This is a genomic window from Martinezella sp. CNPSo 3732, assembly GCF_057784515.1.
Genome location: NZ_JBXSOO010000022.1, coordinates 1 through 113,532 on the forward strand (window position 1 = coordinate 1; position 113,532 = coordinate 113,532).

At 60.9% G+C, this 113,532-nt stretch carries 109 protein-coding genes and 1 tRNA gene (1 of these 110 only partly in view); 60 read left to right on the plus strand and 50 right to left on the minus strand.

Translation table 11 applies throughout. From position 1 onward, the window contains the following. From AC13RM_RS26565 to AC13RM_RS26610, 10 genes are all read left to right on the plus strand, one after another. Positions 1 to 316: formyltransferase family protein (locus AC13RM_RS26565; RefSeq protein WP_488555857.1), on the plus strand; the 316-nt coding region annotated here is incomplete at its 5' end. 99 nt (positions 317 to 415) lie between these two features. Next, positions 416 to 961, plus strand: coding sequence for a hypothetical protein (locus AC13RM_RS26570; protein WP_374823752.1), 546 nt, complete (start codon positions 416 to 418; stop codon positions 959 to 961). A 134-nt stretch (positions 962 to 1,095) separates the two neighbouring features. Continuing rightward, positions 1,096 to 4,023 (plus strand): aminotransferase, encoded by a 2,928-nt coding sequence (locus AC13RM_RS26575; protein WP_374823754.1) that lies wholly within the window; start codon positions 1,096 to 1,098, stop codon positions 4,021 to 4,023. Positions 4,024 to 4,531: 508 nt separating this feature from the next. Beyond that, positions 4,532 to 4,726: a hypothetical protein gene (locus AC13RM_RS26580; RefSeq protein WP_015338438.1), complete on the plus strand. Its 195-nt coding sequence runs from the start codon at positions 4,532 to 4,534 to the stop codon at positions 4,724 to 4,726. Positions 4,727 to 4,987: 261 nt separating this feature from the next. After that, the gene (locus AC13RM_RS26585) at positions 4,988 to 5,986 is read left to right on the plus strand and encodes a P1 family peptidase (RefSeq protein ID WP_374823757.1); all 999 of its coding nucleotides are present in this window, start codon (positions 4,988 to 4,990) and stop codon (positions 5,984 to 5,986) included. Positions 5,987 to 6,001: 15 nt separating this feature from the next. After that, positions 6,002 to 6,919 (plus strand): LysR family transcriptional regulator, encoded by a 918-nt coding sequence (locus AC13RM_RS26590; RefSeq protein ID WP_374823760.1) that lies wholly within the window; start codon positions 6,002 to 6,004, stop codon positions 6,917 to 6,919. A 156-nt stretch (positions 6,920 to 7,075) separates the two neighbouring features. After that, positions 7,076 to 8,605, plus strand: a complete 1,530-nt coding sequence (locus AC13RM_RS26595) for an ABC transporter substrate-binding protein (RefSeq protein WP_374823763.1) — start codon at positions 7,076 to 7,078, stop codon at positions 8,603 to 8,605. A gap of 102 nt (positions 8,606 to 8,707) precedes the next feature. Next, the gene (locus AC13RM_RS26600) at positions 8,708 to 9,661 is read left to right on the plus strand and encodes an ABC transporter permease (protein WP_374823894.1); all 954 of its coding nucleotides are present in this window, start codon (positions 8,708 to 8,710) and stop codon (positions 9,659 to 9,661) included. Then, complete coding sequence (locus tag AC13RM_RS26605) at positions 9,658 to 10,524, plus strand: ABC transporter permease (RefSeq protein ID WP_374823765.1); 867 nt, start codon at positions 9,658 to 9,660, stop codon at positions 10,522 to 10,524. Before AC13RM_RS26600 ends, AC13RM_RS26605 begins: the two co-directional genes overlap by 4 nt. Before the next feature lie 23 nt (positions 10,525 to 10,547). Next, positions 10,548 to 11,939, plus strand: a complete 1,392-nt coding sequence (locus AC13RM_RS26610) for an amidase (protein ID WP_488555858.1) — start codon at positions 10,548 to 10,550, stop codon at positions 11,937 to 11,939. Positions 11,940 to 11,960: 21 nt separating this feature from the next. On the opposite strand, the gene AC13RM_RS26615 is transcribed toward AC13RM_RS26610, so the two are convergent. After that, positions 11,961 to 12,440 carry an Lrp/AsnC family transcriptional regulator gene (locus tag AC13RM_RS26615; RefSeq protein ID WP_374823772.1) on the minus strand — a complete coding sequence of 160 codons (480 nt, stop codon included), beginning with the start codon at positions 12,438 to 12,440 and terminating at the stop codon, positions 11,961 to 11,963. Positions 12,441 to 12,564: 124 nt separating this feature from the next. Here AC13RM_RS26615 and AC13RM_RS26620 point away from each other — a divergent pair, with 124 nt between their 5' ends. Continuing rightward, complete coding sequence (locus AC13RM_RS26620) at positions 12,565 to 13,491, plus strand: DMT family transporter (RefSeq protein WP_374823775.1); 927 nt, start codon at positions 12,565 to 12,567, stop codon at positions 13,489 to 13,491. 57 nt (positions 13,492 to 13,548) lie between these two features. On the opposite strand, the gene AC13RM_RS26625 is transcribed toward AC13RM_RS26620, so the two are convergent. The 3 genes from AC13RM_RS26625 to AC13RM_RS26635 form a co-directional block, all read right to left on the minus strand. Continuing rightward, complete coding sequence (locus AC13RM_RS26625) at positions 13,549 to 14,403, minus strand: C40 family peptidase (protein ID WP_374823778.1); 855 nt, start codon at positions 14,401 to 14,403, stop codon at positions 13,549 to 13,551. 16 nt (positions 14,404 to 14,419) lie between these two features. Next, on the minus strand, positions 14,420 to 14,764 hold the full coding sequence (locus tag AC13RM_RS26630) for a MarR family transcriptional regulator (RefSeq protein WP_041677769.1): 345 nt from the start codon (positions 14,762 to 14,764) through the stop codon (positions 14,420 to 14,422). A gap of 303 nt (positions 14,765 to 15,067) precedes the next feature. After that, positions 15,068 to 16,459: a leucyl aminopeptidase family protein gene (locus tag AC13RM_RS26635; protein ID WP_374823781.1), complete on the minus strand. Its 1,392-nt coding sequence runs from the start codon at positions 16,457 to 16,459 to the stop codon at positions 15,068 to 15,070. A gap of 159 nt (positions 16,460 to 16,618) precedes the next feature. Between AC13RM_RS26635 and AC13RM_RS26640 the strand changes: the two genes are divergently transcribed. Continuing rightward, complete coding sequence (locus AC13RM_RS26640; protein ID WP_374823784.1) at positions 16,619 to 17,449, plus strand: tetratricopeptide repeat protein; 831 nt, start codon at positions 16,619 to 16,621, stop codon at positions 17,447 to 17,449. A 93-nt stretch (positions 17,450 to 17,542) separates the two neighbouring features. Here AC13RM_RS26640 and AC13RM_RS26645 read toward each other — a convergent pair whose 3' ends face one another. The 10 genes from AC13RM_RS26645 to AC13RM_RS26690 form a co-directional block, all read right to left on the minus strand. Further along, positions 17,543 to 18,187 (minus strand): LysE family translocator, encoded by a 645-nt coding sequence (locus tag AC13RM_RS26645; RefSeq protein WP_374823787.1) that lies wholly within the window; start codon positions 18,185 to 18,187, stop codon positions 17,543 to 17,545. Between the two features lie 123 nt (positions 18,188 to 18,310). After that, the gene (locus AC13RM_RS26650; RefSeq protein ID WP_374823790.1) at positions 18,311 to 19,288 is read right to left on the minus strand and encodes a type II secretion system F family protein; all 978 of its coding nucleotides are present in this window, start codon (positions 19,286 to 19,288) and stop codon (positions 18,311 to 18,313) included. Between the two features lie 21 nt (positions 19,289 to 19,309). Next, complete coding sequence (locus AC13RM_RS26655; protein ID WP_374823793.1) at positions 19,310 to 20,317, minus strand: type II secretion system F family protein; 1,008 nt, start codon at positions 20,315 to 20,317, stop codon at positions 19,310 to 19,312. 8 nt (positions 20,318 to 20,325) lie between these two features. After that, positions 20,326 to 21,810 (minus strand): TadA family conjugal transfer-associated ATPase, encoded by a 1,485-nt coding sequence (locus AC13RM_RS26660; protein ID WP_374823796.1) that lies wholly within the window; start codon positions 21,808 to 21,810, stop codon positions 20,326 to 20,328. 78 nt (positions 21,811 to 21,888) lie between these two features. After that, a complete protein-coding gene (locus tag AC13RM_RS26665) occupies positions 21,889 to 23,160 on the minus strand; it encodes a CpaE/TadZ family protein (protein ID WP_374823799.1) in 1,272 nt (423 codons plus the stop codon). 31 nt (positions 23,161 to 23,191) lie between these two features. After that, a complete protein-coding gene (locus tag AC13RM_RS26670; protein WP_374823802.1) occupies positions 23,192 to 23,923 on the minus strand; it encodes a CpaD family pilus assembly protein in 732 nt (243 codons plus the stop codon). Between the two features lie 53 nt (positions 23,924 to 23,976). Beyond that, on the minus strand, positions 23,977 to 25,509 hold the full coding sequence (locus AC13RM_RS26675) for a type II and III secretion system protein family protein (RefSeq protein WP_374823805.1): 1,533 nt from the start codon (positions 25,507 to 25,509) through the stop codon (positions 23,977 to 23,979). Positions 25,510 to 25,523: 14 nt separating this feature from the next. After that, positions 25,524 to 26,339 carry a Flp pilus assembly protein CpaB gene (cpaB, locus tag AC13RM_RS26680; protein WP_374823808.1) on the minus strand — a complete coding sequence of 272 codons (816 nt, stop codon included), beginning with the start codon at positions 26,337 to 26,339 and terminating at the stop codon, positions 25,524 to 25,526. Positions 26,340 to 26,496: 157 nt separating this feature from the next. Beyond that, complete coding sequence (locus AC13RM_RS26685; RefSeq protein ID WP_374823811.1) at positions 26,497 to 27,009, minus strand: A24 family peptidase; 513 nt, start codon at positions 27,007 to 27,009, stop codon at positions 26,497 to 26,499. Between the two features lie 84 nt (positions 27,010 to 27,093). Beyond that, positions 27,094 to 27,285 carry a Flp family type IVb pilin gene (locus AC13RM_RS26690; RefSeq protein ID WP_374823814.1) on the minus strand — a complete coding sequence of 64 codons (192 nt, stop codon included), beginning with the start codon at positions 27,283 to 27,285 and terminating at the stop codon, positions 27,094 to 27,096. 403 nt (positions 27,286 to 27,688) lie between these two features. Here AC13RM_RS26690 and AC13RM_RS26695 point away from each other — a divergent pair, with 403 nt between their 5' ends. From AC13RM_RS26695 to AC13RM_RS26725, 7 genes are all read left to right on the plus strand, one after another. Then, a complete protein-coding gene (locus AC13RM_RS26695; protein ID WP_374823817.1) occupies positions 27,689 to 28,117 on the plus strand; it encodes a pilus assembly protein N-terminal domain-containing protein in 429 nt (142 codons plus the stop codon). A gap of 144 nt (positions 28,118 to 28,261) precedes the next feature. Next, positions 28,262 to 28,882, plus strand: coding sequence for a TadE/TadG family type IV pilus assembly protein (locus tag AC13RM_RS26700; protein WP_113230211.1), 621 nt, complete (start codon positions 28,262 to 28,264; stop codon positions 28,880 to 28,882). A gap of 14 nt (positions 28,883 to 28,896) precedes the next feature. After that, on the plus strand, positions 28,897 to 29,469 hold the full coding sequence (locus tag AC13RM_RS26705) for a TadE/TadG family type IV pilus assembly protein (RefSeq protein ID WP_113230245.1): 573 nt from the start codon (positions 28,897 to 28,899) through the stop codon (positions 29,467 to 29,469). 132 nt (positions 29,470 to 29,601) lie between these two features. Further along, the gene (locus AC13RM_RS26710) at positions 29,602 to 30,822 is read left to right on the plus strand and encodes a phosphopentomutase (RefSeq protein WP_285175880.1); all 1,221 of its coding nucleotides are present in this window, start codon (positions 29,602 to 29,604) and stop codon (positions 30,820 to 30,822) included. Further along, a complete protein-coding gene (locus AC13RM_RS26715; protein ID WP_374823821.1) occupies positions 30,819 to 31,787 on the plus strand; it encodes an adenosine deaminase in 969 nt (322 codons plus the stop codon). The genes AC13RM_RS26710 and AC13RM_RS26715 overlap by 4 nt, the downstream gene beginning before the upstream one ends. A 121-nt stretch (positions 31,788 to 31,908) precedes the next feature. Beyond that, a complete protein-coding gene (upp, locus tag AC13RM_RS26720; RefSeq protein ID WP_015338410.1) occupies positions 31,909 to 32,538 on the plus strand; it encodes a uracil phosphoribosyltransferase in 630 nt (209 codons plus the stop codon). A 126-nt stretch (positions 32,539 to 32,664) separates the two neighbouring features. After that, positions 32,665 to 33,189, plus strand: coding sequence for a TIGR02281 family clan AA aspartic protease (locus tag AC13RM_RS26725; RefSeq protein WP_374823824.1), 525 nt, complete (start codon positions 32,665 to 32,667; stop codon positions 33,187 to 33,189). 53 nt (positions 33,190 to 33,242) lie between these two features. Here AC13RM_RS26725 and deoA read toward each other — a convergent pair whose 3' ends face one another. The 9 genes from deoA to AC13RM_RS26770 all read right to left on the minus strand — a co-directional run bounded on the left by deoA (position 33,243) and on the right by AC13RM_RS26770 (position 41,891). Then, positions 33,243 to 34,550: a thymidine phosphorylase gene (gene deoA, locus AC13RM_RS26730; protein ID WP_374823827.1), complete on the minus strand. Its 1,308-nt coding sequence runs from the start codon at positions 34,548 to 34,550 to the stop codon at positions 33,243 to 33,245. A 3-nt stretch (positions 34,551 to 34,553) separates the two neighbouring features. Continuing rightward, positions 34,554 to 35,327, minus strand: coding sequence for a deoxyribose-phosphate aldolase (gene deoC / locus AC13RM_RS26735; protein WP_374823830.1), 774 nt, complete (start codon positions 35,325 to 35,327; stop codon positions 34,554 to 34,556). Next, the gene (locus AC13RM_RS26740) at positions 35,324 to 36,130 is read right to left on the minus strand and encodes a purine-nucleoside phosphorylase (RefSeq protein WP_440478482.1); all 807 of its coding nucleotides are present in this window, start codon (positions 36,128 to 36,130) and stop codon (positions 35,324 to 35,326) included. The genes deoC and AC13RM_RS26740 overlap by 4 nt, the downstream gene beginning before the upstream one ends. After that, on the minus strand, positions 36,127 to 36,519 hold the full coding sequence (locus tag AC13RM_RS26745) for a cytidine deaminase (protein WP_285175873.1): 393 nt from the start codon (positions 36,517 to 36,519) through the stop codon (positions 36,127 to 36,129). Before AC13RM_RS26745 ends, AC13RM_RS26740 begins: the two co-directional genes overlap by 4 nt. Positions 36,520 to 36,522: 3 nt before the next feature. Then, positions 36,523 to 37,494 (minus strand): ABC transporter permease, encoded by a 972-nt coding sequence (locus AC13RM_RS26750; RefSeq protein WP_285175871.1) that lies wholly within the window; start codon positions 37,492 to 37,494, stop codon positions 36,523 to 36,525. Positions 37,495 to 37,504: 10 nt separating this feature from the next. Then, positions 37,505 to 38,608 carry an ABC transporter permease gene (locus AC13RM_RS26755; protein ID WP_113230219.1) on the minus strand — a complete coding sequence of 368 codons (1,104 nt, stop codon included), beginning with the start codon at positions 38,606 to 38,608 and terminating at the stop codon, positions 37,505 to 37,507. Between the two features lie 7 nt (positions 38,609 to 38,615). Then, on the minus strand, positions 38,616 to 40,127 hold the full coding sequence (locus AC13RM_RS26760; protein WP_374823838.1) for an ABC transporter ATP-binding protein: 1,512 nt from the start codon (positions 40,125 to 40,127) through the stop codon (positions 38,616 to 38,618). 80 nt (positions 40,128 to 40,207) lie between these two features. Next, positions 40,208 to 41,203, minus strand: coding sequence for a BMP family lipoprotein (locus AC13RM_RS26765; protein ID WP_113230221.1), 996 nt, complete (start codon positions 41,201 to 41,203; stop codon positions 40,208 to 40,210). Between the two features lie 370 nt (positions 41,204 to 41,573). Further along, positions 41,574 to 41,891 (minus strand): hypothetical protein, encoded by a 318-nt coding sequence (locus AC13RM_RS26770; RefSeq protein ID WP_174178887.1) that lies wholly within the window; start codon positions 41,889 to 41,891, stop codon positions 41,574 to 41,576. Positions 41,892 to 42,123: 232 nt separating this feature from the next. Here AC13RM_RS26770 and AC13RM_RS26775 point away from each other — a divergent pair. Then, positions 42,124 to 42,213 (plus strand) — tRNA-Ser (locus AC13RM_RS26775). A 43-nt stretch (positions 42,214 to 42,256) separates the two neighbouring features. Here the strand turns inward: AC13RM_RS26775 and AC13RM_RS26780 are convergent. After that, positions 42,257 to 43,786 (minus strand): FAD-dependent monooxygenase, encoded by a 1,530-nt coding sequence (locus tag AC13RM_RS26780; protein WP_374823843.1) that lies wholly within the window; start codon positions 43,784 to 43,786, stop codon positions 42,257 to 42,259. A gap of 221 nt (positions 43,787 to 44,007) precedes the next feature. Between AC13RM_RS26780 and AC13RM_RS26785 the strand changes: the two genes are divergently transcribed. Next, the gene (locus AC13RM_RS26785; protein WP_374823846.1) at positions 44,008 to 44,634 is read left to right on the plus strand and encodes a TetR/AcrR family transcriptional regulator; all 627 of its coding nucleotides are present in this window, start codon (positions 44,008 to 44,010) and stop codon (positions 44,632 to 44,634) included. A gap of 122 nt (positions 44,635 to 44,756) precedes the next feature. Here AC13RM_RS26785 and AC13RM_RS26790 read toward each other — a convergent pair whose 3' ends face one another. Next, positions 44,757 to 45,653: an SDR family oxidoreductase gene (locus AC13RM_RS26790; protein ID WP_488555859.1), complete on the minus strand. Its 897-nt coding sequence runs from the start codon at positions 45,651 to 45,653 to the stop codon at positions 44,757 to 44,759. 93 nt (positions 45,654 to 45,746) lie between these two features. On the opposite strand from AC13RM_RS26790, the gene AC13RM_RS26795 reads away from it, so the two are divergent. Next, positions 45,747 to 46,580 (plus strand): helix-turn-helix transcriptional regulator, encoded by an 834-nt coding sequence (locus AC13RM_RS26795; RefSeq protein WP_374823852.1) that lies wholly within the window; start codon positions 45,747 to 45,749, stop codon positions 46,578 to 46,580. A 99-nt stretch (positions 46,581 to 46,679) separates the two neighbouring features. On the opposite strand, the gene attM is transcribed toward AC13RM_RS26795, so the two are convergent. Continuing rightward, a complete protein-coding gene (gene attM, locus AC13RM_RS26800; RefSeq protein WP_374823855.1) occupies positions 46,680 to 47,471 on the minus strand; it encodes an AttM family quorum-quenching N-acyl homoserine lactonase in 792 nt (263 codons plus the stop codon). 127 nt (positions 47,472 to 47,598) lie between these two features. Here attM and AC13RM_RS26805 point away from each other — a divergent pair, with 127 nt between their 5' ends. Continuing rightward, complete coding sequence (locus AC13RM_RS26805; protein ID WP_488555884.1) at positions 47,599 to 48,483, plus strand: LysR family transcriptional regulator; 885 nt, start codon at positions 47,599 to 47,601, stop codon at positions 48,481 to 48,483. On the opposite strand, the gene AC13RM_RS26810 is transcribed toward AC13RM_RS26805, so the two are convergent. Further along, a complete protein-coding gene (locus AC13RM_RS26810; RefSeq protein WP_488555860.1) occupies positions 48,480 to 49,790 on the minus strand; it encodes an MFS transporter in 1,311 nt (436 codons plus the stop codon). The genes AC13RM_RS26805 and AC13RM_RS26810 overlap by 4 nt on opposite strands. Before the next feature lie 109 nt (positions 49,791 to 49,899). On the opposite strand from AC13RM_RS26810, the gene AC13RM_RS26815 reads away from it, so the two are divergent. Continuing rightward, positions 49,900 to 50,352, plus strand: coding sequence for a winged helix-turn-helix transcriptional regulator (locus AC13RM_RS26815; protein WP_374823861.1), 453 nt, complete (start codon positions 49,900 to 49,902; stop codon positions 50,350 to 50,352). 42 nt (positions 50,353 to 50,394) lie between these two features. Here the strand turns inward: AC13RM_RS26815 and AC13RM_RS26820 are convergent, their stop codons facing one another. From AC13RM_RS26820 to AC13RM_RS26835, 4 genes are all read right to left on the minus strand, one after another. Beyond that, complete coding sequence (locus tag AC13RM_RS26820) at positions 50,395 to 51,276, minus strand: NAD(P)/FAD-dependent oxidoreductase (protein WP_374823864.1); 882 nt, start codon at positions 51,274 to 51,276, stop codon at positions 50,395 to 50,397. After that, the gene (locus AC13RM_RS26825; RefSeq protein ID WP_374823867.1) at positions 51,273 to 51,722 is read right to left on the minus strand and encodes an Rrf2 family transcriptional regulator; all 450 of its coding nucleotides are present in this window, start codon (positions 51,720 to 51,722) and stop codon (positions 51,273 to 51,275) included. Before AC13RM_RS26825 ends, AC13RM_RS26820 begins: the two co-directional genes overlap by 4 nt. Before the next feature lie 69 nt (positions 51,723 to 51,791). Next, positions 51,792 to 52,397 carry an isochorismatase family protein gene (locus tag AC13RM_RS26830; RefSeq protein WP_374823870.1) on the minus strand — a complete coding sequence of 202 codons (606 nt, stop codon included), beginning with the start codon at positions 52,395 to 52,397 and terminating at the stop codon, positions 51,792 to 51,794. A gap of 48 nt (positions 52,398 to 52,445) precedes the next feature. Next, positions 52,446 to 53,195, minus strand: coding sequence for a sulfite exporter TauE/SafE family protein (locus tag AC13RM_RS26835; protein WP_374823873.1), 750 nt, complete (start codon positions 53,193 to 53,195; stop codon positions 52,446 to 52,448). Between the two features lie 98 nt (positions 53,196 to 53,293). Here AC13RM_RS26835 and AC13RM_RS26840 point away from each other — a divergent pair, with 98 nt between their 5' ends. The 4 genes from AC13RM_RS26840 (at position 53,294) to AC13RM_RS26855 (ending at position 57,048) form a co-directional block, all read left to right on the plus strand. Then, positions 53,294 to 54,175, plus strand: coding sequence for a LysR family transcriptional regulator (locus AC13RM_RS26840; protein WP_374823876.1), 882 nt, complete (start codon positions 53,294 to 53,296; stop codon positions 54,173 to 54,175). 83 nt (positions 54,176 to 54,258) lie between these two features. After that, positions 54,259 to 55,065: an alpha/beta fold hydrolase gene (locus tag AC13RM_RS26845; protein ID WP_374823879.1), complete on the plus strand. Its 807-nt coding sequence runs from the start codon at positions 54,259 to 54,261 to the stop codon at positions 55,063 to 55,065. 136 nt (positions 55,066 to 55,201) lie between these two features. Further along, positions 55,202 to 56,323, plus strand: a complete 1,122-nt coding sequence (locus AC13RM_RS26850) for an alkene reductase (RefSeq protein ID WP_440478471.1) — start codon at positions 55,202 to 55,204, stop codon at positions 56,321 to 56,323. After that, positions 56,320 to 57,048, plus strand: a complete 729-nt coding sequence (locus tag AC13RM_RS26855) for an SDR family NAD(P)-dependent oxidoreductase (protein WP_440478470.1) — start codon at positions 56,320 to 56,322, stop codon at positions 57,046 to 57,048. Before AC13RM_RS26850 ends, AC13RM_RS26855 begins: the two co-directional genes overlap by 4 nt. 31 nt (positions 57,049 to 57,079) lie before the next feature. Here AC13RM_RS26855 and AC13RM_RS26860 read toward each other — a convergent pair whose 3' ends face one another. Next, positions 57,080 to 57,364 carry a hypothetical protein gene (locus tag AC13RM_RS26860; protein ID WP_440478469.1) on the minus strand — a complete coding sequence of 95 codons (285 nt, stop codon included), beginning with the start codon at positions 57,362 to 57,364 and terminating at the stop codon, positions 57,080 to 57,082. A gap of 154 nt (positions 57,365 to 57,518) precedes the next feature. Between AC13RM_RS26860 and AC13RM_RS26865 the strand changes: the two genes are divergently transcribed. Continuing rightward, complete coding sequence (locus AC13RM_RS26865) at positions 57,519 to 58,577, plus strand: LacI family DNA-binding transcriptional regulator (protein WP_488555861.1); 1,059 nt, start codon at positions 57,519 to 57,521, stop codon at positions 58,575 to 58,577. A gap of 60 nt (positions 58,578 to 58,637) precedes the next feature. On the opposite strand, the gene AC13RM_RS26870 is transcribed toward AC13RM_RS26865, so the two are convergent. Next, positions 58,638 to 60,824 carry a mechanosensitive ion channel family protein gene (locus tag AC13RM_RS26870; RefSeq protein WP_374823611.1) on the minus strand — a complete coding sequence of 729 codons (2,187 nt, stop codon included), beginning with the start codon at positions 60,822 to 60,824 and terminating at the stop codon, positions 58,638 to 58,640. A 163-nt stretch (positions 60,825 to 60,987) separates the two neighbouring features. On the opposite strand from AC13RM_RS26870, the gene AC13RM_RS26875 reads away from it, so the two are divergent. Then, positions 60,988 to 61,959: a DUF1444 domain-containing protein gene (locus tag AC13RM_RS26875; RefSeq protein ID WP_374823608.1), complete on the plus strand. Its 972-nt coding sequence runs from the start codon at positions 60,988 to 60,990 to the stop codon at positions 61,957 to 61,959. 54 nt (positions 61,960 to 62,013) lie between these two features. Here the strand turns inward: AC13RM_RS26875 and pncB are convergent, their stop codons facing one another. From pncB to AC13RM_RS26910, 7 genes are all read right to left on the minus strand, one after another. Then, on the minus strand, positions 62,014 to 63,318 hold the full coding sequence (pncB, locus tag AC13RM_RS26880) for a nicotinate phosphoribosyltransferase (RefSeq protein ID WP_285175826.1): 1,305 nt from the start codon (positions 63,316 to 63,318) through the stop codon (positions 62,014 to 62,016). 204 nt (positions 63,319 to 63,522) lie between these two features. Further along, positions 63,523 to 64,482: a 2-hydroxyacid dehydrogenase gene (locus AC13RM_RS26885; protein ID WP_374823605.1), complete on the minus strand. Its 960-nt coding sequence runs from the start codon at positions 64,480 to 64,482 to the stop codon at positions 63,523 to 63,525. An 11-nt stretch (positions 64,483 to 64,493) separates the two neighbouring features. Next, positions 64,494 to 66,131, minus strand: a complete 1,638-nt coding sequence (locus tag AC13RM_RS26890) for an ABC transporter ATP-binding protein (protein WP_374823602.1) — start codon at positions 66,129 to 66,131, stop codon at positions 64,494 to 64,496. Next, a complete protein-coding gene (locus AC13RM_RS26895; RefSeq protein ID WP_374823599.1) occupies positions 66,128 to 67,282 on the minus strand; it encodes an ABC transporter permease in 1,155 nt (384 codons plus the stop codon). Before AC13RM_RS26895 ends, AC13RM_RS26890 begins: the two co-directional genes overlap by 4 nt. Next, a complete protein-coding gene (locus AC13RM_RS26900) occupies positions 67,282 to 68,373 on the minus strand; it encodes a microcin C ABC transporter permease YejB (RefSeq protein WP_374823596.1) in 1,092 nt (363 codons plus the stop codon). Before AC13RM_RS26900 ends, AC13RM_RS26895 begins: the two co-directional genes overlap by 1 nt. Positions 68,374 to 68,544: 171 nt before the next feature. Continuing rightward, the gene (locus tag AC13RM_RS26905; RefSeq protein WP_440478462.1) at positions 68,545 to 70,383 is read right to left on the minus strand and encodes an extracellular solute-binding protein; all 1,839 of its coding nucleotides are present in this window, start codon (positions 70,381 to 70,383) and stop codon (positions 68,545 to 68,547) included. A gap of 108 nt (positions 70,384 to 70,491) precedes the next feature. Continuing rightward, positions 70,492 to 71,112, minus strand: coding sequence for a TetR/AcrR family transcriptional regulator (locus tag AC13RM_RS26910; protein WP_374823590.1), 621 nt, complete (start codon positions 71,110 to 71,112; stop codon positions 70,492 to 70,494). A 52-nt stretch (positions 71,113 to 71,164) separates the two neighbouring features. Here AC13RM_RS26910 and AC13RM_RS26915 point away from each other — a divergent pair, with 52 nt between their 5' ends. The 9 genes from AC13RM_RS26915 to AC13RM_RS26955 all read left to right on the plus strand — a co-directional run bounded on the left by AC13RM_RS26915 (position 71,165) and on the right by AC13RM_RS26955 (position 78,839). Then, positions 71,165 to 71,734 (plus strand): isochorismatase family protein, encoded by a 570-nt coding sequence (locus AC13RM_RS26915; RefSeq protein WP_374823587.1) that lies wholly within the window; start codon positions 71,165 to 71,167, stop codon positions 71,732 to 71,734. 143 nt (positions 71,735 to 71,877) lie between these two features. After that, complete coding sequence (gene mepA / locus AC13RM_RS26920; protein ID WP_374823584.1) at positions 71,878 to 72,912, plus strand: penicillin-insensitive murein endopeptidase; 1,035 nt, start codon at positions 71,878 to 71,880, stop codon at positions 72,910 to 72,912. 99 nt (positions 72,913 to 73,011) lie between these two features. Next, positions 73,012 to 73,392: a methylglyoxal synthase gene (locus AC13RM_RS26925; protein ID WP_488555862.1), complete on the plus strand. Its 381-nt coding sequence runs from the start codon at positions 73,012 to 73,014 to the stop codon at positions 73,390 to 73,392. A gap of 34 nt (positions 73,393 to 73,426) precedes the next feature. Then, positions 73,427 to 74,449: a glucokinase gene (locus AC13RM_RS26930; RefSeq protein WP_488555863.1), complete on the plus strand. Its 1,023-nt coding sequence runs from the start codon at positions 73,427 to 73,429 to the stop codon at positions 74,447 to 74,449. Between the two features lie 265 nt (positions 74,450 to 74,714). Next, a complete protein-coding gene (locus tag AC13RM_RS26935; RefSeq protein WP_374823620.1) occupies positions 74,715 to 76,454 on the plus strand; it encodes an ABC transporter ATP-binding protein in 1,740 nt (579 codons plus the stop codon). A 14-nt stretch (positions 76,455 to 76,468) separates the two neighbouring features. Then, positions 76,469 to 77,293: a 4-hydroxy-tetrahydrodipicolinate reductase gene (dapB, locus tag AC13RM_RS26940; protein ID WP_374823575.1), complete on the plus strand. Its 825-nt coding sequence runs from the start codon at positions 76,469 to 76,471 to the stop codon at positions 77,291 to 77,293. Between the two features lie 121 nt (positions 77,294 to 77,414). After that, positions 77,415 to 78,050, plus strand: coding sequence for a 2,3-bisphosphoglycerate-dependent phosphoglycerate mutase (locus AC13RM_RS26945; protein ID WP_374823572.1), 636 nt, complete (start codon positions 77,415 to 77,417; stop codon positions 78,048 to 78,050). 205 nt (positions 78,051 to 78,255) lie between these two features. Then, positions 78,256 to 78,546: a CopG family ribbon-helix-helix protein gene (locus tag AC13RM_RS26950; RefSeq protein ID WP_113233692.1), complete on the plus strand. Its 291-nt coding sequence runs from the start codon at positions 78,256 to 78,258 to the stop codon at positions 78,544 to 78,546. Further along, a complete protein-coding gene (locus AC13RM_RS26955) occupies positions 78,543 to 78,839 on the plus strand; it encodes a type II toxin-antitoxin system RelE/ParE family toxin (RefSeq protein WP_113233676.1) in 297 nt (98 codons plus the stop codon). Before AC13RM_RS26950 ends, AC13RM_RS26955 begins: the two co-directional genes overlap by 4 nt. Positions 78,840 to 78,846: 7 nt before the next feature. Here the strand turns inward: AC13RM_RS26955 and phnF are convergent, their stop codons facing one another. After that, positions 78,847 to 79,581 carry a phosphonate metabolism transcriptional regulator PhnF gene (gene phnF, locus AC13RM_RS26960; RefSeq protein WP_488555864.1) on the minus strand — a complete coding sequence of 245 codons (735 nt, stop codon included), beginning with the start codon at positions 79,579 to 79,581 and terminating at the stop codon, positions 78,847 to 78,849. A gap of 101 nt (positions 79,582 to 79,682) precedes the next feature. Between phnF and phnG the strand changes: the two genes are divergently transcribed. The 15 genes from phnG (at position 79,683) to phnN (ending at position 92,678) form a co-directional block, all read left to right on the plus strand. Then, positions 79,683 to 80,159, plus strand: a complete 477-nt coding sequence (phnG, locus tag AC13RM_RS26965) for a phosphonate C-P lyase system protein PhnG (protein WP_488555865.1) — start codon at positions 79,683 to 79,685, stop codon at positions 80,157 to 80,159. Beyond that, positions 80,159 to 80,785 carry a phosphonate C-P lyase system protein PhnH gene (phnH, locus tag AC13RM_RS26970; protein ID WP_488555866.1) on the plus strand — a complete coding sequence of 209 codons (627 nt, stop codon included), beginning with the start codon at positions 80,159 to 80,161 and terminating at the stop codon, positions 80,783 to 80,785. The genes phnG and phnH overlap by 1 nt, the downstream gene beginning before the upstream one ends. A 3-nt stretch (positions 80,786 to 80,788) precedes the next feature. Continuing rightward, the gene (locus AC13RM_RS26975; RefSeq protein WP_488555867.1) at positions 80,789 to 81,898 is read left to right on the plus strand and encodes a carbon-phosphorus lyase complex subunit; all 1,110 of its coding nucleotides are present in this window, start codon (positions 80,789 to 80,791) and stop codon (positions 81,896 to 81,898) included. After that, on the plus strand, positions 81,895 to 82,791 hold the full coding sequence (locus tag AC13RM_RS26980; RefSeq protein ID WP_488555868.1) for an alpha-D-ribose 1-methylphosphonate 5-phosphate C-P-lyase PhnJ: 897 nt from the start codon (positions 81,895 to 81,897) through the stop codon (positions 82,789 to 82,791). The genes AC13RM_RS26975 and AC13RM_RS26980 overlap by 4 nt, the downstream gene beginning before the upstream one ends. After that, positions 82,788 to 83,564, plus strand: a complete 777-nt coding sequence (phnK, locus tag AC13RM_RS26985; RefSeq protein ID WP_488555869.1) for a phosphonate C-P lyase system protein PhnK — start codon at positions 82,788 to 82,790, stop codon at positions 83,562 to 83,564. The genes AC13RM_RS26980 and phnK overlap by 4 nt, the downstream gene beginning before the upstream one ends. A gap of 9 nt (positions 83,565 to 83,573) precedes the next feature. After that, positions 83,574 to 84,281 carry a phosphonate C-P lyase system protein PhnL gene (phnL, locus tag AC13RM_RS26990; protein WP_113233669.1) on the plus strand — a complete coding sequence of 236 codons (708 nt, stop codon included), beginning with the start codon at positions 83,574 to 83,576 and terminating at the stop codon, positions 84,279 to 84,281. After that, positions 84,278 to 84,895 (plus strand): DapH/DapD/GlmU-related protein, encoded by a 618-nt coding sequence (locus AC13RM_RS26995; RefSeq protein WP_488555870.1) that lies wholly within the window; start codon positions 84,278 to 84,280, stop codon positions 84,893 to 84,895. The genes phnL and AC13RM_RS26995 overlap by 4 nt, the downstream gene beginning before the upstream one ends. Before the next feature lie 94 nt (positions 84,896 to 84,989). Next, a complete protein-coding gene (locus tag AC13RM_RS27000) occupies positions 84,990 to 85,544 on the plus strand; it encodes a pyridoxamine 5'-phosphate oxidase family protein (RefSeq protein ID WP_285175776.1) in 555 nt (184 codons plus the stop codon). A gap of 224 nt (positions 85,545 to 85,768) precedes the next feature. Beyond that, positions 85,769 to 86,623 carry a phosphonate ABC transporter ATP-binding protein gene (gene phnC, locus AC13RM_RS27005; protein ID WP_488555871.1) on the plus strand — a complete coding sequence of 285 codons (855 nt, stop codon included), beginning with the start codon at positions 85,769 to 85,771 and terminating at the stop codon, positions 86,621 to 86,623. A gap of 94 nt (positions 86,624 to 86,717) precedes the next feature. Then, on the plus strand, positions 86,718 to 87,629 hold the full coding sequence (phnD, locus tag AC13RM_RS27010) for a phosphonate ABC transporter substrate-binding protein (protein WP_488555872.1): 912 nt from the start codon (positions 86,718 to 86,720) through the stop codon (positions 87,627 to 87,629). 82 nt (positions 87,630 to 87,711) lie between these two features. Beyond that, the gene (gene phnE / locus AC13RM_RS27015) at positions 87,712 to 88,692 is read left to right on the plus strand and encodes a phosphonate ABC transporter, permease protein PhnE (protein WP_285175773.1); all 981 of its coding nucleotides are present in this window, start codon (positions 87,712 to 87,714) and stop codon (positions 88,690 to 88,692) included. Positions 88,693 to 88,700: 8 nt separating this feature from the next. Beyond that, positions 88,701 to 90,047 (plus strand): phosphonate ABC transporter, permease protein PhnE, encoded by a 1,347-nt coding sequence (phnE, locus tag AC13RM_RS27020; RefSeq protein ID WP_488555873.1) that lies wholly within the window; start codon positions 88,701 to 88,703, stop codon positions 90,045 to 90,047. A 187-nt stretch (positions 90,048 to 90,234) separates the two neighbouring features. Continuing rightward, positions 90,235 to 90,921, plus strand: a complete 687-nt coding sequence (locus AC13RM_RS27025) for a DUF1045 domain-containing protein (protein WP_488555874.1) — start codon at positions 90,235 to 90,237, stop codon at positions 90,919 to 90,921. Between the two features lie 15 nt (positions 90,922 to 90,936). Further along, a complete protein-coding gene (locus tag AC13RM_RS27030) occupies positions 90,937 to 92,076 on the plus strand; it encodes an alpha-D-ribose 1-methylphosphonate 5-triphosphate diphosphatase (protein WP_488555875.1) in 1,140 nt (379 codons plus the stop codon). Then, positions 92,073 to 92,678, plus strand: a complete 606-nt coding sequence (gene phnN, locus AC13RM_RS27035; protein WP_488555876.1) for a phosphonate metabolism protein/1,5-bisphosphokinase (PRPP-forming) PhnN — start codon at positions 92,073 to 92,075, stop codon at positions 92,676 to 92,678. Before AC13RM_RS27030 ends, phnN begins: the two co-directional genes overlap by 4 nt. A 27-nt stretch (positions 92,679 to 92,705) precedes the next feature. Here phnN and AC13RM_RS27040 read toward each other — a convergent pair whose 3' ends face one another. After that, a complete protein-coding gene (locus AC13RM_RS27040) occupies positions 92,706 to 93,020 on the minus strand; it encodes an immunity protein Imm33 domain-containing protein (RefSeq protein WP_488555877.1) in 315 nt (104 codons plus the stop codon). After that, positions 93,007 to 96,009 (minus strand): DNA polymerase I, encoded by a 3,003-nt coding sequence (polA, locus tag AC13RM_RS27045; protein WP_488555878.1) that lies wholly within the window; start codon positions 96,007 to 96,009, stop codon positions 93,007 to 93,009. Before polA ends, AC13RM_RS27040 begins: the two co-directional genes overlap by 14 nt. A gap of 439 nt (positions 96,010 to 96,448) precedes the next feature. Here polA and AC13RM_RS27050 point away from each other — a divergent pair, with 439 nt between their 5' ends. Continuing rightward, positions 96,449 to 96,865, plus strand: coding sequence for a MarR family winged helix-turn-helix transcriptional regulator (locus AC13RM_RS27050; RefSeq protein WP_095433561.1), 417 nt, complete (start codon positions 96,449 to 96,451; stop codon positions 96,863 to 96,865). A 78-nt stretch (positions 96,866 to 96,943) separates the two neighbouring features. Here the strand turns inward: AC13RM_RS27050 and AC13RM_RS27055 are convergent, their stop codons facing one another. Then, complete coding sequence (locus AC13RM_RS27055) at positions 96,944 to 99,286, minus strand: bifunctional diguanylate cyclase/phosphodiesterase (RefSeq protein WP_488555879.1); 2,343 nt, start codon at positions 99,284 to 99,286, stop codon at positions 96,944 to 96,946. Positions 99,287 to 99,485: 199 nt separating this feature from the next. Between AC13RM_RS27055 and AC13RM_RS27060 the strand changes: the two genes are divergently transcribed. Both AC13RM_RS27060 and AC13RM_RS27065 read left to right on the plus strand, forming a co-directional pair. Then, positions 99,486 to 100,874 (plus strand): M20/M25/M40 family metallo-hydrolase, encoded by a 1,389-nt coding sequence (locus AC13RM_RS27060; protein WP_285175758.1) that lies wholly within the window; start codon positions 99,486 to 99,488, stop codon positions 100,872 to 100,874. Between the two features lie 132 nt (positions 100,875 to 101,006). Then, positions 101,007 to 101,930, plus strand: coding sequence for a nucleoside hydrolase (locus AC13RM_RS27065; RefSeq protein WP_285175757.1), 924 nt, complete (start codon positions 101,007 to 101,009; stop codon positions 101,928 to 101,930). Between the two features lie 149 nt (positions 101,931 to 102,079). On the opposite strand, the gene AC13RM_RS27070 is transcribed toward AC13RM_RS27065, so the two are convergent. The 6 genes from AC13RM_RS27070 to AC13RM_RS27095 form a co-directional block, all read right to left on the minus strand. Further along, a complete protein-coding gene (locus AC13RM_RS27070; protein ID WP_285175756.1) occupies positions 102,080 to 103,072 on the minus strand; it encodes an alpha/beta hydrolase in 993 nt (330 codons plus the stop codon). 58 nt (positions 103,073 to 103,130) lie between these two features. Beyond that, positions 103,131 to 104,300: a M20 aminoacylase family protein gene (locus tag AC13RM_RS27075; protein ID WP_374823520.1), complete on the minus strand. Its 1,170-nt coding sequence runs from the start codon at positions 104,298 to 104,300 to the stop codon at positions 103,131 to 103,133. Between the two features lie 185 nt (positions 104,301 to 104,485). Beyond that, positions 104,486 to 105,547, minus strand: a complete 1,062-nt coding sequence (locus AC13RM_RS27080; RefSeq protein ID WP_374823517.1) for an ABC transporter ATP-binding protein — start codon at positions 105,545 to 105,547, stop codon at positions 104,486 to 104,488. Beyond that, positions 105,544 to 107,097 carry an ABC transporter permease gene (locus AC13RM_RS27085; protein ID WP_374823617.1) on the minus strand — a complete coding sequence of 518 codons (1,554 nt, stop codon included), beginning with the start codon at positions 107,095 to 107,097 and terminating at the stop codon, positions 105,544 to 105,546. The genes AC13RM_RS27080 and AC13RM_RS27085 overlap by 4 nt, the downstream gene beginning before the upstream one ends. A 211-nt stretch (positions 107,098 to 107,308) precedes the next feature. Next, the gene (locus AC13RM_RS27090) at positions 107,309 to 108,325 is read right to left on the minus strand and encodes an iron ABC transporter substrate-binding protein (RefSeq protein ID WP_113233691.1); all 1,017 of its coding nucleotides are present in this window, start codon (positions 108,323 to 108,325) and stop codon (positions 107,309 to 107,311) included. Between the two features lie 274 nt (positions 108,326 to 108,599). Beyond that, the gene (locus AC13RM_RS27095) at positions 108,600 to 109,937 is read right to left on the minus strand and encodes an MFS transporter (RefSeq protein WP_285175750.1); all 1,338 of its coding nucleotides are present in this window, start codon (positions 109,935 to 109,937) and stop codon (positions 108,600 to 108,602) included. 392 nt (positions 109,938 to 110,329) lie between these two features. Here AC13RM_RS27095 and cyoA point away from each other — a divergent pair, with 392 nt between their 5' ends. The 3 genes in view from cyoA to cyoC are tightly spaced (at most 47 nt apart) and all read left to right on the plus strand, a layout consistent with a single transcriptional unit that may run on beyond the window. Beyond that, entirely contained in the window at positions 110,330 to 111,448 is a 1,119-nt protein-coding gene (gene cyoA, locus AC13RM_RS27100) for a ubiquinol oxidase subunit II (RefSeq protein ID WP_488555880.1), read from the plus strand. A 47-nt stretch (positions 111,449 to 111,495) separates the two neighbouring features. Continuing rightward, positions 111,496 to 113,499: a cytochrome o ubiquinol oxidase subunit I gene (gene cyoB / locus AC13RM_RS27105; protein WP_488555881.1), complete on the plus strand. Its 2,004-nt coding sequence runs from the start codon at positions 111,496 to 111,498 to the stop codon at positions 113,497 to 113,499. 5 nt (positions 113,500 to 113,504) lie between these two features. Next, a protein-coding gene (gene cyoC, locus AC13RM_RS27110) for a cytochrome o ubiquinol oxidase subunit III (RefSeq protein WP_113233647.1) crosses the window boundary here: on the plus strand, positions 113,505 to 113,532 show its 5' end (the start). It continues 602 nt past the right edge of the window; 28 of the gene's 630 nt are visible here — the first part of the coding sequence; it begins with the start codon at positions 113,505 to 113,507; the stop codon falls past the right edge of the window.

Genomic DNA, 113,532 nt, shown 5'->3' on the forward strand with positions numbered 1-113,532 from the left:
TCATTCCTTCCTGCCGTCGTTCAAGGGGGCGAACCCCTACAAGCAGGCCTATGAGCGCGGGGTGAAGCTGATCGGGGCGACGGCGCATTATGTGACGGCCGATCTCGACGAAGGCCCGATCATCGAGCAGGACACGGCGCGCATCACCCATGCGCAATCGGCCGAGGATTATGTCTCGATCGGCCGCGATGTCGAGAGCCAGGTGCTGGCCCGCGCCATCCATGCCCATATCCATCACCGCAACTTCATCAATGGCAACCGCACCGTCGTCTTCCCGGCAAGCCCGGGATCCTATGCCTCCGAGCGCATGGGGTGAGGCGCGAGCGCGCGATTTCGGCTGGCTTCTTTCCCTTTTCGCTCCGATACGCGATTTGATATCACCGGTATCGAATCGCCCGGAGATCGAGGAGAGGACATGTCATTCTACCGCAACGGCGCGCTGCTGCTGGCGGCGCTCCTGCTATTTGCGCCGACATCCCATGCCCAAACGGCAGAACAGGACCCTTCCAAGATCGATCTTGCCAAGCTGATCGAATGCAAGACCTACGATGTCGCGGGTTATTACGATTTTGCCATGTGGCTGGCCGGGCCGGACAGCGCGACAGCTATGAGGCAGCTCGGTCTCACCGAAATGCCATCATCCAACCGATTCTTGCAAGAATTCAAGCTTTCGGCTCCTGTCACCGTGTTTGGACGACAAACAAACGAGATCGTCTTTACCTCCAGCGGACTGTTGGCCGTGCTTGATGAGCCTGATCCCCATCCGCTCGCCAAGTCACTTGGTGTCACCGCGACGATCGATCGGCCGAATAAGTTCCTTGGAGACAAGGAAGTCTCGTCAAGCAAGGAGCAACACGGATACGCTTACCCCCCGCTGCCGATGCGCATTTCCCTTAGGGTCTTCACCGTCGACAATCTTCCAGGCAAGACGCTGGCCGGTTGCAGCTATTCCATCGGGTAGGCGATAACGCCTGGCCGGCTGCATTCTGCGGCCTATCTTCCTCCTCACGCTCGACTACCCTATCTGTTTTGGGTAATTTTCTTTAGGATGGAATGGTTTAGTGTCGATGCGAATGAACCGTCCGGGGGGATGCCATGGCCGACGCCACGCTCGTAAACCGTATGCAACTGCCGAGACCGGACGTGACGCCGGAGGAGGCGGCCGAGATCCTGCAGACGCATTACGGTCTGAGCGGAACGCTGACCGAGCTCGGCAGTCAGCAGGACCGCAACTACCGCATCGATGCCGGCGATAATGCCTATGTGCTGAAGATTTGCCGGGCGGAATACGAGCTGGTCGAGCTCGAGGCGCAGAATGCCGCGATCCGCCATCTGCACGCCAAGCCGGATGCGCCGCGCGTGCCCGAGGTCATCCCCTCACTAAATGGCCGCGATATCCTCGCCACCACTCTCCGCGAGCAGGATTACCTCGTCCGGCTGCTCCGCTTTCTCCCCGGCCAGACGCTGACGCGGCGCAACTACCTGCCGCAGGCTTCCGTGGCCGGACTCGGCGCGCTTTCGGCTAAGCTTGCCCGCGATCTTGCCGATTTCGATCATCCCGGCCTGCACCGCAGCCTGCAATGGGACCTGCGACGGGCGGGACCAGTTGCCGTGCAGCTGCTGTCGGCCATAACCGATCACGAGGCGCGCGACCGCATCGCCAAGGCAATGGTCGCCGCCGTCAAGCGCATCCAGCCGCTTGCGAGCGAATTGCGCGTGCAGCCCGTGCATCACGATGTCACCGACGACAATGTCGTCAGCCATCCGGATGCGCATGGACAGCTCGTACCCGATGGCGTCATCGACTTCGGCGATATCATCCAGGGCTGGCTGGTGGGCGATCTTGCCGTCACCTGTGCGTCGTTACTACATCACGCAGGCGGCAACCCCTTCCATATCCTTCCGGCCATCAAGGCCTATCATGCGGTCTATCCGCTGGAGGAAGTCGAAGCCAAGGCCCTGTGGCCGCTGATCGTCGCGCGCGCCGTCATCCTCACCGCTAGCACCGAGCAGCAGCTCGCTATCGATCCCGACAATGACTATGTGCGGGGCAATCTCGATTTCGAACGCGAAATCTTCGATGTCGCAACCGGGGCGCAGCCGGACGTGATGGAAGCGGCGATTCTGCGGACGATCGGTTTCGATGTCGATCCGATCGTGACCGACGGCTGGTCGCCGCTGCTGCCCGACATCGACCCCTCGCAGATTGCCGCCATCGATCTTTCCGTCACCGGGCCTGACTTCACGGACGGCAACTGGCAGAAACCGGATATGGACTGGCGGCTGCTTGCCCAGACGGCAATCGCCTCAGGGGCTGCGGCGACCCGCTACGGCGAATTCCGCCTGTCTCTCGCTGGGCCGCTTAACATGACGCCGCCGCAGAATTTTGCCCTGCATTGCGATATCTGCCTGCCGGCTGGCGCGACGGTTGCGGCCCCCTTCCCTGGCCTTCTGCAACGGCAGGGTCAGCATTTCGTGCTGGTCGGTGACGAAATCAGCCTGCATCTCGACGGTATCGAGAGTGCCCTCGAGGACGGAGCGGCCGTCGAGCAAGGTGCGACACTGGGGACGATCGGCAGCGAGGGTTCGGCAATCGGAGGACTGCGCATCCAGCTTTGCCGCGTGCCCGGCCTTGTGCCGCCGCTTTTTGCGACGGCGGATCAGGCAGAGGGGTGGTCGGCCGTCTCCCCCTCGCCCGCCGCTCTTTTGAACCCGGCCTGCGAGGCGCCGCGGCCGGACGCTTCCGTGCTGCTTTCCCTGCGCAATGCCCATTTCGCCAAGCCGCAAAAGCACTATTACGAGCTCCCGCCGCAGATCGAGCGCGGCTGGCGCGAATTCCTGTTCGACATGCAGGGGCGCTGCTACCTCGACATGGTCAACAACGTGACGACGCTTGGCCACGCCCATCCGCGCCTGACGGCAGCGATCGCCCGGCAATGGTCTCGCCTCAATACCAACTCCCGCTTCCATTATGCCAGCGTTACCGAACTCTCCGAGCGGCTGGCAATGCTGGCACCTGAAGGACTCGACAGCGTCTTCCTCGTCAATAGCGGCTCGGAAGCCAATGATCTGGCGATCCGCCTTGCCTGGGCGCACACGGCCAAGAGAAACATGCTCTGCCTGCTGGAGGCCTATCACGGCTGGACGGTGGCAAGCGACGCCGTCTCCACCTCGACTGCCGACAATCCGCAGGCGCTGACAACACGGCCGGACTGGGTGCACCCCGTCCTCTCGCCGAATACCTATCGCGGGCCGTTCCGCGGCCCGGATTCTGCTCCACATTATCTCGGCGACGTCACAGCGAAACTGCGAGCGATCGACGAAAAGGGCGACGGCCTTGCCGGCTTCATCGCCGAACCGGTCTATGGCAATGCCGGCGGCATCGCGCTGCCGCATGGCTATCTCGCCGGCGTCTATGATGCCGTGCGCCAACGCGGCGGCCTTTGCATCGCCGACGAAGTGCAGATCGGCTACGGCCGGCTCGGCGAGCACTTCTGGGGTTTCGAAACGCAAGGCGTCACACCCGACATCATCACCATCGCCAAGGGCATGGGCAACGGTCATCCGCTTGGCGCCGTCATCACCCGCCGCGAAATCGCAGAATCGCTGGAAAAGGAAGGCTATTTCTTCTCCTCCGCCGGCGGCAGCCCGGTCAGCTGCGTCGTAGGTCTCACAGTTCTCGATATCCTCAAGGATGAGAATCTGCAGGAAAATGCCCGCGTCATCGGTGACCGGCTGAAGGCCGGGCTGATCGCTCTCATGGATCGATTCCCGTTGATCGGCGCGGTGCATGGCACTGGGCTTTATCTCGGCGTGGAATTCGTGCGCGACCGTGACGGCCTGACGCCGGCCACCGAAGAAACGGCTGCGATCTGCGAGCACCTGCTCGATCTCGGGGTCATCATGCAGCCGACCGGCGATCACTTGAACGTGTTGAAGATAAAGCCGCCGCTATGCCTCGCAGCCGAGAGCGCCGATTTCTTCGTGAAGGCCCTGGAAAAAGTGCTTGAGGCTGGATTTTGACGTTCTCGTCACGCCGTTAACCATTGAGGTGTTTTAGCGGCGGGTGAATTTTATGCGGCCGGGGCATTGTCGAATCTCGCGCCAGTTCCTATCTGTTGCTCGGTGATCGGCGAGCCGTACCGACATGGATAGTAATACGAAGGTTTTAAGACAACCTTCCTCGCAATCCGCCAGGCTCGGAATTTTATTTTCCCGATCGTCGATATTTTGACATCTTTCGGAATATGTTTCTGAGGATGCAATTGCTATTATCTACTAATATAGTGGATAATGGTACACTCACCGCGGGTTCCGCAACTGGGACCCTAACAAGTACAACGCCAATTGAGGAAGTGACATGCTGAATAGAAAAGTCATTGCTTCGTTCCTTGGGCGGCCCGTGCTTGGCAATGACCGTTCGGGCGCGCTCTCCCGCCCGTGCTGTCGAATGTGACGTTCGTCCTCCTTCCCGGAATAAGACAGTCAATTCGCCATGTCTGCGCCGTTCGTGCGCAGAGGGAGTCTATTTATGAAGAAGCAAGTCATCGAATACGCCGGCGTCCCCGTCGGCATCGTCGTTCCCGATCAGGATCGGCTCAAGTTCATCGCTGTAAAATATCATGTCCATGATCTGGACGAACAGCATTTCAGAAATGCGGACGAAGTGAAGCTTGCGATCCGCGACCTTCTTTCCCGCCAGCAGGCAAAACCGATCCATGTTTGATGGGTCGGCTCGCCTAAGCTCTTACCCAATCCCATCCCCAGCCCTCACCTTTTGATAAAATCAGGGTGGGGGTTTCTTTATTTGAGGCCATCGCGTGGCTTTTTCCGAAGGAAGCTTCCGCCGGCTCCTTGTGAAACGCCGAAGCTCCAAAGCCTCCAGTCCCGGACCGCTTGGGTTGAACAAACCCATCTTGTCTTTTTCCCCTCTTTACGATCCTATCGCCATGACGACCTCGCGTTGTAAACGGCGAAGGATTTTTCATTGGCTGACCTCCTCAATCTCCTGACCGATGTCGAAGGCGTCGCTGTCGGTCACTCGACCGATCTGGCGCTTGGCTCGGGCGTCACCGCCATCGTCTTCGATGATTCGGCTATTGCCTCCTGCACCGTTCTCGGCGGCGCGCCGGGTGGGCGGGATACTGCATTGCTGGACCCGGCTATGACTGTCGGTACGGTGGATGCTCTCGTACTCTCAGGCGGCTCGGCCTTCGGGCTCGATGCCGCCGGCGGCGTGCAGGCAGGCTTGAGGGAAATCGGTCGAGGCCTAAAGGTTGGCGATGCGCTGGTGCCGATCGTGCCGCAGGCGATTTTGTTCGATCTGATCAACGGCGGCAACAAGGATTGGGGATTGCACTCGCCCTATCGCGACATGGGATATGCCGCCTTCAAGGCCGCAGATAAAGGGCCGTTTGCGCTTGGAAGCGTCGGCGCCGGCACCGGTGCCACGACGGCAACGGTCAAGGGCGGGCTCGGCTCGGCAAGCGCCGTCAGCAGCCAGGGATACAGGATCGCCGCCATCGTCGCCGTCAATGCACTCGGCTCCGCCACCATCGGCGACGGCCCGCATTTCTGGGCGGCTCCCTTCGAAGAAAACGGCGAATTCGGCGGTCTTGGCATGCCGCAGGTGGTCGATTCTCGCCTGCGGCTGAAGGGCACCAACATCACCGCTACGACCATCGGCGCCGTCATCACCGACGCCCAGCTGACCAAAGCGGAGGCGCATCGCCTCTCCATCTCAGCCCATGACGGCTTCGCCCGAGCGCTCCTGCCGACGCATCTGCCGCTCGACGGCGATACCGTGTTTGCCGCCTCTACCGGCAAGCATTCCCGCGACGATATGCCTGGTTTCATGGAGCTTTGCTACCTTGCCACTATCGTCATGGCGCGCGCCATCGCCCGCGGCGTTTACGAGGCGACGGCGCTGCCGGTCGAAGGTGGGCAAGCGGCGTGGCGGGATCGCTTCGCCAAAACCGGCATCTAGCGGGAGGTTCCGCGCATGCAGATCCGCGCGCTGATCTATTTCGACGAGCTGGTGCGCACCAATTCGATGCGCCAGGCGGCTGAAAACCTGAACGTGGCGCCGACAGCCATCAGCCGCCAGATCGAGAATCTCGAATATCATTTCGGCACGCAGCTGGTCGAGCGCAGTGCCCGCGGCATCAAATTGACGGCTGCCGGCGAATTGCTGGCGGAACGCGCCGGCCGGACGCTGCGCGAGCTTGACCATGTTCACCAGTTGATCGAAGACCTGAAAGGCCTGCAGCGCGGGACGGTCAGCATCTATGCCAATGGCGCGTCTGTCGCCAATATCCTCGCGCCGGCGCTGGCCGAGTTCAGCCTGCGCTATCCGGGCCTGCGCTTCGACGTAACCATCACCAGCGCCCGCGGCGCCATCGAAGCCGTCAACAATGCCGAGGCCGATATTGCGGTGACGCTGTTTGCCCCGCCGCTTTCCGGCACAAAGGTGCGCCTACGGTCCGAGCTGATCTATGACGTGATCGCCGCTTCCTCCCATCCACTTGCCGCCACCAGCGAGATCACGCTAGACGAAATCGCGTCGCATGCGCTTGCCGTTCCCGATCGCTCCTTCGGCGCAAGGCAAGCCTTCGAAGCGTTGTTCGAGCAGGAGGGATTGACGCTCGACCCTGTCTTCGAGACCGGCTCGCTGGAAATGCAGAAGGAGCTGGTGCTGCGCGGGGCGGCAATCACCATGCTGCCGGCGCTGACCGTTCGAAGAGAGATCGAGGCGGGGCAGCTCGTCGCACGGCCCGTGGCGGGCGGCAAGGGCGTGCGGACGCCGGTTGATCTCTGCGTCGCGCCCGATCGCCAGCTCTCGTTTGCGGCCGGCAAGCTGCTCGATTTCATCGAGCGCTTCATGCGCCAGCAACTTTCCGCCAAGGGGAGGCAGGATTGAACCCAACACTGTAGAAGACAAAACCAGTGTAGCGGTTTCGGCTACACCGAGCACACATTTTCGGAATTGTGTGTGCGCCCACGAGATGACACTATCCTGAAAAAGACCGCAGGCGGAGGGAAGCCGGCCATGCGGGCAAAAAGCAAGGGAACCGACATGACCAAGTTTTCACGCCCGAGCCTGGGCGACGTCGCGCGCCGGCTTGCCTATGGCGCTGCAGTTTCCGCCGGCCTGTTGATGATGGGCCTGACACAGGCCGAGGCCGCGAAGACGACACTCAATCTCGGCATGAGCGTCGAGCCGACGGGCCTTGATCCGACGATCGCCGCGCCCGTCGCGATCGGCCAGGTCACCTGGCAGAATATTTTCGAAGGTCTGGTTGCCATCGACCAGAACGGCAAGATCGTGCCGCAGCTTGCCAAGAGCTGGGAGATTTCGCCCGACGGCCTCACCTATACGTTCAAGCTGCAGACCGGCGTGAAATTCCATGACGGCGAGGCCTTCGATTCGGCTGCCGCCAAGTTCACGCTCGATCGCGCCCGTGGCAAAGATTCCGTCAATCCGCAAAAGCGCTTCTTCTCGACTATCGCCTCGATCGACACGCCGGATGCGGAAACGCTGGTGCTCCATCTGTCCTCGCCAACCGGTAGCCTGCTCTATTGGCTGGGCTGGCCGAGCTCCGTCATGGTCGGGCCGAAGTCCTCGGCTAACGACAAGACCACGCCCATCGGCACCGGACCGTTCAAATTCTCCGCCTGGACGAAGGGCGACCATGTCGACCTCGTCAAGAATCCGGACTACTGGAATAAGTCGGTCGACGTGAAGCTCGAGAAGGTGACCTTCCGCTTCATTTCCGATCCGCAGGCTGAGGCCGCCGCATTAAAAGCCGGCGATCTCGATGCCTTTCCTGAATTCGCAGCGCCGGAGCTCATGAATTCCTTCGAGGGCGATGCCAGGCTGACGACCAAGATCGGCAATACCGAGCTCAAGGTCGTGGCCGGCATGAACAACACCCGCAAGCCTTTCGACGACAAGCGCGTGCGCCAGGCGCTGATGATGGCGCTGGACCGCAAGACGATCATCGAAGGCGCGTGGTCCGGTTTAGGCACCGCGATCGGCAGCCACTACACGCCGAACGACCCCGGCTACAAAGATTTGACCGGCACGCTGCCCTATGACGCCGCCAAGGCCAAAGCATTGCTTGCGGAAGCCGGCTATCCAAATGGCTTCACCTTCACCATCAAGACGCCGCAAATGGCCTATGCGCCTCGCAGTGCCCAGGTGATGCAGGCGATGTTTGCCGATGTCGGCGTGACGATGAATATCGAGCCCACGGAATTCCCGGCAAAATGGGTGCAGGACGTTTTCACCGGCCGCAATTACGACATGACAATCGTCGCCCATGCCGAGCCGATGGATATCGATATCTATTCGCGCGATCCCTATTACTTCAACTACAAGAACCCGGCCTTCAACGAGTTGATGAAGAAGATTCAGCTCACCGCCGATCCCGCCGAGCAGAACAAGCTCTATGGCGAGGCGCAAAGCATTCTTGCCGAGGATGTGCCGTCGCTCTTCCTGTTCGTGATGCCGAAGCTCGGCGTCTGGGACAAGAAGCTGAAGGGTCTCTGGGAGAACGAACCGATCCCGTCCAACGTGCTGACCAACGTTTCCTGGGAAGACTGAGTTCTTTGCCTGCAGGCGCGGATGGGCGGATCGCTTCGCCCGCCGCGAACCATTTCGAAGCCAACCATTTCGATGCCGGGCATGATCGGCCATGGACTTGCTATGATCGTACTGCTCACCCGCCGGATTTTCGGACTTGTGCTGACGCTGATTGCCGTCTCGCTGCTGGTCTTTGCCGTCATGGCGCTGCTGCCAGGCGACCCGGCCGCGATCACGCTCGGCACCTCGGCGACGCCGGAAACGCTTGCGGCGCTCCGGCATGATATGGGGCTCGATCAGCCGCTGATCGTGCGCTATGGGCAATGGCTCGCCGGCGCGCTGACGGGTGATCTTGGCACGTCCTATACCTATGGTGTTCCGGTCGCCGGCCTGATTGCCGAGCGGCTTGCCGTCACCCTGCCGCTTGCGCTGCTTGCCATCCTGTTGTCGGTTCTTATTGCCGTGCCGCTCGGTGTTGCAGCAGCGGCACGGCGCGGCGGCGTCTTCGATATCATCGCCACGCTATTTTCGCAGATGGGCATCGCCGTGCCTGGCTTCTGGGTCGGCCTCTTGCTGGTGCTTCTGTTCGCCACCTCGCTCGGCTGGATGCCGGCCGGGGGGTTTCCTGGTTGGGAAAGCGGATTCTGGCCCTCCCTGAAATCTTTGGTGTTGCCCGCGATCGCGCTTGCCCTGCCGCAGGCGGCGGTGCTGACACGAGTGACGCGCTCGGCCGTGCTCGATACGCTGCACGAGGATTTTGCCCGCACGGCGATCGCCAAGGGTCTATCGCGCAACCGCGTGCTCTGGGGGCACGTGGTGCCGAATGCGCTGGTGCCGGTGCTGACTATTCTCGGACTGCAGTTTACGTTTCTCGTCGCCGGCGCCGTGCTGATCGAAAATGTCTTCACCCTTCCAGGCCTTGGCCGCCTCGCCTATCAGGCGCTCAGCCAGCGCGACGTCATCGTTCTGCAGGATGTCGTGCTGTTCTTTGCCGGCCTCGTCATCGTCGTGAATTTTCTGGTCGATCTCTCCTATCTCGCCATCGATCCGCGATTGCGAGCGGGAGGTGCGCGATGACATCAATCGAAGTTAGATCTGCCACACAGCCCTCCCGTCGCCGTTTTCGGGCGCTGCGGCGAATGAATCTCATCGGCGGCGGCGTCATCATCCTTGCGCTCTTCTGCGTCGCTCTCCTCTCGCAGTTCTGGACGCCAGTGCCGCCGGCGAAGATGCAGATCCTCCACAAGCTGCAGCCGCCCCTCGGCTTCGGGCTTCTCGGCACCGACCAGATCGGCCGCGACGTCCTGTCCATGCTGATGGCGGGCTGCTGGAATTCGCTGTCGATCTCGGTGTCATCCGTCGCGATCGGCGGAACGATCGGAACGATCATCGGCGTTTCCGCTGCCGCCCAACGCGGCCTGTTCGAGGCGCTGGTCATGCGGGCCTGCGACGTGATCTTCGCCCTGCCGCCGATCCTTTCGGCGATGATCCTCGGTGCATTTCTTGGGACCGGGCGCTCCACGGCAATTATCGCGATCGCTGTCTTCATGGTGCCGGTCTTTGCCCGTGTCGCGCTCGGTGCGGCCTTGCAGGCCTGGAGCCGCGACTATGTGCTGGCGGCGCGCGCCATCGGCAATACGCAGCTTTCCATCACGCTGCGCCATGTCCTGCCCAACATCATGGGCAGCATCATCGTCCAGGCGACCATCCAGCTCGGCCTTGCGATCCTGACCGAGGCCGGGCTTGCCTTCCTGGGCTTGAGCGTACCGCCGCCCGCACCGACCTGGGGACGGATGCTGGCCGATGCGCAGACCTATTTCCACGTTGCGCCGTGGCTCGCCCTGCTGCCGGGGCTTGCCATAGCGCTCTCCGTGCTTGGCTTCAACCTGCTCGGCGACGGGTTGCGCGATCTCCTCGACCCCCGCGAGGCGACGCGCTGATTGAGATATGAAGAGTATAGATCATGAGCGAACCTACCGATCTTTCCATCCGAGACCTCCGGCGCCAATTTGCCAACAAGAGCCTGTCCCCCAGCGAATACTGGCTGGCGCTCGAGACGCATATCGAGGCATGGGAGCCGACCATCGCTGCTCTCTATGCCTATGATCCCGAGGATGCCCGCAAGCAGGCAGCTGCTTCGACAGAGCGCTGGGCGAAGGGCGCGCCGGGGGGACTGCTTGACGGAATTCCGGTGACGCTCAAGGAGCTGATCGCCACCAAGGGACAGCCGGTGCCGCTCGGCACGGCAGCCGTCGAGCGCATCCCTGCTGCCGAAGATGCTCCTATCGCCGCCCGCATGCGCGAGGATGGCGCGGTGATTTTCGCGAAAACCACCTGCCCCGATTACGGCATGCTCTCCTCCGGCCTTTCCAGCTTTCACAAGCTCAGCCGCAACCCCTGGGACCCAAGTCAGAATCCGGGCGGCTCCAGCGCCGGTGCGTCCGCCGCCGCCGCCGCCGGTTATGGACCGCTGCATATCGGCACCGATATCGGCGGCTCGATACGCCTGCCAGCTGGCTGGACCGGCATTTTTGGCTTCAAGCCGAGCAATGGCCGCATTCCGATCGATCCCTATTATCTCGGCCGATGCGCCGGACCCATGACCCGCACGGTCGAGGATGCCGCCTTTTCCATGGCGACGCTCTCGCGGCCCGACTGGCGCGACAGCACCAGCCTACCGCCGAACGGGATCGACTGGATGGATCTCGATATCGACCTCCGAGGCGTGAAGATCGGCCTGATGCTGGATGCTGGCTGCGGCCTGCCTGTCGAGGACGAGATACGCGATGCGGTCACCGCTGCCGCCAAGCGCTTCGAGGAAGCGGGCGCCATCATCGTCGATGTCGCGCCGGTGCTGACCAGGCAGATGCTTGATGGCCTCGATGCTTTCTGGCGCGCCCGCTTCTGGGGCGACATGACGGCCTTGAGCGAGGAACGCCGCAACAGCATCCTGCCATATATCTATAGCTGGGCGAAGGGGGGCGCAGAGATCAGCGGCGTCGATGCTGTTCGCGGCTTCAACCAGACCTACGAGATGCGCAAGAGCTGCGCCAAGCTCTTCGCAGAGGTGGATGCCGTGCTTTCGCCGACCAATCCGATCGTCTCCTATCCCGCCGAATGGGCTTCGCCCACCAACGACCCGGCCCGGCCTTTCGAGCACATCGCCTTCACCGTTCCGTGGAACATGTCGGAACAGCCGGCGGCGTCGATCAATTGCGGCTTCTCCCGCTCCGGCATGCCGATCGGCATGCAGATCATCGGCCCGCGCTTCGACGACATGCTGGTGCTTCGCCTCTCGAAGGCTTTCGAGGACTGGACCGGCGGCGTGACGAACTGGCCGAAGCGGCCGGCGTGAACAGAACTTGAAGACAGCCAGCTAATCCAGCGACAACGGCAGGGACAGACCGACCTTCACCCGGTCCATGGTCACAAGTGACTTAAATTTCGTGACATTCGGATTGTCGTAGAAAAGACGCCGGGCAACGTCCTCATAGGCGGACATACTGGGGACGACGATAATCAACACGAAATCGGCCTCGCCTGTGACACCGTAGCATTGCTGCACTTCCGGCGCTTCGAGGAAGCTGCGCTTGATCGCATTGATGAGGTCATAGCGTTCGTTTGCGATATGAACCTCGGCCACGATAGTGATCGGCAGACCTATTGCCGCCGGATTGACGACCGCGATATTGGCTTGAATGACGCGACTTTCCTGCATGCGCTTGATGCGCCGCTGCACGGCAGCTGCTGACAGGTTGACCCGTTCGCCGATCTCGCGTTGCGGAACCGTACTGTCCTTTTGGAGAATCTCGAGAATTGCCAGATCGAACTCATCGAGATCGGCGGGTTTGCGCATTTCAATACATCCTTACCGCAAAGAGGAAACAAAATTGCATGAAAGCCGTCAAAATGGAGCCAAATCCTCTTTCCCTATGTACTAGCTTTGCGCCACACATCATCTGACTTGCAAAGGCACGAGAATGTCACAGCCGGACACCGAATACGATATGCGCAGCCCGAGCCTCGGTGAAAGCGCCAATACGAAGGATTTTCTTCTCGGCGTGATGGCGATGGTTTTCGCGGCGCTGGCCATGAGCATCTCGCCGAGTCTCGTGCGCCTTGCCGATGTCGGGCCTTTCGCCAGCGCCTTCTGGCGTGTCTTTCTAGCGCTACCGATCCTTTGGATATGGATGCGCTACGCGGAGATCGCAGAGCCCGATGCGCCTCGCGCCAGTTTCACGATACCGACCATTCTCGCCGGCATCGCCTTCACGGGCGACCTGTTCTTCTGGCATCTCTCCATCATGCGGACGACGATCGCCAACGCCACCTTCTTCGCGACGATGGCGCCGCTTTGGGTCGTCATCTTCGGCTGGCTTCTTTTAAGACAGCGCGTCAGTCGCGCCACGCTTCTCGGTCTCCTCGTTTGCCTTGCGGGCGGCACGGCGCTCGTCGTGCAGAGCCTGGCATTCAATCCGGACCGCGCCGTCGGCGATGCGCTCGCCATCATCACCGGCGCCTTCTTCGGCCTTTATTTCCTGGCGGTCGGCGCGGCGCGCCCCGGAACCAATGCCGCGCGCGTCACCTTCGAATTGAGTATCATAACCTCGGCGATCCTGTTCCTGATCGCTTTCTTCTTCGAGCCGCGCATATTGCCGCAGTCGATCTCGGGATGGTGCGTGCTCCTGGCACTCGGCCTCATCAGCCATGCCGGCGGACAGGGACTGCTTTCGGTCGCGCTCGGAAGATTGCCGACCGTATTCTCCTCGCTCGTCATTTTTCTGGAGTCGATCGCCGCCGCCCTTTTCGCCTGGTTCCTGTTCGGCGAAAACGTCACGCTGTTGCAGGCGCTTGGCGGCATCGTTATCGTCGCCGGCATCTGGATCGCGCGCCCTCGCACGCCGTAAGACCAATCCTATTGCGAATACCGGCAGACGCCGCGGCGAGAGGGTTGCGCAGCGCGATCAGTCGACGAAACGGCGATAGCCGGTCGGCCGCTCATAGAGCCAGCCGATACGCTCGATGGCGGCGGTGAAATTCTCGCGGGCGACGGTCATGGTATGGCCGTTGGCATGGACGATGGTTTCCGGATCTTCCATGATCGCCACATGCCCCTTCCAGAAAACGAAATCGCCGCGCTTCAGCTCCTCACGCTCGATCGGCTGGCCGAGGCCGGCGGCCTGCATGTCGGTATCGCGCGGTGCGGCACGGCCCGTCATCGACAGCGCCAGCTGCACGAGGCCGGAGCAATCGATGCCGAAGCCCGAGCGGCCGCCCCAGAGATAGGGCGTCTCCAGGAAGCGTAAGGCGATATCGACGAAGTCGCCGCCCTTGTTGTAGCCGATCGGCTGGACATGCTTTGCGAAAATGGCAGTGCCATCCTCCAGGACGACATAGTGATTGCCCCGCGCCTCCGCCGTGCCGGTCACATGTACGAGGCTGCCCATAGAAAGGATCGCCGCGTGCGGCTTGCGCAGTTCCGGCTCTGGATAGAGGAAGGTACGTTGCGGGACGACGATATGGGTCGGCGCTGCCGCGCCCTCTTTAATCGCCGTTTCCGGAAGATAGCCGACGTAACCGTCGGACAGAGCCTTGACCCAGCACCAGCCGTCGCGGCGCTCGAATATCGTCACCTCTTCACCCATCAAGAGCTCGGTATCGATGCCCGAGGCGAGATCAGGCTTAGGCCGGAGCGCAATGATCGGGACGGCAACGCGTGCACCAATACCCTCGACGAAGCGTTCGGCCTCGACCTTGCCCTTGAGAGAAGCCTCTGCGAGATCGGGCCTGAAAGCATTGAGACGGCGGTCGAGCATCATGGTGAAATTCCTGGGGTTACAATTTTCGGCCGTGCTCGATGATGAGATCGCCGAGTTTTTCAAGATAAAGCGCGCCGGTGACTGTTCGCTTAATGATGACGTTGCGGCGATCGCGATCGTCGCGCACACGGTCGACCAATCCCATCACCCCCATGGTGTCAAGCGCCCGAGTGATGACGGGCTTGGTGACGCCCAGGGTTGCGGCCAGACCGCGTACCGTGTGCGGCGGCGGCACAAGATAGATCTGCAGCAGGATCGCCGTCTGCCGCAGCGTCAAATCGTGATCCTCGCGGCGCACCTGAGCGAGCGTCACGCCATGCCAGAGGCCGAGAGCCTGCGAGGCGGTGAGTTCAAGCGGCAAGGGCAACCCCGAAATTCGTTACGCTGCCGTTCCAGTCTCGGCCAAGATCATGGCGGTTTCAAGGGGAATTCACCAACCCCTTCTCCCCGCAATGCGGGGAGAAGGTGGGACCGAGACATTGAGCAAAGCGATATGTCGAGGGCTCGGATGAGGGGCTTTCTCGAAAGCAACCGGAAAATCAGAGTCTTCGTCTTTTCGGACCACTATTCGTAATGGTCAGGTCAGTCCGTCGCTGTGGCGCTCTTGTGCCTGGCCCCTCACCCTAACCCTCTCCCCGCATGCGGGGAGAGGGGACTAGAGCCCCTACCGCACGCTCTGCCTGATATAGTGATAGAGCGCCCGGATCGCCTGAGCCTCGCCGCCTCCAGGCGAATGCGGGCGTTCGCTCGGTGCCCAGCCGAAGATGTCGAAATGCACCCAGCTCGGTGTCTTCGTCACGAAGCGCTTGAGGAACAGAGCAGCCGTGATGGAGCCGGCCATGCCGCCTGATGGAGCATTGGTGATATCGGCGAATTTGGTACGGATATCCTTGTCGTAGCCCATATAGAGCGGCATGCGCCAGAGCGGGTCATCCGTCTCCAGGCTCGCCTCGGTCAGATCGCTGGCAAGTTCGCTGTCATCGGTGAAGAAGGGCGGCAGATCGGGGCCGAGCGCGACGCGGGCAGCACCTGTCAGCGTTGCCATGTCGATCATCAAATCCGGCGCGTCCTCGTCGGCATAGGCGAGCGCGTCGGCGAGGATCAGCCGTCCCTCGGCATCCGTATTGTCGATCTGCACGGTCAGGCCCTTGCGGCTCCTGTAGATATCGCCGGGACGGAAGGCGTTGGATGAAATCGAGTTCTCGACGACCGGAATGATAACGCGAAGATCGACCTTGAGCTTGGCATCCATGATCATCAGCGCCAAGCCCATGACATTGGCCGCGCCACCCATGTCCTTCTTCATCAGTAGCATCGAGGATGCCGGCTTGATGTCGAGGCCGCCGGTGTCGAAGCAGACGCCCTTGCCGACCAGCGTGATGCGGCGATGGCCCTTCTTGCCCCAGCGCAGTTCCAGAAGGCGTGGCGCATCGGCGCTGGCGCGACCGACCGTGTGGACGAGGGGGAAATTCTCCTTCAGGAGATCGTCGCCGATGATGACGGACATGTCAGCCTTGTAGTGCTCGGCAAGCGACCGGAAAGCGGCTTCGAGCTGTTCCGGACCCATGTCGTTGGTCGGCGTGTTGATGAGATCGCGGGCAAGGAAGACGCCGGCGAGCTGGCGCTTGATATCGGCGGCATCGGCATCGCGTGGGATCATCAGCGTCGGTGCCGCGGCTTTTTCGGACTTGTAGCGGTCGAAGCGGTAGCTGCCGAGGCCGAAGCCAAGCGAGAGCCGGTTTGCTGTCAGCGGTGCCGTCTCGATATGCCAGTCGCCGGCCGGAAGGCTGCGTGCAAGCTTGCCCGTGAGAAAGGGTTGTTCGGACGGATTGGAGCCGAGGCCGAACAGAGCGCCGCCCAGATGCCCTTCAGCGGTCGGGATCAGCAACAACGAGCCGCTCTCTGCCTTGTAACCCGCCTTGCGTGCCCAATCGAGCGCGATGGGATCGATGGTACCCGTCTCGATATGCGCCGGGGTGACGGCAAAGATCGGCAAGGTTGCGCCACCCTTCGAATTGAAAGGCGTCGCGCGCTCGATGAATTGAAAGGGGGCCATGACTATCCTTTGACGATGACTTCAGGGAATCGGGGGGAATCGAGAGTTAACCGTCTGTTAGGGTTAACAGATTATTGCTGGAGCGAACATTGCGTCGAACCTTTCCCTGTTCCGATTCTAGGCCGGGCGCAAGACTATAGGAATACAGGGATAAGCGACATGCCCGCGGTCTCAGCTGCGTCTTCATTCAGAACCGTTCTTTTCCGGGGGGCTTCGGCTGCGCTTCTGGCGATCGCGCTCGCAAGCTGCTCGACAACCGGAAAAGACCGGATGACGACCGGTTCGATTCCGAAGACGTCGCAATCTCTCGACACGATGAACAGCACTGATCTGGCGCAGGCAACTGCGACGTATGGCAAGGCCTATGACGCCAATCCTAGGGATCGCGATGCCGGCGTCAATTATGCCAATGCCTTGCGCATGAGCGGCCGCAACGACCAGGCGCTTGCCGTCATGCAGCAGGTGGCAATCGCCAATCCGAGCGATCGCGGCGTGCTGGCGGCCTACGGCAAGGCGCAGGCGGCGGCGGGGCAACTCGACGAAGCGCTGTCGACCATCGACCGCGCGCAACTGCCGGACCGGCCGGACTGGCGGCTGGTTTCGGCGCAGGGCGCCATCCTCGACCAGCTCGGGCGCTCCACCGATGCACGCGCCAAATATCGCGATGCCCTCGTGCTGGCTCCCAACGAACCGACCATCCTTTCCAATCTCGGCATGTCCTACGTGCTGACCGGCGATCTCAAGAATGCGGAAAGCTATCTCCGCACGGCCGTCGCACAGCCGGGCGCCGATAGCCGCGTGCGGCAGAACCTGGCGCTGGTCGTCGGGCTACAGGGCCGCTTTGCGGAAGCCGAACAAATCGCTCGCCAGGAACTGACGCCGCAACAGGCAAACGCCAACGTCGCCTATCTGCGCGGCATGCTGGCGCAGCAGAACTCCTGGCAGAAGCTTGCCGCCAGCGGCGACAGCAAGAAAGTCGCCCAGCAATAGAACAAGAGAGCCGTAACGGCTTTCCCGCGCAACTTTCGAAAACGGAAATCATCCGCCAATCGGCTCAGGCGAACGCCCGGCAACCACCGGCCTTTAACGCCAGATGTGGCGTGGCAGCCCCTCGACGACAAGCCGCGCGCCGAGAGCGCCCATCACAACCCCGGCCACCCGGTCTATCCATAACTTCGCACCGAGATAGATCGCGCGCGGCCGGTTCGAAGAAAAGGCCATCGTCACCACCGTGTACCAGCCCACTTCAACCAGGAAGACTGCGGGCGGAACCGTAAACAGCAGCCAGGGCGCCGGAGCCACCGGCAGAAGTGCGGCAAAGATACTGCCGTAGAAAATGGCCGTCTTCGGATTGCTGAGCTGCGTGCCGAGCGCAAAGAGGAAATTGCGCATCACACCGCCTGCCGCCGGCGTTGTTGGCGCATCGATGGGAAGATCGTCCGCAGCGCTGCGCCAGATGCGGATGCCGACATAGATCAGATAGAGACCACCGGCGACCTTCAGCGCCAGATACAGCCATTCGACTTTCATCAGCAATGCGCTCAAGCCGAACAGGGCCAAGGTCGCGAAAATGACACTGCCCGTTCCCATGCCGAAGGCTGCCGCAAGACCTGCCTTGCGCGAGCGGGAAACAGCGATGCGCGAAACGAGCACGAAGCTCGGGCCGGGGCTTACCGCCCCGATGAAGACTGCTGCGATGACGCTGAAAAATATTGCCAAGGATGACATGCGAGACCTCCCAATATGGGCGACACGAACGCCAGGCGCCTTTGCGGAACGATGCGCCTGACGCCCATCGGCGACATTGCATGGAAGATAATCATGCCCGCTTGCCGCGAGCAAGTCGGCGGCTCAGAATTTGTCCATTGCCTGAATGATCGCCGGGCCGAGAATGACCGCCATCAGGACCGGCAGGAAGAAGACGATCATCGGCACGGTAAGCTTTGGCGGCAGCGCGGCCGCTTTCTTTTCCGCCTCGTTCATGCGCTCGTCGCGGCCTTCCTGCGCCATAACGCGCAAAGCCTGCGAGAGCGGCGTGCCATAGCGTTCGGCCTGGATGAGCGCCTGCGTCACCGATTTGACGAGTTCGATCTGCGTGCGGGCGGCGAGATTGTCAAAGGCGGTGCGGCGATCCTGCAGGAAGGAAAGCTCGGCCGTGGTCAGCACCATTTCCTCGGCGAGCGCCGGGGACTGCTCTGCCATTTCCTCGGACACGCGATGCATGCCGGCTTCGATTGAAATGCCCGACTCCACGCAGATCAGCATCAGGTCGAGAGCATCCGGCCAGGCACGCTTGATCGATTTCTGGCGCTTGGTCACCAGATTGGAGATATAAATGTTCGGCGCGTAGAAGCCCAGATAAGCGAAACCGATGACACCAAGCAGCCGGATCGGCAGGGGCTTTGCGGCAAACCAGCCGAGAACGAAGACGACGACGATCGCAACCGCCAGAAACAGGAAGGGCAGCAGGAATCGCGCCACCAGGAACATGTTGAGCGCATTTTCCGAGCGCAGGCCGGCGGACCGCAAGCGGTTGACGGTATTGGCGTCGACAAGTGCATTGCGCAGGTTGAACCGTTCGACGATCTGCCTGACATTTCGATTGTTGTGGCTGCGTAGCGACGCCTTGCCGCCCTCCGCACTCAGCCGCGCACGTTCACGGGCGCGGATCTGCTCGCGCTCTGTCGACACGGCCTTCATACGCTTGCTGAGATCACCACGCTCCAGCAGCGGTATGGCGATGGTGTAGAAGGTCGCGAAGACGGCAATGGCAACCACAATGGCAAGAAGGGTGCCGGGATCGGTCAAATTGGCAGCCAGATCGGACATGGGCTACGCGGCTCCTTCCGCTCAGATCTCGAAATTGACCATGTTGCGCATGATGAAGATGCCGAACGACATCCAGATGCCGGCCCCAATCAAGATCAGGTGGCCGCGCGGATCGGTGAACAGGATCATCATATATTGCGGCGACGTCAGATAGACGAGCAGCATCACGATGAAGGGCAGAGCGCCGATGATGACGGCGGATGCCTTCGCCTCCATCGACAATGCCTTGACCTTTGCCTTCATTTTCTTGCGTTCGCGCAGCACCTTCGAGAGGTTGCCCAGCGCCTCCGACAGGTTGCCGCCCGCCTGAGCCTGAATGGCAATGACGATCGAGAAGAAATTTACTTCCTGCAGCGGCATGTGGTTTGTGATGCGCGCGCAGGCGTCCGACATGCTGAGACCGACCTGCTGCGCTTCGACCACCCGCCGAAACTCCGTCTTGACAGGCTCACGCGCTTCGCCGGCCACCAGCCGCACCGCGTCGTTGAGCGGCAGGCCCGAGCGAAGCGAGCGCGTGATGACATCGAGTGCGTTCGGAAATTCTTCGAGAAACTTGTTTTGCCGGCGCTTGATGAGGAAGCCGAGAATCCAGCGCGGCAGCCCGAAAGCGACGGCAAAGAACAGCCCCAGGATAACCAGGGGCGGAGCGCCGACAATGAAAAAGATCAGCACCGCGAACAGGCCGAACAGCACGCTAAAAACATAGAAGCGCGATGGCGTCAACGACAGCCCGGCCTGCGCCAGACGTGCCTTCAGCGACTGCTTCTTCTTCGTGTTTTCGCTCTGTCGCCGCTCCAGATCCTTGAGTGTATCCTGCACCGACTTGCGCCGCTTGGACATTTCCTGAACGCGATCGCGTGCAGCCTTGACCTTGGCGCGATCGGTCTCGGCCTGTTTGACCCGGTTGACCCGGCTATCGGCCTTTTTCTGTGTCTCGATCCGTGAATAGAGAATGCCGTAACAGACCGCGGCGGCGGAGACCGCCGTCAGCAGGACAATCAGCAGCACTATCGGATCGATACCAAACATCGCGAACCCTATTGCGCCTTCTGTTCCATCTCATCGAGGGCGGCTGCCAGACGCCGCTCCTCGTTATAGTAGCGAGCACGATCCCAGAAATGCGGCTTGCCGATGCCGGTGGAGACGTGCCGTCCGATGATCCGGCCGTTCGCATCTTCGCCCTCGATCTCGTAGCGCATCAGATCCTGGGTAATGATCACATCGCCTTCCATGCCGATCACCTCGGTGATCTGGGTGATGCGGCGCGAACCATCACGCAGGCGGGCGGCCTGGATGACGACGTCGACGGAGCTGGAAATGATCTCACGCACGGTCTTGGCCGGCAGGCTGAAACCGCCCATGGCGATCATCGATTCCATGCGGCTCAGGCATTCGCGCGGCGTATTGGCGTGGATCGTGCCCATGGAGCCGTCGTGGCCTGTGTTCATCGCCTGCAGCAAATCGAAGACCTCGGGTCCGCGCACTTCGCCGACGATGATGCGTTCGGGGCGCATACGCAGGCAGTTCTTGACGAGATCGCGCATGGTGATCTCGCCCTCGCCTTCGATGTTCGGCGGGCGGGTTTCGAGGCGCACCACATGCGGCTGCTGCAATTGCAGTTCGGCGGTGTCTTCGCAGGTGATGACGCGTTCGTCGCGGTCGATATAGTTGGTGAGGCAGTTCAGAAGCGTCGTCTTGCCCGAGCCGGTACCGCCTGAGATGACGACGTTGCAGCGCACGCGGCCGATGATCTGCAAAAGCGTCGCGCCCTCCGGCGTAATGGCACCGAAGCGGACGAGCTGATCGAGAGTGAGCTTGTCCTTCTTGAACTTACGAATGGTCAGCGCCGGCCCGTCGATCGCCAGCGGCGGTGCGATGACGTTGACGCGCGAACCGTCGGGAAGGCGCGCATCGCAGATGGGGCTGGATTCATCGACACGGCGGCCGACCTGGCTGACGATGCGCTGGCAAATGGATAGAAGCTGCGAATTGTCTCGGAAGCGGATTTCGGATTCGACGGTCTTGCCGCCGACTTCGATGAAGGTCTGGCCGGCACCGTTGACCATGATGTCGGCAATGTCATCGCGAGCGAGCAGTGGCTCCAGCGGGCCATAGCCCAGCACGTCGTTGCAGATATCCTCGAGCAGCTCCTCCTGCTCGGAAATCGACATCGCGAAATTCTTGATCGTGATGATATCGTTGACGATATCGCGGATTTCCTCGCGCGCGGCCTCGTTGCCGAGCTTGGAGAGCTGCGACAGGTCGATCGTATCGATGAGCGCGGAGAAGACCTGCGATTTCGTATCGTAATATTCTTCGGTACGCGCTGTGCGACGCCGGCTGGGCGTCTGCATCGGCGGCGGAGCGACCTGCTGACGCGGCTGCGCGGCATCACGTGACGGCTCTATCAGCACGGCCGGCGCCGGTGGCCCGCCTGCGGGAGCGGGTGCACGCGCCGGTACCGGCGGAGGCATCGCGCCGCCGCTCTTTGCAGGACCTTCACTTCCGCGCTTGCCAAACATGTCTTCGATCCAATTCTACTGCTGCTGCATGGCTTTCACGAAAGATCAGCTTTCAGAAGGCCACGCGAAATCATAGGGTTACTTCCGCTTCAAAAGGCCAAGCAAACCGCCCTTCCTTGCCTTCTTCAAAGCGACACGCCCGGTGACGATGTGCGATATCTGCGAGAAAGTTTCCGCGATCGGCGACTTCGGATCAGTCTCGGAGATCATCTGTCCACTGTTGGCGGCATTACCGAACAGGTTGATATCAAAAGGTATGATGGCGATCGGGTCCGTCTCCAGCGGCGCGCAGAATTCCGAAGGATTGATCTCCGGGCGCTTCGGCATGCCGACCTGATTGAGAATGAGGTGCGGTGCCTTATCGTTGGGCCGCAGCTTGCGCAGAGCATCGATCAGATTCTTGGCGTTGCGCAGATTGGCGAGATCGGGCGCGGCACAGATGACGACCTCGTCTACCGCGCTCAGCACCGAGCGCGTCCACTCCGTCCACACATGCGGCACGTCGAGAACCGCCACCGGCGCGCTGCGCTGGAGAACGTCGAGCACCGGCAGGAATGCCTGCCCTTCGAAATCATAGGCACGATCCAGCATCGAGGGCGCTGCTAGCAGCGACAGATGCTGCGAACATTTGGTCAGCAGCCGATCGAGAAAGACTTCGTCGAGGCGTTCCGGCGCATAGACGGCCTCGGCTATCCCCTGGGCAGGGTCCTGGTCGAAATCGATATTGGCGGTGCCATAGGGCAGATCGAGATCGGCAAGAATGGTTTCGGTCGAGAAAAGGCTGGAGATTCCGAAGGCGCAATTATGGGCGATGGTGGATGCACCCACTCCACCCTTGGCGCCAATGAAAGCAATGCTGCGGCCCAGCGGCTCGGCATCGGGATCGATGAAGATCGAAGCCATCGCCGTCATCAGATCGATCATATCGGTCGGCTGTACGATATATTCCGAGATGCCGTTGCGGATGAGTTCGCGGTAAAGACCGATGTCGTTGTGATAGCCGACGATGATGACCTTGGTGCTCGGATCGCAGACTGCGGCGAGCGGCTCGAGTTCCGCCAGGAGGCCGCGGGGATTGGCGCGTGTCTCCAGAATGATCAGATTAGGCGTCGGCGCCGAGGCGAACATGTTCGCCGCAGCGGCCACACCGCCGCTGGTGATCCGCAGGCTGACCTTGGACATGCGCCGATCATTGGCGCACTGATCCATCACCTGCTGCAGCTGCTCGCTTTCGCAGAAGGCATGTATGGAAATGCGCGGCAGCGGCCGCAGATTGTCGAGATTGCCCGAGCGCGAGACCTCCTCCGCTTCTGCGGGAGTCGGGCCGATATCGTATTCGATGGCGTTCATGATTTCATCCTGTTCCGCCGGCCTCTTGCGTTCAATTTCCGCTGCCGAAGCCGCCGACCGTCGCCGTGCTGGTCGGGGTTGAGCCGCTGCGATAACCGCTGATGACCTTGCTGCGCTGATCGGCATCGATCGGCGTCATCGCGCGCGGCGAAATCAGATCGGTCGGATTTGCGACCTGCGCTGCCAGATTGTGCTGGGTCGCACAGCCGAAATTATAATAGTTCTGATTGTCGAATGCGTTGTCGGAAAGGTCGTCCGGCCACTGGCCGCAGGCGTTGGTGGCCGCCGTCGTTGCCGTAAAGCGCAGGCGGATCGGCGCAGCATCGCCCGGGCCGCCGGCCGGGTAATAGCTATTGACGATTCGCGCCGACGGAATGCCGTTCGTGACCAACTCCCGACGGATCTGCGAGTTGAGCGCCGATGCGGCGAAGGCATTTGGCGATTGCCGCGGCGAGAGGATTTCCACCGTGCCGCTTGCATGCGCGCGATAATCCTGCACGAAACCCCGAACCGTATCGCGCATACCTGTTGTCAGATGCCGGTCACTGGCCGCGACCGGTATATCGACGCTATGCTCTTTTTCGGTAAGCACGATGGGATGCCGTTGGCGATAGTCATCCCTGATGGCGCTCGTCGTCATGCCATCCGGGGAGCCCGCGCAGCTGCTGACAGCCGATATCAGCGCCAATGTGGGGAGGATCAGCATCGATCTTGAGAAACGAGGCCGGGCACCGCGGGGTGTATTGCGTTCGAGGCTGGCCATCTCTTGCTCTCTCGTTGACCTCGTTGAAAAGGCTGGCGTCATGGTCCCGCTCCTCACTTGTAGATGAAGCCGACTGTGCCGTGGAAATCGGCATCGGCGACCGGCGGACCATCCTTACGGCCGTAGATCTTGTTGACACGGTTCATGAAGAAGACACCGGCATCGTTCGTCGGGGAAAAATTGTCGTCGGGACGGGCAAGCTTGTCGCGCGCTACGGGGCGCACGAGATAGGGCGTCGCGATAATCACAAGCTCGCTCTCATCCCGCTGGAAGCTCTTCTGACGGAACAGGGCGCCAAGGATCGGGATCTTCGATGCGCCAGGCGTTCCCGAGGTCGTCTGCTGCACGTTGTCGCTCAGCAAGCCGGCAAGAGCGATCGATCCCCCGGATGGCAGCTCGACCGAAGTATTGGCGGCGCGCTGGTTGTAGGTCGGGGTGGATGACGATGCGACCGGTTCCGAGACCTGAGTCTGCACATGCAGGCTGATACGGCCGCCGGCCAAGACCACAGGCGTGAAGGCCAGCGTGATGCCGTATGTATAGGGCGTGATCGTCGTGTTGCCGTCCTTGTCGGTGGTGGAGTAGAGCGTCTGGCCACCGGAATTGAAGGTTGCAGCCTGTCCTGAAATGGCGGTCAATGTCGGCTCCGCCAGGGTGCGCACGGCACCGGCCTGTTCGAGAGCATTCAGATAGGTGCTGATATTGTATTTGCCGAGCGCATATTTGAAGAGTGTCGAGAGACCACCCGCGCCGGTAGCGTTTGTGGGATCGCCGTTTACTCCAAGGAAATTCGTGGTTCCGCTGTTTCCGATATTGCCGAGTTGAGCGACGCCCAGGCCGGAGGAATTGCTGACCAGATTGTCGAAACCGATCTGCTTCAGGACGCTGCGCTTGATTTCGGCGACGGTGACCTTGAGCGTCACCTGATCCTCGCCTTCGATCTGCAGCATATTGACGATCTGCGAGGTCTGCCGCCCTTCGGCGAAAATGGCGACCGCGTTGTTGTCGCCGCTGCCGGAGGCAGTCTGGTTTCGTGTCGTCGCTTCGCCGCCCTTGAGGAAGGCCTGGGCGAGCTGCTGTGCGCGGATCGAATCCTGCGGCGTGCGCACCATGCCTGTCAGGACGATGTTGTCGGAGATGATCTCGACGTTGATGTCGGAGTCCGGGATGAAACGCTTGATATTATCCTGCAGGCCAGCAATGTCGCGCTCGATCTGGAGATCGAGGCTGACGATCTCCTTGCCGTCTGCACCGAAGATGAAAATGTTAGTCTGGCCGACCGTCTTGCCGAACAGATAGATGCGGCGAGAGGTGCGGGTCACCGCATCCGCCATCTTCGGATCGGAGACAAGGATGTCGTGGGCATCGGCCGGCAGATCGACGACAAGCGCCTTGTTGAGACCGAGCTTCAAAGTGCGCTTCGTGCCGAGGCCGGCAATCGTGACGATGCTGTCCGAGCCGCCCGCAAAAGCGGTGGCCGTGCGCAGAAAGGCCGGAACATCTGCCAAGGGCAGGCCGGCAAAGGCAACCGAGAAGGAGAGGCTTACGGCAAGGGGGAAGCTGGCTTTCTTGCTTGTCTTTAACATGGTCTCGCCCCTTCTCATTGCGGTTTCGGCCCGCTGGGGCCGTCGGTTACGATCGCTCCAGATTTGATGACTTGTATCATGCTGCCGCCATTGTCCCCGGCCAGCAGATAATCGGCGGCCGTCGTATCGGGCTGCTGCGCGTCGGCAACGGAGCGCAGTGCCAGCGTCAGGCGATCGGCCATCTGATGAGCGACCGCCAGGACCTTCGTCTGGTCCGGCGTCAGCTCCAGCGTCGCAGTTGCTCCAACGACCGCCTTGCTTCCGTCCTGCTTTTCCTCGATCTGCTGATCGACTGCCAGGACGCGCACGTTGCTGAGCACGGTTTCGGTGACGAGCTGCTGCTGCGAACCCTTGCGCACCATGATGACATCGACGCGGTCATTCGGAAGGATGAAGCCGCCTGCGCCGGTGGCGACGGAAATCTCCGTGGCGACGGCCCGCTTGCCTGCCGGCAGCAATGAAGAGAGGATGCGGCTGCTGGAATCGGCGACCTTCTCCTCGCGGATCGGCTCGCCCTCGAATATCGGCAGGCGAACAACGGCACCGGTCAGATCCTTCAGAGCATCTGGGCGCTCCCGTTCGGTGATGAGGCCTTTGACGATGCCGCTTTCCGGCCAAGGCATCCAATGGATCGACTGCTCGTTCAGACGCGCGCCGACGGGCAGATTGGCACCGGCAACGAGGACGTTGACCGTCGCCTCCTTTTCCACGACCGCCGCAATCTGCTGAGGAACGATATTGCGCGAACCAGCCAGACGCATCGCGAGCAGACCGGCCATCCCGGCCGCGACGGCTGCCACTGCGAGTATCATTATGCGAGCGGGTTTCATGGTCATTCCTTGAGGAACAGGATTCTTCGCCCCACAGAATGACCGGCAATTGGTGTAATTATGGTTAATGGTAAGTTACATTTATTGTTACTTAACCATGATTACTTGGTGTATATTAGAAAATATATATGTGCGAGTTCGGTTTTTACTCGCGGGCTCAAGACATGCTGCGCGTGGCCGCAATCAGGAGCGGTGAAGACGGAAAGGCTATGATGCCACCGATGGCAATGGCAACTCCGTAGGGAATTTTCTTGGCGATCACCAGCGAATTCGGCAGCGGAAGACCAATGGCCAGTATCGTGTCGGCCTGGGAGCGCACCAGAACAATCAGAATTGTCAGCACGCCGCCGATGAACGCGACATAGACGAGGAATTCGATCAGGGATGAATCGAAGCCGAACCAAAGCGTAGCAGCGGCCAAAAGCTTTGCATCACCGCCGCCCATGACATTCAGCGCAAACAACGCAAAGCATGCAAGAAAGACAAGACCCGCACCGGCGAAATGTATTCCGATTTCCGTAAATGACAATCCGAAGAAGGATGCCAAGACCAAGAATGCCACCGTAAGCGCTAAGGATACGTGATTTGGTATCGTCATGGTCTGCAGATCGGAGATCGCTGCGATCGACATACAGAGCGGAAATATGAGTAACGCGGCAATTTCCAGCATGCCTGATCTCTTTGAGATTTACGACGGAAACCGCTCATTTTTACTGAGCGGCCTCCCAAAATATCACTATTTACCAACAAAGACTTACTTGGTACCGACGCCGGCGCCAGAAGTGTTCATCTGCTTAGCAATATTCGAAAAAGTCGAGCTGAGCGTGCCACCCAGCGTCGTAGCGCCGGTGATGATGGCAACCGAGATCAGGGCGGCGATCAGGCCGTATTCGATTGCGGTCGCGCCGGATTCATCCTTCAGGAAACGCGAAAAAAGCTTGGACATAAGTTTAACTCCACTTTGTTGACAGCACGTCCGCCAACTGTTGCCGTTGATCGGATGAGTTGCACGGTAGCTTCCCGCCGTTTCTATCGCTTTAAAGAATTAGGTTAATGCGCTGTAAATACAGAGGCGAAAATAGAATAGTTAATGTGAGATCTATGTTATTCCGTACGTTTTTAAAGAAAATCTTTAGCGTAATAGAAATTATTAGATGCATGAATATTAGCGCGATATACGATTTGGCTCAAAACAATACATGATCTGCGCAATCAGGTGGCGATGAAGGTCTGCTTGGGACATATGCACCATAATCGCATGACGGAAGACGACCTTAATCGTTCATTCACCATTCTTTCTCATTCTATCCAGAAATTCTTTCCACTATCGCTTTCCAAGAGGCCAAACCATGCCAATCGGCGGCAGAACAGCATTCCTTGCCGGCATTGTCGCCACGGCCGGCATGATGCCACAGCTTTCACACGCTGCCGGAGAAAGCATGCTGCGCGTCTATATGGATCACGCGCGCGTGTTGAAGCTGGACCGCCCCGTCAGCAAGGTCATCGTCGGCAATTCGCAAGTCGCAGACGCGACAGTCGCCGATCCGAAAACCATCGTGCTGACCGGCCGCAGCTTCGGCACGACAAACATCATTCTGCTCGATACCGACGGCAATGCCATCGTGGACGAGCAGATTCTGGTGTCGATCGACGAAGGCAACACAGTCCGTGTGTTCCGCCAGACGGACCGCGCGGTGCTGTCGTGCACGCCCAATTGCGAACAGCATGCCCAACAGAACAATACGACGACGGCCCCAACGACTGCTGCCGGACAATAACAACATTCGATAACGCAAATATTCTAAAGTAAATTAGGAGCAAATGATAATACCAGTTTCCTCTAAATATGAAGAGAGAAGAGAAACGGTTTATCAAGAAAGCAATTCTAGTGTCATCCGCGTGTAAATCGCCGCGGACTTCCCATGACGCCAGATAATACCCTTCACGCCAATACGGGCCGCGCACGCCGCAGTGCCCAAAGCAGCTTGCGTGAATTCGTGCGTTCTCGGGACGGGACAGCAGCGATCGAATTTGCCTTGCTTGCCATCCCCTATTTTCTGATCGTCTTTGCGATCATCGAAACCTTCGTCGCCTTTACCGCGGAGCAGGTCGTCTCAAACGCCGTCGATACTCTGTCGCGCCAGATCCGGACCGGACAGATCACGGCAGCCAACACGACTTCGCAGCAATTCCGACAGGCATTCTGCAAAGAGATTGCCGTGCTCATTACCTGCTCCTCTACCGAAGTACAGACGCCGGCGAACCTTTATCTCGACGTAGAGAGCTATTCGAGTTTTGCGTCCATGCCGACGACGATCCCCCGTACGTCGTCGACAGATCCTTATTCCGATCTCAGCACCACCGGATTCACTTTTACGCCCGGCGGCGCCAAGTCGCTGAACATGGTACGCGCCTATTATCGCTGGAAGATCATAACGGATCTGCTGCGCCCCTATCTTACCAACGTGCATCCAACCGACGGCTCGGCGTCAGTCTATCTCATCGTCGCAACCGCGGCCTTTCAGAACGAGAATTATCCGTGAGCGGCCTCAAGAGCATGATCGGGAAAGAAAGTACGCCCTTTGGCATCCTGAGACGCTTCGTTCGCGATAAAGACGGCGTCGGCGCGATCGAATTCGCCATTCTTTTTCCCGTATTGCTGATGCTCTATCTCGGTGCCTTCGAGCTTACCGTCGGCCTCAATGCCTCGAAACGCGCCAGCCGTTCTGCAGGTTCGATTGCGGACATCATCTCGCAGCAGACGTCAGTCACCAAGTCCGTGCTTGCGGGCATGCCCTCCGTTGCCGGCGCGATCTTCGCACCCTATAGCACGACCGGCCTGACGCTGAAGGTCACCGGCATTGCCATCGACACGACCGGCAAGGCGACCGTCGCCTGGTCCTGGGCGCAGGACGGAACCAGACCATATACACCAGGCTCCACCGTCACGGTGCCGGCCAACATGAACCAGGCGAGCACATTCCTCGTCCGTAGCGAGCTTGCCCTGCCCTATCAGCTCCTCAGCTTCGGTGCCAATTTCCTGCCAAGCGGAACAAACCAGATCACCATCAGTCGGCAATATTATTATCGGCAACGCGTCGGGAATTCGATCAGCTGTAGCGATTGCTGAGCGCTTCTCATCGAAACGGAGTCCCGGCGGGCCATTCCAAACGGAAAATTGCCAAGTCGATGCCTCCGTTATATGGGTGACGTCCAATAACCCGGAAGACCTGCCGGGTGACGGCATTCTATCGGGTGATCTATGGCGCGCGCCTTTCTCTTCGTTCTGGATTCTTTCGGTGTCGGCGGCGGCCCGGATGCGGCAAGCTATGGTGACGAGGGCGCCGATACGTTTGGCCATATCGCCGAGTTCTGCGCTGCAGGCGCTGCCGACCGCGAAGGCCTGCGTCAAGGTCCGTTGACATTGCCGATCATGTCCGGCCTCGGCCTGCTGGAGATCGCCAAAGCGGCAACGGGCAATTATCCTGCCGGCATGCCTCTGCCGGAAAAACTCTACGGCCTTTATGGCTGCGCGAGCGAAACCTCCCGTGGCAAGGATACGCCATCGGGTCATTGGGAGATTGCCGGCACGCCCGTCATGTTCGACTGGGGTTACTTTCCGGCGGAAGGCGATGCCTTTCCGCCGGAGCTGGTGAAAGCCATCTGCGAAGCGGCCGATCTGCCAGGGGTTCTCGGCAATTGCCACGCCTCCGGCACTGATATCATCGCAAAGCTCGGCGAAGAGCACATTCGCAGCGGCAAGCCGATCTGCTATACATCGTCCGACTCCGTCTTCCAGATTGCAGCACACGAACAGCATTTCGGGCTCGATAGGCTGATCGGTCTCTGCAAGATCGTGCGCACGCTGCTCGACCCCTACAATATCGGCCGCGTGATCGCCCGCCCCTTCATCGGCGAGACCATGGCGACATTCGAGCGAACCGGCAACCGCCGCGACTTTTCCGTATTGCCGCCCGAACCGACGCTGCTCGACCGTCTGGTCAAGGCCGAACGCACGGTGCATGCCGTCGGCAAGATCGGCGATATCTTTGCCCATCAGGGCGTCTCCAAGGTCATCAAGGCCAATGGCAACATGGCGCTGATGGATGCGACGCTGAAGACCATAGACGAAGCCGAGGATGGCGATCTGGTCTTCACCAATTTCGTCGATTTCGACATGGTCTACGGCCACCGTCGCGACGTGCCGGGCTATGCAGCGGCACTCGAGGCTTTCGACGCGCGCCTGCCTGAAGTGCACGAGAAGCTGAAGGCGGGCGATCTCGTCATTCTGACGGCCGATCATGGCTGCGACCCGACCTGGCGCGGCACCGATCATACGCGCGAACGCGTGCCCGTCATGGCTTACGGGCCGGGCATCCGCTCGCGCTCCATCGGCGTCCGCCAGACCTATGCCGATATCGGCGAGACGGTTGCGAAACATCTGGGAATTGCGGCAGGGCCGCACGGGAGGAGCTTCCTTTGACATCGCATTTGAAGAAAGTGGAGCTGCACTGTCATCTGGAGGGCGCGGCTCCACCGGCATTGACGCTCGCGCAAGCGGAGAAATACGGAGTCGACACAAGCGCCTTCCTCAAGGACGGCATTTACCTCTGGAAGGATTTTGCCGAATTCCTCGTCTGCTACGACAAGGTTTCCGAGGTCTACCGCACCGAGGAAGACTATGCGCTTCTGACGGAAACCTATCTGGAAGAGCTTGCCGGCATCGGCACGATCTATAGCGAACTCATCGTCTCGCCCGACCATGGCGACCGCATCGGCCTCGGCGCTGACGCCTACATGGCCGGCGTTTCGGCCGGTATCCGCGCCGCGAAGGCAAAAACGGGCATCGAGGCACGGCTGATCGTGACAGGCGAACGGCACTTCGGGCCGAAGCGCGTGGTGAAGGCAGCGGAATATGCCGCCAGGAGCGACAATCCGCTGATAACAGGCTTCAACATGGCCGGCGAGGAGCGCATGGGCCGCGTCGCCGATTACGTCCGCGCCTTCGACATCGCCCGTGAGGCCGGTCTCGGCATTACCATCCATGCCGGCGAAGTCTGCGGCGCCTTTTCCGTCGCCGATGCCGTAGCTCTGGTGCGCCCGCAGCGTATCGGCCATGGCGTGCGCGCTATCGAGGATATGAATCTCGTCAAGCGCCTTGCCGATCTCGGCACCGTGCTGGAAGTCTGCCCCGGTTCCAACATCGCGCTCAAGGTCTTTCCGGATTTCCAGTCGCATCCGCTGCGCACACTGCGCGACGCCGGCGTGAAGGTGACGATCAGCTCCGACGACCCGCCCTTCTTCCACACATCGCTGGAGCGAGAATACGAGCTGGCCTCGTCAGCCTTCGGCTTCAGCGACGACGAAATCGATGCGATGACACGCACGGCGATCGAAGCGGCCTTCGTGGACGAGGCAACACGGGCGGCATTGCTCGCGAAGCTCTAAAAGCGTGGCTTAGGCCGCAGATTGGGGATGAAATCTCCAGAAGTGGCCTATTTTCTTGCACCAGAGGCGATTTCCGTGAAAGAAACATCTCATATCACGGAATTACTGGAAGGCTGAGACCATGGACGGCGTCACTGTCATCGATCACCCGCTTGTGCAGCACAAGCTTACCATCATGCGCAAGAAAGACACGTCGACGGGAAGCTTCCGCCGGCTGCTGCGCGAGATTTCGACGCTGCTCTGTTACGAAGTGACGCGCGACCTCGAACTGACGATCGAGACCATCGAGACGCCGCTGCAGCCGATGGATGCGCCGATCCTCGAGGGCAAGAAGCTGGTCTTCGCCTCGATCCTGCGTGCCGGCAACGGCTTGCTCGAAGGCATGCTCGATCTCGTGCCCTCAGCGCGCGTCTCGCATATCGGCGTCTATCGCGATCACGAAACGCTGCAGCCGGTCGAATATTACTTCAAGGCGCCGGAGGATATCTCCGAGCGCCTGATCATCGTCGTCGATCCGATGCTGGCAACCGGCAATTCCTCGATCGCCGCGATCGAAAAGCTGAAGGAGCGCGGCGCCCACAATATTCGCTTCCTATGCCTGCTGGCGGCTCCCGAAGGTATCGCCAATTTCCGCAAGGCGCATCCGGACGTTCCGGTGTTCACGGCCGCCATCGACAGCCACCTGAACGAGAAGGGCTATATCGTGCCCGGTCTCGGCGATGCCGGCGACCGTATGTACGGCACCAAGTAAATCCGCCATTATACTTTTTATCGAGCCCGGCAGTTACGCAACTGCCGGGCTTTTTATTGATCGCATTAGCGGCATTTCAGGAAAGCTCATTTATAGATGGCATGGCCTGCTGGAGGGGCCTTGCCGATGTTCGTTCGCGTTCTTGTCATTGCCGGTATCATTGCCGTTGCGGCAACCCAGGTGCCGATGCTGGTGGATAGCTATAACGAGCACGCCGCAAAGCCGGCGCCTGTCGAAGCCGTTTCCCTAACCCCACCGAAGAGCGAGGCACCCGTCTCCTACGGCAGCGTTCAGCTACACGCCGATTCGGGCGGCCATTATGAGGGTGATTTCACGATCAACGGCCGGTCCGTGCACGGAATGATCGATACCGGCGCGACCTATGTGGCAATGAACGAGAGCACCGCGCGCAGCCTCGGCTTCAGCGGCGTCGATCTCGACTATCGCTACACGGTCCAGACCGCGAATGGCGCTTCCAAGGTCGCCTACATCAAACTCGACCGTCTGGAGATCGGCACGATCCGGGTTCGCGATATCGACGCCGTAGTGGCAAAGGACAGCGCATTGAGCACCACGCTGATCGGCATGAGCTTCATGAAGAAGCTGAACTCCTATGGAGTGCAGAATGGCACGCTGCTCCTGAAGCAATAGAACGGCCAGGACAGATCAAGAAGCCGCCAAGCGACCGGATGTAGCTTTTCAAATCAAATCCTGCCGAGGATGACAGGCGAGAGCGCTGGCGCCGCGTCCGCGATGCGATAATTAGCCGACAAATCGCCAACAGCCTTCTGCGCACTTGCTTCGTCCGCTGCATGCACGGTGGCGATGCGATCGCCCCTGCTCACCCTCGTGCCGAGCGGCAGGATATCGCTGAAGCCGACGCGATGATCGATCTTGTCCTGCGGGCGGCGGCGGCCGCCACCAAGATCGATCACGCTCATGCCGATATCTCGCGCATCGCAGGCACCGAGCCAGCCATCGGCGACGGCCAAAACCAGCTTCTGTACCGGCGCGCTCGCCAGATAGTGATCGGGATGTTCGAGCAGATCGGCCGGGCCGCCGAGACCATGCACCATGCGGCCGAAGATGTCTGCCGCCTTACCGGAGCTCAAAGCCTCGCGCGCCCTGCCCTCGGCTTCGCCAGCGTTGGCGGCAATGCCGGCTTGCACGAGCATTTCGGATGCGAAGGCAAGGACGACCGTCTCAAGCCGCGTGCCCGACTTGTTGCCCTTCAGGAAATCCAGGCAGTTGCGAAGTTCGACCACATTGCCGGCCGCGTCGGCCAGAGGCTGGTTCATGTCGGTGATCAGGGCCGAGGTCTTGACCCCGCCACCATTGGCCACCTCCACCAGCGAGCGCGCCAGTGTCTCGGCTTCTTCCTGCGAGGTCATGAAGGCGCCGCTGCCGATCTTGACGTCGAGCACCAGCGTTTCCAGCCCTGCGGCCAGCTTCTTCGAGAGGATGGACGCCGTAATCAGAGGCGCCGAATCGACCGTCGCGGTGACGTCGCGCACCGCATAGAGCTTGCCGTCGGCCGGAGCCAGCGCGCCGGTCTGGCCGATGATGGCGCAGCCGACCTCCTCGACCACCTTGCGAAAACGGGCCGCATCCGGAGTGATCCCGTAACCGGGAATGGATTCCAGCTTGTCGAGCGTGCCGCCGGTGTGGCCGAGACCGCGGCCAGAGATCATCGGCACGGCGAGGCCGCAGGCGGCGGCGATGGGAGCCAGCATCAGCGAAACGTTGTCGCCGACACCACCCGTCGAATGCTTGTCGGCGATCGGCCTGCCGATGCCATCCCAGGAGAGCGTGTCGCCGGAGCGGGCCATGGCGAGCGTCAGCGCCACCGTCTCCTCGCGCGTCATGCCACGAAACCAGACGGCCATGGCAAAGGCGCCGATCTGGCTTTCAGCCAGTTCGCCACGCCCCAAAGCACCGATAAACGCATCGATATCGGCGGCCGAAAGGGTGGCGCCGTTACGCTTCTGCCGGATGATTTCCTGCGGGATCATGGATCAGTAGCCTAAAGACGCCGTCTTGGACTCGCCGCCGGCCAGCACGTTCGAGATATCGTCGAGCAAGCTCGACGCACCGAAGCGGAAGGTCGACGGCATGGCCCAATCAGGCGTCATGATGGTCTCGGCGAGGCTGAGGTAGAGAGCCGCATCCGAGACGGAGCCGATGCCGCCGGCAGGCTTGAAGCCGACTTTGCGGCCGCTGGCACGGATCGCCCGCAGCATGATGTCGGCGGCCTCGAGCGTCGCGTTGACGGCAACCTTTCCGGTGGAGGTCTTGATGAAATCGGAGCCAGCATCGATCGCAAGTTCCGACGCGCGCCGGATCAGCGCGGTATCCTTGAGCTCTCCTGTTTCGAGGATGGTCTTCAGAAGGACCGGGCCTTTGCATTCGGCCTTTACCGCGGCGACCATGTCAGTGACGGCCTGCTCATTGCCGGCCAGAAAGGTGCGATAAGGAATGACCAGATCGATCTCGTCGGCACCATCGGCAATAGCTTCGCGCGCCTCGGCTGCTACATCCGCCACTTCCATATCGCCAGCCGGGAAATTCACCACAGTCGCGATCTTCACGACATGATCGGTTCCGAGAATGGCGCGCGCCTGGGCGACAAAACGTGGCCAGATGCAGATGGCAGCCGTATTTCCATAGGGCGATTGCGCGCGGGCGCACAGCGCCTCGATCTGAGCCGGCGTGCAGTCGTCCTTGAGATTGGTCAAGTCGAGAAGGGAAAGCGCAACGGCTGCCGTTTCTCTCAGGGAATGGCCCGTCATTCTGGGTCTCCTTCGTCCGCGATCATTTCTTTCAGGATAGCGGCAAGCCGTGCACCGCCGACCGGGGCCATGTCCTTCGTCTCCTCATGCGAGAGCTCGCCGCCGGTCATGCCAGCACCATAGTTAGTGATGACGGAGGCGGCGGCAACCCTCAAACCGAAAAGACGCGCCAGGATGACTTCCGGCACCGTCGACATGCCGACGGCATCGGCACCGAGAATGCGCGCCATGCGGATCTCTGCCGGCGTTTCGAAGCTCGGGCCTGAAAACCACATATAAACACCGTGCGACAGCTTGATCTCGGCCTTTTCCGCCGCCTTTCGCATGCGCATGATGAGGTCGGTATCATAGGCGCTTGTCATGCCGACGAAGCGCCTGTCACTCTCCTCGCCGATCAGCGGGTTCATGCCGGAATAGTTGATGTGATCGGTGATCTGCATCACCGAGCCCGGCGGCATTTCTTCCCGCAGCGATCCGGCCGAGTTCGTCAGAATCAGCGTATCGACACCGAGTGCCTTCAGGGTCTCGATCGGCGCGCGCATGGCATTGGCGTCGCCCTTTTCGTAGTAGTGCACCCGACCGGAGAGCATGATGACGGGGACATCGCCGAGCTTGCCTGCTACCAGCGTGCCGGCATGACCGGAGACGGCGCTGACCGGAAAGCCGGGCAGGTCGGCGTAGGGAATGCGCAGGGCCTCTTTGACCTCATCCACCAGAGAGCCGAGGCCGGAACCCAGGATGATGCCATAGCGCGGCTTCAATTCGCCGAGCTTCTCGGTAAGGATATCGACGGCCGCGCTCATCCGAGCACCTCCGTTTCGAAGCTGAAGGGCAGCATCTCGTCCATGGTCATGGTCTTCTTCACGCCGGTTTCGTCGCAAAGATAAATGCGCGTCTCCTTGCTGGCAAATTCGGCGATCTTCTGCCGGCAGCCGCCGCAGGGCGGGCAGAGCGGCAGCTTCTCGGCGATGACGGCAATCTCGACGATCTTCTTGGAGCCGCCCATGATCATCTGGCCGATCGCCGTCGGTTCGGCGCACCAGCCCTGCGGGAAGGACAGGTTTTCGATATTGGCGCCGGTATAGATCTTGCCATCCTCGGCGCGGATCGCCGCGCCGACCGGAAACTTGGAATAGGGAGCATGAGCAAAGGCCATCGCGCCACGCGCGGCCTCGAACAGATCATGCGACATGGTTTAGCGCTCCTTGGTATAGGGCACGCCACCGGCCTTCGGGGGCTTGGCGACGCCGATAAAGCCTGCAAGCAGGATGCAGGTGAGGATATAGGGCAGCGCCTGGAAAATCTGTACCGGCACCTCGCCAATGCCCGGAACCGCCTTGCCCTGCATGAAATTGGCGAAAGCATCGAGAAAGCCGAAGAGAAGGCAGGTGAACATGACCGGCACCGGCTTCCATTTGGCAAAGATCAGTGCGGCCAGCGCGATATAGCCCTTACCCGCCGACATGTTGTTGATGAAGGCGGCCGACTGGGCGATGGCGAGATAGGTCCCGGAGAAGCCGCAGAGGATACCGGCTGCTATCAGCGAGCGATAGCGCAGCCATTCGACCGAGATGCCGGCTGTATCGACAGCGCCGGGATTTTCGCCGACGGCACGCAGCCGCAGACCGAAACGGGTGCGATAAAGGATCCACCAGGAAATCGGCACCGTCAGGAAGGCGAGATAGGTCAGGATATTGTTGCCCGAGATGACATTGGCGTAGAGCGGTCCGATGAACGGAACGTCGCGAATAGCATCGGCGCCCGGCAGGGTAATGCCGGAAAAGCGGGCGGTAGCAGGCAAAGTGGGCGTGCGGCCGCCCTGGCCGAACCAGGCCTGACCGAGAACGATGGTCAGGCCGGCCATCAGGAAGTTGATCGCGACGCCCGAAACGATCTGATTGCCGCGATTGGTGATCGAGGCAAAACCGTGCAGCAGGCCGACAACAACCGAGACGACGATGCCTGCGCCAAGGCCGGCCCAGGGTGAGCCGCTGATCGAGGCGACGCAGGCCGCAGCGAAGGCGGAGGCCAGCATCTTGCCTTCAAGGCCGATATCGAAGATGCCCGCGCGCTCGGAAAACAGGCCCGCCAGCGCCGTGAAGATCAGCGGAATCGACAGACGGATCGTCGAGCCCAATATGCTGATGAGAAGATCATAATAATCCATCGTCCGATCCTCACGTCCTGGCGAATGTCTGGTAGATGCGCACGAGCGCAGGTCGGAACATGTATTCGAGAGCTCCGGCAAACAGGATGACGAGACCCTGGATCACCACGATCATGTCGCGCGTGATGTTCGGCATGTCGAAGGAGAGTGCGTCGCCGCCCTGATAGAGAATGCCGAACAGAATCGCCGCCACGATGATGCCAAGCGGATGATTGCGGCCCATCAGCGACACGGCGATGCCGACAAAGCCCGCACCGAGCACGAATTCCACCTGCAGACGTGCGGATGCACCCATGACGGGATTAAGCGCCATCATGCCGGCAAGGCCACCGGAAAGCAGCATTGCGATGATGACCGTGCGGGCATAGGGAATGCCGGCATAGACCGCAGCGGTGGGGCTGAGGCCCAAGGTGCGCATTTCATAGCCGAGCTTGGTGCGCCAGACGAGCACCCACACCAGGAAGCACATGACCAGCGCGATCAGGAACGACACGTTGAGCGGTGCCGCACCGATGGTCGAGCCGAACATATCCATCAGCCAGCCAAGCTTCGGCAGCTGACCGCCCTCCAGAAAGGTGCGGGTTTCGGGGGCCATCTTGCCGGGAACGATCAGTATATGCACCAGCAGGAAGTTCATCATCGCCGATGCGATGAAATTGAACATGATCGTCGTGATGACGACGTGGCTGCCGCGCTTGGCTTGCAGCCAGGCCGGAATGAAGGCCCAGAGCGCCCCGAAGATTGCGGCACCGATGACGGCAAAAGGCATCGTCACATACCAGGGCACATAACGGTCTAGGGTCAATGCCACCAGGGCGCAGCCGAGACCGCCGACATAGGCCTGGCCTTCCGAGCCGATATTGAAAAGGCCGGCATGGATGGCGACCGCGACCGAAAGGCCGGTGAAGATGAAGCTCGTCGCATAATACAGCGTGAAGCCGATACCTTCGCCGCTGCCGAGAGCGCCCTGCAGCAGCAGCACGAGCGCATCGAGCGGGCTCTCGCCAATGAACCAGACGACGAGGCCTGATATCAGGAAGGCAACAATCAGGTTGAGAAGGGGGATCAGGCCGTAGGTGATCCAATTGGGGAGCGGAACGGAAGCCGTGCTCATATACGCCTCACGCGGCAATGCCGGCCATCATCAGGCCGAGTGTTTGTTCACCGGCCTCAGCCGACTTTTCACCGACGATGTGGCCGGCGAACATGACGAGGATACGGTCCGAAAGCGCGCGGATTTCATCCAGTTCCACCGACACCAGCAGGATCGCCTTGCCGGCGTCGCGCATCTCGATGATGCGGCGATGGATGAATTCGATGGCGCCGATATCGACACCGCGCGTCGGCTGACCGATCAGCAGCGCCTTCGGATCGCGCTCGATCTCGCGGGCGACGACGATCTTCTGCTGGTTGCCGCCGGAGAAATTGGCGGTCTTCAGCCGCGCGTTCGGCGGGCGGATATCGTATTTCTCGATCTTTTCGATGGCATCCTTGCGCATGGCGTCGAGATCGAGCATACCGCCGCGCCCGTATTTGCGGTCACGGTGATAGCCGAGCATGGAATTCTCATATTCCTCGAACTTGAGGACCAAACCCATGTGATGGCGGTCTTCGGGAATATGGGCAAGGCCAAGGTCGCGAAGTGCTGCGGGATCGGCGTTACCGATCGGCTTGCCATGCAGCAGGATTTCGCCCGAAGCCGGCTTGCGGATACCGGCGATCGCCTCCAGCAGTTCCGATTGACCATTTCCGGCAACGCCGGCAATGCCGACGATCTCGCCGGCACGGACATCGAAGGAGACATTATCGACCATGGTGACGCCACGGCCATCCTTGACGGTGAGATTGCGCACCGAGAGCAGAATTTCGCCTGGATTGGGGGCGCCCTTTTCGACGCGCAGCAGCACGCGGCGACCGACCATCAATTCTGCCAGTTCCTCGACGGTGGTTTCCGCCGTCTTGCGGGTGGCCACCATCTCGCCGCGGCGCATGACCGACACCGTATCGGTGATCGCCATGATCTCGCGCAGTTTGTGGGTGATGAGAATGATCGTCTTGCCCTGATCGCGAAGAACGCGAAGGATGCGGAAGAGATTATCCGCTTCTGCCGGCGTCAAGACGCCGGTGGGTTCGTCGAGAATGAGGATCTCCGCGCCGCGATACATCGCCTTCAGGATTTCCACGCGCTGCTGCTGGCCGACGGGAAGCTCTTCGATCAACGCATCCGGATCGACTTCCAGGCCATAATCCTTCTCCAGCCGGTTGAGCTCGGCGCGTGCGGCCGCTACCCCCTTGGCGAGAAGTGCGCCACCTTCGGCGCCCAGCATGACGTTTTCAAGGACGGTGAAATTGTCGACCAGCATAAAATGCTGGTGCACCATACCGATGCCGGCTGCGATTGCCGTCTGGCTGTCGCGGATCGCGATGGGCTCGCCGTTGATGCGGATTTCGCCGCTGTCGGCGTGATAGAATCCGTAGATGATCGACATGAGAGTCGATTTCCCGGCACCGTTTTCGCCTATGATCCCGTGGATCGAGCCCTTGGCGACGGTCAGGTTGATATCTTTATTGGCATGGACAGCACCGAACTTCTTGTCGATGCCCACGAGCTCGATGGCAGAGATTTGGTTCACTATAGGGGCTCCAGAAACCGGTTTCCGGATAAGAAAAGGGCGTATGACGTTTTTGTCCCGTCATACGCCCTTATTTCATATCAGTTCTTCGGGCAGGCGTTGTCGGTCAGATAGTCGTGAACCTTGATGGTGCCAGCGACGATATCGGTCCGGGCCTTGTCGACAGCAGCCTGGATTTCCGGAGTGACGAGCGACTTGTTGTTGTCGTCGATGGCCACGGCGACGCCATCTTCCTTCAGGCCGAGTTCCTGCGTGCCAGGCGTGAACTTGCCGTTCTTGGCGTCGCTGAAGGCGTTGTAAACGGCGAGGTCGACGCGCTTGACGACGGAGGTCAGAACGGAACCCGGGTGCAGGTAGTTCTGGTTCGAGTCGACGCCGATCGACAGCTTCTTGTTGTCGGCCGCGGTCTGCAGCACGCCGAGGCCGGTCGCGCCGGCAGCCGCATAGACAACGTCTGCGCCCTGGTCGATCTGGTTCTTGGTGAGTTCGCCGCCGCGAACCGGGTCGTTCCAGGCAGCACCGGTCGTGCCGGTCATGTTCTGGAAGACTTCGATCTTCGGATTGGTCGCGCGCGCGCCCAGCTCGTAGCCGCATTCGAACTTGCGGATCAGCGGAATGTCCATGCCGCCGACGAAACCGATCTTACCGGACTTCGATGCAAGGGCAGCCATGACGCCGGCGAGGTAGGAACCTTCGTTTTCCTTGAACTTGACGGAGCGGACGTTCGGCAGATCAAGGCTGTCGTCGATCAGGACGAATTCGGTCTTCGGATATTCGGCAGCAACCTTCTGAAGCGCAGAGGTCCAGGCAAAGGAAACAGCGATAACCGGATTGAAGCCCTTGCTGGCAAAGTTGCGCAGCGCCTGTTCGCCCTGGGTGTCGCCCGTCGGCTCGAAGTCGCGGTAAGCGATGCCGGTTTCCTTCTTGAACTTTTCAGCGCCGTTATAGGCAGCTTCGTTGAAGGACTTGTCGAACTTGCCGCCGGTTCCGTAGACGATTGCCGGCTTGATATCGGCCGCAAGCGCCGTTGCCGACATGGCAGCCAGGGCAAAAAGGGTCAAAAGGGATTTTTTCATGTGGTGCAGCCCTATTGTTTCTATCTTGTTGGGTCCTCCCGCAAGCCCGTTGATCGGGCAAGTCTGCGGAACTGCCGGCCTCCCCCGAGGCCAAGCTGGCGCGCATCCTTGCATGGCTGCACGAAAAATTCACGAGAAATTTTTCAGTTGGTAAAGATTTGTGGGAATTGGTGAAAACCCATCCAAACGACCCGTTTTTTAAACAATTTCGGCCCAAAACTGCAATTTTATTGATCAGAACAGCTGCCGGTCAGCTCTCCGCGATCGCTAGTTCTACCGCTCGCCGCATTGCGATGGAACCGCCGCCAATTCCTTCCGACGCCTCTCAATTCCCTGAATAGCACAGGCCGAAAGATACGCGCCGAATCCCTCACGCGCTGAAGCGGCCGGCTGCAGGCTGGCGCTTGTAGGCGATCATCCACAGCAACAGGGAAATCACCAGGAAAACGGCGAAAGCCGGCTGAAACAGCAGCCATTGCATCGCCATGTCGTAGAGGCGGGGATGAACGTAATAGGCAATCGCCGAGCGGAGGCTTGCGAGCGACGACGGGCTGACATCGTTCCACGCATCCCCCATTGGGGTCATGACCACGGCGGAAGCCGCAACGGATTGTATGGAATCGATAGTGCCGGCGATAACAGCCACCACCAGCGCGACAAGGCTGGCAAAACGCAACAGGAAACGCATAAACTCCTCCGGATACTCCCTATGTTCAGCCCTGACGGGCCGACCGGTCTTATGCCGCCTCATCCATTTCTTTAGATAAGTGGAGCGCGAAATAAGCGCAATGGGGATGAGACGCAGAGTTTTTTGTCCAGAAGTCAAAAAACTGTCAGATTCGGGTTGATCCTAGAAAATTCATCGGTATATATCGCGCCGTTCCCACAATAGCTCCTTTATCGGATGCGAAAGTGCAGATGGACAGGTGGCCGAGTGGTTTAAGGCGCACGCCTGGAACGCGTGTGTGCGTGAAAGCGTACCGTGGGTTCGAATCCCACCTTGTCCGCCATTTTCTGATTGTCCGACCCGGAGATATAGGTAGCACTGCGTACCTAAAACATGGGTGACAGGTTCGTCCCGAACCATCGCAACACGGCTTGCGCGGCGTTGGGCTCAGCTTCACCAACCCAGGCCACCACGCCGTCGGGCCGCACGAGCAAAGCGCTCAAACCCAGCCGATCTTTGACGTTGCTGGCGATATAAGTGATCCTGTTTCCCCAGCGACCGGCAAGCGCTTTGAGCGACGCGCTGCCATCGAAATCCAGAAGCAGGCCCTTGCCCGTCCTGAGGAGATCGCCGAGCTTTGTCCCATTGGCGAGCTCGAAATCGGGAGCGCTACGGCCGATGAGCGGATGGCTGCCACCAAGGTCATAGCGGAGAGAAACACCCCAGACCCGTTCGGCGAAATAAGTGGCTCCGTCGCGCGTGTCGATCAGATCGCGGATGACCGCTTCGAGGGCGCGCGAGCTCGGGCTTGGCCGCATGAGCGCGACCTGGGCGCGCGACCAATCAAGCACCTGCGCTCCAATGGGATGCCGCTCGCTGGAATAGGTATCGAGCAGGCCGTCCGGCGCATCGCCACGGATGGTGGCGGCAAGCTTCCATCCAAGGTTCGTCGCGTCGCCCAGACCAAGGTTGAGGCCTTGACCACCCAAAGGGGAATGGATGTGCGCGGCATCACCGGCAAGCAATATGCGTCCCCTGCGGTAAGCGGTCGCTTGGTAGGCCCGATCCGTCCATGTGGTGGCAAGCTTGAGCGCCGTCACGGTGACGTCGGTGCCGGAGATGCGGCGCAGCACCGTCTGCACATGCTCCAGCGTGATCGGCCGGGTCCGGTGGAAAGCGCCTCCGTCGAAGTCGGCCATCGCGATCGTCCCGGGCGGCGAGTAAGTGTACATGCCGGTCGCCGTGTAATGGCGACCGGGACGAAGCTTGTCCGGGTCCGCCATCTCGATCTCAGCGGAATAGCCAGTGAATTCAGGATCTGTGCCGACGAATTCGAAGCCGCCGGCCTTGCGAACGGTGCTGCGGCCGCCGTCGCAGCCAACGAGCCAGCGCCCGCGAAAGGTCTCGCCTCCGGCCCGAACGACAACACCTTCATCCGACTGTTCGGAGCTCTCGAAACCGAAGCCGCGCCTGATCTCGACCCCCATCGCCCCGGCACGAGCGGCAAGGATCGTTTCGAGGCTTTCCATCTCGACCATCATGCTAGTGCCGGCCGGGCTTGGCAGGCGATAAGGCCACTTCGAAACATCGATATTGTCATGGAAGAAGTGGATGCCGGCGAAATGGCCGCCTGGGTGGCGCGACTGGTGCATCCAGTGCGCAGCCGATGAAGCGCGATCGCCCGAGCCGTCTTTGGCAGGTTTGGGCGCAGCAACATCGTCCAGCAGACCGCGACGATAGAAAGCTTCGATGGTTGGGGAGGAAAGGCCGCGCATGCCGAAGGGAAGGCGCTTCAAGGGCGAGCGCGGATCCTCGGCCTGCTCCAGCACCAATACGGAGAGACCGGCGAGACGCAGCTCACAGGCGAGAAACAAGCCGACAGGGCCGCCGCCGGCAATCAGGACATCATAAATCAAGACAGAACTCCTCAAGCGAGCGGCGCCGCAAGGGCGCCAGACATTCCGGCTTCGAGCGGCTCTCAGCCGACGCGAGTCGTTGGAAAATGCCCATCTCCATTCGAGCGGGCGACGGTCCGGTCACAGGAACAGTCGTAAAACCTGTGCCAATTTCACTGTTTTCGTGATCGCAATACGATTTTTACACTCGGTATAAATTTACTTATGGTATAAATATCTTCATGTCAAACCGAATCAAACTGCGGGACCGCAAGAAGGAGATGACGCGTCAGGCGATCTCCGACGTCGCCACGCGCCTCTTCGTCGAACATGGCTTCGACAAGGTTTCCGTCGCCGACATCGCTGACGAAGCGGAGGTCGCCAGGAAGACGGTGTTCAACTACTTCCGCCGCAAGGAGGATCTGGTTTTCGATCGCGAGGATGAGGTGCGGGAACTGGTGCGCAAGGCGATTGCCGATCGCGGCCGAGCGCCGCCGGTCCTCGCTTTCCAGGTGCTGATGCGTGAACTGCTGGAGACACAGCATCCCCTCTTCAGGATCACGGACCGGCCTATCGCGTTCTGGCACATGGTGGCGGAAAGCCCGACGCTGACGGCGCATGCGCGTGGGCTGCAGGTGACCATTGCCGACGATCTGTCGGCAATGCTGTCCGACGCGGCGGGGCGGCCGCGCTTCGATGCCGATGCACATCTTGCCGGCGCAATGCTGATGGCGACACTGGTGACCGCCTATGGCGAGGCACTGCGCGTCTTTCGGAAAAAAGGAGATCCTCAAGCAGCTCTGCTAGGCATCATGGAGCGCGGCTTTGCCGGTGTCGACGCCGCTCTTGCCGGGACGCCGTATGTCTGACTCCGGAGCTTTCCGGATCGCAGCCTGAAAGATGAAACCCGGTCGAGGGAGCGGCCGGGCTTTCGAATGCGTGGTTAGTCAGATCATCGACCATCTGTGGATCGTGGCCCATGGCACCGGCATCACGCCGCGGAAACCTGCAGCTCTGCAAGATCCTGAAGCAGCGTCGGGCCGTTGGGTTCCCAACCGAGCTTCTGTCGGGTCTTGGCGCTTGAGGCCGGCATGTCGTGGCGGGCAAACAGAGCGAGCCAGCCGAAATAATCCTGCGCCTCTTCCTTGGTGATGGATTTGACGGGCAGGTTCAGGCGGCGGCCGATCGTCTCGACGATATTGCGCATCGGCACGCCTTCCTCGGCGGCCGCGTGATATCTAGCATTCGGTTCGGCGCGCTCGACGACGAGGCGGTAAAGACGGCCGACATCGGTAAAATGCGCCGCCGGCCAGCGGCTGAGCCCATCTCCGACATAGGCGCAAACACCCTTTTCCCGGAATATCTGGATCAAGGGCGTAATAAGTCCCTGGCTGACGGGATCATGCACCTGCGGGAGGCGCACGACCGAGACATTGACGCCGATTTCGCTCGCCAATATCCCCGCTTCCTCGGTGGCCGCCCGGGGGTGCCTGTCGGAACCGGCGATAGGGTTGTCTTCCTTGGCGGGCTCGCCCGGCACCGTGTTGGCGATCGGCGTGCCCGACGTAATGACCAGCGGACGGGCGGAACCGGCGAGCGCCGAGGCCAGTGTTGCGATGACCCGGCGGTCATCCTCGCAATTCTGGACGAATCTTGAGAAGTCATGATTGAAGGCAAGATGGATGACGCCATCCGATTGTGAGGCGCCGCTTTTCAAAATGTCCGAATCTTCGATGGTGCCGTGTAGGACCTCGGCGCCGGTGGCCGCAAGGGTAGCCGCCTTCTCCTTCGAGCGGGAAAGGCCGAGCACCTGATGACCTGCTCCAATCAATTCCTTGACGACATACGATCCGATATTTCCGGTCGCACCAGTAACGAATACACGCATAAGTACAGTCTCCTTATTTCGTCGGAGACAAATCTGGCCTTATCGGTTATTCTGGTAAAGTAGTGAGTTTATCATAGTAAAGACATTAACAGGATGACCGACCTCATCGAAACGGAAAACCTGCTCGGCGCCTATCTACGCGACCGGCGAGCGAAGCTTGATCCATCCGCCCTCGGCTTTGGCGGGGAAAGACGTCGAACGCCGGGACTGCGGCGTGAGGAGGTGGCGCAACGCGCCAATATCAGCCCGACCTGGTACACATGGCTGGAGCAGGGGCGCGGCGGAGCGCCCTCGGCCGACGTGCTCGACCGAATTGCCCGTGCATTGATGCTGACGGAAGTGGAGCGCGAGCATCTGTTTCTGCTCGGCCTCGGTCGGCCGCCCGAGGCGCGCTACCGCAAGAATGATGGCGTGACGCCGCGGCTGCAGCGCGTGCTCGATGCGCTGGAGCCAAGCCCCGCCATTATCCGGACCGCCACCTGGGACGTCATCGCCTGGAACCAGGCGGCGCCCGTGATGCTGATCGATTACGAATCGCTGCCGCCGGAAGAACGCAACATTCTGCGCTATATCTTTCTCGATCCGCGTGCGCGCGCCGTGCAATATGATTGGGAAAGCGTAGCCCGTTTCGCCCTGGGCGCATTCCGTGTCGATGCGGCGCGCGCAGGCGCATCGAGCGAGATAGAGCCTTTCGTGGCGGAACTTTGCCGCATCAGTCCGGAATTCAGGGCCATGTGGCGCGAAAATGACGTTCCCGGCACCCATACCGAAGCCGTCAAACATATACGCCATCCCGTCCTCGGCCCGCTGGCATTCGAGTATTCGGCCTTTTCGGTCGACGGACGGACGGATCTCAGCATGATAGTCTACAATCCGGCAACGCCTGACGATGCCGAGCGGATCAGATCGCTCCTGCCAAAACTCTAGCGCGAAGATGTTTGGTGCAAGCATGCGCACGCTTGTCGTTCCACGGATGCCCGACGCCATCCAACATGGCTGCCCTTCACGGCGAAGCCGACCGCGCCTTCAATCGTAATAGTTCGGAGCCTGCTTCAACCGAGGCCATGTCTCGAGATCATGCCCCGTGATCACCATTGCATCGGTCTGTTCGGCAAGCATCCGCAGTTTGCCGACGGAGCGCACCGTGTCGACGGCGGACGCCATGAAGCCGGGAAGCGCCTTTTCGTTCCAATGATCGAGCGTATAGGCGGCATCGACGGCCAATAATATTGCGCCCGCATTCGGCAACTGCACCAGGAAGGATTGGTGGCCGACGCTGTGACCCGGCGTGAAGATCATCCGCAGCACGCCGTCGCCGTAGAGATCGTAGCCATCGGTGGCGGCGCCCTCCATGAAATGCCATTTCAAGCCGGGACGATCGAAATCACGGCGAACATAGGCGCCGGCAGCGAACCAGTCCGGCGCAAAGGCATAGTGATATTCGCTGCGCTGGACGATATGGGTCGCGTTCGGGAAACGGCCGATAGCGCCGCTATGGTCGGAATGCAGGTGGGACAGCACGACGAAGCCTATCTCTTCACTGGATAGGCCGAGCTTCGCCAATTGAGCTAGGCATCCTTGCGCCTCCGTCATCACAGGCTGATAGCTGTCGACGACATCGCCCCAATAGCCGCGCGGATCGGAGAGACCTTCTGCCGCCAGCCCGCCATCGATGATGACATTGCCCTTCGGATGCGTCAGCAGAAACCATGGAACCGGGATTTCGCAATCGGCATCGCCACCCTGGTTCATCCTGATGTCGTGGGCCTTGCAGCGCTGCGTGCCCGATTGAAACATATAAAGCCTGATATCGCTCATGAGCTGACCTGTGGTTGATGTTTGAGCGCCGTTTTCGGCGATCGAACGCTCCCCCACTAGACGGCATCATGCACTTACATTTATCGGATAAGCCGATATATTGGCGCGCATGGATTTGTTGGTTGCGATGCGCGTCTATGTCAGAGTCGTGGAAAGGGGCAGCATGTCGGCCGCGGCCCGTGATCTTGGCATGGGGCAGCCTGCTGTCAGCGAGCGGATTGATCGGCTGGAGCAATATCTCGGTGCGCGGCTATTGCTCAGAAACACCCGCAAGCTTTTCGTGACTGATGTCGGCGCCGCCTTCTACGAGCGCAGCAAGCAAGTTCTCGAGAGCGCCGACGATGCGCTGACCGTCATGGATGGTGATCAGTCGCTCCGTGGCACGCTGAGGATCGCAGCACCGCATGGAGTCGGCGAGGTCATTTTGCCGTCGATCCTGCTGCAGATGCGCAAGCGTCATCCGCTGCTCAAAATCGAGCTGATCCTCAACGACAGGATCGTCGATCCCGTGACGGAGGGCGTCGACATCTCGCTGCGTCTCGGCGATCTTAGCGAAGGCAGCTTCATTGCCCGCAAGCTCGGCCATGTCGGCCGCGTGCTCGTGGCATCGCCAGACTATCTCGATAAGCATGGGACGCCAACAGAGCCCAATGATCTTGCCGACCACCCCTTCCTGCGGGTTTCCGGCCTCTTCAACAACGGCCAGATTCCGTTGATCGATCCGAACGAACAGACGGAACTTGCCACCGTCGACATCGCCGTCAGCACCAGTCATTGGCGGCCGTTGCACCGCCTGCTGCTGGATGGAGCCGGCATAGGTATCCTGCAGGAGCCGGTCTGCGCGGAGGATCGTGCCAATGGCAATCTGATCCGCCTGCTGCCCAAATTCACCGTGCCGGGATTTGACCTGCATGCGCTCTATCCCGCGGTTAGACCGATTCCACCGCGGATTCGGGTGGTGCTCTCATTGCTGGAAGAGCAGCTGGGCACGGCTTCCCCACCGGAAAGCTAGCTATTTTTCCGGTCGACGCTCTGCGTCGCCACCTCAGGCGTCGCCCGCAAGGTGATTGCCCAGAAGAGCAGCGTTGCGAGGCTTATGGCGGTACCGGAGATGCAGACCCCGCTCCAGCCCGCATGAGCATAGATGATCGTCGATGTCGATGATCCCACGGCGCTGCCGATGGAGTAGAAGATCATATAGGCGGCGGTCAGCCTGTTCTGCGCGTCCGACCTGACACGATAGATCATGCCCTGATTGGTGACGTGCGTTGCCTGCAGGCCGAAATCGATGACGAGGACGCCGATGATCAGCCATAGGATCGAGCGATGCAGCATGGAGATCGGTAGCCAGGCAAACAACATCAGGGCAAGTGCGATCCCGGTGGTACGCTGGCCATGACCACGGTCGGCCCAGCGCCCTGCCCTGATGGCGCCGAGTGCCCCCGCCGCGCCGGCAAGGCCGAACAGGCCGACCTCGGTGTGGGACAGCGAGTAAGGCGGGGCGGTCAGCGGCAGCACGAGCGGCGCGAGCAGCGTGGTGATATTGGCGAAGATCAGCATGGCGATGATCCCGCGGATGCGCAGGACAGGTTCTTCCACGAGCAAAGTGCCGAGCGAGCGGATGAGACCGAAATAGGACAGATCACTCTTTGGCCTTCCCTGCCGCGGCAGCGCGCGCCAAAGGAGAAGCGCGATCACCAGCGTCAGCGCGGCCGAGACAATGTAGACGGTCCGCCAGCCGGAGAGATCGGTCAGCGTGCCCGCGATGCTGCGCGCCAGCAGGATGCCGAGGACGATGCCGCTCGTGACCATGCCGACGATATGGCCGCGCTCGGCGGGATACGCCAGGCTCGCCGCATAGGCAACGAGCGCCTGTGTGACCACCGCCAGAAAGCCGACCGCGGCCATGGAGGCGAGCAGCATCGCCGCACTGGACGAGAAGCCGACGAAGACAAGTGCCGCCACACTCAGCAGCGACTGCGCGATGATGAGCTTGCGCCGATCGGCCAGATCGCCGAGCGGCACCAGCAGGATCAGGCCGAGCCCATAGCCGAGTTGCGTCGCACCGACGATCAGGCCGGCAACCGTGCGCGACAGCTTGAGATCATCGGCCATGACATCGAGAAGCGGATGGGCGAAATAGGCATTAGCGACAGCGAGGCCACTCGCGACGGCAAAGAGGAAAATCGTCGCCCGTGCCAGCGGCGAATTGGCCTCTCCGGAGTATTTGGCGCTCTTAAACGAACTCTCGCGCGAGGGATGAGGGCGCAGAATGTCCTTCGCGCTGCCGGCCGGCGGCGCGTCCTGATCGATCGTCATTGCAAAACTCCCGATTCTTCGGTTTAATAATGAAACCATCGACCGAGTAACATTATTGGTTTAATCATGCAACCATTTCTGCAGACAAAAGACCGGAAAGGCTAAGGCGATGGTCGCGCGGAAAAGCCTGAAGGGTGACTATTGCCCGAGCGCGCGTTCGCTCGACGTGATCGGCGACTGGTGGTCGCTCCTGATCGTGCGCGACGCCTTCGACGGGCTGACGCGCTTTGGCGAGTTCCAAAAGAGCCTCGGCATTGCCAAGAATATTCTCACCGAGCGCCTGCGCACGCTCGTCGCGAGCGGCATCCTGGAGCTTGTGCCGACAAGCGAAGGAGGCCCGCGCATGGAATATCACCTGACTGCGATGGGAAAGGATCTCTTCCCGGTCATGGTGGCGCTGCGCCAATTCGGCGAGCGCCATCTCTTTGCGCCGGCGGAAGAGCATTCGGTGCTGGTGGATCGCGCCACGGGTCAGCCGGTGCAGCTCGACATCCGGGCGCAGGACGGGCGTGCCATCGGCCCGGACGAGACGGTTATCGTGAAGGTGCCGGAGGGGGAATAGATAGGGACGCCCGTTGGAGGGCCGAGACCTCCAAAACCAGGACTAAAACACCAGCGAGCGATGCAGCTGCGCGCCAGCCCAGGCGCCGTCGCCGACGGCGAGCGACACTGAATGCGGGATACGGGCGGCATCACCACAGGCAAAGGCGCCCGGCACGGTGGTTTCCTTCATGGCGTCAGTCTGGATTTGGGTGCCGAACGGCGTTTCTTCGATTGCGCAGCCGAGCCGCTCGGCGATCGGGCTCGAGGGCGACACGCGCGTCGCGGTGAAGAGGCCGGCAAACGGCAGCAGGCGCCCATCGGCAAGCCGCACATCGGCCTTTCCTTCGAGCTTTGTGATCGGTGCCTCTTCGATCGTTACACCGCGGGTGGCGAGATCGGCACGCTGCGCCTCATCCGGAACAAAGCTGCCGTTGAGGAAGAGCGTCACCTCGCCCCATTCCGGCAGCAATTGCGCCTGATGCACCGACATCGGACCGGTAGCGATGCAGCCGATACGGCCCCGATCGAGCTCGTAGCCATGACAATAAGGGCAATGGAAGATGCTTTTGCCCCAACGTTCGCCCAGTCCCTCGATCTCGGGCAAGCTGTCGGAAACGCCGGTCGCGAAGAGAAGGCGCCGGCCGCCATGGCGCGCGCCGTCAGCGGTGGTGACGACAAATGCATCCTTCTCGCCCTCGGCCTTTTCGGCCGTGCCCTCGATCCAGGACAGCGTCGGATAAGCGGAAAGCTGTTCACGCGCCTTGCGGGCGATCTCGCCGGGGTTGACGCCGTCCTGGCCGAGAAAGCCGTGAGATTCCTCGGCGAAACGATTGCGGCGCTTGTCCGCATCGATGATCAACACTGTGCGGCGAGCGCGGAGAAGCTGAAGGGCGGCCGCCATGCCGGCATAACTGCCCCCGACGACGATGACGTCATGGGTCATGACAGGGTCCTTTCTGAGCGCCATTGCGCATGACGTCGCGCAAATTCGGCTGCGAGATCGGCAAGGGTGACATTTTCGAAGCGCTTGAGCAGCAAGGCCTCGGCTTCGGCAAAAGCATCATCGAGGACGGAATTGACCGATTGCTCGACCAAGCATTCCGGCGTCTCGTTGCGATTGCCGATGGCAAAGACGGCCGGTTCGCCGAGTGCCTCATGCAGCTGGCGCAGCGTGACGCTTTTGAGATCGGCCGCGATCGTCCAACCGCCGGTGTGCCCCTTGGCGGAATGGACGATGCCCACCTCGCGCAATAGGCCCATGGTGCGGCGCACGACGACCGGATTGGTATTCATGCATTGCGCCAGGGTTTCGGAGGTCAATGGCCCATCCTGCTCGGCCATATGCAGCAAGGCGTGAAGGACGGAGGAAAGTCGGCTATCGTGTTTCATGTAACTTCGATTATTACGATTCGAAGCGATATTCAAGGATGGCTTGCATTTATGAGCCGAAGGCTGCGGCTAAGCTCGCTCTTTGAAACGAACCTCGCGTGCAGAGGCGAAGATCCCGATCTCGTCGCCGAGCGACCATTCCGCGGCCCGCGCTGCCATGGCGGCAGGCACGCCCTGCGAGCCTGGCCCGGCCGGAACATCATAGGTGGCATGGGCATCATGCGGCAGCAGCACGCCATAGCCGCGCTCAAGCGCCGCTCGCGCCGTCGCGGCAACGCACATTTCCGAGAGCACGCCGCACATTACCAGATCCTTCACGCCGAAGGCTGTGAGAATGGCGTCGAGATCGGTGCCGTCGAAGCCGTCATCCTCCGTTTTCCTGATAACTACCTCGCCTGATAGTGGTGGAAAATGGAGTTTCCATCCCGGCTGAAACGGCTCATCCAGCGCGCCCGCCGGACCATCATTCTGCAGGAAAATCACAGGGGCCCATTCCGACCGCGCCTTGTTCAGCAGGATCTCCACCGCCGACCTCAACATGGCATGATCGGGAACCGCGCCTGGATCTTGTAGGAAGGCATTCTGGACATCAACGACCAGCAGGGCATCGGCCAATGGATTGTTATCGGAAATCTCTCGCTGCTCTTCTTCCATCAATCCTTCAGATCCTGCCATGAAACAAACTCCATATGGGTGCGCACCGGGCAGCCCGGCAAGACTGCCTTAGAAAGAGGCCTTCATCACCATCTCGGCGCCAAGCGCCAGAAGGCAGATCAGAAACCAGCAGCGGAAGGCCATCGGGCCGACGCGGTTGCGGATGACCTGGCCGGCCCACATGCCGGCAAGCGCCGGGACGATCGCCAGAGTAGAGAGCGCCAGATTGTCGATGCGGAAGGCGCCATGCCAGGCGAGCGCAGCGGCCAATGCCACGGTGGAGACAGTGAAGGAGAGGCCGAGCGCTTGGATCAGCTCCTCCTTCTCCAGTCCAAGTGACTGCAGATAAGGCACCGCCGGCACGACGAAGACGCCGGTCGCGCCCGTGAGCAAGCCGGTGACCGCGCCGACGAGCGGCGATAGCAGCGGCTCGAATCTTGCGGGCACATGCAGTTGACGAGCGAGCAAAGCATGGCCGGCATAGAGGATGAGGGCAAGACCCAGCGCCGCCGTGGTCCTGCGGGTATCGCCGGCAGCCAACAAATATGAGCCGGCGAAGGTTCCGACAATTATGGCGATAACCAGGAGGAAGAAGCGGCGGGCAAGCGTGCCAAAATTCGGACCTGCCAGCAGCTGCCAGACATTGGTGACGAAAGAGGGCACGATCAGCAGGCTCGCTGCCGCCAGTGGCGAGATCAGCGCGCCCAGCACGCCCATCGCCACGGTCGGCAGCCCCATGCCGGTGACGCCCTTGACCGTGCCGGCGACGAAGAAGGTCGCAAAGATTGCCGCAATAAGCCATATCGAATGATCCATCATGCCTTTTCAGTAGCAGAGACAAAGACCGGCACAATGCGGATGATGCGAAGCCAGCCTTCGGCTTTTCCGAAGGCTGGAGATGCGGTACTCTTCAGTCCATGCGCTTTGACCTGACCGACCTTCGCCTGTTCCTCGCCGTCGTCGATGCCGGCAGCATCACGCATGGGGCTGCCGATGTCGGGCTTTCGCTGCCGGCCGCCAGCGAGCGGCTGCGCGATATGGAGGTGAATGGCGGCGTAAAGCTGCTGGAGCGCGGGCGGCGCGGTGTGAGCCCGACCCCCGCCGGCGAAGCGCTGGCGCATCATGCCCGGCTGATCCAGCGGCAACTGACACAGATGCGCGGCGAGCTTGGGGAACATGCAAGCGGCCTGCGCGCAACCATTCGGCTTCTCGCCAACACCGCGGCGATCGCCGAATATCTGCCGCCTCGCCTCGCCGAATGGATGGCCAGAAACCCGCGAACCGACATCGATCTCAAGGAGCGCCAAAGCATCGAGATTGCCCGAGCACTGTCAGCCGGACTGGCCGAGATCGGCATCCTTTCGGACACGGCCGATACCTCCGGCCTGATATTGCGGCCCTTCGCGATCGACCGGCTGGTGGTGGTGATATCTAGCGATCATGCGCTTGCAGCATCAAAGCAGACCAGCTTCACGGAAATCCTGCATGAGCATTTCATCGGACTTGCCGGCGGGGCACTGCAGGATCACATCGACGCGCAGGCCGCCCGGCTCGGCACTCGGCTGAAGATGCGGGCGCGGATGCGGACATTCGAAAGCATTTGCGAAATGGCAGGCCGTGGCATCGGCCTCGGCATCGTGCCGGAAACGGCGGCGCGGCGCTGCAGCCGATCCGCAAGAATTGCAGTCCTTCGCCTCACCGACCCATGGGCGACGCGCCGGCTTTCGATCTGCGCACGCTCCCTCGAAGAGCTTCCGTCGCCGGCGCGCGATCTTTTCGAGCATCTGGCAACGATATGATCACTGCCTGTTGAAAAAACGCGTTGGGATCGACTAGTCTCCCGCATGGCTGTCGGGAGGAGACGGCGCAATGGGAGGTGGGAATGGAATTTCACGACGATGAGCTTCACCGCTTCGAAGCCGAAGGGGCCGCGCCCCTGCCGCAAACCGAGGTGGAAGGCCATGTCGATCATGATGGTGCGCGTATCTGGTATGCCTCCTATGGCAGCGGCGCACCGGTGATGCTTCTGCATGGCGGGCTCGGAAACAGCGGCAATTGGGGCTATCAGGTGCCGGCGCTGATCGACGCAGGCCATCAGGTTATCGTCATCGACAGCCGTGGCCATGGCCGCAGCACACGTGACGAGCGACCATACACGTATGAGCTCATGGCATCCGACGTTCTCGCCGTCATGGACAGGCTGAAGATCGAAAAGGCCGCCATGGCCGGCTGGAGCGACGGCGCCTGCATCGGCATGGTACTCGGAAAAACTCATCCGGAGCGCGTTTCCGGCGTCTTTTTCTTTGCCTGTAACATGGATCCGAGCGGCACGAAGGAATTCGTGGCGACGCCGATTATCGAGCGCTGCTTCTCCCGCCATACGAAGGATTACGCTGCCCTCTCCGCCACGCCGGACAAGTTCGATGCCTTCGTCGAGGCTGTCGGCCTGATGCAGCGGACCGAGCCGAACTACACCATCGCCGATCTCGCCGAGATCGATGTGCCTATTGCCATCGTGCACAGCGAGCACGATGAGTTCATCAAGCGGGAGCATGCCGATTATCTCGTACGGCACATTCCCGGCGCGAAGCTGATCTTTCTGCCCGGCGTCAGCCATTTCGCACCTCTGCAGCGGCCGGCGCAGTTCAATGCCGCTCTGCTCGCCTTCCTCGCTCGGATTGCCGCCTGAGATCAGATTCAGTTGCGCATGTCCGATCGTTGGAATAAATGATGATCATCATCTTATTCGAACTCCCGAGACCGAATCGCCGCTGACAGGCCCTTCCGCCCCGGGGAGCAATTTTGGCTCCAGGCAGGAGAATTTTATGACAGCCACTTTGTTTTCGCCGCTTTCCATTGGTCCTTATGAATTTGCGCATCGCATCGTCATGGCGCCGCTGACCCGCATGCGGGCGAGCCAGCCGGGCAATGTGCCTTCGGCACTGAACGCCGAATATTATGCCCAGCGAGCCAGCGAGGGTGGCCTTATCATTTCCGAAGGTTCTCAGATTTCCCGCGCCGGACAGGGCATGCCGGCCACGCCGGGCATCCATACGGCCGAGCAGATCGCCGGCTGGAAGGCGGTGACGGATGCGGTTCATTGCAAGGGCGGCAAGATCTTCCTGCAGCTCTGGCATGTCGGCCGCATCTCACATTCCTCGCATCAGCCTGATGGAGCTCCACCGATCGCCCCTTCCGCCATTGCCGCCAAGGGACAGGCCTTCACAGCCTCCTTCGAGCGCGTGCCCTTCGAGACACCGCAGGCGATCGATATCGACCTGATACCGCTTTTGATCGACGTCTATGCTCAGGCCGCCGCGAATGCCAAGCAAGCCGGCTTCGACGGCGTCGAGATCCATGGCGCCAATGGCTACCTGATCGAGCAGTTCCTGCAGGCGCGCACCAACCAGCGCACCGACCAATATGGCGGCTCGATCGAGAACCGCACGCGGCTGCTGCTCGAGGTGGTCGAGGCGGTTTCCGAAGTCTGGGGGTCGGATAGGGTCGGTGTCCGTCTCTCACCCTTCGGCGTCGCCAATGACAGCGGCGAGGACGATCCCTTGCGCCTCTACGGCCATGTCATTCGTGAGCTGGACCGGCTGAACCTCGCCTATCTGCATCTGATCGAGCCGCGCGCCAGCGGTGCCGGCCAAGCTGAAGTCGACCACAAGAACGTGCCCTCGGCTGCGGAATTGTTCCGGCCCGCCTGGTCCGGCACGCTGATCGCCGCCGGCAATTTCCAGCCGGATACTGCTGAGGCCGCACTTGCCGCCGGCCATGCCGATGCTATCGCCTTCGGTCGCCTGTTCATCGCCAATCCCGATCTGCCGGAGCGCATTCGTCTCGGTGCTCCCCTTAATCCCTATCATCGCCCAACCTTCTATGGTGGCGGTGCCGAGGGTTATACCGACTATCCGACGCTCGATGCCAGGGAGGCCGCCGAATGAGCACGCCAAGCGCAATTATTGTCGGCGTAGGTGCCGAGCAGGGTCTGGGGGCAGCGCTCTGCCGACTTCTCTCTGACAAGGGCTATCATGTCGTCATTGCCGGCCGGACGGCAGTAAAGATCGATCAGGTGGCGGCTGCCATCCAGGCAGCCGGCGGCAGTGCCGAGGCGATCGAAACGGATGCGACGGATGAAGCTGCGGTCATCCGGCTATTCGAGCACGCCTTTACCGCTCGGGACGACATCGCTCCGCCCGATCTCGTCGTTTTCAACGCGGGCATCAACCGTCAGATCGGCTTTCGCGATCTGACGGCCACCCAGTTCGAAGAATTCTGGCGCATCTGCTGTTTCGGCGGCTTCCTGGTCGGCCGCGAGGCGGCGCGTCATCTCGCCCCGCTCGGCCGTGGCACGGTGATTTTCACCGGCGCTTCCGCAAGCTTGCGCGGTAAGGCGGGCTTTGCGCAATTCGCCGCCGCCAAGGCGGGCCTTCGAATGATCAGCCAGAGCATGGCGCGTGAATTTGGGCCTCTCGGTCTGCATGTGGCTCACACCATCATCGACGGCGGCATTGACGGTGAACGGCTGCGCTCGCGCCGGCCGGATGTGGATGCCGATGGGCTGCTGAACATCGACGCCATTGCCGAGAGCTACTGGCATATCCACCGTCAGCATCCTTCGGCCTGGACGCAGGAGCTCGATCTGCGCCCCTACAAGGAAAACTTCTGAGGCCGGCGTTGGAGCAACTCGTGGCGTTGCTCTAGCAATTCCGCGACAGGGCCTTGGCGATCGCGAGGAATTTCGGGTCCCCGAAGCCGGTGCGATGCCGGATCTCGGCTTCGCCGTCCTCGTCTGATGTCTCGCTCGGTATGGTGAAGGACCACGCCGACGGCCGCTTCCGGCGGAAAAGCTGCGCCAGCCGGCTCAGCACACTCTGTTTGTCAGCCTCATCCTTGTGTTCTGAAGGCGGATCGACGGCATTCGGATTACAGGGATCACCCCATCGTTCATCATAGAGATCCTTGAATAGGTAATTGGTCGTCATGGGCTTCGTCTTTCATTTTTGAATCGATTCAATATTGACTCGCATTGGTTTCTTGAATCGGTTCAATCGTACGCTTCGAAAATCTGCTGTCAAGCAGAATTGAACCGATACAACTTCATTGCTAGTATCCGCCGGAAACATATGGAGGATTTGATTGGCCAAGGGCACCATCAGGCTCGCGGATGTCGCCAAGGCGGCGGGCGTATCGCAGGGAACCGCTTCCAATGTTTTCAGCCGGCCGGAAGTGGTGCGTGAAGAGGTGCGCGAGCATGTGCTCGAGACGGCCAAGCGGCTTGGCTATGCCGGGCCGAGCCTGACGGGCCGGCTGCTGCGGGCCGGAAAGGTCAATGCCATCGGCGTCGCCGTCGTCGAGCCGCTTTCCTATTTCTTCAACGACCCCTGGGCCAGAGCGCTCCTGGCCGCCGTGTCCCAGGTCTGCGATGCCAGCGGCACGGGTCTCGCTCTGGTCTCGGCCAAGGATCGGCACAAGCTCGACTGGAATATCAAGAGCGCGCTGGTCGACGGCTTCATCCTGCTCTGCGTGGAAGGCGGCGAGAAACTGGTTCAGTTGACACGCGAGCGGCAATTGCCCTTCGTCGCTCTCGCCTTGAATGACGAGGATGCGTCGATTCCCTCGATCAGCGTCGACAACGTGGGAGGCGCGGCCGTTGCGGCGCGGCATCTGGCGGAATTGGGCCACAGGCGTTTCGGCGTGCTCGCAACAGAACTTTCGGACGACAATGTCGGGCCGGTCAGCGTCGCCGGGATCGGACGGGCGATGTATTCCACCTCGCGCGATCGCGCACTCGGCTATTGGCAGGCGCTCGAAGCGTGCGGAATTGGGCGCGAAAACGTGCCTATCTTTGAGACGCTTAATGACAAGCCAAGCGTCGAAGCCGGGCTCGACTACCTGTTTTCCGCGCCGGAACCGCCGACGGCGATCCTCGCCATGTCGGACAATATCGCGTTGCTGGCGATCAACTGGCTACGGGCGCGAGGCCTCTCGGTGCCGCAAGACGTCTCCGTCATCGGCTTCGACGGCGTACCGGAAGGCGGCATGGTGGAGCCCGGCCTGACAACGATGGCCCAGCCCTTTGCCGAGATCGCGGAACGTGCGGTGCAGGCCGTTCTTCACGATGCCGTACCGGCTGAGCGCGAGATGATCGGCGTTAGCCTGATCGTGCGTGGCACCACGGCGGCGCCAAAGCCGTGATCCCAAGGCAAACGAAGCCTTCAGATTCCGCCTCTCGCCTCTATAAACCAGTTCGCCGGTCTAGCTCGCCTGCTGCGCGCCATCCACATTTGCCGCCCGCATCTCGATAAGCTGCCGGGCAGCAGCCGCCGCCGCATCCTTGTCGCTTGCCACTTGTACGGTCGGGAAGGCGAACTGGATGCCGTTTTCGTCGAAGGATTGCTTGATCAAGGCCAGCGCGCTGCGGCGGATGACCGAGAGTTCGTTCGGCTTGGCCGTGATCGCCAGCCTGATCTCGATCGCGAAATCGCCGAACTGCTCGACGCCCTTCATCTTCAGCGTCTGAATGATGCTTGGCTTCAGATCCTCGTCTTCAAGCAGGCGCTGGCCGATATCCTTGACGATGCGCTTCAGCTTCACGAGATCGGTATCGTAGGTGACCTTGACGATGATCTTGTCGATCGCCCAGTCGCGATTCATGTTGTTGACCGCACCGAGCGAGCCGAAGGGGATCGTCGCCAATGGGCCGCGCTGGTGACGCAGCTTGACGGAGCGCAGGCTGAAGGATTCGACCACGCCCTTGTAATGGCCGCTTTCGATATATTCGCCGATGCGGAAGGCATCGTCCCAGAGGTAGAAGACGCCACTGATGACATCCTTGACGATCGTCTGTGCCCCGAAGCCGACGGCGACACCGACGACACCGGCACCGGCGATCAGCGGCCCGATCTGAACGCCGAGGCCCGACAGCACCATCATGACCGCAATGATGCCGATGACGACCGCAAGAATGTTGCGGAAGATCGGCAACAGCGTCTGCAGCCGGGCACGGCTCGCCCTCATCTCGTCGGATTCGCCTGCGGCCGGCAGGGATTGCATGACTTTGCCGTCGATATAGGTTTTTGCCAGCTGCCAGACGAGATCGGCAACCAAGAGGATGATGATGCCGCCGAGAATGCCGCGAGCGATGCGGCCGACATTCGATTCGCTGCCGCTCATCATCGCATGCGCCTCGACCCCCAGCATATGGCCGAGCCATAAAGCCGCAAAGGTAATGATCAGCGCCCGCAAGCCGCGGTCGAGCAATACGGCCGCGATCTTGCCGGCGCCGAAAATGCCATCGGCAGCATCATGCAGAGCCTCGATCGCCTGCGTCGATACCGAGAGGACGCGCGGCAGCAATATCGCATAGATGCCGATCCATAAGAGGCCGTCGAAGCCGGCCACCCAGAGACACCAGAGCGCCACGAAGAAAATCGTCAACAGCCAGGAAACCGTCTTCGCCCCCCGCTTTTCCTGCTGGAGCGGCCTGGACCACACGGCGGCCGTGGCGATCAGGAACAGGCCGATGCCGAGGGTATAGCCGATGAGGTCCCGCGCACCTGCGGAAAAGTCCAGCGACGTGACGGCCTGTATGACCGCCCAGCCGCAGGCGAAATAAATGGCAAACAGCGTGCATCGCCGATACCAGTAATAGGCCACGCGCCGCCGCTCGGCGATGCGGGCGGTGCCGCCGTCCTCGTCGAGAACATCACCGGCGCGACGCATCGCGATCAATTCCATGACAAGCCTGCCGATGGAGATCGCCAGCCTGATCGATACCATCGCGATGACGCAGGCGATGGCGAAATTTTCAATGGCAGGCGGCCAGTCGAAGGCAAGAAGCGGAACGAGCGTCACCAGGCCATGGATGATGGCGGGCACGACGCCGCCCAGAAACTGGAAGCGCGCTGCCTGCAGTTCCGTCTCGGTATCCGCAGCCCTCTCGGTGCGCTGCATATGCCTGGTGTTGATGAAGCGGGCAACGGCGAGTTCGGCCACCAACCCGAGGAAGAACAGGAGGACAATCTGAACGATGATGCGCACGAGGCCGACCGACTTGCCCTCCTCCTCCAGCTTTTCCGATGCGGTCATAACTTCGTAGGGCAAAGTTATCGCAGCGCCGGAGACTAGCTCGAGGTGATGCCGCGTGTGGCCGAGCATGCCTGACAGAACCGACATCTGATTGCCGTCGGCAGGACCGAGATCGCTAGCGGTCGCGGGTTTATCGCTGGCGGACGCAGGCTGACTGTTGAGCTGCGTGATAAGCCACTGCCTGACATCGGGCTCGTTCAGCAGCTGCATCAGCTCGCGAACCTTGTCGGGCGGCGGAGTTGCCGACTGCGACACGGCCGCATTCTGCGCAAAGACCGCCATGGGCGCAGCCAGCGTGAAAAGACAAAAAAACAGGCCTCCGATCGTCCACCTGCCGCCCCCGACATTCTTCATTTACACTGCCCTCTTGCCATCGGACCCTCCGGTCCGCTCCTGCAGACTATACGCGTTTTCGGCACGAACAAGCAGGCACTTGCCGCACCCGATCCCATCCGTTGCCATTGCCCCGCCGGGGCAGCCGCGCTAGGTTCTGCCGCAATACCGTCGGTACTCGGGGATGCGCGTGTTCAATTTCCTGAAAAGGCTCTTCGGCAGAGGCGAGCGCGCTGAGGGGCGCTCCAGCCAAACCCTCTCAGTGCAAGAGCCAGAGAACACGGCCGCTGCCAAAACCCTCGATCTCAACATTCCCGACGAAGCCTTGCAGGATGAAGCAGTCTTTGCCGCCTATCTGCAGGAACGCCTGCCGTTCTTCGGGGACCTGATCCGCGTCGATTATGATCCTACCACCGGTAGTCTGACGCTGCACGGCCGCAACGGCGATACGATGACGAAATTCCTGAGCAATGCGCTGCTGGCGCTGCGCGAAAAGCGGGGGCCGGCGCGCGCGCAGGCGCTCCTCAACTATCTCAATATGACGGAAGCAATGGTTGACAGCGGCGAGCTCGCCAAGGTGCTTCCGGTCCTGAAAGCACGCGATTTCGTCGAGGTTGCGCGGCAGCAGATGATGCAGGCCGTCAAGGACGAGCCCAATCCGCCGCAATTCGTCTACCTCGACGAGGCAGAAAACCTGATCAAGCTCTTCGTCGTCAACGGCGAAACGACGGTCAACTACGTGATGGCCGAAGCACTCGACGACTGGGGCATCGATGCCCGGGAACTCGCCGAAATGGCACAGGCCAACCTGCAGAAGTTCCTTGCCAAGACCGGCGTCCAGATCGCCAAGCGCAGCCGATTCCAATATGTCGAGGTGGACGGCCAGTTCGAATCCAGCATCGCGTTCCTGCCGAATTTCTGGGCGCAGGTGCAGGAGCAATCCGGCGGCGCCGCGCCGATCGCCGCCTTCCTGTCGCGCGACAAGGTGTTCTTCACGCATGAGAACGACATTGAAGGCCTGCAGCTTCTGGAGCTGATCAGCGCCGATCTCAGCGACGTACCCTACGTTATTTCGCCGGATCAATATCGCTGGGAAAATGGCCGCTGGACGTTGTTTCGCCGCGTCGCCCGGATGGAGGCGGCCATTCGCCACTAGAAGTTTTACGCATTCCGGACGGAAAACCGCTAGGCATTTTTCCTGGGAAGCGCTTTAAACCAGCACTTCCTGATCGACGCGATCCTCTGCGCCGAAGAACTTCAGATAGCGCTCGACTTCCGCAGGCTCACCCGTCGCCTTCTGAGGGTTGTCGGAGAGCTTCACGGCCGGCCGGCCGTTTGCCTCGATGACCTTGCAGACGATAGATATAGGATTGAGGCCCTTGAGTTCGGTCGGCGCGCAGCCGGCGAAGTCGTTGGTCAGATTGGTGCCCCAGCCGAAGCTCATGCGGACGCGGCCGTCGAAATGCTTGTAGGTGTCGATGATGGCATCGACATCGAGGCCGTCGGAGAAGATCAGCAGCTTCTGGCGCGGATCGCGGCCCATCTTCTTCCACCATTCGATGATCTTCTCGCCGCCCTCGATGGGCGGGGCGCTGTCGGGGCGGAAGCCCGTCCAGTCGGCTACCCATTCCGGAGCGTTGCGCAGGAAGGAAGCCGTGCCGAAGGCATCGGGCAGCACCACAAGCAGATTGCCGCCATAGAGACGGTTCCAGTCGCGCAGCACCTTGTAGGGCGCCTTGCCGAGCTCTTCATCGTTTTTCGCAAGTGCCGCGGCGACCATCGGCAGCTCATGGGCATTGGTGCCGACGGCTTCGAGATCGGAATCCATGGCAAGGAGCACATTGCTCGTGCCGGTGAAGGCGTGGGGCACACCTTCCTTCAAGGCTTCGACGCACCAGCGCTGCCAGAGGAAGCTGTGGCGTCGGCGGGTACCGAAATCGGAAATGCGCAGGCCCGGCAGTTCCCGCAGCCGCTCCACCTTTTCCCACATCTTGGCCTTCGCGCGGGCATAGAGCACATCGAGCGTGAAGGGACCGAGCGCCTTCAGCGCCGTTCGCGAACGAAGCTCGTTGATGATGGCGAGTGCGGGAATCTCCCACATCGTTGTTTCCTTCCACGAGCCGTGGAAGTCGAGAATATATTGGCCGTCACGCTTCGAGAGCTCGTATTCCGGCAGCTGGAAATTCGACAGCCAGGCGAGGAATTCCGGTTCGAAGATCTGCGCGCGGCCGTAGAAACTGTTACCGGCCAGCCAGATCATCTCCTTCTTGGAGAGGCGGAGCGTGCGGGCATGGTCGAGCTGCTCGCGCAATTCCTTCTCGTCGATCACCTCGGCAAGGCGAACGCTCTTGGTGCGATTGATCAGCGAGAAGGTGGCATCGACGTCCGGATAGAGTTTCCAGATCATCTGCAGCATCAGAAGCTTATAGAAATCCGTATCGATCAGGCTGCGGATGATCGGATCGAGCTTCCAGGTATGGTTATAGACGCGGGTGGCGATATCCGTCTTGGTCATGTCGTTCCTGCCCCGTCTCCTGCCCTGCGGACGTCATGCGAGCCACAGACTATCCTGCCGGCATGCGGTTGTAGCGCCTTGTTATCAAAAAATGTTGAGCGAAAGTCCAGTCGCTGAAAGAAAATTGATACCACGGCAGATGCATCGCATTTTCCGAGCGATAGTCGAGGCACAAGCTCCGACTATCGTCACCCGAAGATAGACTTAGTACCCCCGGCCGCGATCTACCAGATGCTGCAGCGGTTCGCCGCGCTCGAAGCGGGCGATCTGCTCTTCGACATGGCGCATCAGCGCCCTTTCGTCAGACATGGCGGAATCATGCGGCGTGATGATGACATTTTCCAGATCCCAGAGCGGATCGTCCGCAGCCAGAGGCTCGACGGCGAAGACATCGAGCGAGGCGCCGCCGAGAATGCCGGTGCGAACAGCCGAAGTGATATCGGCCGCAACCTGGCTCTTGCCGCGGCCGGCATTGATGAAGACCGGCTTGCCGAGCGGTCCGTTGCGATGCAGCTTGGAAAAGAGCGAGGCGTTGTAGATTCCCGTCGTTTCCGGCGTCAGCGGCAAGAGGCCGACCAGGATGTCGGTACGCGCCAGGAATGCATCGAGCCCGGCGGCATCGAAGGTTTCCATGCCGTCGATCTCTTTCTGGCTGCGGGACCAGCCGATGACATTGAAGCCCATGATCTTCAACTTGGCGGCGGCATCGCAGCCGAGAACACCGAGGCCCATGACACCGACGGTAACTTCGGCAGCTTCGGGGCCACTCTGCTGCGCCCAGACGTGCTGGCGCTGATTCCTGAAATGCCCCTGCACATCGCGCAGATGCATGAGGCACTGCATCACGACCCATTCGCTCATGCGCACCGTCAGGCTGCGATCGACGAAGCGGACGACGGGAATGTCAGGCAGGCCGACAATCGACATCATCGAATCGACACCGGCGCCCCCCGAGAAAATGACCTTGAGATTGGGCGCGCGCTCGAAAAGATCGGCATCCGGCTTCCACAACAGCGCGTAGTCGATATGGGAGAGATCCGCGCTTTTATTCGCGGGATCGGCTAGATTGATGCTGCCGCGATCGGCAAAGGCCGTCTTAAGCGCCTTGGCAATGGACACGGGATCGAATTTGAGATCGACGAGAACGGGGCTTTGGGCCGGCATGATGGTGGTCTCTATTGCTGGATGGCGGCGGTCGGCACCGCCTCGATATTGAAGGCGGCGGCAAGCAGCGCCCTGGTATAGTCCTCTTTCGGCGCCCGGAAAATATCGGCGGATGCGCCCTGCTCGACGACCTTGCCGAAGCGCATGACGATCAGTTCGTTGGCGAGCGCCTTCACCACCTTCAGATCGTGACTGATAAAGAGATAGGCAAGATCGTGCTTCTGCTGCAGGTCGCGCAGCAGGTCGACCACCTGCGCCTGCACGCTCATGTCGAGCGCCGAGGTGGGCTCGTCCAGCATGACGAAGCGCGGCTTCAACACCATGGCGCGGGCTATGGCGATGCGCTGGCGCTGGCCGCCAGAGAATTCATGCGGGAAGCGCCAGCGGGTGGACGCATCGAGGCCCACTTCCTCCAGCGCCCAGCAGACGCGCTTGTCGCGCTCATCGGCCGAAAGCGAGCGCTCATGCACCTTCAGCCCTTCGGCAATGATCTCGCCGACCGACATGCGCGGGCTAAGTGACCCGTAGGGGTCCTGAAAGACCACCTGCAGCTGGTTGCGCAGCGGCCGCATTTCGCGAAAAGAATAGCCGGCTATATCCTTTCCGACGAAGGCGATACGGCCCTTGGAGGAAATAAGTCTGGCGAGTGCCAGACCGAGCGTGGTCTTGCCTGAGCCGGATTCGCCAACGACGCCGAGCGTCTGGCCGGCGCGGAGCTTCAGATCGATGCCATCGACCGCCTTCACATGATCGACGACCTTGCGCATGAAGCCGGCCTTGATCGGGAACCAGACGCGAATATCGCTTCCTTCCATGACGACTGGCTTGTTCGCATCGCTCGCCGGCGGCTCGCCGCGCGGCTCGGCGGCAAGCAGATGGCGGGTATAGTCATGCTGCGGCCGGGTGAAGACGTCCTCCACCGTGCCGGTCTCGACGATCTTGCCCTTGGTCATGACGCAGACCCGGTCGGCGAATTTACGGACGATGCCGAGATCGTGGGTGATGAACAGCATCGACATGCCATGCGCACCCTTGAGCTCGCGCAGCAATTCCAAAATCTGCGCCTGCACAGTGACGTCGAGCGCGGTCGTCGGCTCGTCGGCGATCAGGAGTTCGGGGCGGTTGGCGAGCGCCATCGCGATCATCACGCGCTGGCGCTGGCCACCCGACAGCTCATGCGGATAGGCCTTGAGGCGCTTTTCCGGCTCGCGAATGCCGACTTGGTTCAAGAGCTCCAGCGTGCGGCTGCGGGCGGCCTCGCCCACCATGCCCTGGTGCAGCGCCAGGACCTCGCTGATCTGCCGCTCGATGGTGTGGAGCGGATTGAGCGAGGTCATCGGCTCCTGAAAGATCATGGTGATGTCGTTGCCGCGCACAGCACGCAACTCGTTGTCGGACGCCTTCAGCAGATCCCTGCCCTTGAACAGGATTTCGCCGGAAGGATGGCTTGCGGCCGGATAGGGCAAGAGTTTCAGGATCGAATTGGCCGAGACCGATTTGCCTGAGCCGGATTCGCCGACCAGCGCCACGACTTCGCCCTTGCGGATATCGAAGGAGACGCCATCGACGGCGATCGAGGTCTGCCCGCCTTGATGAAAGGCGACGGAGAGATTGCGGACTGACAGCAGCGGAGTGGAATTTTCGCTCATCGGAACGTCTTCCTCGGATCGAAGGCATCGCGCACGGCCTCGCCGATGAAAATCAGCAGCGACAGCATGATCGACATGGTGAAGAAGGCCGAAAGCCCCAGCCAGGGAGCCTGCAGATTGGATTTGCCCTGGGCGATCATTTCACCCAGCGACGGCGAGCCGGGCGGCATGCCGAAGCCCAAGAAATCCAGCGAGGTCAGGGTGGTGATCGAGCCCGACAGAATGAAGGGAACGAAGGTCAGCGTCGCGACCATCGCGTTCGGCAGCAGGTGGCGATACATGATGGTGCGGTTATTGACGCCGAGCGCGCGGGCGGCGCGCACATATTCGAAATTGCGCGCCCGCAGGAATTCGGCGCGGACGACCCCGACGAGACCGACCCAGGAAAACAGCAGCAATATACCGAGCAGGATGAAGAAACCGGGCGGCAGCACCGAGGCGATGATCAGCAGGATATAGAGCACCGGCATGGACGACCAGATCTCTATGAAACGCTGCATCAGGAGATCGGTCCAGCCGCCGAAATAGCCTTGTATCGCGCCGGCACAGACGCCGACGACGGCCGAGCAGATGGTGAGCGCCAGACCGAACAGTACCGAGATGCGGAAGCCGTAGACCAAACGGGCGAGCACGTCGCGGGCCTGATCGTCGGTGCCGAGCCAATTGAAATTGCTCCAGTTGCAATTCGGATCGGCAATGCCGCCGGAATAGCCCGAGCAGCGTGTCTCGTTGCTCATCGCCCAGAAAGGCGGCGTCGGCGCCGACATGCCCTTGGGCAGACTGGAATTGGCAGTCTGATAGGAATAATGGATCGGCGGCCAGATCATCCAGCCATTGGCGTTGATCTCGTCCTGAATATCCTGGGCGCGATAATCCGTCTGCGCCAGGAAGCCGCCGAACTTCTCCTCCGGATAATCGACGAAGACTGGTGTCAGGATCTCACCCTTGTAGGAAATTAGGATCGGCCGGTCATTGACGATGAATTCGGCGCCCAGGCTGAGGACGAACAGCACCAGGAAGATCCAGAGCGACCAGTAGCCGCGGCGGTTTGCCTTGAAATTCTCCCAACGGCGCACATTGGTCGGCGAGAACAGCCCCTTGCGCGGCGGCTTCACCGTTGCCGGAAGCGTCTGCTGATTGGCTGCATCCATCACACGTCCCTCCGCTCGAAATCGATGCGCGGATCGATCCAGGTGTAGATGAGGTCGGAGACGAGGCTGACGACGAGGCCGAGCAGCGAGAAGATGAACAGCGTCGCAAACACAACCGGATAGTCGCGCTGGACAACGGAGAGATAGCTGAGGCGCCCGAGGCCATCGAGCGAGAAGATGTTCTCGATCAAAAGCGAGCCGGTGAAGAAGGCGGAAATGAAGGCGCCGGGAAAGCCGGCAATGACGATCAGCATGGCGTTGCGGAAAACATGACCATAGAGCACGCGCCGTTCGCTCAAGCCCTTGGCGCGGGCGGTGATGACATATTGCTTCTTGATCTCCTCGATGAAGGAATTCTTGGTGAGCAGCGTCGTCGTTGCGAAGGCGGCGAGCGACAGAGAAATCAGCGGCAGCACCAGATGCCAGAGATAATCGAGGATCTTCTGCCACCAGTTGAGATCGGCGAAATTATCCGAAACGAGACCGCGCAGCGGGAACCAGTCGAAGAACGAGCCGCCGGCAAACAGCACGATCAGCATGATGCCGAACAGGAAGCTCGGGACGGCATAGCCGATGATGATGATGCCCGAGGTCCAGACATCGAAGGTCGAGCCGTCCTGCACCGCCTTGCGGATGCCGAGCGGAATGGAGATGGCGTAGGAGAAGATCAGGATCCAGATGCCGAGCGAGATCGACACCGGCAGCTTCTGGGCGATGAGATCGATGACCGTCGTGTTGCGGAAGAAGCTCTCGCCGAAATCGAAGCGAATATAGTTCCACATCATCTGGCCGAAACGCTCCAGCGGCGGCTTGTCGAAGCCGAACTGCTTGTCGAGCTTGGCGATCAGCTCGGGATCGAGCCCCTGCGCGCCACGATATTTCGAGCTGCTGTCGTCCAGGGATTGCTGGGCCAGCATGTCGGTGCCGCCGGACAGGCGTCCGTTGGCATTGTCGCCCTGCCCGGTCAGCTGCGCGATGACCTGCTCGACCGGGCCGCCCGGCGCGAACTGCACGATGGTGAAGGAAATCGCCATGATACCGACAATGGTCGGGATCATCAGCAGGAGACGTCGCAGGATATAGGCGCCCATCAGTCCGCCGCTCCCTCAGAGAGCAATATACCCCGCCTCGCCTCAATCCGTCCGTCGATCAAATCACATTCCCTTCCGCTGGATGCAAACCAGCGCAATCATATCAGCTTGAAACTACCCGAATCAGCCCTGAGCATTTGGAGCCAGCAGGCCCCTCATTGCAAGAGAGGCTCACTTTCCAGCGCTTTTCGACCACCAGACATCGGGGAAACCGATGGAGTAATAGGGCAGTTCGGGCAGATGTTCGAACTTGTCCCAATAAGCAATTCGTGTCGTCGTCCCGTAGAAGGTCGGCAGGACATAATGATGAGCAAGCAGCACACGGTCGAGCGCTTTGACCGTCGCTTCCTTTTCCGCCACGTCCTTTGCGAAGATCACCTTCTGAATAAGCGCGTCCACACCGGGATCGGAAATACCCGCATAGTTGCGGGATCCCTGGCGGCCAGCGGCGGCCGAGCCCCAGAAATCAAGCTGCTCGTTGCCGGGATTCAACGTCTCCGCCCAGACGACCCAAATCATATCATAGTCGAAGCTGCGAACGCGGTTGACGTACTGCGAGGGATCGACAGTCCTGACGCTGGCATCGATGCCGATGCGCTTCAGGTTCTGAATATACGGCAGCACGGACCTTTCCAGTGAAGGATTGTTCAAGAGGAGCTCCAGCGAAAACGGCTGACCGGTCTGCGCATTCACCATCTTGTTGCCCTTGAGGATCCAACCCGCCTCCTTGAACAGGGCGATGGCCTTACGAAAATTATCGCGCGCCTTTTGTGGATCGCCACCGACCGGATTGGCATAAGGCGTAGTAAAGACCTCAGCGGGCACCTTGTCCTTGACGCTATTCAGAACACCGAGTTCGTCCCCTTGCGGAACGCCTGAGGAGGCGAATTTCGTGCCGAAAAAGAAACTGTCGACGCGCGTCAACTTACCAAACGAAAGAGTTCGGTTCATTTCCTCGAAATCGTAAGCGTAGTTCAGCGCCTCACGTACGCGTTCGTCTTTGAACTGTTCGCGGCGCATGTTGGGAACGAGCGCCTGCATGACGCCGACCGAGCGCAGCGTGTTGGGCAATTCCTCACGCTTGATGCGCCCGTCCTTAGCGGCCGGAAAATCGTATCCGGTCACCCAATGGCTTGTCGAATTGTCCTGCCAGTAATCGATGACGCCGCTACGAAACGCCTCGAACGCGACGTCGTAGTCAGAAAAATAGACATAACTTATCGCGCCGAAATTGTTCTCGCCGATATTGACCGGCAGGTTCTTGCCCCAATAATCGTCACGCAGCTCATAGCGGATCGAAGAGCCCGGCTGGATCGATGCGATCTTGTAAGGACCTGATCCCATGACCGGCTCAAGCGTGGTGCGCGAGATATCGCGGGGCTTGCCATCGGGGCCATTTGCTTCCCACCAATGTTTCGGCAGGATCGTAAGCTGGCCCAAAATCGAGGGCAGCTCGCGGTTACCTTTCTCATCGAAATGGAAGGTAACGTCGCGCTCGCCCGTCTTTTCGGCGCTCACGACATGGGCGTAATACCCCGTCACCAACAGATTGAGTTCTTTGGTTTTCTCGAAGCTGAAGATGACATCTTCGGGCGTCACCGGCGTTCCATCTGCCCATTTCGCCTCGGCACGCAGGCGGAAGGTGGCGCTCGACACGTCATCAGGATAGGAAACGCCCTCGGCAAGCAGGCCGTAGGAAGAATTGGCCTCGTCATCGGCCTTCTTCAGCAGCGTGTCGTATATCAGTTCGGTGCCATCGGCGACATTGCCCTTCGACAACACCGGATTAAAGGTGTCGAACGTACCGCTGGCGGACAGCTTCACCTCGCCGCCCTTCGGCGCATCCGGATTGACGTAGTCGAAATGCTTGAAGCCCGGCTGATATTTGAGATCGCCGAGAATGGCCGTGCCGATGCGGAACTGCGGCTCTTCCGCTTTCGAGGATATGGGCATTGCCAGCAGGCAAAAAAGAGAAACGACCAAGCCTGCTTTCAACCGCGACAATGCCATTCATGATCTCCTGATGACTTTTCGAGAATCAGCATAAGGCAAATGAGGGCAAAAAGCAGGACGCAACAATTCATCTCTTTGCGAAGGACTGAAGACCGTGTCCCGGGTTCAGTCTTTTGTCGTAGCATCCTCAAGACGTTTGCGCAGCATCGACCGCAGTTCCGCGAAGACGCGCCGGTCCTCGGCGGCATCCGGGTCGCTGGAAACGACGACGGCAATGCGCAGCAATTCGAGCACGACACCCGCCATCAGAAGGATATCGTCCGTGATCGGTGGATGTGCCTTGTGCAGAAAGGCGGCAATCAGCTCTCGCAACTCCGCGCGCGAGCGTGCCTTGCGCTCCTTCGGAATATCGCGGCGCCCGGCTAGCACGGGAAGCTCCGGATATTGCTCGATGAAAGCACCAAGCGCATCGAAGATTGCTTCGCCGCTATCGGCGGCGGAAAGACCTGCGCTCCGTTCCGCCATGTCTCGAAGCCCCGCCTTAAGCCGCTCCAGGCGATCGATATGCAGCGCCTCGGCGAGCAGGGGCTTTGTCGGAAAGAACTGATAGAGCGAGCCGATCGATGAATGCGCCTCCGCGGCGATCTCCGTCATCGTGGCCGCATCGTAACCTCTGCGCGCAAAGACCTTTGCCGCCGCTTCAAGCAGAACGGCAACGCGATCATGACCGCGCTGCCGCTTCGGCGTGCGTGTCTTCAATTCTTCACTTGATTTTTGTGAGGCCATCCTCATATTTCCATTGTGAGGATACCCTCATGTTTTATGGAGCTACCGCCCGATGTCACTTTACGACCCCAAAACCACCGCTCTCGTTTCCATCGACCTGCAAGGCCTCGTCCTCAGCCGGCCGCTCGCGCCCTACTCCGCCCAGCAGATCGTCACCAATACGGTCGCCATCGCAAACAAACTGAAGGCCGATGGCGGCACGACCGTTTTCGTGACGGTCGGATTTTCCGCAGACTATGCCGACACTGTCAATCAGCCGACCGACGAAAGCTTTGCACTTCCCCCAGGAGGTTTGCCGCCGGCCGCGCTCGAAGCTCCCCCGGAGATGGCAGCGCTGACGCCCGATGTCGCCATCGTCAAGCGCCAGTGGAGCGCCTTCTACGGCACGGAACTCGATCTGCAGCTGCGCCGCCGCGGCATCAAAACGCTGATCGTGACGGGCGTCGCCACCAATTTCGGTGTGGAAGGCACCGTGCGCGATGCTCATGCGGCAAACTACGCCGTCATTGTTGCCGAAGATGCCGTGACGACCCTCTCGCAGGATATGCAGGATTTCGCCTGCACGAAAGTGCTGCCGCGGCTGTCGCGTATCCGCAAGACGCCGGAAATCCTGGCAAACTGATCCCTCCGAAGCAAAGGTCTATGCAAGGAAAGACGGTCGGCCGGTAGCCACCGGCGATTGCCGCGGATTCACTTCCGTCCTTTTTCAGGATAATCTCGCGGCAAATCACTTCGGCATCAGCCGACCGCCTTTCAAGGATATGCATGGCTTCACTTCTGGCTCGCGCCTTTCGAACGATCGGCAAACTTTCCCTCGCCACCTCGATCGGGATGGGCCTTGTCGCCGGCGATGCGCTGGCGCAGCAGGCCACACCTTCACCCGGCAGCGCCAAGGCTGTTTTCGGCGCCGTGACGCTGCCGACGCAGGGATTGCGGCAGTCGATCGGCTTCTATGCAAAGGGTTGCCTTGCGGGCGCCGTCGCCCTGCCCTCGGACGGCCCGACCTGGCAGGCGATGCGCCTGTCGCGCAACCGCCGCTGGGGACGACCGGAGTTGATCGGTCTAATCGAGCGGCTGTCGCGCGATGCAGCCAGGAATGACGGCTGGCCGGGCCTGCTCGTCGGCGATATCTCGCAGCCGCGCGGCGGCCCGATGATCAACGGTCACGCCTCGCACCAGATCGGCCTCGATGCCGACGTCTGGCTGACGCCGATGCCGCGGCGCAAGATGACGGTGGAAGAGCGCGAAGCCCTGCCCTTCACCACCATGCTCGCCAAGGATAAGTTCCTGACGATCAATGACAAGGTCTGGACGCCGGCGCATGCCCGCCTGCTGATGCGGGCGGCGAGCTATCCCGAGGTCGAGCGCATCTTCGTCAATCCGGCGATCAAGAAGAAGATGTGCGAGACATGGACGGGCGACCGCACCAACCTCGGCAAGCTGCGGCCGGAATACGGACACGACTCGCATTTCCATATCCGCCTCCGCTGCCCCGCGGGCTCCGTCGGCTGCACGGGGCAGGCGCCGGTCGCCGCCGGCGATGGCTGCGACAAGTCGCTCGCATGGTGGTTCGGACCGGAGCCGTGGGCCAAGCCGAAGCCCAGCGACAAGCCGCCCCAAAAGCCGCGCGAGGTCATGGTTGCGGATCTGCCCAAAGCCTGCCAGGCCGTATTGGCGGCACCGTCGGTAGCCTCCACGCGTCCTGCCGCCTCTGGCGCCAAGGATGCGGCCGCTTCGGCCGATACGAACACGATGCCGGTCTCAGGCGATACGCCGCCCGGCCAAATTCCGCAGCAGTGAGTCCCGAACTGTCCTTGCAGGGGCAGTCTTTCAAAACGCGCCTCCTTGGTATAGAAGGCGGATAAATCGATTGAAAGCAGTGGGTGGAGCAAGGATTTCATGGCCGGCAGCAAATGCATCGCACTGATCGCGCATGATCAGAAAAAAGATGCGATGGCGGAGTTCGCACGGCGCAATGAGGCCGCCCTTGCCGATTGGAACATCGTCGCCACGGGTACGACGGGCGGCCGCGTACTGGATGCCTGCCCCGAGCTCAAGGTCACTCCATTGAAAAGCGGGCCGCTCGGCGGCGACCAGCAGATCGGCGCGCTTATCGCCACCGGCGAGATCGATATGCTCGTCTTTTTCATCGATCCCCTCACCCCCATGCCGCACGACGTCGACGTGAAGGCATTGACGCGGCTTGCCGTTCTCTACGACATTCCGATGGCGCTCAACGAATCCACTGCCGAGCGGCTGATCAAAACACTGAACCATTAATCCGCCTTGCCGGCGGCAGACCACGGACCTGGCCATGCCCGAGCTCAATCACAGCGATGCCCCCTTGCCTTTCCCAATCCTGATCGGCGATATCGGCGGCACCAATGCGCGTTTCTCCATTCTCGTCGATGCGGACTCCGAACAGGAGCATTTTCCGGTCGTGCAGACGGCGAATTTCGCCACGATCGACGATGCGATCAAACTCGCCCTCGAAAACAGCAAGGTCCGGCCCCGCTCGGCAATTCTTGCCATGGCAGGCCCCGTGCAGGGCGATGAGATTCCGCTGACCAATTGCGATTGGGTGATCCGTCCGAAGACGATGATCGCCAATCTCGGCCTCGAGGACGTGCTCGTCATCAACGACTTCGAGGCACAGGCGCTCGCGATCGCCGAGATTTCCGACGAGCATCGCCAAACCATCGGCAAAGCATCCAGGACTATGATTGCATCGCGCGCCGTGCTCGGGCCGGGCACCGGTCTCGGCGTCGGCGGTCTCGTCCACACCCAGCATCAATGGGTGCCTGTGCCGGGCGAAGGTGGGCATATCGATCTTGGGCCGCGAACGGAACGCGACCTGCAGATTTGGCCGCACCTGGAGCCGATCGAAGGCCGTATCTCGGCCGAACAGGTGATCTGCGGCCGCGGCCTCCAGAATATTTATCATGCGATCTGCGCCGCCGACGGCATCGAGCCGAGCCTGAAGGAGCCAGCCGACATCACCAACCATGCGCTCGCCGGCACCAACAAGCAGGCCGAGGAGACGCTGACGCTGTTCGTCACCTATCTCGGCCGCGTTGCCGGCGATATCGCCATGATCTTCATGGCGCGCGGCGGCGTCTATCTCTCGGGTGGCATTCCGCAGAAGATCCTGCCGGCGCTGCAGAAGCCGGAATTCCGCGCCGCCTTCGAGGACAAGGCACCGCATACGGAACTGATGAAGTCGATCCCGACCCATGTGGTCGTCAATCCGCTGGCGGCGCTTTCCGGCCTCGCTACCTATGCCCGCAAGCCGACAAACTTTGGCCTTGCGACAGAAGGCCGTCGCTGGCGGCGTTAACCGCTTGCCAAACAGCTCATGGCGCGCCGAAACATCCGATGCGCCATGCCTTTTTGCAGGAGCCGCCTTCCTCTATAATAGGCTCGGCTCCGTGATCGGCCTTAACCAGAGCGGCAAGGCATGTCTAGCCAAAGCCGTGCTAACTCTTTAATAGAGCCGCGAAAGCACATGCCAGATGCGGCTCGCTTGGTTCAAGACAGGAAGCCGATTATTGAAATTGCCTGACCCGAAAAGCAAAAACGTCGACAGCGAAGCCATTACCGGCATGCTGAAGCGTATTATCGCCGAGAACGGCCGCGATCACATTCGCGGCTACTCCATCGCGATTACCTGCCTGGTCCTCGTTGCGCTTTCGACCGCTTACATCGGCTATATCGTCAAATCGGTTATCGACAGCGCCTTCATCGCGCGCGATATCGTCGATGCCTGGAAAATCTGCTTCAGCATCTTCCTCGTTTTCGTAGTGCGCGGCTTTGCCGGATATTTCCAGTCGGTGATCCTGTCGAAGATCGGCAACAACATCATCGCCCGCTACCAGCGCCGGCTCTATTCGCATCTGATGACGCTGTCGGTCGGCTTCTTCAGCGAAGCGCGCTCCGCGCAGCTCGCCGCCCGCATCAGCCAGAATGTCTCGGGCATCCGCGACGTGATGAACCTGACAATCACGTCGACGGCCCGCGACCTTCTGACCTTCATCGCCCTGCTCTGCGTCATGGTCTTCCAGGATCCGGTGCTCAGCATTGCATTCGTCGTCATCGCGCCGCCGCTCTTCTTTGCGCTACGCTATATTTCCAAGCGCCTGCGCGCCGCCACGCGTGATGCGGTGGTCTTGAACAGCCATGTGCTCGGCGCGATGCAGGAGACCATTCAAGGCGTTTCTATCGTCAAGGCCTTCACGATGGAGGAGGAGCTCGAGCGCAAGATCAATAAGCTGATCACGGCAGCCGAGCACCGGCAGAACCGCATCGCCCGCCTTTCCGAACGTAACGGTCCACTGATCGAAACCGTCGCCGGTTTTGCGATCGCCAGCCTCTTTGCCTATGCCGCCTACCGCTCGATCTACGACAATGTGTCGCCAGGCGTATTCTTCTCGTTCGCCACCTCGCTGCTGCTCGCCTATGATCCGGCACGGCGCCTTGCAAAGCTGCAGGTGCAGCTGGAGCGGGCGGTCGTCAATGCACGGATGATCTACGAACTGCTCGACATGGAGCCGCGCCAGCGCGACCTGCCGGATGCCAAGCCGCTTCAAGTGACCGATGCTCGCATCGAGTTCCGCGACGTTCATTTCGCCTATGGTGACGAATCCGTCCTGTCTGGCGTCAATTTCACAGCCGAGGGCGGACAGACGACGGCGCTCGTCGGCCCTTCCGGCGCCGGTAAGTCCACCGTCATCAATCTCATCCCGCGCTTCTATGATCCGAAATCCGGCAGCATCTTCATCGACGGGCAGGACATCGCGCATGTAACGAAACAGTCGCTGCGGCAGCAGCTCGCCTATGTCTCGCAGCAGCCCTATCTCTTCGAAGGCACGATCCGCGACAATATCCGCTACGGCCGCCCGAACGCGACCGATGCCGAGATCGAGGAAGCAGCCCGTCTCGCCTATGCCCATGATTTCATCGAGGCGCAGCCGATGGGCTACGAGACGCCGGTCGGCGAGAACGGCGTGACGCTTTCAGGCGGCCAGCGCCAGCGCCTGTCGATCGCCCGCGCGCTGGTGCGCAACGCACCGATCCTGCTTCTGGACGAAGCGACTTCGGCGCTCGACACGGAATCCGAAGCAGCCGTGCAGAAGGCTCTGGAAGAGGCGATGAGCGGCCGCACGGTCGTCGTCATCGCGCACCGTCTGTCGACGGTTGTCCGCGCCGAAAAGATCGTCGTCATGCAGAACGGCCGCGTTGTCGAAGAGGGCAACCATGAAACGCTTGCGACAGCCGACAATGGCCTCTACGCTCGGCTCAACAACCTGCAGCTACCGGCGATTTCAAGTAATTCCCGCAAATAGACGATAGAGACGACATGAGCGACGATGCGATGAAGCTGGTGGTGGTTGGCGCGGCGGGCCGCATGGGACAGGCTCTCATCCGCATCATTCATGCAACCGACGGCGTTACCCTGCATGCCGCCGTTGCCCGTCCCGGCTCTGCCTTCATCGGCAAGGATGCTGGCGAGATCGCCGGACTGGGGCCGATCGGCATTCCCGTCACCGACGATCCGCTGGCGGCTTTCCTTCATGCCGAAGGTGTCATCGATTTCACGACGCCGGCAACCAGCGTCAGCTTTGCCGCCTTGGCCGCTCAGGCACGCATCGTCCACATCATCGGCACGACCGGCTGCTCGGAGGAGGACGAGGCGAAGTTCAAGGCCGCCGCGCGCCACGCCCGCATTGTCAAATCGGGCAATATGGGCCTCGGCATCAACCTTTTGAGCGTGCTTGTCGAACAGGCGGCGCGCGCATTGCCTTCGAACGACTGGGACATCGAAGTGCTGGAGATGCATCACCGGCATAAGGTCGATGCGCCCTCGGGCACGGCACTCCTGCTCGGCCAGGCGGCTGCGAAAGGCCGTGGCATCGATCTCAACGACAATTCCGTGCGCGTGCGCGACGGCCATACGGGAGCGCGCCCGGCGGGCACGATCGGCTTTGCGACCCTGCGCGGCGGCGGCGTGGTCGGCGATCACTCGGTGATCTTCGCCAGCGAAAGCGAGCGGCTGACGCTGTCGCACAATGCCGGCGACCGTTCGCTGTTTGCGCGCGGCGCGCTGCAGGCGGCGCTCTGGGCGCGCGACAAGAAACCCGGCTTCTATTCCATGCTCGATGTTCTCGGGCTCTCCACACGTTGATCCCTCCCGGAGCGGGTCGGCAGCGACCTGCCGATCCGCTCCGGCCTTTTATTGTCTCGCAATTCCTGACGGAAAACCGCTACGCACCTTTCCTGGAATTGCCCTATCAAGGAGAAATTTTATGAGCGGTACTCTCGTCCTCGTTCGTCATGGCCAGAGCGACTGGAATTTGAAGAATCTCTTTACCGGCTGGAAGGATCCCGATCTGACGGCGCTTGGCGTCGAAGAGGCAAAGACCGGCGGCAAGGCTCTGGCCGATTACGGCATCAAGTACGACATCGCCTTCACCTCGGCCCTGACGCGCGCCCAGCACACGCTGAAAATCATCCTCGATGGAATCGGCCAGCCCGGCCTCGAAACCATCCGGGATCAGGCGCTGAACGAGCGCGACTACGGCGATCTCTCCGGCCTCAACAAGGATGACGCCCGCGCCAAGTGGGGCGAGGAGCAGGTTCACATCTGGCGCCGCTCCTACGACGTTCCTCCGCCCGGCGGCGAAAGCCTGCGCGACACCGGCGCCCGCGTCTGGCCCTACTACCTGACGGAAATCCTGCCGCGCGTGCTCGCCGGCCAGAACGTGCTTGTCGCCGCCCACGGCAATTCGCTGCGCTCGCTCGTCATGGTTCTCGATCGCCTGAGCAAGGCGCAGATCCTGGAGCTCAACCTCGCGACCGGCGTACCGATGGTCTACAAGCTCAAGGCCGATTCCACCGTCGCCTCGAAGGAAGTCCTTGGCGACATGTCCGGCGCGCACTGAGTGCCGCGATTTTCTGAAACGTCCTCACCCTAGCCCTCTCCCCGCTTGCGGGGAGAGGGGACTACCTCGTATGAAACTACATAATCTTGATTGATAGAGAGCGCGTCTTCACTCCGCATGCCCAGCAGGCGATATGCGATATAAGCGGTGGCAGCCTTACCGGAATGTGTTACATTGTACTACGTGCGTAACACAAAGGCTGGATATGACGGACGCGACATTTACCTTTCGAGTTGAAGAAGAGCTGAAAGCAGCTTTCAGCGAGGCTGCGAAAGCGCATGATCAAACCGGTGCGCAGTTGCTCCGGGCTTTCATGCGCGATTATGTACGGCGCCAGCAGGATGCCGCTGACTATGACATGTGGTTTCGCCAGCAGGTGCAGGCCGGTCTTGCTTCAGCCAACGCCGGCAATCTCATTCCTGACGACAACATAGACGCTGAATTCGCTGCGCTACGAGAAGAAACACGCCGCAAACTCAGCGGGCGTTCTTCGTGAAACTTGCCTGGACTCCCGAAGCAAGAGCTGATCGACGCGCCATCTATATTTACATCGAGGCCGAGAATGCCTCTGCGGCAATCGCGCTGGACGAGCTCTTCGCCAAACGGTCGAAACAGCTCATCACCCATCCAATGACGGGCCGACCCGGCCGCGTGTCCGGGACGCGAGAACTTATCGTGCATAGAAACTATTTGCTGGTTTATGACGTCGCCGGCGAGACGGTGCGCATAATTCGCATCCTGCATGCCGCACAGCAATGGCCGCCAAACGATTTTCAGCCGACTTCGTAGCTCGGCCTTAATTCTCGACAGTGAAGCGCACCCTGTCGGCGGCGAAGCGGGAAATCGAATATTGCACCGGGACATTGTCGAGATCCGCGTTCAGCGCCTGGGCGACGAGAACAATGGCGCCCGGGGATAGCTGTAGATCGGCAAGATCGCCTTCGTCGGCATGCGTCGCGGTGATCTCGGTGACGACGCGGACGTAATCGGGTACGCCAAGCTCCTTGAATGCCTTGGTGATCGAACCGGTTGTCCGATAGACCTCCGCAATATCGCCGAAACGATCCGCCGGAAACCAGCTGGTGGCGCGCGAGACAGGCCGATGATCCGCCTGACCCAGCGTTTCGAGCCTTATCAGCGGCGTGCCGGTCCTGATCTTCAGCTGCCTGGCCAATTCGGTGCTGGCGGCCTCTTCACCTGATGCAAGCAGTACGCTGCGGGTCTCACGCACCTGATCGCCGATCCCTTGCGAAAATCGCGTGCGCCTTGAAATCGGAAAACTCAGCCGCTCCTTGCGCTCGATGAGCGTCCCGCGCCCCTGCACGGCCCGGACGATCCCCTCCTGCGCCAACGCCGCGAGCGCGCTCCGGATCGTATGCCGGTTGACGCCGAACTGCAGCGCCAGCAACGTTTCCGGCGGCACCATGCCCGTCTCGTCGAAGTCGCCGTGATTGATCGAGGTGCGAATGCGATCGGCAATCTGCCGCCAGAGCGCCACGCCCGTCTGCCTCTGAATCTTCTGCCCCGCCATTTCGCCCACTCGCCCTGTCACACGCTTGTCACGACTCGCTAATAGATATAAGACTATCTTGTATGGTTGTCTATATCAATAGACATTTAGAGGAAGGCGCGATGAATTCAGCACAAAGGCAGGAAGCGGCCGCTCAGGAGCGTCGGGAACGCAAGCGCGTCGCCGATCTTTTGGCGCAGGCAGAACGCGACGAGCTAGAGGCGGCCTGGGAAGCATTGCCGAGCAAGCCGACGGTACAGCCGGTGCGCGGCCCAGAGACCGGGCTCGTCATGGTACGCGGCCGCATCGGCGGCGGCGGCTCCCCCTTCAATCTCGGCGAAGTCACGGTGACACGCGCTACCGTCCGGCTGGCATCGAACACGATCGGCCATGCGCATGCACTTGGCACGGATCGTGAAAAGGCCCGGCTTTCGGCCATCTTCGATGCACTCTGGCAGCAATCGGCCACGAAGGATTTCGTCGAAAAGGCTCTTCTGCAGCCGGTTATGGAGCGTATCGCCGGATATGACCGCAAGCGGGCCGAAGAGACGGCAGCAACCCGCGTCGATTTCTTTACCATGGTTCGCGGAGAAGATTGATGAGCCTTTCCAGCACCCCGACCTTTGGCAACGAGGCCCTGACCGGCGGTTTCACCGATCCGGTCTTTGACGCCCAAAGCGTCTTCAAGATGACGATGGATGCCATGGCACGTCCGGGCACCCTGCAGACCGTTGCGGCCGACGTCGCGCCGCCCGCTCCGCTCGGTGTTGCCGCCGGCGCCATCGGCCTCACCCTTTGCGATCACGACACGTCGGTCTGGCTCTCCAACAGCCTGGCAAGATCGACCCTGCCGGAATGGCTGGCCTTCCATACCGGAGCACCCGTCATTTCGGAACGGCTGGAGGCGCAGTTCGCCTTCATCGAAGCCGGTATGGCGCTTTCCTCCTTCAGCCAGTTCGGCATCGGCACCCAGGAATATCCGGACCGTTCCACGACCATTGTGCTTGAGATCGAAAGCCTGGAAGGCGGTAAGGACCTGGCGCTTTCCGGCCCTGGGATCAAGGACATCACCATGATTGCGCCAATCGGACTGCCGGATGCGCTGCTGCGCATCTGGAACGACAATCGCGCCCTTTTCCCGCGCGGCGTCGATCTCATCCTGACGGCGGGCCGGCAATTCCTTTGCCTGCCGCGCACCACCAAGATCACCGCGACGGAGTTGTGACATATGTATGTTGCCGTTAAGGGTGGCGAAACCGCCATCGCCAATGCTCACCGGCTGCTGGCCGACCGTCGCCGCGGCGACCGCTCGCTGCCGGCTGTCGGCATCGACCAGATCGTGGCGCAGCTGGCGCTCGCCGTCGATCGCGTCATGGCCGAGGCCTCGCTTTATGACCGGACGCTCGCCGCACTTGCTGTTCGTCAGGCGCGCGGTGACATGATCGAGGCGATCTTCCTGCTCAGAGCCTACCGCACAACGCTGCCGCGCTTCGGCTATTCCCAGCCGCTCGACACTTCAGCGATGAAGATCGAGCGTCGCATCTCGGCGACCTACAAGGATCTGCCCGGCGGCCAGCTTCTCGGCCCGACCTTCGACTACACGCACCGCCTGCTCGACCCGAGCCTTCTGGCCGACGAGCCTGTCGACGAGCCGATGCAGCGACCGGCTGAGGAGGGCCGCGTCATGCGCGTTTCCGAAATCCTCGATCAGGAAGGGCTGATCGAAGGCGATGGCACCATGCCTGTCGATCACGAGATCGGCGACCTCACGCGCGAACCATTGGAATTTCCGATGACCCGCGATCTTCGCCTGCAGGCGCTCGCCCGCGGCGACGAGGGCTTCCTGCTGGCGCTCGGCTATTCGACGCAGCGCGGCTACGGCCGCACCCACCCCTTCACCGGCGAAATCCGCATCGGCGAAGTGGAAGTGGAATTCGAGGTGCCGGAACTCGGTTTCGCCATCTCGCTCGGCCGCATCCAGGTGACCGAATGCCAGATGGTCAACCAGTTCAAGGGTTCGGCCAAGGCGCCGCCGCAGTTTACCCGAGGCTACGGTCTGGTCTTCGGCCAAAGCGAACGCAAGGCCATGGCCATGTCGCTGGTCGACCGTGCACTACGGGCCGAGGAACTCGGCGAAGACATCGTTGCGCCGGCTCAAGACGAGGAATTCGTCATCTCCCACTCCGACAACGTGCAGGCGACGGGCTTCGTCGAACATCTGAAGCTGCCGCACTATGTCGACTTCCAGGCCGAACTCGACCTGGTACGGCGCATGCGCCGCGACTTCGAGGCCGCTCGCGATCGCGGCATGGAACCCATGACGGAGGCAGCCGAATGACCGAACTCGCCACCTACAATTTCGCCTATCTCGACGAGCAGACCAAGCGGATGATCCGCCGCGCCATCCTGAAGGCGATCGCCATTCCCGGCTATCAGGTTCCCTTCGCCTCGCGCGAAATGCCGATGCCTTACGGCTGGGGCACCGGCGGCGTGCAGCTGACGGCCGCGATCATCGGCCCGCAGGATGTGCTGAAGGTCATCGACCAGGGGGCCGACGACACGACGAACGCCGTCTCCATCCGCGCCTTCTTCCAGAAGGTCGCCAATGTCGCTGTCACCACCCGCACGGAAGAGGCGACCATCATCCAGACACGCCACCGCATTCCGGAAGCCAAGCTCGGGCCGAACCAGGTGCTCGTCTACCAGGTGCCGATCCCGGAACCGTTGCGCTTCCTGGAGCCGCGCGAGACCGAGACGCGCAAAATGCACGCGCTCGAAGAATACGGCCTCATGCATGTGAAACTCTATGAGGACATCGCCCGCAACGGCCGCATCGCCACGACCTATGCCTATCCGGTCAAGGTCGCGGGCCGCTACGTGATGGACCCCTCACCGACGCCGAAGTTCGACAATCCGAAAATGCATCTGTCCGATGCGCTGCAGCTGTTCGGCGCCGGCCGTGAGAAGCGCATCTATGCCGTGCCGCCCTACACGGAGGTCGTCAGCCTCGATTTCGAGGACCATCCATTCGAGGTGCAACGCTTCGACAAGCCTTGCGCTCTTTGCGGCGCCGAACAGGTCTATCTCGACGAGGTGATTCTCGACGACAAGGGCGGCCGCATGTTCGTCTGCTCCGATACCGATTTCTGCGATGATCGCCGCGCCCACGGCCATGCCGGGCCTATGCTGGCGCCCGATGGATTGCCCGCTAGCAAGGAGGCTGCCGAATGAGTGACTCACCCCTTCTCAAGGTCAAGGACGTCTCGAAATTCTACGGCAGCCGCATCGGTTGCCGCGATGTGTCCTTCGAACTCTGGCCCGGCGAAGTGCTGGCTATCGTCGGCGAATCCGGCTCCGGTAAGACGACGCTGCTCAACTGCATCTCGACCCGGCTTCTGCCGACGACGGGCAGCGTCGAATACCACATGCGCGACGAGACCTATCGCGACCTCTTCCGCATGAACGAGGCCGAGCGCCGCTTCCTGATGCGCACAGACTGGGGCTTCGTGCACCAGAACCCGGCCGATGGCCTGCGCATGACGGTCTCGGCCGGCGCCAATGTCGGCGAGCGGCTGATGGCGATCGGCAACCGCCACTATGGCAACATCCGCAACACGGCCATCGACTGGCTGGAGCGGGTCGAGATCGATGCCGACCGCATCGACGACCAGCCGCGCGCCTTCTCCGGCGGCATGCGCCAGCGCCTGCAGATCGCCCGCAACCTGGTGACTGCCCCTCGGCTGGTTTTCATGGACGAACCGACCGGCGGCCTCGACGTGTCCGTACAGGCTCGCCTGCTCGACCTCGTGCGCGGCCTCGTCAACGATCTCGGTCTTTCAGCGATCATCGTCACGCACGATCTCGCGGTCGCCCGCCTCCTGTCGCACCGCATGATGGTGATGAAGGACGGCCAGGTAATCGAACACGGTTTGACCGACCGTGTGCTCGACGACCCGCGCGAACCCTATACGCAACTGCTGGTCTCTTCGATCCTGCAGGTCTGAGGAACAAACATGGCAACCCCACTCGTCGTTTCCGAAGTCTTCAAGAGCTTCACCATGCATCTGCGCGACGGCATTCGCCTGCCTGTCGTCGCCGATGTCTCCTTCTCCGTCGCCGCAGGCGAATGCGTCGTGCTTGGCGGTCCGTCCGGCATCGGCAAGAGTTCGCTGCTGAAGATGATCTATGGCAATTATGCCGTCGACAGCGGCCAAATCCTTGTTACTCACCGAGATAGGATCGTCGATCTTGCCACTGCCGATCCGCGCACCGTGCTTGAGGTTCGTCGCCAGACCATGGGCTATGTCAGCCAGTTCCTGCGCACCGTGCCGCGCGTTGCCGCCATCGATGTCGTTGCCGAGCCGCTGCTCGCCCGCGGCGTGACCGTGAGCGAAGCCCGAGACAGGGCCGCCGAACTCCTTGCGCAGCTGAACCTGCCGAAGGAACTCTGGCAATTGCCGCCCGCCACCTTCTCAGGCGGCGAGCAGCAGCGGGTCAATATCGCCCGCGGCTTCATTACCGACCACGCCATCCTGCTGCTCGACGAGCCGACGGCCTCGCTCGATGCCCGCAACCGAGCCGTCGTCGTCGACATGATCGAACAGAAGAAGGAAGCCGGCGTCGCACTGCTCGGCATCTTCCATGACGAGGAAGTGCGCGAGGCCGTCGGCAGCCGCATTCTCGACGTCTCGCAGTTCTCGCCGCGGAAGGCCGCCGCATGAGCCGCAAATTGGGCGAAACGCCCTTCATCAGCCCCTCGGCGAGCGTCAACAATTCGACCCTCGGCCGCTATACCGAGGTCTCCGACCGCTGCCGCATCGACGAAGCAGAGATCGGCGACTACTCCTACATCATGCAGGATGGCGCGGTCTGGTGCGCGACGATCGGCAAGTTCGTGAACATTGCCGCCGCCGTGCGCATCAATGCAACCAACCATCCGACATGGCGCGCGACGCTGCACCATTTTACCTATCGCGCCGCCGACTACTGGCCTGACGCCGATATGGAGACGGATTTCTTCACCTGGCGGCGCGACAACCGAGTCGTGATCGGTCACGACGTCTGGATCGGCCACGGCGCCACCATCCTGCCGGGTGTCACGGTCGGCAATGGCGCCGTAATTGGCGCGGGTGCGGTTGTTTCAAAGGATGTCGCACCCTATTCAATCGTCGGCGGCGTGCCGGCCAAGCTGATCCGCGAGCGTTTCACGCCCGAGGTCGGCGCACGCATGGACAAGCTTTCATGGTGGGATTGGGACCACGACCGCCTTCGCACGGCACTTGCCGATTTCCGCGCCCTGTCCGCGGAAGATTTTTTGGATCGCTACGCCGCCTGAGAACCGTTTCCGCCAAAACCAAGCTTGCAAGGCGTTGACGAGCGATCCAGCTTTCAGATGATCCTTGCAAGGACAGGATTGGGAAGGAGTTTCCATGGCAAAGCAGTTTTCCAGTATCGACGACCGGCTGCGCGATTTCATCGCGCGGCAGCACATCTTCTTCACGGCATCGGCGACGGCAAATTCCCGTGTCAATGTTTCGCCCCGCGAAACGCTGTGCCTGCGCATCATCTCACCGAATACCGCCATTTATCTCGACCGCACAGGCAGCGGCAACGAAACATCGGCTCACATGAAGGCCGATGGCCGGTTGACGATCATGTTCTGCGCGGTCGAAGGACCGCCGATGATCCTGCGCCTCTACGGCCGTGGCCGGATCATCCATCGATCGTCGCCCGAATATCGTGAATTGCTGCACGATCACTATGCGGGCGAGGAGCCGCTCGGCGCACGACAGATCGTATGGCTGGACTTCGATCTCGTGCAGACATCCTGCGGCTTCGGCGTACCGCTCTTTTCCTATGAAGGCGAGCGGCCGAGCCTGGACCAATGGGCGAAAGCCAAGGGTCCTGATGGCATTGAGGAATACCGGCGCGAGAAGAATAGCTTCAGCATGGACGGCCTGCCGACCGGCATGTTTGACGGCTAAATTTAACGGAAAGCCCTCAGCCGGCTAATCTTGCGAAAACGACGGGAATTGTAACAGCAGTTACATAAAACTGACATCGGAGCTTCATGAAGCGGGACTAATCGGTTGCCTTGTAGTTGGCGCCAGCCCCGTCGAAACTCCCTTCGAGGCAGGGGCATGCGCCCATTCTTAGCACCGGTACCGCTGAAATTTCTGCAGCCCGGCAGCCGCGAAAGGGAAGCACTATGTTCGAACTCAGGAATGTCTCGCGCCGGTTTGGAAACAAGCTCGCTGTCGATTCAGTGACTTTGGACATACCGCAAGGACAGATGGTCGGCGTCATCGGCCGTTCCGGCGCCGGCAAGTCGACGCTGCTGCGCATGATCAACCGTCTGGCCGATCCGAGTTCCGGCTCCATTCATTTCTCCGGCATCGAAGTCTCCAAGCTGACCGGTCGTGCGCTGCGCAGCTGGCAGCGCGATTGCGCCATGATTTTTCAGCAGTTCAATCTGGTGCCGCGCCTCGACGTGCTCACCAACGTCATGCTCGGCCGCTTGAACCATCGTTCGACGATGCTGAGTCTCCTTTCGGTCTTCACCCGCGAGGAGCGCATCGAGGCGATTGCGGCGCTGGAGCGCCTCGGCATCGAGCAGACGGCACTGCAGATGGCCGGAACGCTTTCCGGCGGCCAGCAGCAACGCGTTGCCATCGCCCGCGCCCTGATGCAGCAGCCGAAGATGATGCTGGCCGACGAGCCGATCGCCTCGCTCGATCCCCTGAATGCCAAGATCGTCATGGATGCGCTGCGCGATATCAACGAGCGCGAAGGCATCACCGTCATCACCAATCTGCATACGCTGGATACGGCGCGCAACTATTGCGAACGCATCGTCGGCATGGCAGGCGGCAAGGTCGTCTTCGACGGCAAGCCGACCGATCTGACCGCAGCCGCCGTCAAGGAAATCTACGGCACCGACAAGGACGGCGCCGGCATCGACGAGACCATGACGTCGACCTCCATCAACATCGCCGATCCGGCCGTGCAAGCCGCGGCGACTGAATCTGCCGGCCCGCAACCGCTGGCACTGGCCGGTCTCTGAGGGGACGGCCGGGATCGAAGGCCCGCGTCAAGGGCGCATTTCTTCTATCAGACCGAAGGCATCCGGGGACACCGGTTAATCAGGAGACGAACCCATGTTGAAGAAAGCATTCTTTGCCGCTACGGCGCTTGTTGCGCTCGCAGCCGGCGCTGCTGCCAACGCAGCAGACCTCAAGGAATTGCGCATCGGCATTCTCGGCGGCGAAAACGAAGCCGACCGCCTGCGCAATTACGCCTGCCTTTCCGACCACCTGAAGAAGGAATTCGGTTTCGAGAAGGTTTCGCTCTTCCCGGCCGCAGACTATAACGGCGTTATCCAGGGCCTGCTCGGCGGCACGCTCGATTTCGCAGAACTTGGCGCTTCCGGCTACGCAGCCGTCGCCATCAAGGACCCGAAGGCCGTTACGCCGATCCTGACCACGCAGCAGACCGACGGTTCCACCGGCTATTACTCGATCGGCCTCGCCCTCAAGTCCTCCGGCATCAAGACGATCATGGACGCCAAGGGCAAGAAGCTCGGCTACGCCGATCCGGACTCCACCTCGGGCTACCTCGTTCCGCTGACGCAGATTCCGAAGACCACCGGCGTGCCGAACGACAAGTTCTTCGGCTCGACCCAGTTCAACGGCGGCCATGAGAACAACCTGCTCGCTGCCTATGACGGCAAGGTCGACGTTGCTGTCGACGATTCCTCGGGCGTTGGCGATTTCAAGGACGGCTTCACCTCCGGTACCTTCCGCAAGGAAGTCGACAAAGGTGCCGTAGACCCGAACAAGCTCGTCGAAGTCTGGCGTTCGCCGCTGATCCCGAACGGTCCGCTCGTCGTTCGCAACGCTCTCGGCACCGAATGGCAGACCAAGCTGGCCGACTTCTTCCTGAAGCTGCCGACCACCGACGCCAAGTGCTTCAACGCCGTCGAAGGCGGCGACTTCAAGGGCTACGTCAAGGTAACCCCGGATTTCTACAACGCCGTTATCGACGTTCGTAAGGCTGCCATCGGCGGCTGATCCGTATCCCCAAAATGGGGCGGCCGGCAACGGCCGCCCTTTTGCTATTCACACCCCTTTGCCATTCACAGGGCTGAATTTCATGACGATCGCCGATACGCATCCGAACATGCCGAGCGCGCCGCAAAGCGCCAGGGAGATCGGCGACGCCTGGAGCAAGATGGTGGCCAAACGCCGCCTGTACACCGGCATCGGTCTCGCGATCCTGCTCGTCGCCTTCGTCAGCTCGGTGCGCTTTGCCGACGAGAACAACGCCGGGCATTTCTTCGACCGCCTGCCGCATCTCTTCGATTTCCTGAGCTGGCTTATTCCCAAGGACTGGGCCGACGTCTACCGTGCGCTCTTCGACCTGCCGAGCCCGAATGGGGCCAATGGCGCCGGCGGCGAGGAATTCAATTTCCCCCTCGGCCGCGTCTATGTCTGGGGCGATTTCTACATCCCCGAATATTTCGAGCTGATGATCATCACGATCAACGTGGCGCTGGTGTCGACCATCATCGGCTTCGTCTTTGCCGTGCCTTTGAGCTTCTTCGCTGCGCGCAACATGTCGCCGTCCAATCCGATCCGGCTGGTGACCAAGCGCATCATGGAATTCCTGCGGGCCTTTCCGGAAATCGTCATCGCCGGACTGTTTTCGGCAATCCTGTCGATCGGCCCGATCGCCGCCATCATCGCCGTCGGCCTGCATACGATCGGCGCACTCGGCAAGCTCTTCTATGAAGTCGTCGAGAATATCGACATGAAACCCGACGAGGGCATGCGTGCCGTCGGTGCCAGCTGGACGGAACGCGTTCGCTTCGCCGCTCTGCCGCAGGTGCTGCCGAACTTCATGTCCTACGCACTGCTGCGTCTGGAGATCAACGTTCGCGCCTCGACCATCATCGGCGCCGTTGGCGGCGGCGGCATCGGCGAGGAGCTGAAACTTGCGATTTCGCGCGGCTTTGGCGCCAAGACATTGGCGCTGGTGCTGCTTCTCTTCCTGACGATCATCGCCGTCGATCAGTTTTCCGCATGGCTCCGCCGCCGCCTCGTCGGCGAGCATGCCTTCCTTTTGCAGCATTGAGGTTGACCATGTCCGTCATCGACGCCGGCCGCATGCAGGAAATCGAAGCGCGTTACCCGGAAGTGCTTCACCGGTCCTTCCGCCAGCGCTTCGGCGCGCTGATGATCTTCATCGGCGTCATCCTCTACGGCATCTATGCCGTGTGGTTCTTCGACCTGCCGAAGGTCATTTCGGAAGCGCATTGGGAACGCGTCGGCATCTATCTCAGCGAATGGGTGAGCTATGACGTGCAGCCGGAGTTCCGCATCTCCGGCGACAAGATCAGCATCAAATATCCACGCTTTTCGCCGCTGGGCGACAATCCTAACCCCGACTGGGTGAAGACCAACTCCGATGGCAGCATGACCGTTTCAGTCAGCAGCACGAGCCGCACGGTAACCGTCACCAAGACGCAGGCCATCGTGACGGCGCATGGCATCACAATTCCGATCGATATTGCCGGCAATGTGCCGAAAATCGTCGGCTCCGAACCCGTTCCCAGTTGGATGACGGTCTATGACGACAATATTCTCGTCAATCTCGGCTTTGCGGGCGATGCCAGCATTTCCACCGACCGCGTGAAGATCCGCAAACGCTTCATCGGCTGGGCGAATTTCGTCTTCGATACGCATTCGCCCTTCTTCGACAAGCCGGCGAGCGAAGTCATCAGCCTGATCTTTTCGGGTCCGCGGCTGGACCCCGCCCAGTCCAATCTCTCGCTGGCCTTCGACAATATCTGGAACAATAGCGCATGGCAGCACGGCGACGTCTGGACCAAGCTGTTCCAGACCATCGTCATGGCCTTCCTCGGCACGCTGCTCGGTTCGCTCGCGGCCTTTCCACTCGCTTTCCTGGCGGCCCGCAACATCACGCCGAACCGGCTGCTCAATCAGATCCTCAAACGCCTGTTCGACTTTCTGCGTTCGGTGGACATGCTGATCTGGGCGCTGTTCCTGACCCGCGCCTTCGGCCCGGGCCCGCTCGCCGGCAGCGGCGCGATCTTCCTCACAGAGACCGGCACGCTCGGCAAGCTCTACTCCGAAGGCTTGGAGAATATCGACAACAAGCCACGCGAGGGCGTGAAGTCCACCGGCTCGCCGACCATTCTCGTGCATCGCTACGGGATCATGCCGCAGATCGTGCCCGTCATCGTCAGCCAGACGCTCTATCAGTGGGAATCGAACGTGCGTGGCGCGACGATCATCGGCGCCGTCGGTGCGGGCGGTATCGGCCTCAAGCTTTGGGAAGCGATGCGCACCAATTCCAACTGGGAAAACGTCGCCTACATGGTGCTGCTGATCCTCATCGTCGTCTTCCTGTTCGACGCTGCATCCAACGCCTTGCGCTCGCGCCTGATGGGCACGCGAACGAAATAAAAAGATCGGGAAAAATCGTTTCCCATCATCATTCTGTCACGGGAATCCGGTAGCGCAGGCCGGCAAGACCGTAGCGGTCAATCCGGCTTTAGCCGGATTCGAACCGTTGCTGCCTTGCTGCTCTTGCGGTTTGAAGCAAATCACCCAACAGTGTCCCGCGCAGCCGATTTTTCCAAGGAATGCAGCCTTGCGCTATGCTCTCTATTTCACGCCGCCCAAAGACGATCCATTGACATCGCTCGCCGCTTGCTGGCTTGGCCGCGATGCATTTTCGAATGAGATCTTTTCCGACAAGGCAATGGGTCCATTGCCGGAAGGCCATGCCGAGCTGACGGCCGATCCGCGCCGCTATGGCTTTCATGCCACGCTGAAGGCGCCGTTCGAGCTTGCCTCCTCGGTGACCGAGCGCGATCTCCTCGAAGTCGCTGCCGAATTCGCCTCGCAGACCAATGCTTTCACCATTCCGGAACTGGTGCTTGGCCAGCTCGGCCATTTCTTCGCGCTCGTTCCCGGCTCGCTCCATCAGCCGCTGCAGGACTTCGCCTCGCGTGTGGTGAAAACCTTCGAGCCTTTCCGCGCACCGCTTTCGGATCATGATATCGCACGACGCAAGCCGGAAGGCTTGACGGAACCGCAGCGCGCCAACCTGCTGCGCTGGGGCTATCCTTATGTCAATGACGAGTTCCGTTTCCACATGACGCTGACGGGACGCGTTCCGGCCGAGCGCCAGGCCGAGATGCACGACATTCTGCGTGAGCGCTTCGCCGAGCACACCGGCAAGCCGCTCGATATTTCCGGCCTTGCCATCTTCGCCGAAGACAAGCGTGGTGCTCCCTTTACCGTCCGTTCCTGGCTGCCGCTTGCCGGCGCCTAATATGAAAGAGCCGATATGACCAAAGAAACCGTCCTTTCCAACGCCCGCATCGTCCTCGAAGACAAGATCGTCGAGGGCTCCGTGCTGATCCGCGACGGTCGCATTGCCGCCATCTCCGAAGGCAAGTCCGATATCGGCGAAGATTTCGAGGGCGATTATCTGATCCCCGGTCTGGTCGAGCTGCATACCGACCATCTGGAAGCACATTATTCCCCGCGTCCGGGCGTCCGCTGGAACAAGACGGCGGCCATCCAGGCGCATGATGCCCAGATTGTCACCTCGGGCATCACCACCGTATTCGACTGCCTGCGCATGGGCTCGGACGAAGACGGCGGTTTCGAAAAGGGCGAGATGCGCGACATGGCAGACGCCATCCAAGCCGCCCAAAGCGAAGATCGCCTGCGCGCCGATCACCTGATCCATCTGCGCTGCGAAGTCTCCTCTGACAACGTGCTCGACCACTTCCAGGATTTCGAGAAGGACCCTTACGTCCGCCTGGTCTCGCTGATGGACCACGCGCCGGGCCAGCGCCAGTTCCAGACCATGGATCAATATATCTTCTACTATCAGAAGAAGCGCGGGCTCAGCGATGAAGCCTTTGCCAAGTTCGTCGCCAAGCGCCAGGAGGAATCGGCCAAATATGCCACGCCGCATCGCGACGCGATCTCCAAGGTCTGCGCCGAACGTGGCATCACCGTTGCCAGCCATGACGATGCGACGCTCGCCCATGTCGACGAAGCCATCAACTACGGCGTTCGCCTGGCGGAATTCCCGACCAGCATCGATGCCGCGAAGGCTTCCCACGGCGCCGGCATGAGCGTGTTGATGGGCGCGCCGAACATCGTGCGCGGTAAGTCGCATTCGGGCAATATCGCCGCTCGCGATCTCGCTGAGCTTGGCGTCCTCGACGTGCTGTCCTCCGACTATGTGCCGCTCAGCCTGCTGCACGCGCCCTTCATCCTGGCGGATGAAGTCGAGGGTATTTCGTTGCCGCAGGCGATCGCCATGGTGACGGCGACGCCGGCAAAGACGGTCAGCCTGAATGATCGCGGCCGCGTTGCTGAGGGCTTGCGTGCCGATCTTGTGCGCGTCCGCCGCGATCACGGCGTGCCGGTCACGCGCTCTGTCTGGCGGGAAGGACGGCGGGTCGCATGAGCCCGGACGCCAATATCAAGCCGACTAATGTCGGCCTGGCGGATGCGGCGGCGGGCACGCTCGCCGTCGTCGTCGGGCCGAGCGGCGCCGGCAAGGATACACTGATGAATCTCGCCGCGCGGCATTTTGCCGGCCGGCCCGATGTCCACTTCGTCCGCCGCGTCATCACGCGCGATGGCGATGCCGGCAATGAGGACCACAGAAGCGTTTCCGAGGCCGACTTCGATGCAATGGAGCGGGCTGGCGCCTTCGCCGTCTCGTGGGAAGCGCATGGCTTGAAATACGGCATTCCCGCCGACGTCTTCGGTGAGCTTGCGCAGGGCCATCTGGTGATCGCCAATGGCTCGCGTTCGGTCCTGCACCGTTTCCAGAGCGCATTTCCGCGGCTGAAGATCATCAATGTCACGGCGACGCGCGAAGTGCTTGCCGAGCGGCTGATGGCGCGCGGGCGCGAGAGCCGTGAGGACGTGCTGAAACGGCTGGAAAGAAGCTCGCTGACCGTTCAGGGCAGCTACGACGTCGCCGATATCGACAATAGCGGCACGCTCGAAGAGGCGGAACGCGCGATCGTTTCGGTGCTGGAAACGCTGGTTCGGAAGTAACTCTATCCCGATGGCGGCGATCGAAGATCATTCGACCCGCCACACATCCTCATAGCCTTGATCGTCAATGATGAACCGCGTCCCCACCGGAAGATGGAGATATTTGACGACGAGGGGCAGCAGCTCGCTCAGATGCGCTGTATGTACGGGCTGGTAAAAATCCTCGGCGTCGTAGTATTCCCCACAATAGAAAAACCAGCTGATATTGCCGCCCTCGGGCACGGCCTGCCGCGCACCGTGGATCGGCATGCGGCCAAGCGTCGACAGGGCGACCGCCACCATGTCTTCCGGCTCCATTGCGGCTTGCCTTATTCGAGCTCGCTCCCGCTCAGTGCGCCTCATCCCAATTGTGGGCAGCGCGCGCGTCAACCTTCAGCGGCACGGCCATATCAACCGCCGGCATGGCGGCGTTTTCCATGACCGAGACGATGATCGGCGTCGTGCGCTCGACATCGGCATCCTCGACTTCGAAGATCAGTTCATCATGCACCTGTAGGAGCATGCGGACGCGATCGCCCAGGCCAGCCGAAGCCAGCGCCGGCTCCATCTTGATCATGGCGCGGCGGATGACATCCGCGGCCGAACCCTGGATCGGCGCATTGATCGACGCGCGTTCGTTGAAGGCGCGGACGGAGGGGTTGGACGAACGGATTTCCGGGAAATGGATGCGGCGACCGAAGATCGTCTCGACATAGCCTTTATCGCGCGCGGCCTGCTTGGCGCCTTCCATGTAATCGCGAATACCCGGAAAGCGCTCGAAATACTTCTTGATGTAGTCGCCGGCTTCCGAGCGCTCGATCGAGAGCTGGTTGGCGAGGCCGAAGGCGGAGATGCCGTAGATGATGCCGAAGTTGATCGCCTTGGCGCGGCGACGCACTTCGCTCGGCATGCCATCCACCGGCACGCCGAACATTTCCGATGCCGTCATGGCGTGAATGTCGATGCCGTCCTCGAATGCCTGCTTGAGCTGCGGGATGTTTGCGACATGCGCCAGCACGCGCAGTTCGATTTGGCTATAGTCGGCGGAGACGAGCTTGTGGCCCGGCGTCGAAATGAAGGCGGTGCGGATCTTGCGGCCTTCCGCCGTGCGCACCGGAATATTCTGCAGGTTCGGCTCGGAGGAGGACAGACGCCCCGTCGTGGTCGAGGCCAGCGAATAGGAGGTATGAACGCGCTTGGTCTCGGGATGGACATAACTCGGCAGCGCATCCGTATAGGTGGATTTCAGCTTGGTGAGCTGGCGCCAGTCGACGATCTTGCGCGGCAATTCGAAGCCGGCCGCCGCCAGATCCTCCAGCACCTGCGCCGAGGTCGACCATTGGCCGGTCTTGGTCTTGCTGCCGCCTGATAATCCCATCTTGCCGAAAAGGATATCGCCGAGCTGCTTCGGAGAGCCGATATTGAAACGCTCGCCGGCCAGATTGTAGATCTCGTCCTCGAGAGCGGCGGCGCCCTGCGCCAGCTCGCCGGAAAGGCGAGAAAGGATCTGCCGGTCGATGGTGATGCCGCGCTCTTCCATGTGGGCGAGCACCGGCACCAGAGGCCGTTCCAACCGTTCGTAGACCGTCGACAGTTTTTCTGCCGCAAGTCGTGGTTTCAGCACCAACCAAAGACGCAGCGTCACATCTGCATCCTCGGCGGCATAGGCCGTGGCGCGGTCGATATCCACGAGATCGAAGGTGACATTGGACTTGCCGCTGCCGGCCACATCCTTGTAGGCGATCGGCTTGTGGCCGAGCCAGCGCTCCGAAAGGCTGTCCATGCCGTGCGTGGCATTGGCGCCGCCATCCAGCACGTAGGACAGCAGCATCGTGTCGTCGAAGGACCGCGTTTCGATGCCATAGCGCTTCATTAGCAGGTAGTCGTATTTCAGGTTCTGCGCGATCTTCAGAATGGAGGCATCCTCCAGCAGATCCTTCAGGCGCGGCAGTGCATCGCGAAGCGGAATCTGATTGTCGGCCAGGCCGCCGCCCAGCAGATCGCCGACACCGGTCTTGTGACCGAGTGGAACATAGGCGGCGCGGATGGACGCGTCAGTCGGATCATCACGATTGTCGGCGATCGCCATCGAGAAGCCGACGATTTCGGCCTGCATGGCATCGAGCGACGTCGTTTCCGTGTCGAAGGCGACGATACCGGTTTCGCGCGCATCCGCGATCCATTGGTCGAGCGTTGCTATATCGCGGATGGTCACATATTTCGAATGATCGACCGGCGCGCTCGCAAAACTTGCGGCGCGCGCCTTGGCGAGATCCTCGGGCTCTGTGGTGCCATCCAAAGCCAGACGCGCCTTGGCCGACGGCGCCGGAACCGATGCCCCTTCGGCCTCGACCGTGCTGCCGGCGACGAGATCGACATTCTCGCCGACATCGAGATCGGGTCCATGGGCGCTCTCGCCCCATTCGATCTTGACGACGGAAGGCTCGATCGCCGCCGCGTCGCAATCGCACGCTTCCGCCACGCGCCGCGTCAGGGTCGTGAATTCCATGGTCTTCAGGAAGCCGATCAGCTTCGGGCCGTCCTGCGGATCGAGCACCAGCGCATCGAGCTCAAGCTCCAGCGGCACATCGGTCCTCAGCGTCACCAACTGGCGGGAAATGCGGGCAAGCTCGGCATTGGCGATGATGTTTTCGCGGCGTTTCTGCTGCTTGATCTCGCCGGCGCGGGCAAGCAGCGTGTCGAGATCGCCGAACTCTTCCAGAAGCTGCGCGGCTGTCTTCGGACCGATGCCGGGAATGCCCGGGACGTTGTCGATCGAGTCACCGGTCATCGCTTGTAGGTCGATCATCTTGTCCGGCGGCACGCCCCACTTCTCGACCACATCGGGAATGCCGATCTGCTTGTCCTTCATGCTGTCATACATGTGGACCATGGGGGTGACGAGCTGCATCAGATCCTTGTCGGACGAGATGATCGTCACATCGGCGCCGGCCGCCTCCGCCTGGCGGGCGTATGTGGCAATAATGTCGTCCGCCTCGAAACCGTCGGTCTCGATGCAAGGCAGGTTGAAAGCGCGCGTCGCTTCGCGGATGAGGCCGAACTGCGGAATCAGCTCTTCCGGCGGCGCCGAACGGTTGGCCTTGTATTCCGGGAAGATGTCCTTGCGGAAGGTCTTCGAGGAATAGTCGAAGATCACGGCGAAATGCGTCGGCGTCACGCCCACGGAGGTATCGCGCGCCGAGGTCAGCAGCTTCCACAGCATGTTGCAGAAACCGGAGACCGCACCGACAGGCAATCCGTCGGACTTGCGCGTCAGCGGCGGCAAAGCATGAAAGGCCCGGAAAATGAAACCGGAACCGTCGACAAGGAAGAGATGATCACCTTTTTTCATGGAAGCATGGATAGCGTGGCGCATCTCCAACGTCCATATAAACTTCTGCTTTTGCAGCCTGTGGAAAGAGCGAAATCTCTCACCGAAACGTTACTAAGTTTTAATCAATCTAATCTGCGCATTCCCTTGAAAAACCACATTCGAAACCTCAAATCATACTCACCGGCGATTGATACGCCGCGGGTCTGACAACCGGCCTGTCCCCCGCCATGTCAGACTAGGACAAAGGCCTATCCCCTCTCCGGGCCTTTGTCCCTCTTTCATGAGCCGCCATGGCGCCCCCTCCAGGCCATGGCGGCTTTTTCATGTCAAAAAATACAACCTTTGAATGTGAAAAAACTCGCCCGAGTTGCTTATTTCAGAGGGGATCTACCCGAAGAATTGCTGATTGTCTTACTCTTGAATTATGGGCATATTTGCAATCATGGGATTTAATCGGATGGACTCCGCCGCCTACCTTGCCAGTCAGATGGCGAAGGGATTCGCTCGCTCGCTACAGCAACGCGCGGCGAAGCTCGGCTTTTCCCCCGGCCAGTTTCCCATCCTGCTGGAACTGTGGTCCGAAGATGGGCTCACGCAGAAACAGCTGCTCGAGAGGGTCGATATCGAACAGGCGACGATGGCCAATACGCTGTCGCGCATGGAGCGGGACGGATTGGTGGAGCGCCGCCCGCATCCTTCGGACAAGCGGGCGCAACTGGTCTTCCTGACGAACAAGGCCGCAGCGATGCAGGCGGAAGCGATCGAGGCCGCCATGGCTGCGGACACGGATCTCCTCAAAGACTTTCGTCAGTTCGAGCGCGAACTGCTGCTGGAATATATCCGGCGCGTGCTGGAGAATGCCAGGCAGCTCTAGCGCAACTCCAGGGAAGAGCACAGCGGTTTTCTGCCTGGGATTGCATGAAAGGGCTGCACCCTTCAAAGCGGCAAACGCCTAGCCCCGCCCGACCACCTTATCCAGCGCCGCTTGGTATTGGCTGGGTCCGACATCCGGCCTACCGAAAAATATTCCCTGAAGCTGGGCGCAGCCTTCCTCGATGACGATGCGGCGTTGGGTTTCCGTTTCCACACCTTCCGTAACGACAGGCATGTTCAGGCTGTGGCCGAGACCGATGATGGCGCGGACGATCGAGCGGGCTGCCGGATCGTGTTCGAGGGCGCCGGTGAAGCTGCGGTCGACCTTGATCTTGTCGAAGGGGAAGGCGCGCAGATTGCTGAGCGAGGAAAAGCCGGTGCCGAAATCATCCATGACCACGCGCACACCGAGGCGATGCAGCCGCTGCAGGGTCGCGATGACAGTCGTGCGCTCGCGCATCAGAGCCGCCTCTGTGATCTCCAGTTCAAGGCGCTGCGGATCGAGGCCGGTTTTGCGTAGGATCCGTTCGATCTGGTCGTAGAGGGTCGGGATCATGAATTGCAGCGGCGAGAGGTTGACCGCGACATTCGCGGGCTCGCTCCAGCGCGTCGCCTCCTGGCATGCCTGCTGCAGCACCCATTCGCCGATCGCGACAATCGATCCGCTTTCCTCGGCAATGGGAATAAACGTCTCCGGATCGATCACGCCGCGATCCGGATGCGCCCAGCGCAACAACGCCTCATAGCCGCTGACGCTGTCGCTGCCGACATCATAGATCGGCTGATATTCCAGAAAGAGCTGCCGGCGGAGAATGGCCTGGCGCAGGTCGTTCTCGAGCTGGCGGCGCGTGCGCACGGCCTTGTCCATTTCCGCATCGAAGAAACAGGCATGGCCTCGGCCCGCATGCTTGGCGCGATAGAGCGCCATATCCGCATTGGCGTAAAGCTGCTCGGCGCTCGTGCCGTCGCGCGGGTAGATGGCTATGCCGATGCTGACGCCGACGGCCGTCGGATCGCGTGCCGTGTCCATTTCCATGCCGAATTCGGCCAGAATGCGTTCGGCAAGACGCGTGGCCCCCTCGGGCTGCCGGCGCTTCGGCTGGATGATGGCGAACTCGTCGCCGCCAAGCCTTGCCACCGTATCGCCATCCTCGATCGCGCGCTGCAGAATGCCGGCGACCTTGCAGAGGATACGGTCTCCTTCGGCGTGGCCGAAGACGTCATTGATCGCCTTGAAGCGGTCGAGGTCCAGGCAGAAGATCGCGACTTCGCCGCCCCTGCGGTTCACCATCTGCAGTGCCTGGCGCATGCGCTGGTCGAACAGCGAGCGATTCGGCAGATCCGTCAATATATCATGATGCGCCAGATGCTCGATCATCTGCTGCGCCTGGCGGCGCTCGGTCAGGTCGCGCACGACAAGCACGCTGCATTCGTGGCCGCGATAGGTGATGGAGCGCCGCACGGTCTCGACGGGGATCGCCTTGCCATCGCACCCCGACAGCGTCGTTTCCAGCGGAATGGCTGCTTCGGCATGGATATCCATATCGATGCTCAGAAAGACATCCGGTGCGACGCCGATCACCTGCTGCGCCGACCAGCCGGAAATGGCGAAGAACCGCTCGTTCGCGTCGATCACCCGGCCGTCACGGACGATGAGCAACCCTTCCAGCGAAGCATTGGCGAAACCCCGGAGGTCGGTCAAATGACGATCGACGAAGATGGCGCCAAGAGCGATGAGAATCAGACCCATCGCGGCAGCCATGACGATGCCAGCAAGAATGCTTCGATCCATGGCGAGGGCAGCACCCGGCATGCCTACTTCGGGCGTCAGCGTGACGCCGCTCATCGCGGTGAAATGCAGGGAGCAAATCGCAAGCAGCAGAAGAAGAGCGCCTGCCATGATGCGCCTGAAGCCATGAAGGCTGCGAAACAGTAGGAAAGCCAGCGAGGAGAAGACGCCACCCATGGCGACTGAAGCGACGACGCGCGGTATATCGAAGGAGAGCTCTGCCGAGGCTTCGATGACCTGCATGCCCGTGAAGTGCATGGCGGCTATTCCAAACGCCATCAGCATGCCGCCGACCGCAAAGGAAACGCGATTATCCCATTCAAAGGCAACGGCAATGGCAAGCCATGAGCCGACGATGGCAAGAACCACCGAAAGCACGGTCAGGGAAACACCATAGGAGATCGGAAGACTGCTCCGATAGGCGAGCATGGCGATGAAATGCGTTGCCCAGATGCCGACACCGCTGGCAAAAGCTGCGGCAACAATCCAGTAGCGACGCTGATGCGACTGGCATTCCTGCGCACGCGAAAAAAGGAGCATGGTGGCAAGGCTGCCGATAAGGCAGATGACCGCCGCTACAACAATAAGCCTGACGTCATGATCGTCACGAATACATGCAATCACTGAAAACATTACGCGTCTCCAGAATACGCTTCTGGATTGACGTTATTTCTAATAATCTAAAAAACTTGTAAACTACATACGCAACTAATCACATAAGAGCGGGCCCCGATCGAAAGGCGCAAGCTACGGTAAATTTTCGGTTTTAACGCCTCGAAACCCGCCGGGCTTTGGTCTATCGTCCATCCAAATCTCATGTAAGGAGTCGGATATGACCGATCTATCGCCCGTTCTCGACCGCGCCGATCAGAACCTCCCTTCCAGTCTCGACAACCTGTTCGAGCTGCTGCGCATCAAGTCCATCTCGACCGACCCGGACTACAAGGCCGAATGCCGCAAGGCGGCGGAATGGCTGGTCGTCTACCTGAATTCGCTCGGCTTCAAGGCTTCCGTGCGCGACACGCCCGGCCATCCGATGGTGGTCGCCCATCACGATGCCGGCAGCGCAGATGCTCCGCATGTGCTGTTCTACGGCCACTACGACGTGCAGCCGGTCGATCCGATCGAACTTTGGGAAAGCGATCCCTTCGCCCCGGCGATCAAAGACCTGGGCAATGGCCGAAAGATTCTCGTCGGCCGCGGCACCTCCGACGACAAGGGCCAGCTCATGACTTTCGTCGAGGCTGTGCGTGCCTATAAGGAAACGAGGGGCGCCCTGCCCGTGCGCATCACCATTCTCTTCGAAGGCGAAGAGGAATCCGGCTCGCCCTCTCTCAAGCCCTTCCTCGAAGCCAATGCCGCCGAGCTGAAGGCGGATTTCGCCCTCGTCTGCGACACCGGCATGTGGGATGGCGATACGCCAGCAATCTCTGCTGGCTTGCGCGGGCTTGTCGGTGAGGAAATCGTCATCACCGCAGCCGACCGCGACCTGCACTCCGGCATCTATGGCGGTGCTGCCGCCAACCCAATCCATATCCTCACCGATATCCTCGCCGGCCTGCATGACGAGACAGGACGCATAACGCTTGCCGGCTTCTACGATGGTGTGGAGGAAACACCCGCCAACATCAAGGCTTCCTGGGAAACGCTCGGATTGACGGCCGAAAAATTCCTCGGCGAAATCGGTCTCGCGATCCCGTCGGGCGAAAAGGGCCGTTCTGTGATGGAACTCACCTGGGCCCGGCCGACGGCCGAGGTGAACGGAATTACAGGCGGCTATACAGGCGCCGGCTTCAAGACCGTGATCGCGGCCAAGGCATCGGCGAAGGTTTCCTTCCGCCTCGTCGGCCAGCAGAACCCGGCAGCGATCCGCGAGAGCTTCCGCGCCTATGTGCGCTCCAAGATCCCTGGGGATTGCTCGGTGGAATTCCACGAGCATGGCGGCTCGCCGGCCATTCAGCTTTCCTACGATTCACCGGCCCTGACCAAGGCGAAGACGGCGCTCTCCAACGAATGGCCGAAGCCCGCCATCGTCATCGGCATGGGCGGATCGATCCCGATCGTCGGCGATTTCCAGAAGATGCTCGGCATGGAATCGCTGCTGATCGGCTTCGGCCTCTCCGACGACCGCATCCATTCGCCGAACGAGAAATACGAGCTGCGCTCCTATCACAAGGGCATCCGCTCTTGGATCCGCGTGCTCGACGCACTCGCCGGCTAAGCCATCCGCGGGTGCGCGCGTCCTTGTGCGCCCCCGCGGCCACCCCCACCGGATGGCAAGCGGATGCCGTCGTCCGAAGCGAAGGGCCGAGACGGCCGTCGCGTCAATTCATACCCGCCGATGAGATAAGACATGGGAATTTGGATCGATACCGATATGGGGTTCGATGACATCGCCGCCATCCTGGTGGTCGCGCATTCGGATCTTGTCATCGACGGCGTTTCACTTGTCAGCGGCAATGCGCCGCTGTCTCATGTCCAGGCCAATGCCGCGAGCGCGGCTGCGGTCTTCAGCTGGACGTTTCCGATCCATACCGGACGTGAGCTGCCCGTGCTTTGCAAGCTGGAAACGGCACAGAGCATTCTCGGCCAGACCGGCATTCCCACTGCGGGCAGAAGCCTGCCGCCAGCCAACCCGCTTGCGGCGAGCGATGCTTTTACCGCACTCTGCGACTGGCTTTCCGACGACAACAGCCCGAAGCGCATCCTGGCGCTCGGGCCGCTCACGAACATCGCAGCGCTGGCGCTGGCACGGCCGGATCTCGCCACCCGCATCGACGAGCTGACCTGGATGGGTGGCGGCGTCACGGCGGGCAATCACACGGCCTCGGCGGAATTCAATGCGTTTGCCGATCCGGAGGCGGTTGCGATCGTCCTTGCCCACGGCCTGCCATTGCGCATGGTCGATCTCGATATCTGCCGCAAGGTGCTGGCCTGGCCGGAAGATGTCACCCATATCCGGAAGATGGCCGGAGAAAAGGCACAGCTGCTCGCAGACCTGCTGGAAGGCTACATCAACATCGCCGTCAGCCGCGGCAGACCGGCCATGGCGATCTACGATCCAACGGCGGCAGCCATTTTCGTCGAACCTGACATCGCCGCCCTACGGCATGCCCGGATCGATGCGGAGTTGCAGGGGCAGCATACGCGCGGGCGCACCGTCGTCGAAACACGGGCCTCGCATGGGCAATTGAATGCGCATTTCGCCGCCGAGATCGACGCGGAAAGGGCACGCCGAATCATCTTCGATGCGCTGATGCGGGAAGCCGGCCGCTAGAGCAATTCCAGGAGAAATGCATAGCTGCTTTCCGTCCGGAATTGCGTAAAAACAAAGGGGTAGAGCTTTTTCGCGGTTCAAAAAAAGCGGAAAGGCTCTAGGCATTTTGCTCCGGAACGAAGATCATCGCTGCCTGCCTCCTATGCCCGTTAGGCTCGATCAAAGCTCCGCTTCACGAAACGCGTGATTTCCTCGATCAGTTCGCGATCCTCCGGCGCCCCCATGAAGCCGCCATGCGGCATGGCTTCGAAGACGTGGAGCTCGACGGGAATTTCTGCGCGACGCAGGAGGCGGTGCATGCGCACGGCATTGGACAAAAACAGGTCCCGCGTGCCGCTCTGCAGAAATGTCGGCGGAAAGCCCTTGGAAAAATCGCCGAAGAGCGGCGAAAGATAGGGATGGGTGAGATCCGCACCTTTGGCATAGAGCAAATTGTTCGGCATGAGCGATCCCGGCAGCACGACATCGACGAGCCGATTGACCTGAAAGCTATCTCCCGACTCCGTGAGATCCAGTTCGGGCGAGAGAAGAACCAGCGCGGCGGGCAGAGGCAAGCGTTCATCGCGGGCACGCAATGTCACGGCGGCCGCAAGGTTGCCGCCAGCCGAACGTCCACCGATAATGATGTTTTCCGGCCTATATTGCCTCAACAGATGACGATAGACCGCCATGCAATCATCGAGTGCCGCAGGATAGGGATGCTCCGGCGGCATCCGGTAGTCTATGGCGTAGCAGCGGATGCCATGCTGGTCGGCCTGGCTCTGCGCTCCCGCGCGGCAAGCGGCTCCGCCGCCGACGACCAGCGCGCCGCCGTGAAGATCGATGTACGCGTACTCTTCCGGGAAAGCGCCATCCGGCGTCGCGATATGGACGCAGGCCTTCTCGATCTGCACCGTCTGCACGCTGGCGCGCGCCTGTGCCGCCATTCTTTCCGCTGCGGCTTGATAGTAGACATCGGCAAAGGCCTTCAGCTTCATCCAGCCATCGAAATCGCTTACATCGGGCATGACATGCAGCGCATTCAAGGGGATGCCGTCTGCGCCGACGGCCCGACGCAGCGCCTCCTGTGCGGCCTCGCTTATCGAAGCCGGAAACGGCACCGTCCGCTCCGGCAGTTTCACTCCATTGAATTTATCGCCCATGATGCCTCTCGGTAGGTTTGCCGGCGAGCGGGCGCCGACCTCTTGATTGCTATCGGGATCAGGCCGTCAGTTCCTGCTCGACCAGTGTCGTCCAGAAGGCCACGCCCGAGGCGATCGCCTCGTCGTTGAAATCATAGGCAGTATTGTGATGCAGGGCGCCGTCGACGGCGGGACCGTTGCCGAGCCAGACGTAACAGCCGGGAGCATTCTGACCGAAGAAGGCGAAGTCGTCGCCGGCGGTCGATGGCGGAAAACGGGTCAGCACGTTCTCGCCAAAGACCGTCGTAGCAGCTTTCAGCGCCCGCGCCGTGGCATCGGCATCGTTGACGACGGGCGGTATGCGGCGCTCGAACTGATAATCGGCGGCAATGTTGAACATGGCTGCAGTCCCATGCGCCAGGCGTCCGATCTCCTCTTCCAGCTGATCGCGGACCTCCGGCGTATAGGCGCGCGCAGTGCCGCCGATCTCGACCGTATCGGGAATGACGTTCAATGCCTTCGGATCGCCCGCCTGCAGCGAGCAGGCACTGACGACGGCCGGCTGCAGCGGATCGACGACGCGGCCGACAATGGTTTGCAGCGCGGATAGGAAGGTTGCCGCTGCCGTGATCGGGTCCTTGCCGAGATGCGGCTTGGCGCCATGGGTGCCGGTGCCTCGGAAGGTGATGCGCCAGCTGTCCGACGAGGCAAGCTGCGGCCCTTCGATAACCGCCATCTCGTCGACCGCAAGACCGGGCATATTGTGCAGTCCGTAAACGGCGTCGCAGGGGAAGAGATCGAAAAGGCCTTCGTCCACCATGCGCTTGGCGCCGCCACGACCCTCCTCAGCCGGCTGGAAGATGAAATGAACCGTGCCGGAAAAGCCACGCTTGGCGGCAAGGTGACGGGCGGCACCGAGCAGCATGGTCGTGTGACCGTCGTGTCCGCAGGCGTGCATCCTGCCGGGAATGGTGGATTTATAGGGGCGATTGCCCTTTTCCGGCATGGCAAGCGCATCCATGTCGGCGCGAAGGCCGATACGGCGTGTGCCATTGCCGATCTGCAGCGTGCCGACGACGCCGGTCTTGCCGAGGCCGCGATGCACCGTCAGCCCCGCTTCTTCCAGCAAGGTGGCGACGATGCCGCTGGTGCGTTCCTCCTCGAAGCCGAGCTCCGGATGGGCATGAAGATTGCGGCGAAGCGAGGTTAGGAAAGGAAGATCCGGCTCGATCTCATCGGGAAAAGACATGGGGAGATTCCTTCGGCATTGGGCATGATGACGGCGTGCCTAAAGCGCACCGCGATCTTTCAGATTCGCTTCTTGCGCTTTAGGACCTTGAATTGACGCATGTCGTTGTCGCAAAACCGCTGCACACTTTTGCGCGACATGCCTTATCTTCCCCAAAGCATCGCCTGCTTCAACTCAAATGACGCTCAGGCCTCGAGCTTGTTGAAGACATGTGCCTTTCCGATGACGCTCACTGAAACCATGCTGCCGACCTCGGGCAGGCCGACTCCGGAGCTCTTGATATTCAAGGTTTCGGAGCCGTTGGCGTTGGAGAGTACGACCGTAACGGCGCAAACGGCACCGCCGAATTCGATTTCCGTCACCTTGCCGATGCAGGCAGCTCCCGCACCGGACGCGTCAATGGCCTCAAGGCGCAATTGCTCGGGCCGCAACATGATGTCGGTACGTCCCTGACGGTTATCGGCATCGACTGCAATCTGCCCCAGGACGCATTTGGCAGACCCGTTATCAAGATCAGCCGAAAGTACGATGGCATCGCCGAGAAAGAGCGCCGTCTCGCGATCCCTGGGGCTGAGATAGAGCGCCTGCGGCGTGCCGGCCTGTATAAGCCTGCCCTCGCGCAGGACGGCAACCTGATCGGCAAAGGACAACGCCTCCGCCTGATCATGCGTCACCAAAACCGCGGTTATACCGGCGATCTGCAGTACACGGGCGACGGCCTTGCGCATGTTTTCGCGCAAGCCCGTATCGAGGGCGGAAAAAGGCTCGTCGAGCAGCATCAATCGCGGCTTGCGGCCGAGCGCGCGGGCAAGCGCCACGCGCTGCTGCTGGCCGCCGGAGAGCTGATGCGGGCGGCGATCGAGCATGCCGCGGTCGAGTTCGACCATATCGATGAGGGCATTGATGCGCTGATCGCGGTCGCGGGCGCCGCGCTCCATGCCGAAACCGATATTCTCCGATACGCTCAGATGCGGAAACAGGGCGCCATCCTGCGAGACGATGCCGATGCCGCGGCGGTGCGCCGGCACGATGGCCTCTCCATCGGCCAGTGTTTCGCCTTGAAGCACCACTTGGCCGGCATCGGGGGTCTCGAAGCCGGCGATGATGCGCAGCAGCGTCGTCTTGCCAGAGCCGGAGGGGCCGACGATGGCCGTGCGACTGCCGGCAGCCACAGTGAGGTCGATATTGTCGAGCGCCTGCACGGGACCATAGCGCTTGCTGATATTCTTGATCGCCAGAAAGGTCATTGTCCGGCCGTCCGCTTGGATTGCGCGTAAAGGAGAAGAGTGAGCGGCAGCGACAGCACGACCATCATGAAGGCGTAGGGTGCTGCGGAAACATAATCGATCTCGCTGGTCAGCGACCAGAATTTCGTCGCCAGCGTTTCTGTGCCGTTGGGAGAGAGCATCAATGTCGCCGTCAGCTCGTTGGTGATGCCAAGGGCGACGAGCGCGACGCTGGCGGCAAAGCCGGGAGCGGCAAGCCGCATGGTGATCTGCCGCACGGCTTGCGCTGGTGTTCGGCCGAGCGCCATGGCGGCGCGCTCAAGCTCGACGGGTGCCTGGGCGATGCTGGCGCGCAGACCGACCATGGCGCGCGGCAGGAACAGCAGGACATAGGCGAGCAGCAGCGTGGCAAAGGTTTGGTAGAGCGGCAGGATCAGCCGGACGGTGATTGACACCAGGGCCAGGGCGACGACGACCCCGGGCAGCGAGCCGACATAATAGTGGCAGGCTTCTAGAATGCGCTGCAGCCGGCCGGGTGCACGCACCGACAGCCATGCCATGGGGGTTGCCGCAACGGTGGCGAGGAGGCCGCCGGCGATCGCGAGAAGAATGGTCTGTAGCAAGGCCGAGCCGACCGTGTCGATCCGCCAGACGCCTGCGCCGCCGAGATAAAGCCAGCGCGCCAGGGTGACGAAGGGAACACCGAGCGTCAAGGCGGCGGTGACGATGGGCAGCGCGACAGCGGGAACGACGAACCAGCCGAGACGGCGGCGATCCGCGGGGCGGGCGGCACCCGAGCCGATGCGGGCATAACGCTCGTTGCCGCGCACCAATATCTCGATGCCGAGCAGCAGCAGGCAGCAGAAGACGAGGACGCCGCCGAGCATATTGGCCGCCGGGCTATTATAGGCGGACTGGAACTGGTCGACGATCGCCGTCGAAAACGTGTCGAAGCGGATCATCACGTAGAGACCATATTCCGCGAGGAGATGCAGGCCGATCAGCAGCGAGCCGCCGCAGATGGCGAGGCGAAGCTGCGGCAAGATCGCGCGGAAGAAGACGCGCCAGGGACCGAGGCCGAGCGAGGCGGCGGCATCCTCGATCGCCGGATCGAGCCGGCGCAGGGCGGCCGCGACCGGCAGGTAGAGGAAGGGAAAATAGGCGAGCACCGAGACCAGCACACCACTCCAGAGCCCGCGCATGCTCGGCACGAGACTGACCCAGGCATAGCTGTGCACGAAGGCGGGGACGGCAAGCGGTGCGGCCGCCAGCCAGGACCAGAGGCGTGCGCCCGGAATATCGGTGCGCTCCGTCAGCCAGGCGAGCGTGACAGCCAGCAGGATGGACAGCGGAATGGTGCAGACTTCCAGCAGGACGGTATTGACGAGCAGCTCGCCGACGCGGTTCCGGAAGATGAGCGCTATGACTTCGGCCCAGCCGGTGTCGATCGTGATCCAGACGATGAAACCGAGCGGCACCAGGCTTAAAAGCGCGACGGCGGAAGCAAGGGCGACGACGGAAGCATGCCGGACGCGGCTGCGGGGGGCAGCCGTCAACGGGGGCATTCGCATGGCGGCGGCCTCGCCGGCATATGTGTTCTTCTGCAGCAAATCCGAGCTGCCTTTCACGCCCTGAAATAGGAAGGCAACCGCCGCTGACGGCGGTTGCCCGATCGATCGGCCTTAAAGCCATCCTCATGCCCCTAGCAGGGCAGGCGGATGGGATGCAAGAGCCAAGCCCGCGCGAAAGCCTGCTAAACGTGCTTCCGCGCGGGCCTTTACGCTAGATGAGACCCGCTTCCGTCATCAGGTCGGTGACCTTCTTGCTGTTCAGCTTCGAAGGCTCGACTTTCGGAGCCTGGAGGTCGGAGAGCGGAACGAGCTTCGGATTGGAAGCCTCACCATTGCCGACAGCATATTCATAGGAATCGCCATCGCGCAGAACTGCCTGACCGCCCTTACCGGTGATCCACTTCAGGAAAGCCTGCGCTTCCTTCTGATGCTGGCTGGATGCCAGAACGCCGCCGCCGGAAATGCTGACGAAGGCGCCCGGATCCTGGTTCTTGAAATAGTGCAGCGAGACATTCTTGCTGTTTTCGCCGGTCTTGGCCTGATCGCCGAACCAGTAATAGTGATAGATGACAGCGCCTTCGGTCTCGCCGGCATTGACGGCCTTCATCGCGACGCTGTTGCCCTTGTAGAAGCTCGCATTTTCCTTCATCGCCTTCAGCCAGGCGCGGGTCGCGTCTTCGCCCTTCAGCTCCAGAAGTGCACTGACGATCGCCTGGAAATCGGCGCCGGCGGGCGAAGCGCCCCAACGGCCCTTCCACTTGGGATCGGCGAGATCGAGGAGCGATTTCGGCAGATCGGCTTCCTTCAGCTTGGTCTTGTCATAGGCGAAAACGGTGGAACGGGCGGCGACGCCGACCCAGTTGCCATCGGCTGCCTTGAAGGTTTCCGGCACCTGGGCGAGTGTCGCGGCATCGACCGGAGCGAAGAGCTTGTTGGCATCGACCAGAGCCATGCCCGGCGAGTTTTCCGTCAGATAAACGTCTGCCGGAGAGGCGGCGCCTTCCTGAACGATCTGGTTGGCAAACTGCATGTCGCTGCCGTTGCGGATCGTGACCTTGATGCCGGTTTCCTTGGTGAAGCCATCCGCCCATGCCTGTGTCAGCGCCTCATGCTGGGCATTGTAGACGACGATGCCTTCGGAATCGGCGGCATTCGCCATCATCGGAGCGACAGTAAGGCCTGCAGCAAGCACCAGCGCGCTGGTGAGATGAGAAAAGGAAAAAGTCATTAAGTCCTCTCGCTTGGAAGCCACCGTCATCGGGCAGCGATGCGGTAGCCTATATTTTTCCTGACCGTTTTTTTCAAGTTTACACTTGGGTCTCGTTATCACAAAAGTTTGAGAAGAGAGTCAAGTTTTGACGGATAGCTTGCGACGGTTTCGGAGCCGCGCAGCCTTTGTGAGGCATTAGGCACTGCACCGCCGGTCGCGTGACGCGGCCTGAACGAAAAAAGACCGCGGCACCTGCATGCCGCGGTCCTTTTCGATTTCGGAACATTCCGTCTCAGTTGTCTCGGGTCTCCAGCGTCTTGCTGAAGAAGATCGCGACCAGCGTGCAGACGACGCCCGACAGCAGATAGAGGCTGGTATAGACGAGGCCGAACTGGCTGGAGAGGGCAAGCGCCACGAAGGGCGCAAAACCGGCGCCGATCAGCCAGGACAGATCCGACACAAGAGCCGAGCCGCTGTAGCGATAGTTCTGGCTGAAGCGAGAAGCGCTGGCGCCGGCGGCCTGACCGAAGGAGAGGCCGAGCAGCGTGAAGCCGAGAACCACGTAGATGTGGCGGCCGGTCGCGCCGCCATCGAGCAGCCAAGGGGCGACGAAAGCGAAGCAGGCGATCAGCACAGCGCCGATGGCGAGCTGATTGCGACGGCCGATCCGGTCGGCGAGCAGACCAGAACAGATGATGGCAAGAATGCCGCAGATCGCGCCAAGGAATTCCACCAGCAGGAACGAACCCGAGCTCTGCTCGCTATAGAGCGTAACCCAGCCGAGCGGGAAAACCGTCACCAGATGGAAGGTCGCAAAGCTTGCCAGCGGCACGAAGGCGCCGATCAGGACGTCGCGGCCATGCACACGCAACAGCTCCGTCATCTTTACCGGCTCGAGCTCATGGCGCTCCAACAGCGTGCCGAATTCCTCGGTCGCCACCAGGCGCAAACGGGCAAAGAGCGCAACGACGTTGACGGCGAAGGCGCAGAAGAAGGGATAACGCCAGCCCCAATCGAGGAAGTCCGCCGTCGTGAGGCTCGTGACGAAATAGGCAAACAGAGCGCTTGCCAGCATAAAGCCGATCGGGGCGCCAAGCTGCGGGATCATCGCATACCAGCCGCGATGGTTCGTCGGAGCATTGAGCGCTAGGAGCGAAGCCAAGCCGTCCCATGCGCCGCCCAGCGCAAGGCCTTGACCGATGCGGAAGATGGCAAGCAGGATGATCGCGTAGACGCCGACTTCCGAATAACCGGGCAGGAAGCTCATGGATGCCGTGGACCCGCCGAGCAGAAACAGGGCGATCGTCAGCTTGACGCCACGGCCATAGGTGCGGTCGATCGCCATGAAGATGAACGAGCCGATCGGACGGGCGATGAAGGCCAGCGCGAAGACCAGGAAGGAAAGCATCGTGCCATGCAACGGGTCGGCGAAGGGGAAGATGAGCTTCGGGAAGACCAGAACCGATGCAATGGCATAGACGAAGAAATCGAAGAATTCCGACGTGCGACCAATGATCACGCCGATGGCGATGTTGCCGGGGGCGACCGAGCCGTTCGCATGCATGCTGCGGGCATCGCTCTCCAGAGTTGAAGATGTGGGATTTAATGATTCATGCGTTACGCTGACCATGCGCGGGAGCCTCCCTCTCCGAGCACGAATTCCTCCACGAACTCGCGCGTAATGAAAATGTCGATCAAACGTGCGAACATATCAAGTATCCAGCATGAAATAATTCGCAAATTAGCAATCGGTCGAGCCATTATCTGCCTTTGGCGCCGCGTTCCGGACGAAGAAGAACCGCCGATGATAGCCATTTGTTCCGATCCAGGTATATTAGCGCCGGCAAAAGCGAACTGCTTGATAGAAAACCTTCTGGATTTCCGGGGGTTTTCCCGATACGTGGGACAGCATTCCATACCGCAATGCACTCAAGCTTGCTGCGGTGCGACGAAACACCTCATATCGTTCATGACCGCCGTCCTTTAGTCGCGGTAGGGTCGAAACAAAAAGAGCTTTAAGACGTGCCAAGACTATCGAAGATTTTCAGCCGTTTGTCCGTCATCCCGTTGTTTTTGCTGCTATCAAGCTGCAATCTGGTGGTGATGGCTCCCTCCGGCGATATCGCCATGCAGCAGCGAGACCTCATCATCATTTCGGTCGTGCTGATGCTGATCATCATCATCCCGGTGATCTTCCTGACGCTGTTCTTCGCCTGGAGATACCGCCAGTCGAACAAGGAAGCGACCTACGAGCCGGATTGGCATCATTCGACACGTCTGGAGCTGGTCATCTGGTCCGCTCCGCTGGCCATCATCATCGCGCTCGGCGCGGTGACCTGGATCAGCACCCATCAGCTCGACCCCTATCGGCCTCTCGACCGCATTGCCGCCGACAAGCCGCTCAGCGCCGACGTGAAGCCGCTGACGGTCGAAGTAGTGGCGCTCGACTGGAAATGGCTCTTCTTCTATCCGGAATACGGCATCGCCACCGTCAATGAGATGGCAGCTCCGGTCGACCGTCCGATCAATTTCAAGATCACGGCCTCGGCCGTCATGAATTCCTTCTTCATCCCGGCGCTGGCAGGCCAGATCTACGCCATGCCGGGCATGGAGACGAAGCTCCACGCCGTCATCAACCATCCCGGCGAATTCCAGGGCCTGTCGGCCAACTACAGCGGCGCCGGCTTCTCGAACATGCGCTTCAAGTTCCACGGTTTGGATCAGGCCGGTTTCGATCAATGGGTCCAGAAGGCAAAGAGCCAGGGCACGGCGCTCGGCCGCCAGGAATATCTGGCGCTTGCCAAGCCCAGCGAACGCGAGCCGGTACGCTACTTCAACGCCGTCGACGACGGGCTCTACAACGCCATCCTCAACATGTGCGCCGATCCGAGCAAGATGTGCATGAGCGAAATGATGCATATCGACGCCAAGGGCGGCGGCGGTAAGGAAAGCCACGAAAACCGCGAGCGACTGATCTACGACAATCGCGATGGCGCCTCGGCCGAGGTCACGCCGGTCAAGGCCGACGGCGGCGCCGGTCACACCATGCAGCATGGCGACAACTCCATGCCGGGCATGGATATGGGCAACGGCTCTTCTTCCGATTCGTCGACCGGTTCGGCGCAGCATCAGGGTCATTGATCCGGTGCGCTCAATAACAAGACATTCATAAGGGACAGAGGCAATCCATGTTTTCCAACCCGGACCTCTACAAATTCATCTTCGGTCGGCTGACGCTCGACTCGATCCCGTATCACGAACCTATTCTGGTCGTGACTTTCCTCGGCGTCGCCATCGGCGGCATCGCCGTTCTCGGGCTGCTGACCTATTTCCGCCTCTGGGGCTATCTCTGGAAGGAATGGTTCACCAGCATCGACCACAAGAAGATCGGCATCATGTATGTCGTGCTGGCGCTGATCATGCTGCTGCGCGGTTTTTCCGACGCGCTGCTGATGCGCCTGCAGCAGGCGATCGCCTTCAACGGATCCGAAGGCTACCTGCCGCCGCATCACTACGACCAGATCTTCACCGCCCACGGCGTCATCATGATCTTCTTCGTGGCGATGCCCTTCGTCACCGGCCTGATGAACCTCGTCGTGCCGCTGCAGATCGGCGCCCGCGACGTTTCCTTCCCGTTCCTGAACAACTTCTCGTTCTGGATGACGACGGCCGGCGCAATCGTGATCATGATCTCGCTCTTCATCGGCGAATTCGCCAAGACCGGCTGGCTGGCCTACCCGCCACTTTCCGGCATTGCCTATAGTCCAGACGTCGGCGTCGATTATTACATCTGGGGCCTGCAGGTCGCGGGTATCGGAACGACGCTCTCAGGCATCAACCTGATCGCCACAATCGTCAAGATGCGCGCGCCGGGCATGACCTTCATGAAAATGCCTGTTTTCACCTGGACCTCGCTCTGCACCAACATCCTGATCGTTGCGTCCTTCCCGATCCTGACCGCTACGCTCGCTCTGCTGACCCTCGACCGCTACGCCGGCACGAATTTCTTCACGAACGACCTCGGCGGCAATCCGATGATGTATGTCAACCTCATCTGGATCTGGGGCCACCCGGAAGTCTACATCCTGATCCTGCCGGCCTTCGGCGTCTTCTCGGAAGTCGTCGCAACCTTCTGCGGCAAGCGCCTCTTCGGCTACGCCTCGATGGTTTACGCCACCTGCGTGATCATGATCCTCTCCTACCTCGTCTGGCTGCACCACTTCTTCACGATGGGCTCGGGCGCCAGCGTGAACTCCTTCTTCGGCATCACGACGATGATAATCTCGATCCCGACGGGTGCAAAGCTCTTCAACTGGCTGTTCACGATGTACCACGGCCGTATCCGCTACGAGCCGCCGATGCTGTGGACCGTCGGCTTCATGGTGACCTTCACCATCGGGGGCATGACCGGCGTCATGCTCGCGGTTCCGCCGGCCGACTTCGTGCTGCACAACTCGCTGTTCCTGATCGCCCACTTCCATAACGTGATCATCGGCGGCGTGCTCTTCGGCATGTTCGCAGGCGTCAACTACTGGTTCCCGAAGGCCTTCGGCTTCAAGCTCGATCCTTTCTGGGGCAAGATGAGCTTCTGGTTCTGGCAGATCGGCTTCTGGTTCGCCTTCATGCCGCTCTATATCCTCGGCCTGATGGGCGTCACCCGCCGCGTCAGCCAGTTCGACGATCCGTCGCTGCAGATCTGGTTCATTATCGCCGCCTTCGGCGCCGGCCTCATCGCCATCGGCATCGCCTGCTTCCTGATCCAGCTCGCCGTCAGCTTCATGAAGCGCGAAGAGCTTCGCGATCATACGGGCGATCCCTGGGGCGGCCGCACGCTGGAATGGTCCACCTCGTCGCCGCCGCCGGCCTACAACTTCGCCTTCACGCCGATCGTCTACGATCACGACGCGTGGTGGGACATGAAGAACCGTGGCTATGTCAGGCCGACCGAAGGCTTCATTCCGATCCACATGCCGAAGAACACCGGCACCGGCATCATCCTCGGCGTTCTCTCCATCGGCTTCGCGTTCGGCATGATCTGGTACATGTGGTGGCTTGCCGCCGTTACCTTCGTCGCGATGATCGTCATCACGATCGGCCATACCTTCAACTACAAGCGCGACTACCACATCCCCGCCGACGAGGTCGTCAAGACCGAGAACGAGCGTACGAAACAGCTCGCAGGACAGGTGTAAGACTTATGACCACCCCAACCGCACACGCTCCCA

Bases quoted from the DNA above. Each gene is read 5' to 3' on its own strand.
- AC13RM_RS26570 (WP_374823752.1), top strand. From the start codon at position 416: ATGTCATTCTACCGCAACGGCGCGCTGCTGCTGGCGGCGCTCCTGCTA.
- AC13RM_RS26575 (WP_374823754.1), top strand. From the start codon at position 1,096: ATGGCCGACGCCACGCTCGTAAACCGTATGCAACTGCCGAGACCGGAC.
- AC13RM_RS26580 (WP_015338438.1), top strand. From the start codon at position 4,532: ATGAAGAAGCAAGTCATCGAATACGCCGGCGTCCCCGTCGGCATCGTC.
- AC13RM_RS26590 (WP_374823760.1), top strand. From the start codon at position 6,002: ATGCAGATCCGCGCGCTGATCTATTTCGACGAGCTGGTGCGCACCAAT.
- AC13RM_RS26595 (WP_374823763.1), top strand. From the start codon at position 7,076: ATGACCAAGTTTTCACGCCCGAGCCTGGGCGACGTCGCGCGCCGGCTT.
- AC13RM_RS26600 (WP_374823894.1), top strand. From the start codon at position 8,708: ATGATCGTACTGCTCACCCGCCGGATTTTCGGACTTGTGCTGACGCTG.
- AC13RM_RS26605 (WP_374823765.1), top strand. From the start codon at position 9,658: ATGACATCAATCGAAGTTAGATCTGCCACACAGCCCTCCCGTCGCCGT.
- AC13RM_RS26610 (WP_488555858.1), top strand. From the start codon at position 10,548: ATGAGCGAACCTACCGATCTTTCCATCCGAGACCTCCGGCGCCAATTT.
- AC13RM_RS26615 (WP_374823772.1), bottom strand. From the start codon at position 12,440: ATGCGCAAACCCGCCGATCTCGATGAGTTCGATCTGGCAATTCTCGAG.
- AC13RM_RS26620 (WP_374823775.1), top strand. From the start codon at position 12,565: ATGTCACAGCCGGACACCGAATACGATATGCGCAGCCCGAGCCTCGGT.
- AC13RM_RS26625 (WP_374823778.1), bottom strand. From the start codon at position 14,403: ATGATGCTCGACCGCCGTCTCAATGCTTTCAGGCCCGATCTCGCAGAG.
- AC13RM_RS26635 (WP_374823781.1), bottom strand. From the start codon at position 16,459: ATGGCCCCCTTTCAATTCATCGAGCGCGCGACGCCTTTCAATTCGAAG.
- AC13RM_RS26640 (WP_374823784.1), top strand. From the start codon at position 16,619: ATGCCCGCGGTCTCAGCTGCGTCTTCATTCAGAACCGTTCTTTTCCGG.
- AC13RM_RS26645 (WP_374823787.1), bottom strand. From the start codon at position 18,187: ATGTCATCCTTGGCAATATTTTTCAGCGTCATCGCAGCAGTCTTCATC.
- AC13RM_RS26650 (WP_374823790.1), bottom strand. From the start codon at position 19,288: ATGTCCGATCTGGCTGCCAATTTGACCGATCCCGGCACCCTTCTTGCC.
- AC13RM_RS26655 (WP_374823793.1), bottom strand. From the start codon at position 20,317: ATGTTTGGTATCGATCCGATAGTGCTGCTGATTGTCCTGCTGACGGCG.
- AC13RM_RS26660 (WP_374823796.1), bottom strand. From the start codon at position 21,810: ATGTTTGGCAAGCGCGGAAGTGAAGGTCCTGCAAAGAGCGGCGGCGCG.
- AC13RM_RS26665 (WP_374823799.1), bottom strand. From the start codon at position 23,160: ATGAACGCCATCGAATACGATATCGGCCCGACTCCCGCAGAAGCGGAG.
- AC13RM_RS26670 (WP_374823802.1), bottom strand. From the start codon at position 23,923: ATGGCCAGCCTCGAACGCAATACACCCCGCGGTGCCCGGCCTCGTTTC.
- AC13RM_RS26675 (WP_374823805.1), bottom strand. From the start codon at position 25,509: ATGTTAAAGACAAGCAAGAAAGCCAGCTTCCCCCTTGCCGTAAGCCTC.
- cpaB (WP_374823808.1), bottom strand. From the start codon at position 26,339: ATGAAACCCGCTCGCATAATGATACTCGCAGTGGCAGCCGTCGCGGCC.
- AC13RM_RS26685 (WP_374823811.1), bottom strand. From the start codon at position 27,009: ATGCTGGAAATTGCCGCGTTACTCATATTTCCGCTCTGTATGTCGATC.
- AC13RM_RS26690 (WP_374823814.1), bottom strand. From the start codon at position 27,285: ATGTCCAAGCTTTTTTCGCGTTTCCTGAAGGATGAATCCGGCGCGACC.
- AC13RM_RS26695 (WP_374823817.1), top strand. From the start codon at position 27,689: ATGCCAATCGGCGGCAGAACAGCATTCCTTGCCGGCATTGTCGCCACG.
- AC13RM_RS26700 (WP_113230211.1), top strand. From the start codon at position 28,262: ATGACGCCAGATAATACCCTTCACGCCAATACGGGCCGCGCACGCCGC.
- AC13RM_RS26705 (WP_113230245.1), top strand. From the start codon at position 28,897: ATGATCGGGAAAGAAAGTACGCCCTTTGGCATCCTGAGACGCTTCGTT.
- AC13RM_RS26710 (WP_285175880.1), top strand. From the start codon at position 29,602: ATGGCGCGCGCCTTTCTCTTCGTTCTGGATTCTTTCGGTGTCGGCGGC.
- upp (WP_015338410.1), top strand. From the start codon at position 31,909: ATGGACGGCGTCACTGTCATCGATCACCCGCTTGTGCAGCACAAGCTT.
- AC13RM_RS26725 (WP_374823824.1), top strand. From the start codon at position 32,665: ATGTTCGTTCGCGTTCTTGTCATTGCCGGTATCATTGCCGTTGCGGCA.
- deoA (WP_374823827.1), bottom strand. From the start codon at position 34,550: ATGATCCCGCAGGAAATCATCCGGCAGAAGCGTAACGGCGCCACCCTT.
- deoC (WP_374823830.1), bottom strand. From the start codon at position 35,327: ATGACGGGCCATTCCCTGAGAGAAACGGCAGCCGTTGCGCTTTCCCTT.
- AC13RM_RS26740 (WP_440478482.1), bottom strand. From the start codon at position 36,130: ATGAGCGCGGCCGTCGATATCCTTACCGAGAAGCTCGGCGAATTGAAG.
- AC13RM_RS26745 (WP_285175873.1), bottom strand. From the start codon at position 36,519: ATGTCGCATGATCTGTTCGAGGCCGCGCGTGGCGCGATGGCCTTTGCT.
- AC13RM_RS26750 (WP_285175871.1), bottom strand. From the start codon at position 37,494: ATGGATTATTATGATCTTCTCATCAGCATATTGGGCTCGACGATCCGT.
- AC13RM_RS26755 (WP_113230219.1), bottom strand. From the start codon at position 38,608: ATGAGCACGGCTTCCGTTCCGCTCCCCAATTGGATCACCTACGGCCTG.
- AC13RM_RS26765 (WP_113230221.1), bottom strand. From the start codon at position 41,203: ATGAAAAAATCCCTTTTGACCCTTTTTGCCCTGGCTGCCATGTCGGCA.
- AC13RM_RS26770 (WP_174178887.1), bottom strand. From the start codon at position 41,891: ATGCGTTTCCTGTTGCGTTTTGCCAGCCTTGTCGCGCTGGTGGTGGCT.
- AC13RM_RS26785 (WP_374823846.1), top strand. From the start codon at position 44,008: ATGTCAAACCGAATCAAACTGCGGGACCGCAAGAAGGAGATGACGCGT.
- AC13RM_RS26790 (WP_488555859.1), bottom strand. From the start codon at position 45,653: ATGCGTGTATTCGTTACTGGTGCGACCGGAAATATCGGATCGTATGTC.
- AC13RM_RS26795 (WP_374823852.1), top strand. From the start codon at position 45,747: ATGACCGACCTCATCGAAACGGAAAACCTGCTCGGCGCCTATCTACGC.
- attM (WP_374823855.1), bottom strand. From the start codon at position 47,471: ATGAGCGATATCAGGCTTTATATGTTTCAATCGGGCACGCAGCGCTGC.
- AC13RM_RS26805 (WP_488555884.1), top strand. From the start codon at position 47,599: ATGCGCGTCTATGTCAGAGTCGTGGAAAGGGGCAGCATGTCGGCCGCG.
- AC13RM_RS26810 (WP_488555860.1), bottom strand. From the start codon at position 49,790: ATGACGATCGATCAGGACGCGCCGCCGGCCGGCAGCGCGAAGGACATT.
- AC13RM_RS26815 (WP_374823861.1), top strand. From the start codon at position 49,900: ATGGTCGCGCGGAAAAGCCTGAAGGGTGACTATTGCCCGAGCGCGCGT.
- AC13RM_RS26820 (WP_374823864.1), bottom strand. From the start codon at position 51,276: ATGACCCATGACGTCATCGTCGTCGGGGGCAGTTATGCCGGCATGGCG.
- AC13RM_RS26825 (WP_374823867.1), bottom strand. From the start codon at position 51,722: ATGAAACACGATAGCCGACTTTCCTCCGTCCTTCACGCCTTGCTGCAT.
- AC13RM_RS26830 (WP_374823870.1), bottom strand. From the start codon at position 52,397: ATGGCAGGATCTGAAGGATTGATGGAAGAAGAGCAGCGAGAGATTTCC.
- AC13RM_RS26835 (WP_374823873.1), bottom strand. From the start codon at position 53,195: ATGATGGATCATTCGATATGGCTTATTGCGGCAATCTTTGCGACCTTC.
- AC13RM_RS26840 (WP_374823876.1), top strand. From the start codon at position 53,294: ATGCGCTTTGACCTGACCGACCTTCGCCTGTTCCTCGCCGTCGTCGAT.
- AC13RM_RS26845 (WP_374823879.1), top strand. From the start codon at position 54,259: ATGGAATTTCACGACGATGAGCTTCACCGCTTCGAAGCCGAAGGGGCC.
- AC13RM_RS26850 (WP_440478471.1), top strand. From the start codon at position 55,202: ATGACAGCCACTTTGTTTTCGCCGCTTTCCATTGGTCCTTATGAATTT.
- AC13RM_RS26855 (WP_440478470.1), top strand. From the start codon at position 56,320: ATGAGCACGCCAAGCGCAATTATTGTCGGCGTAGGTGCCGAGCAGGGT.
- AC13RM_RS26860 (WP_440478469.1), bottom strand. From the start codon at position 57,364: ATGACGACCAATTACCTATTCAAGGATCTCTATGATGAACGATGGGGT.
- AC13RM_RS26870 (WP_374823611.1), bottom strand. From the start codon at position 60,824: ATGAAGAATGTCGGGGGCGGCAGGTGGACGATCGGAGGCCTGTTTTTT.
- AC13RM_RS26875 (WP_374823608.1), top strand. From the start codon at position 60,988: ATGCGCGTGTTCAATTTCCTGAAAAGGCTCTTCGGCAGAGGCGAGCGC.
- pncB (WP_285175826.1), bottom strand. From the start codon at position 63,318: ATGACCAAGACGGATATCGCCACCCGCGTCTATAACCATACCTGGAAG.
- AC13RM_RS26885 (WP_374823605.1), bottom strand. From the start codon at position 64,482: ATGCCGGCCCAAAGCCCCGTTCTCGTCGATCTCAAATTCGATCCCGTG.
- AC13RM_RS26890 (WP_374823602.1), bottom strand. From the start codon at position 66,131: ATGAGCGAAAATTCCACTCCGCTGCTGTCAGTCCGCAATCTCTCCGTC.
- AC13RM_RS26895 (WP_374823599.1), bottom strand. From the start codon at position 67,282: ATGGATGCAGCCAATCAGCAGACGCTTCCGGCAACGGTGAAGCCGCCG.
- AC13RM_RS26900 (WP_374823596.1), bottom strand. From the start codon at position 68,373: ATGGGCGCCTATATCCTGCGACGTCTCCTGCTGATGATCCCGACCATT.
- AC13RM_RS26905 (WP_440478462.1), bottom strand. From the start codon at position 70,383: ATGGCATTGTCGCGGTTGAAAGCAGGCTTGGTCGTTTCTCTTTTTTGC.
- AC13RM_RS26910 (WP_374823590.1), bottom strand. From the start codon at position 71,112: ATGGCCTCACAAAAATCAAGTGAAGAATTGAAGACACGCACGCCGAAG.
- AC13RM_RS26915 (WP_374823587.1), top strand. From the start codon at position 71,165: ATGTCACTTTACGACCCCAAAACCACCGCTCTCGTTTCCATCGACCTG.
- mepA (WP_374823584.1), top strand. From the start codon at position 71,878: ATGGCTTCACTTCTGGCTCGCGCCTTTCGAACGATCGGCAAACTTTCC.
- AC13RM_RS26925 (WP_488555862.1), top strand. From the start codon at position 73,012: ATGGCCGGCAGCAAATGCATCGCACTGATCGCGCATGATCAGAAAAAA.
- AC13RM_RS26930 (WP_488555863.1), top strand. From the start codon at position 73,427: ATGCCCGAGCTCAATCACAGCGATGCCCCCTTGCCTTTCCCAATCCTG.
- AC13RM_RS26935 (WP_374823620.1), top strand. From the start codon at position 74,715: ATGCTGAAGCGTATTATCGCCGAGAACGGCCGCGATCACATTCGCGGC.
- dapB (WP_374823575.1), top strand. From the start codon at position 76,469: ATGAGCGACGATGCGATGAAGCTGGTGGTGGTTGGCGCGGCGGGCCGC.
- AC13RM_RS26945 (WP_374823572.1), top strand. From the start codon at position 77,415: ATGAGCGGTACTCTCGTCCTCGTTCGTCATGGCCAGAGCGACTGGAAT.
- AC13RM_RS26950 (WP_113233692.1), top strand. From the start codon at position 78,256: ATGACGGACGCGACATTTACCTTTCGAGTTGAAGAAGAGCTGAAAGCA.
- phnF (WP_488555864.1), bottom strand. From the start codon at position 79,581: ATGGCGGGGCAGAAGATTCAGAGGCAGACGGGCGTGGCGCTCTGGCGG.
- phnG (WP_488555865.1), top strand. From the start codon at position 79,683: ATGAATTCAGCACAAAGGCAGGAAGCGGCCGCTCAGGAGCGTCGGGAA.
- phnH (WP_488555866.1), top strand. From the start codon at position 80,159: ATGAGCCTTTCCAGCACCCCGACCTTTGGCAACGAGGCCCTGACCGGC.
- AC13RM_RS26975 (WP_488555867.1), top strand. From the start codon at position 80,789: ATGTATGTTGCCGTTAAGGGTGGCGAAACCGCCATCGCCAATGCTCAC.
- AC13RM_RS26980 (WP_488555868.1), top strand. From the start codon at position 81,895: ATGACCGAACTCGCCACCTACAATTTCGCCTATCTCGACGAGCAGACC.
- phnK (WP_488555869.1), top strand. From the start codon at position 82,788: ATGAGTGACTCACCCCTTCTCAAGGTCAAGGACGTCTCGAAATTCTAC.
- phnL (WP_113233669.1), top strand. From the start codon at position 83,574: ATGGCAACCCCACTCGTCGTTTCCGAAGTCTTCAAGAGCTTCACCATG.
- AC13RM_RS26995 (WP_488555870.1), top strand. From the start codon at position 84,278: ATGAGCCGCAAATTGGGCGAAACGCCCTTCATCAGCCCCTCGGCGAGC.
- AC13RM_RS27000 (WP_285175776.1), top strand. From the start codon at position 84,990: ATGGCAAAGCAGTTTTCCAGTATCGACGACCGGCTGCGCGATTTCATC.
- phnC (WP_488555871.1), top strand. From the start codon at position 85,769: ATGTTCGAACTCAGGAATGTCTCGCGCCGGTTTGGAAACAAGCTCGCT.
- phnD (WP_488555872.1), top strand. From the start codon at position 86,718: ATGTTGAAGAAAGCATTCTTTGCCGCTACGGCGCTTGTTGCGCTCGCA.
- phnE (WP_285175773.1), top strand. From the start codon at position 87,712: ATGACGATCGCCGATACGCATCCGAACATGCCGAGCGCGCCGCAAAGC.
- phnE (WP_488555873.1), top strand. From the start codon at position 88,701: ATGTCCGTCATCGACGCCGGCCGCATGCAGGAAATCGAAGCGCGTTAC.
- AC13RM_RS27030 (WP_488555875.1), top strand. From the start codon at position 90,937: ATGACCAAAGAAACCGTCCTTTCCAACGCCCGCATCGTCCTCGAAGAC.
- phnN (WP_488555876.1), top strand. From the start codon at position 92,073: ATGAGCCCGGACGCCAATATCAAGCCGACTAATGTCGGCCTGGCGGAT.
- AC13RM_RS27040 (WP_488555877.1), bottom strand. From the start codon at position 93,020: ATGAGGCGCACTGAGCGGGAGCGAGCTCGAATAAGGCAAGCCGCAATG.
- polA (WP_488555878.1), bottom strand. From the start codon at position 96,009: ATGAAAAAAGGTGATCATCTCTTCCTTGTCGACGGTTCCGGTTTCATT.
- AC13RM_RS27050 (WP_095433561.1), top strand. From the start codon at position 96,449: ATGGACTCCGCCGCCTACCTTGCCAGTCAGATGGCGAAGGGATTCGCT.
- AC13RM_RS27055 (WP_488555879.1), bottom strand. From the start codon at position 99,286: ATGTTTTCAGTGATTGCATGTATTCGTGACGATCATGACGTCAGGCTT.
- AC13RM_RS27060 (WP_285175758.1), top strand. From the start codon at position 99,486: ATGACCGATCTATCGCCCGTTCTCGACCGCGCCGATCAGAACCTCCCT.
- AC13RM_RS27065 (WP_285175757.1), top strand. From the start codon at position 101,007: ATGGGAATTTGGATCGATACCGATATGGGGTTCGATGACATCGCCGCC.
- AC13RM_RS27070 (WP_285175756.1), bottom strand. From the start codon at position 103,072: ATGGGCGATAAATTCAATGGAGTGAAACTGCCGGAGCGGACGGTGCCG.
- AC13RM_RS27075 (WP_374823520.1), bottom strand. From the start codon at position 104,300: ATGTCTTTTCCCGATGAGATCGAGCCGGATCTTCCTTTCCTAACCTCG.
- AC13RM_RS27080 (WP_374823517.1), bottom strand. From the start codon at position 105,547: ATGACCTTTCTGGCGATCAAGAATATCAGCAAGCGCTATGGTCCCGTG.
- AC13RM_RS27085 (WP_374823617.1), bottom strand. From the start codon at position 107,097: ATGCGAATGCCCCCGTTGACGGCTGCCCCCCGCAGCCGCGTCCGGCAT.
- AC13RM_RS27090 (WP_113233691.1), bottom strand. From the start codon at position 108,325: ATGACTTTTTCCTTTTCTCATCTCACCAGCGCGCTGGTGCTTGCTGCA.
- AC13RM_RS27095 (WP_285175750.1), bottom strand. From the start codon at position 109,937: ATGGTCAGCGTAACGCATGAATCATTAAATCCCACATCTTCAACTCTG.
- cyoB (WP_488555881.1), top strand. From the start codon at position 111,496: ATGTTTTCCAACCCGGACCTCTACAAATTCATCTTCGGTCGGCTGACG.